Source organism: Klebsiella sp. KPN54798 (assembly GCF_021184225.1).
Lineage (GTDB): Bacteria > Pseudomonadota > Gammaproteobacteria > Enterobacterales > Enterobacteriaceae > Klebsiella > Klebsiella pneumoniae.
The window spans coordinates 4,798,819-4,913,631 of the sequence record NZ_CP089234.1 but is presented as its reverse complement, the minus strand read 5'-3'; the positions used below and the strand labels follow the sequence as shown (position 1 = coordinate 4,913,631).

102 protein-coding genes, 1 tRNA gene and 5 pseudogenes (2 of these 108 cut by a window edge) are annotated in these 114,813 nt (G+C 57.2%); 51 read left to right on the top strand and 57 right to left on the bottom strand.

Annotated features, from left to right (window positions below):
* Positions 1–349: the end of a D-serine/D-alanine/glycine transporter gene (gene cycA, locus LPQ25_RS23575; protein ID WP_002886688.1), read on the top strand. It extends 1,055 nt beyond the left edge of the window; the window shows 349 of its 1,404 coding nt (coding positions 1,056–1,404); its start codon lies off the left edge, out of view; its stop codon occupies positions 347–349.
* A 104-nt stretch (positions 350–453) separates the two neighbouring features.
* On the opposite strand, the gene ytfE is transcribed toward cycA, so the two are convergent.
* From ytfE to LPQ25_RS23555, 4 genes are all read right to left on the bottom strand, one after another.
* Positions 454–1,116: an iron-sulfur cluster repair protein YtfE gene (gene ytfE, locus LPQ25_RS23570; RefSeq protein WP_004152016.1), complete on the bottom strand. Its 663-nt coding sequence runs from the start codon at positions 1,114–1,116 to the stop codon at positions 454–456.
* 82 nt (positions 1,117–1,198) lie between these two features.
* On the bottom strand, positions 1,199–2,170 hold the full coding sequence (locus tag LPQ25_RS23565; protein WP_041937759.1) for a DMT family transporter: 972 nt from the start codon (positions 2,168–2,170) through the stop codon (positions 1,199–1,201).
* 75 nt (positions 2,171–2,245) lie between these two features.
* Positions 2,246–3,070 carry an AraC family transcriptional regulator gene (locus LPQ25_RS23560; RefSeq protein WP_014908082.1) on the bottom strand — a complete coding sequence of 275 codons (825 nt, stop codon included), beginning with the start codon at positions 3,068–3,070 and terminating at the stop codon, positions 2,246–2,248.
* Positions 3,071–3,147: 77 nt separating this feature from the next.
* Positions 3,148–3,996 (bottom strand): SDR family oxidoreductase, encoded by an 849-nt coding sequence (locus LPQ25_RS23555; RefSeq protein WP_002886702.1) that lies wholly within the window; start codon positions 3,994–3,996, stop codon positions 3,148–3,150.
* Between the two features lie 89 nt (positions 3,997–4,085).
* Here LPQ25_RS23555 and LPQ25_RS23550 point away from each other — a divergent pair, with 89 nt between their 5' ends.
* Positions 4,086–4,457, top strand: coding sequence for a winged helix-turn-helix transcriptional regulator (locus tag LPQ25_RS23550; RefSeq protein WP_012737218.1), 372 nt, complete (start codon positions 4,086–4,088; stop codon positions 4,455–4,457).
* Positions 4,458–4,511: 54 nt separating this feature from the next.
* Here the strand turns inward: LPQ25_RS23550 and cpdB are convergent, their stop codons facing one another.
* On the bottom strand, positions 4,512–6,455 hold the full coding sequence (gene cpdB / locus LPQ25_RS23545) for a 2',3'-cyclic-nucleotide 2'-phosphodiesterase (RefSeq protein WP_004177678.1): 1,944 nt from the start codon (positions 6,453–6,455) through the stop codon (positions 4,512–4,514).
* A gap of 191 nt (positions 6,456–6,646) precedes the next feature.
* Between cpdB and cysQ the strand changes: the two genes are divergently transcribed.
* Complete coding sequence (cysQ, locus tag LPQ25_RS23540; protein WP_002886705.1) at positions 6,647–7,390, top strand: 3'(2'),5'-bisphosphate nucleotidase CysQ; 744 nt, start codon at positions 6,647–6,649, stop codon at positions 7,388–7,390.
* Here the strand turns inward: cysQ and LPQ25_RS23535 are convergent.
* Positions 7,380–7,937, bottom strand: coding sequence for a YtfJ family protein (locus tag LPQ25_RS23535; protein WP_002886706.1), 558 nt, complete (start codon positions 7,935–7,937; stop codon positions 7,380–7,382). The two genes, cysQ and LPQ25_RS23535, sit on opposite strands and share 11 nt — an antisense overlap.
* Positions 7,938–8,260: 323 nt before the next feature.
* On the opposite strand from LPQ25_RS23535, the gene LPQ25_RS23530 reads away from it, so the two are divergent.
* Positions 8,261–8,467 (top strand): DUF1107 domain-containing protein, encoded by a 207-nt coding sequence (locus LPQ25_RS23530; protein ID WP_002886707.1) that lies wholly within the window; start codon positions 8,261–8,263, stop codon positions 8,465–8,467.
* A 61-nt stretch (positions 8,468–8,528) separates the two neighbouring features.
* Here LPQ25_RS23530 and LPQ25_RS23525 read toward each other — a convergent pair.
* The 3 genes and pseudogenes from LPQ25_RS23525 to msrA form a co-directional block, all read right to left on the bottom strand.
* Positions 8,529–8,660, bottom strand: a pseudogene (locus LPQ25_RS23525) (helix-turn-helix domain-containing protein); the annotation flags it as partial.
* Positions 8,661–8,729: 69 nt separating this feature from the next.
* A complete protein-coding gene (locus tag LPQ25_RS23520; protein ID WP_002886718.1) occupies positions 8,730–10,067 on the bottom strand; it encodes a polyamine export protein PaeA in 1,338 nt (445 codons plus the stop codon).
* A 180-nt stretch (positions 10,068–10,247) separates the two neighbouring features.
* On the bottom strand, positions 10,248–10,886 hold the full coding sequence (gene msrA, locus LPQ25_RS23515) for a peptide-methionine (S)-S-oxide reductase MsrA (protein ID WP_004177674.1): 639 nt from the start codon (positions 10,884–10,886) through the stop codon (positions 10,248–10,250).
* Positions 10,887–11,094: 208 nt separating this feature from the next.
* Between msrA and tamA the strand changes: the two genes are divergently transcribed.
* From tamA to LPQ25_RS23500, 3 genes are read left to right on the top strand one after another with little or no spacing between them, the layout of a single operon-like run.
* Positions 11,095–12,828 (top strand): autotransporter assembly complex protein TamA, encoded by a 1,734-nt coding sequence (gene tamA / locus LPQ25_RS23510; RefSeq protein ID WP_004178361.1) that lies wholly within the window; start codon positions 11,095–11,097, stop codon positions 12,826–12,828.
* Positions 12,825–16,601: an autotransporter assembly complex protein TamB gene (gene tamB / locus LPQ25_RS23505; protein WP_012737220.1), complete on the top strand. Its 3,777-nt coding sequence runs from the start codon at positions 12,825–12,827 to the stop codon at positions 16,599–16,601. The genes tamA and tamB overlap by 4 nt, the downstream gene beginning before the upstream one ends.
* 2 nt (positions 16,602–16,603) lie before the next feature.
* A complete protein-coding gene (locus LPQ25_RS23500; RefSeq protein ID WP_002886724.1) occupies positions 16,604–16,948 on the top strand; it encodes a gamma-glutamylcyclotransferase family protein in 345 nt (114 codons plus the stop codon).
* Positions 16,949–17,070: 122 nt separating this feature from the next.
* Here LPQ25_RS23500 and LPQ25_RS23495 read toward each other — a convergent pair.
* Positions 17,071–17,253: pseudogene (locus tag LPQ25_RS23495) on the bottom strand (hypothetical protein); the annotation flags it as partial.
* 74 nt (positions 17,254–17,327) lie between these two features.
* Entirely contained in the window at positions 17,328–17,858 is a 531-nt protein-coding gene (ppa, locus tag LPQ25_RS23490; RefSeq protein ID WP_002886766.1) for an inorganic diphosphatase, read from the bottom strand.
* A 403-nt stretch (positions 17,859–18,261) separates the two neighbouring features.
* On the opposite strand from ppa, the gene ytfQ reads away from it, so the two are divergent.
* From ytfQ to yjfF, 4 genes are all read left to right on the top strand, one after another.
* Complete coding sequence (gene ytfQ, locus LPQ25_RS23485; protein ID WP_002886769.1) at positions 18,262–19,218, top strand: galactofuranose ABC transporter, galactofuranose-binding protein YtfQ; 957 nt, start codon at positions 18,262–18,264, stop codon at positions 19,216–19,218.
* A 123-nt stretch (positions 19,219–19,341) separates the two neighbouring features.
* Entirely contained in the window at positions 19,342–20,844 is a 1,503-nt protein-coding gene (gene ytfR, locus LPQ25_RS23480) for a galactofuranose ABC transporter, ATP-binding protein YtfR (protein WP_004177669.1), read from the top strand.
* 10 nt (positions 20,845–20,854) lie between these two features.
* Positions 20,855–21,880: a galactofuranose ABC transporter, ATP-binding protein YtfT gene (gene ytfT, locus LPQ25_RS23475; protein WP_004177668.1), complete on the top strand. Its 1,026-nt coding sequence runs from the start codon at positions 20,855–20,857 to the stop codon at positions 21,878–21,880.
* A complete protein-coding gene (gene yjfF / locus LPQ25_RS23470) occupies positions 21,867–22,865 on the top strand; it encodes a galactofuranose ABC transporter, permease protein YjfF (RefSeq protein ID WP_012737223.1) in 999 nt (332 codons plus the stop codon). Before ytfT ends, yjfF begins: the two co-directional genes overlap by 14 nt.
* A 42-nt stretch (positions 22,866–22,907) precedes the next feature.
* Here the strand turns inward: yjfF and fbp are convergent, their stop codons facing one another.
* Positions 22,908–23,906, bottom strand: a complete 999-nt coding sequence (fbp, locus tag LPQ25_RS23465) for a class 1 fructose-bisphosphatase (protein WP_002886827.1) — start codon at positions 23,904–23,906, stop codon at positions 22,908–22,910.
* A gap of 174 nt (positions 23,907–24,080) precedes the next feature.
* Here fbp and mpl point away from each other — a divergent pair, with 174 nt between their 5' ends.
* On the top strand, positions 24,081–25,454 hold the full coding sequence (gene mpl, locus LPQ25_RS23460; RefSeq protein WP_012737224.1) for a UDP-N-acetylmuramate:L-alanyl-gamma-D-glutamyl-meso-diaminopimelate ligase: 1,374 nt from the start codon (positions 24,081–24,083) through the stop codon (positions 25,452–25,454).
* A 68-nt stretch (positions 25,455–25,522) separates the two neighbouring features.
* Complete coding sequence (locus tag LPQ25_RS23455; RefSeq protein ID WP_002886889.1) at positions 25,523–26,050, top strand: GNAT family N-acetyltransferase; 528 nt, start codon at positions 25,523–25,525, stop codon at positions 26,048–26,050.
* Between the two features lie 43 nt (positions 26,051–26,093).
* On the opposite strand, the gene LPQ25_RS23450 is transcribed toward LPQ25_RS23455, so the two are convergent.
* Positions 26,094–27,302 (bottom strand): aldose 1-epimerase family protein, encoded by a 1,209-nt coding sequence (locus LPQ25_RS23450; RefSeq protein WP_012737226.1) that lies wholly within the window; start codon positions 27,300–27,302, stop codon positions 26,094–26,096.
* Positions 27,303–27,486: 184 nt separating this feature from the next.
* Between LPQ25_RS23450 and LPQ25_RS23445 the strand changes: the two are divergent.
* Positions 27,487–27,602: pseudogene (locus LPQ25_RS23445) on the top strand (hypothetical protein).
* A 505-nt stretch (positions 27,603–28,107) separates the two neighbouring features.
* Here LPQ25_RS23445 and LPQ25_RS23440 read toward each other — a convergent pair.
* Positions 28,108–29,471, bottom strand: a protein-coding gene (locus LPQ25_RS23440; RefSeq protein WP_085955203.1) for an IS3-like element ISKpn1 family transposase whose coding sequence is annotated in 2 segments (ribosomal slippage) — positions 28,108–29,003 and positions 29,003–29,471 — 1,365 coding nt in all. Because the reading frame shifts where the segments join, the coding sequence is not laid out codon by codon here.
* Between the two features lie 419 nt (positions 29,472–29,890).
* Complete coding sequence (gene yjgA, locus LPQ25_RS23435; protein WP_004186686.1) at positions 29,891–30,442, bottom strand: ribosome biogenesis factor YjgA; 552 nt, start codon at positions 30,440–30,442, stop codon at positions 29,891–29,893.
* 95 nt (positions 30,443–30,537) lie between these two features.
* On the opposite strand from yjgA, the gene pmbA reads away from it, so the two are divergent.
* Positions 30,538–31,890, top strand: a complete 1,353-nt coding sequence (gene pmbA, locus LPQ25_RS23430; protein ID WP_004152265.1) for a metalloprotease PmbA — start codon at positions 30,538–30,540, stop codon at positions 31,888–31,890.
* A 36-nt stretch (positions 31,891–31,926) separates the two neighbouring features.
* The gene (gene cybC, locus LPQ25_RS23425) at positions 31,927–32,313 is read left to right on the top strand and encodes a cytochrome b562 (protein ID WP_002886893.1); all 387 of its coding nucleotides are present in this window, start codon (positions 31,927–31,929) and stop codon (positions 32,311–32,313) included.
* Positions 32,314–32,367: 54 nt separating this feature from the next.
* Here the strand turns inward: cybC and LPQ25_RS23420 are convergent, their stop codons facing one another.
* On the bottom strand, positions 32,368–32,499 hold the full coding sequence (locus tag LPQ25_RS23420; RefSeq protein ID WP_014908079.1) for a hypothetical protein: 132 nt from the start codon (positions 32,497–32,499) through the stop codon (positions 32,368–32,370).
* 103 nt (positions 32,500–32,602) lie between these two features.
* On the opposite strand from LPQ25_RS23420, the gene LPQ25_RS23415 reads away from it, so the two are divergent.
* From LPQ25_RS23415 to LPQ25_RS23360, 12 genes are all read left to right on the top strand, one after another.
* Complete coding sequence (locus LPQ25_RS23415) at positions 32,603–32,941, top strand: PRD domain-containing protein (protein WP_002886894.1); 339 nt, start codon at positions 32,603–32,605, stop codon at positions 32,939–32,941.
* Between the two features lie 10 nt (positions 32,942–32,951).
* Positions 32,952–33,314: an SFCGS family glycine-rich protein gene (locus LPQ25_RS23410; protein ID WP_002886895.1), complete on the top strand. Its 363-nt coding sequence runs from the start codon at positions 32,952–32,954 to the stop codon at positions 33,312–33,314.
* 2 nt (positions 33,315–33,316) lie between these two features.
* Positions 33,317–33,616 carry a DUF4312 family protein gene (locus tag LPQ25_RS23405; protein WP_002886896.1) on the top strand — a complete coding sequence of 100 codons (300 nt, stop codon included), beginning with the start codon at positions 33,317–33,319 and terminating at the stop codon, positions 33,614–33,616.
* Between the two features lie 21 nt (positions 33,617–33,637).
* Complete coding sequence (locus LPQ25_RS23400; RefSeq protein ID WP_002886897.1) at positions 33,638–34,414, top strand: DUF4311 domain-containing protein; 777 nt, start codon at positions 33,638–33,640, stop codon at positions 34,412–34,414.
* A gap of 13 nt (positions 34,415–34,427) precedes the next feature.
* Positions 34,428–35,072, top strand: coding sequence for a DUF4310 family protein (locus tag LPQ25_RS23395; protein ID WP_004152267.1), 645 nt, complete (start codon positions 34,428–34,430; stop codon positions 35,070–35,072).
* A gap of 105 nt (positions 35,073–35,177) precedes the next feature.
* Positions 35,178–36,311, top strand: coding sequence for an amidohydrolase/deacetylase family metallohydrolase (locus LPQ25_RS23390; protein ID WP_012737228.1), 1,134 nt, complete (start codon positions 35,178–35,180; stop codon positions 36,309–36,311).
* A complete protein-coding gene (locus tag LPQ25_RS23385; RefSeq protein WP_004186689.1) occupies positions 36,295–37,413 on the top strand; it encodes a DgaE family pyridoxal phosphate-dependent ammonia lyase in 1,119 nt (372 codons plus the stop codon). Before LPQ25_RS23390 ends, LPQ25_RS23385 begins: the two co-directional genes overlap by 17 nt.
* Positions 37,410–38,150, top strand: coding sequence for a 2-dehydro-3-deoxy-phosphogluconate aldolase (gene dagF, locus LPQ25_RS23380; protein WP_002886899.1), 741 nt, complete (start codon positions 37,410–37,412; stop codon positions 38,148–38,150). The genes LPQ25_RS23385 and dagF overlap by 4 nt, the downstream gene beginning before the upstream one ends.
* A gap of 66 nt (positions 38,151–38,216) precedes the next feature.
* On the top strand, positions 38,217–39,371 hold the full coding sequence (locus tag LPQ25_RS23375; protein ID WP_012737230.1) for a lactonase family protein: 1,155 nt from the start codon (positions 38,217–38,219) through the stop codon (positions 39,369–39,371).
* A 22-nt stretch (positions 39,372–39,393) separates the two neighbouring features.
* Complete coding sequence (locus LPQ25_RS23370) at positions 39,394–41,304, top strand: BglG family transcription antiterminator (protein WP_012737231.1); 1,911 nt, start codon at positions 39,394–39,396, stop codon at positions 41,302–41,304.
* 77 nt (positions 41,305–41,381) lie between these two features.
* Entirely contained in the window at positions 41,382–41,624 is a 243-nt protein-coding gene (locus LPQ25_RS23365) for a type II toxin-antitoxin system RelB/DinJ family antitoxin (protein ID WP_002886901.1), read from the top strand.
* Positions 41,614–41,898, top strand: coding sequence for a type II toxin-antitoxin system RelE family toxin (locus tag LPQ25_RS23360; RefSeq protein WP_004178374.1), 285 nt, complete (start codon positions 41,614–41,616; stop codon positions 41,896–41,898). The genes LPQ25_RS23365 and LPQ25_RS23360 overlap by 11 nt, the downstream gene beginning before the upstream one ends.
* A gap of 3 nt (positions 41,899–41,901) precedes the next feature.
* Here LPQ25_RS23360 and nrdG read toward each other — a convergent pair whose 3' ends face one another.
* From nrdG to LPQ25_RS23340, 4 genes are all read right to left on the bottom strand, one after another.
* On the bottom strand, positions 41,902–42,366 hold the full coding sequence (gene nrdG, locus LPQ25_RS23355) for an anaerobic ribonucleoside-triphosphate reductase-activating protein (RefSeq protein ID WP_004222151.1): 465 nt from the start codon (positions 42,364–42,366) through the stop codon (positions 41,902–41,904).
* 328 nt (positions 42,367–42,694) lie between these two features.
* Positions 42,695–44,833, bottom strand: coding sequence for an anaerobic ribonucleoside-triphosphate reductase (gene nrdD / locus LPQ25_RS23350; protein ID WP_004186701.1), 2,139 nt, complete (start codon positions 44,831–44,833; stop codon positions 42,695–42,697).
* 356 nt (positions 44,834–45,189) lie between these two features.
* Positions 45,190–45,933, bottom strand: coding sequence for a MurR/RpiR family transcriptional regulator (locus LPQ25_RS23345; protein WP_002886905.1), 744 nt, complete (start codon positions 45,931–45,933; stop codon positions 45,190–45,192).
* A gap of 2 nt (positions 45,934–45,935) precedes the next feature.
* A complete protein-coding gene (locus LPQ25_RS23340; RefSeq protein WP_041169004.1) occupies positions 45,936–46,109 on the bottom strand; it encodes a hypothetical protein in 174 nt (57 codons plus the stop codon).
* Positions 46,110–46,238: 129 nt separating this feature from the next.
* On the opposite strand from LPQ25_RS23340, the gene LPQ25_RS23335 reads away from it, so the two are divergent.
* From LPQ25_RS23335 to celB, 3 genes are all read left to right on the top strand, one after another.
* Positions 46,239–46,502, top strand: coding sequence for a PTS sugar transporter subunit IIB (locus LPQ25_RS23335; RefSeq protein WP_014908078.1), 264 nt, complete (start codon positions 46,239–46,241; stop codon positions 46,500–46,502).
* Positions 46,503–46,592: 90 nt separating this feature from the next.
* On the top strand, positions 46,593–47,900 hold the full coding sequence (locus tag LPQ25_RS23330; RefSeq protein WP_004177662.1) for a 6-phospho-beta-glucosidase: 1,308 nt from the start codon (positions 46,593–46,595) through the stop codon (positions 47,898–47,900).
* A gap of 26 nt (positions 47,901–47,926) precedes the next feature.
* Entirely contained in the window at positions 47,927–49,279 is a 1,353-nt protein-coding gene (gene celB / locus LPQ25_RS23325; RefSeq protein ID WP_004146783.1) for a PTS cellobiose transporter subunit IIC, read from the top strand.
* 55 nt (positions 49,280–49,334) lie between these two features.
* Here the strand turns inward: celB and treC are convergent, their stop codons facing one another.
* The 3 genes and pseudogenes from treC to treR all read right to left on the bottom strand — a co-directional run bounded on the left by treC (position 49,335) and on the right by treR (position 53,536).
* The gene (treC, locus tag LPQ25_RS23320; RefSeq protein WP_012737233.1) at positions 49,335–50,990 is read right to left on the bottom strand and encodes an alpha,alpha-phosphotrehalase; all 1,656 of its coding nucleotides are present in this window, start codon (positions 50,988–50,990) and stop codon (positions 49,335–49,337) included.
* A gap of 51 nt (positions 50,991–51,041) precedes the next feature.
* Positions 51,042–52,460, bottom strand: a complete 1,419-nt coding sequence (treB, locus tag LPQ25_RS23315; protein ID WP_004186710.1) for a PTS trehalose transporter subunit IIBC — start codon at positions 52,458–52,460, stop codon at positions 51,042–51,044.
* Between the two features lie 130 nt (positions 52,461–52,590).
* Positions 52,591–53,536, bottom strand: a pseudogene (gene treR, locus LPQ25_RS23310) (trehalose operon repressor TreR).
* 18 nt (positions 53,537–53,554) lie between these two features.
* On the opposite strand from treR, the gene mgtL reads away from it, so the two are divergent.
* Positions 53,555–53,770, top strand: a complete 216-nt coding sequence (mgtL, locus tag LPQ25_RS27465; protein WP_219620685.1) for a mgtA regulatory leader peptide MgtL — start codon at positions 53,555–53,557, stop codon at positions 53,768–53,770.
* A 145-nt stretch (positions 53,771–53,915) separates the two neighbouring features.
* The gene (mgtA, locus tag LPQ25_RS23305) at positions 53,916–56,624 is read left to right on the top strand and encodes a magnesium-translocating P-type ATPase (protein ID WP_012737235.1); all 2,709 of its coding nucleotides are present in this window, start codon (positions 53,916–53,918) and stop codon (positions 56,622–56,624) included.
* A gap of 73 nt (positions 56,625–56,697) precedes the next feature.
* Here the strand turns inward: mgtA and ridA are convergent, their stop codons facing one another.
* From ridA to LPQ25_RS23285, 5 genes are all read right to left on the bottom strand, one after another.
* Positions 56,698–57,084, bottom strand: a complete 387-nt coding sequence (ridA, locus tag LPQ25_RS23300; protein ID WP_002886926.1) for a 2-iminobutanoate/2-iminopropanoate deaminase — start codon at positions 57,082–57,084, stop codon at positions 56,698–56,700.
* 152 nt (positions 57,085–57,236) lie between these two features.
* Positions 57,237–57,698: an aspartate carbamoyltransferase regulatory subunit gene (gene pyrI / locus LPQ25_RS23295; RefSeq protein WP_002886927.1), complete on the bottom strand. Its 462-nt coding sequence runs from the start codon at positions 57,696–57,698 to the stop codon at positions 57,237–57,239.
* 13 nt (positions 57,699–57,711) lie between these two features.
* Complete coding sequence (gene pyrB, locus LPQ25_RS23290; RefSeq protein WP_002886928.1) at positions 57,712–58,647, bottom strand: aspartate carbamoyltransferase; 936 nt, start codon at positions 58,645–58,647, stop codon at positions 57,712–57,714.
* A 2-nt stretch (positions 58,648–58,649) separates the two neighbouring features.
* Positions 58,650–58,709, bottom strand: a complete 60-nt coding sequence (locus tag LPQ25_RS27235) for a pyrBI operon leader peptide (protein WP_227650304.1) — start codon at positions 58,707–58,709, stop codon at positions 58,650–58,652.
* A complete protein-coding gene (locus tag LPQ25_RS23285; protein WP_002886930.1) occupies positions 58,684–58,788 on the bottom strand; it encodes a pyrBI operon leader peptide in 105 nt (34 codons plus the stop codon). The genes LPQ25_RS27235 and LPQ25_RS23285 overlap by 26 nt, the downstream gene beginning before the upstream one ends.
* A 194-nt stretch (positions 58,789–58,982) precedes the next feature.
* Between LPQ25_RS23285 and LPQ25_RS23280 the strand changes: the two genes are divergently transcribed.
* The gene (locus tag LPQ25_RS23280) at positions 58,983–59,435 is read left to right on the top strand and encodes a YhcH/YjgK/YiaL family protein (RefSeq protein WP_009309302.1); all 453 of its coding nucleotides are present in this window, start codon (positions 58,983–58,985) and stop codon (positions 59,433–59,435) included.
* A 61-nt stretch (positions 59,436–59,496) separates the two neighbouring features.
* Here LPQ25_RS23280 and argF read toward each other — a convergent pair whose 3' ends face one another.
* Both argF and argL read right to left on the bottom strand, forming a co-directional pair.
* Positions 59,497–60,501 carry an ornithine carbamoyltransferase gene (gene argF / locus LPQ25_RS23275; RefSeq protein WP_234599492.1) on the bottom strand — a complete coding sequence of 335 codons (1,005 nt, stop codon included), beginning with the start codon at positions 60,499–60,501 and terminating at the stop codon, positions 59,497–59,499.
* On the bottom strand, positions 60,471–60,566 hold the full coding sequence (argL, locus tag LPQ25_RS27460; RefSeq protein ID WP_370736902.1) for a putative translational regulatory protein ArgL: 96 nt from the start codon (positions 60,564–60,566) through the stop codon (positions 60,471–60,473). The genes argF and argL overlap by 31 nt, the downstream gene beginning before the upstream one ends.
* A gap of 98 nt (positions 60,567–60,664) precedes the next feature.
* Here argL and rraB point away from each other — a divergent pair, with 98 nt between their 5' ends.
* Both rraB and miaE read left to right on the top strand, forming a co-directional pair.
* A complete protein-coding gene (rraB, locus tag LPQ25_RS23270) occupies positions 60,665–61,087 on the top strand; it encodes a ribonuclease E inhibitor RraB (RefSeq protein WP_002886947.1) in 423 nt (140 codons plus the stop codon).
* Positions 61,088–61,145: 58 nt separating this feature from the next.
* Positions 61,146–61,910 (top strand): tRNA isopentenyl-2-thiomethyl-A-37 hydroxylase MiaE, encoded by a 765-nt coding sequence (miaE, locus tag LPQ25_RS23265; protein ID WP_012737236.1) that lies wholly within the window; start codon positions 61,146–61,148, stop codon positions 61,908–61,910.
* A 69-nt stretch (positions 61,911–61,979) separates the two neighbouring features.
* On the opposite strand, the gene LPQ25_RS23260 is transcribed toward miaE, so the two are convergent.
* The 4 genes from LPQ25_RS23260 to pepA all read right to left on the bottom strand — a co-directional run bounded on the left by LPQ25_RS23260 (position 61,980) and on the right by pepA (position 67,533).
* A complete protein-coding gene (locus LPQ25_RS23260; RefSeq protein ID WP_004152275.1) occupies positions 61,980–62,483 on the bottom strand; it encodes a GNAT family N-acetyltransferase in 504 nt (167 codons plus the stop codon).
* Between the two features lie 120 nt (positions 62,484–62,603).
* A complete protein-coding gene (locus tag LPQ25_RS23255; RefSeq protein WP_009486532.1) occupies positions 62,604–65,459 on the bottom strand; it encodes a valine--tRNA ligase in 2,856 nt (951 codons plus the stop codon).
* Positions 65,459–65,902: a DNA polymerase III subunit chi gene (gene holC, locus LPQ25_RS23250; RefSeq protein WP_002886953.1), complete on the bottom strand. Its 444-nt coding sequence runs from the start codon at positions 65,900–65,902 to the stop codon at positions 65,459–65,461. Before holC ends, LPQ25_RS23255 begins: the two co-directional genes overlap by 1 nt.
* Before the next feature lie 119 nt (positions 65,903–66,021).
* Positions 66,022–67,533, bottom strand: a complete 1,512-nt coding sequence (gene pepA / locus LPQ25_RS23245) for a leucyl aminopeptidase (protein ID WP_226340390.1) — start codon at positions 67,531–67,533, stop codon at positions 66,022–66,024.
* Positions 67,534–67,922: 389 nt separating this feature from the next.
* On the opposite strand from pepA, the gene lptF reads away from it, so the two are divergent.
* Together lptF and lptG are read left to right on the top strand one after the other, a co-directional pair.
* Entirely contained in the window at positions 67,923–69,020 is a 1,098-nt protein-coding gene (gene lptF / locus LPQ25_RS23240) for an LPS export ABC transporter permease LptF (protein WP_002886955.1), read from the top strand.
* Positions 69,020–70,102 (top strand): LPS export ABC transporter permease LptG, encoded by a 1,083-nt coding sequence (lptG, locus tag LPQ25_RS23235; RefSeq protein WP_002886956.1) that lies wholly within the window; start codon positions 69,020–69,022, stop codon positions 70,100–70,102. The genes lptF and lptG overlap by 1 nt, the downstream gene beginning before the upstream one ends.
* A 48-nt stretch (positions 70,103–70,150) precedes the next feature.
* On the opposite strand, the gene LPQ25_RS23230 is transcribed toward lptG, so the two are convergent.
* Both LPQ25_RS23230 and LPQ25_RS23225 read right to left on the bottom strand, forming a co-directional pair.
* Positions 70,151–71,653, bottom strand: coding sequence for a helicase HerA-like C-terminal domain-containing protein (locus tag LPQ25_RS23230; RefSeq protein WP_012737238.1), 1,503 nt, complete (start codon positions 71,651–71,653; stop codon positions 70,151–70,153).
* A 98-nt stretch (positions 71,654–71,751) separates the two neighbouring features.
* Positions 71,752–72,573: a TIM barrel protein gene (locus LPQ25_RS23225; RefSeq protein WP_012737239.1), complete on the bottom strand. Its 822-nt coding sequence runs from the start codon at positions 72,571–72,573 to the stop codon at positions 71,752–71,754.
* 352 nt (positions 72,574–72,925) lie between these two features.
* Between LPQ25_RS23225 and LPQ25_RS23220 the strand changes: the two genes are divergently transcribed.
* Both LPQ25_RS23220 and iolB read left to right on the top strand, forming a co-directional pair.
* A complete protein-coding gene (locus LPQ25_RS23220; RefSeq protein WP_009486529.1) occupies positions 72,926–74,431 on the top strand; it encodes a CoA-acylating methylmalonate-semialdehyde dehydrogenase in 1,506 nt (501 codons plus the stop codon).
* An 18-nt stretch (positions 74,432–74,449) separates the two neighbouring features.
* Positions 74,450–75,259: a 5-deoxy-glucuronate isomerase gene (gene iolB, locus LPQ25_RS23215; protein ID WP_004177654.1), complete on the top strand. Its 810-nt coding sequence runs from the start codon at positions 74,450–74,452 to the stop codon at positions 75,257–75,259.
* Positions 75,260–77,083: 1,824 nt separating this feature from the next.
* Here the strand turns inward: iolB and LPQ25_RS23210 are convergent.
* A complete protein-coding gene (locus LPQ25_RS23210; protein WP_004152190.1) occupies positions 77,084–77,941 on the bottom strand; it encodes a MurR/RpiR family transcriptional regulator in 858 nt (285 codons plus the stop codon).
* 151 nt (positions 77,942–78,092) lie between these two features.
* Entirely contained in the window at positions 78,093–80,006 is a 1,914-nt protein-coding gene (locus tag LPQ25_RS23205; RefSeq protein WP_012737240.1) for a bifunctional 5-dehydro-2-deoxygluconokinase/5-dehydro-2-deoxyphosphogluconate aldolase, read from the bottom strand.
* 502 nt (positions 80,007–80,508) lie between these two features.
* Here LPQ25_RS23205 and iolD point away from each other — a divergent pair.
* Genes iolD through iolE form a run of 4 tightly spaced genes read left to right on the top strand, consistent with a single transcriptional unit; the run spans position 80,509 to position 85,358 of the window.
* A complete protein-coding gene (gene iolD, locus LPQ25_RS23200) occupies positions 80,509–82,449 on the top strand; it encodes a 3D-(3,5/4)-trihydroxycyclohexane-1,2-dione acylhydrolase (decyclizing) (RefSeq protein ID WP_004152191.1) in 1,941 nt (646 codons plus the stop codon).
* A gap of 46 nt (positions 82,450–82,495) precedes the next feature.
* Positions 82,496–83,509 carry a bifunctional inositol 2-dehydrogenase/D-chiro-inositol 1-dehydrogenase gene (locus LPQ25_RS23195; RefSeq protein ID WP_004186740.1) on the top strand — a complete coding sequence of 338 codons (1,014 nt, stop codon included), beginning with the start codon at positions 82,496–82,498 and terminating at the stop codon, positions 83,507–83,509.
* Positions 83,510–83,550: 41 nt separating this feature from the next.
* The gene (locus LPQ25_RS23190) at positions 83,551–84,435 is read left to right on the top strand and encodes a sugar phosphate isomerase/epimerase family protein (protein ID WP_004152193.1); all 885 of its coding nucleotides are present in this window, start codon (positions 83,551–83,553) and stop codon (positions 84,433–84,435) included.
* Positions 84,436–84,458: 23 nt separating this feature from the next.
* Positions 84,459–85,358 carry a myo-inosose-2 dehydratase gene (gene iolE / locus LPQ25_RS23185; RefSeq protein WP_002886970.1) on the top strand — a complete coding sequence of 300 codons (900 nt, stop codon included), beginning with the start codon at positions 84,459–84,461 and terminating at the stop codon, positions 85,356–85,358.
* A gap of 143 nt (positions 85,359–85,501) precedes the next feature.
* Here the strand turns inward: iolE and LPQ25_RS23180 are convergent, their stop codons facing one another.
* From LPQ25_RS23180 to LPQ25_RS23145, 8 genes are all read right to left on the bottom strand, one after another.
* Positions 85,502–86,812: an ABC transporter substrate-binding protein gene (locus tag LPQ25_RS23180; protein ID WP_012737241.1), complete on the bottom strand. Its 1,311-nt coding sequence runs from the start codon at positions 86,810–86,812 to the stop codon at positions 85,502–85,504.
* Positions 86,813–86,951: 139 nt separating this feature from the next.
* Positions 86,952–88,022, bottom strand: coding sequence for an ABC transporter ATP-binding protein (locus LPQ25_RS23175; protein ID WP_014908076.1), 1,071 nt, complete (start codon positions 88,020–88,022; stop codon positions 86,952–86,954).
* A 5-nt stretch (positions 88,023–88,027) separates the two neighbouring features.
* A complete protein-coding gene (locus tag LPQ25_RS23170; protein WP_004178398.1) occupies positions 88,028–88,852 on the bottom strand; it encodes a phosphodiesterase in 825 nt (274 codons plus the stop codon).
* Positions 88,853–88,862: 10 nt separating this feature from the next.
* Positions 88,863–89,750, bottom strand: coding sequence for a carbohydrate ABC transporter permease (locus LPQ25_RS23165; protein WP_012737243.1), 888 nt, complete (start codon positions 89,748–89,750; stop codon positions 88,863–88,865).
* Positions 89,740–90,624 (bottom strand): carbohydrate ABC transporter permease, encoded by an 885-nt coding sequence (locus tag LPQ25_RS23160; RefSeq protein ID WP_012737244.1) that lies wholly within the window; start codon positions 90,622–90,624, stop codon positions 89,740–89,742. Before LPQ25_RS23160 ends, LPQ25_RS23165 begins: the two co-directional genes overlap by 11 nt.
* A 130-nt stretch (positions 90,625–90,754) precedes the next feature.
* A complete protein-coding gene (ahr, locus tag LPQ25_RS23155; RefSeq protein ID WP_004177639.1) occupies positions 90,755–91,774 on the bottom strand; it encodes an NADPH-dependent aldehyde reductase Ahr in 1,020 nt (339 codons plus the stop codon).
* A 111-nt stretch (positions 91,775–91,885) separates the two neighbouring features.
* Positions 91,886–93,355, bottom strand: coding sequence for a SulP family inorganic anion transporter (locus LPQ25_RS23150; protein ID WP_012737245.1), 1,470 nt, complete (start codon positions 93,353–93,355; stop codon positions 91,886–91,888).
* Positions 93,352–94,032: a carbonic anhydrase gene (locus tag LPQ25_RS23145; RefSeq protein WP_012737246.1), complete on the bottom strand. Its 681-nt coding sequence runs from the start codon at positions 94,030–94,032 to the stop codon at positions 93,352–93,354. Before LPQ25_RS23145 ends, LPQ25_RS23150 begins: the two co-directional genes overlap by 4 nt.
* 583 nt (positions 94,033–94,615) lie before the next feature.
* Between LPQ25_RS23145 and LPQ25_RS23140 the strand changes: the two genes are divergently transcribed.
* The 3 genes from LPQ25_RS23140 (at position 94,616) to LPQ25_RS23130 (ending at position 98,477) form a co-directional block, all read left to right on the top strand.
* Positions 94,616–94,700: transfer RNA gene (locus LPQ25_RS23140), tRNA-Leu, on the top strand.
* Between the two features lie 220 nt (positions 94,701–94,920).
* Positions 94,921–96,603 carry a tyrosine-type recombinase/integrase gene (locus LPQ25_RS23135; protein ID WP_012737247.1) on the top strand — a complete coding sequence of 561 codons (1,683 nt, stop codon included), beginning with the start codon at positions 94,921–94,923 and terminating at the stop codon, positions 96,601–96,603.
* Between the two features lie 440 nt (positions 96,604–97,043).
* Positions 97,044–98,477 (top strand): restriction endonuclease, encoded by a 1,434-nt coding sequence (locus LPQ25_RS23130; RefSeq protein ID WP_012737248.1) that lies wholly within the window; start codon positions 97,044–97,046, stop codon positions 98,475–98,477.
* A 923-nt stretch (positions 98,478–99,400) separates the two neighbouring features.
* Here LPQ25_RS23130 and LPQ25_RS23125 read toward each other — a convergent pair.
* The 5 genes and pseudogenes from LPQ25_RS23125 to LPQ25_RS23105 form a co-directional block, all read right to left on the bottom strand.
* Complete coding sequence (locus LPQ25_RS23125) at positions 99,401–101,074, bottom strand: UvrD-helicase domain-containing protein (RefSeq protein ID WP_012737251.1); 1,674 nt, start codon at positions 101,072–101,074, stop codon at positions 99,401–99,403.
* Positions 101,071–102,060, bottom strand: a complete 990-nt coding sequence (locus LPQ25_RS23120) for an ATP-dependent nuclease (RefSeq protein ID WP_012737252.1) — start codon at positions 102,058–102,060, stop codon at positions 101,071–101,073. The genes LPQ25_RS23125 and LPQ25_RS23120 overlap by 4 nt, the downstream gene beginning before the upstream one ends.
* Positions 102,060–103,091, bottom strand: coding sequence for an ATP-dependent nuclease (locus tag LPQ25_RS23115; protein WP_012737253.1), 1,032 nt, complete (start codon positions 103,089–103,091; stop codon positions 102,060–102,062). The genes LPQ25_RS23120 and LPQ25_RS23115 overlap by 1 nt, the downstream gene beginning before the upstream one ends.
* A gap of 420 nt (positions 103,092–103,511) precedes the next feature.
* Positions 103,512–104,498: a hypothetical protein gene (locus LPQ25_RS23110; RefSeq protein WP_004206554.1), complete on the bottom strand. Its 987-nt coding sequence runs from the start codon at positions 104,496–104,498 to the stop codon at positions 103,512–103,514.
* A gap of 163 nt (positions 104,499–104,661) precedes the next feature.
* Positions 104,662–105,724: pseudogene (locus tag LPQ25_RS23105) on the bottom strand (Fic family protein).
* A 217-nt stretch (positions 105,725–105,941) separates the two neighbouring features.
* On the opposite strand from LPQ25_RS23105, the gene LPQ25_RS23100 reads away from it, so the two are divergent.
* The gene (locus LPQ25_RS23100) at positions 105,942–106,208 is read left to right on the top strand and encodes a hypothetical protein (RefSeq protein WP_041169002.1); all 267 of its coding nucleotides are present in this window, start codon (positions 105,942–105,944) and stop codon (positions 106,206–106,208) included.
* 143 nt (positions 106,209–106,351) lie between these two features.
* Here the strand turns inward: LPQ25_RS23100 and mobH are convergent, their stop codons facing one another.
* Entirely contained in the window at positions 106,352–107,944 is a 1,593-nt protein-coding gene (mobH, locus tag LPQ25_RS23095; RefSeq protein ID WP_012737256.1) for a MobH family relaxase, read from the bottom strand.
* A 233-nt stretch (positions 107,945–108,177) separates the two neighbouring features.
* Here mobH and LPQ25_RS23090 point away from each other — a divergent pair, with 233 nt between their 5' ends.
* A complete protein-coding gene (locus LPQ25_RS23090) occupies positions 108,178–108,879 on the top strand; it encodes a hypothetical protein (protein ID WP_014908070.1) in 702 nt (233 codons plus the stop codon).
* Positions 108,866–109,573 (top strand): RES family NAD+ phosphorylase, encoded by a 708-nt coding sequence (locus tag LPQ25_RS23085; protein ID WP_012737258.1) that lies wholly within the window; start codon positions 108,866–108,868, stop codon positions 109,571–109,573. Before LPQ25_RS23090 ends, LPQ25_RS23085 begins: the two co-directional genes overlap by 14 nt.
* A 33-nt stretch (positions 109,574–109,606) precedes the next feature.
* On the opposite strand, the gene LPQ25_RS23080 is transcribed toward LPQ25_RS23085, so the two are convergent.
* The 3 genes from LPQ25_RS23080 to LPQ25_RS23070 all read right to left on the bottom strand — a co-directional run bounded on the left by LPQ25_RS23080 (position 109,607) and on the right by LPQ25_RS23070 (position 111,304).
* Positions 109,607–109,978, bottom strand: coding sequence for a hypothetical protein (locus LPQ25_RS23080; RefSeq protein WP_012737259.1), 372 nt, complete (start codon positions 109,976–109,978; stop codon positions 109,607–109,609).
* Between the two features lie 65 nt (positions 109,979–110,043).
* Entirely contained in the window at positions 110,044–110,949 is a 906-nt protein-coding gene (locus tag LPQ25_RS23075; protein WP_014908068.1) for an ArdC family protein, read from the bottom strand.
* Positions 110,950–111,013: 64 nt separating this feature from the next.
* Positions 111,014–111,304, bottom strand: coding sequence for a hypothetical protein (locus LPQ25_RS23070; RefSeq protein ID WP_014908067.1), 291 nt, complete (start codon positions 111,302–111,304; stop codon positions 111,014–111,016).
* A 325-nt stretch (positions 111,305–111,629) separates the two neighbouring features.
* Here LPQ25_RS23070 and LPQ25_RS23065 point away from each other — a divergent pair, with 325 nt between their 5' ends.
* The gene (locus LPQ25_RS23065) at positions 111,630–112,292 is read left to right on the top strand and encodes a hypothetical protein (RefSeq protein ID WP_012737262.1); all 663 of its coding nucleotides are present in this window, start codon (positions 111,630–111,632) and stop codon (positions 112,290–112,292) included.
* An 88-nt stretch (positions 112,293–112,380) separates the two neighbouring features.
* Here the strand turns inward: LPQ25_RS23065 and LPQ25_RS23060 are convergent, their stop codons facing one another.
* Positions 112,381–113,883 (bottom strand): conjugal transfer protein TraG N-terminal domain-containing protein, encoded by a 1,503-nt coding sequence (locus LPQ25_RS23060; protein ID WP_012737263.1) that lies wholly within the window; start codon positions 113,881–113,883, stop codon positions 112,381–112,383.
* 14 nt (positions 113,884–113,897) lie between these two features.
* On the bottom strand, positions 113,898–114,813 hold the 3' portion of the coding sequence (locus tag LPQ25_RS23055) for an integrating conjugative element protein (protein ID WP_041169000.1). The gene runs 428 nt beyond the window's last position; 916 of the gene's 1,344 nt are visible here — the last part of the coding sequence; its start codon lies off the right edge, out of view — the gene reads right to left on this strand; its stop codon occupies positions 113,898–113,900.

Sequence of the window (114,813 nt, the reverse complement as noted above, 5' to 3'; positions counted from 1 at the left end):
CATGTGTCTGCTGGGCGGGGTGGTGATGCTGATGGTCAACCCGAGCGTGATTGCCGCCTTCACCATGATCACCACGGTGTCGGCGATCCTGTTTATGTTCGTCTGGACCATCATCCTTTGCTCTTACCTGGCGTATCGTAAAAACCGCCCTCAGCTGCATGAGAAGTCAAGCTACAAGATGCCGCTGGGTAAAGTCATGTGCTGGGTGTGCATGGCCTTCTTCGTCTTTGTGCTGGTGCTGTTGACCCTGGAAGACGATACCCGTGAAGCGCTGATGGTCACCCCGCTGTGGTTTGTGCTGCTGGGCGCGGGCTGGCTGTTTGCCGGCAAAAAACGGCTGGCGAAATAAACGAAAATTTTAACGTTGCTTGCAACGGCCCGTCATAAAAAAGGCCACCCGGAGTGGCCAAATAAGACGGACAATGTCGAGGGCGCCCGCGGGCGCCTTTTTCTTTACTTTCCGCCGAGGGCGCGCGGGAACAGCACATTATTTTCCAGGCTGATGTGTTCCATCAGATCGTCGATCATCTCGTTGATACCGTTATACATCGCCTTCCAGGTGGTGCAGGCTTCCGGCGGCGGCGTCACGTTGTGGGTGATGTGCTTAATGACTTCCAGCAGTTCGCCCGCTTCATCATGCTCGCTTTCCATCACGCTGATCGGCCCCCCGGCCTGGGCGCCCATTCCCTGTTTGATCATCGGGAACAGGATCTGCTCCTCTTTCATCATGTGGCTGGAAAGCTCCTGATGCAGCATGGTCAGGTACTTAGTCAGTCCTTTCGGCACGTTCGGTTTATCGGCATGGACGCGTTCAACCTTGGTGGCCTGCAGGATCAGCTCCGGCAGCTGTTCACGGTGCCGGTCGTGATAGCGAACGATGATATGGTCGATAATCTCCGCGAGGGGCGCCGCGCGCCAGTCGCGGGAGAGAGGCTGTTCGGCCAGTTTCGCCAGCTCGGCTTCAATCACCGCGACATCCAGCGCTTTGCGCGACGCGGCGCGCGCCAGGGTCTGTTTGCCGCCGCAGCAGTAATCCATATCGTATTGACGGAACAGGGCGGAGGCGCGCGGGATGGTCAGCGCCAGCTCGCCTAAAGGTTGGTCACGGAAAGCCATAGCAGTTACCTCGTCATCAGGAATATAAGATGTATTTTAAATGCATCTTTTGGGTGAGGGAATACCCCTTAAGGAGGCGAGGCTACTTTTTTTCGTCCGCCAGCGGCTGCAGCATCGGTTTTTCCGGTCTGGCGCGTACGGCGGAGACCACGCCGAGCACCAGCAGCAGGATGCCGCTCAGGGTCAGCAGCGGCGGTAAGCTTTGCCGCAGCAGGAAGGTATACAGCAGTCCGGCCAGGGTTTCGAAGACGATAAGCGGGCCGAGGATCACCGTCGGCAGCCGCTGGCTGGCAATATTCCAGCATAGCGCGCCGACCCATGAGCAGAGCACCGCGATGGCCAGCATCAGCGTAATAAACACCGCCGGACGCGGGCCGAAGGGCAGGGGAAACCCGGCCTGCTGACCGTGCAGCCAGGCGCAGGCGGAGAGATAGCCGGCCAGCGAAACCGGAAGCGTCACCAGCGCCTGAGCGGTAGCCCACATCATTGGCGGTTGATGCGGGTTCTCCCGCAGCCAGCGGGCGTTGCGCAGAGCATACCAGGCCCAGCAGACCACCGATCCCAGCGCCAGCGCAATGCCGGAGCCGTAGCGCCACGGGCTAAAATTCGGCAGCCCCTGACGCAGCTCCGCGACGTTAACGCAGATCAGGCCCACAGCGATGCAGATCAGCGCCGGAAACAGGCGCCGCCACGGCAGCTTCCCGTCGCGCTGGCTGTAGAGCAGATTGGCGAACACCGGCAGTACCACCGGCAGCGTGCCGATAATCATGGTGGAAACCGGCGCCCCGGTGCGCTGAATGGCGCTGGCCAGGCAGACGTAATAGATAAGGTTCCCCATCATTGTCAGGCCCAGCGCGGTCCACCAGTCGTGCCGGCTCAACTGGCGCAGTCGCGCGCGCCCGAGCCACGCCAGCGGCAGGGCGATCAGGCCCAGCGCCAGATAGCGTCCCATCGACTGCAGCATCGCCGGATACTCTGGCACCAGCAAAGGCCCGACGAAAATTAAACCCCACATCAGCCCCGCCAGCAGGGCGTATAACACACCACTAATCATCATTGCATCCGTTGTCATTACCGTTGTCTGCAGTGTAGAAGGGGGCCGGGCAGGAATATTGTATGAGATTGCGCATTAGCGCCTGGCGACCTGCTTCTGATAGCGCACCGGCGTAATGCCGTAACGCTGGGTGAAGGCGCGGGTCAGGTGGGACTGGTCGGTGAGGCCGACGGCTATCGCCACTTCGGCGGCGGGCATGCCGTGGGTGAGGAACGCTTTGGCGCGCCACAGACGGATGGCCATCAGCATCTGATGGGGCGTTACGTGATAGTGGGCTTTAAACTGGCGCTGAAAGTGGTACGGGCTCAGCGCCGCCACCTGCGCCAGCTCGTCGAGGGTGATGGGGCGCATATAGTTATCGTGCAGGTAGTCGCGCACGCGGTCGAAGCGATGCCCGGCCTCACCTTGCGCAGAGGCATGGTGGGCCAGAGGGCGGAAGGTGTCGATGAGGTCGAGCAGCATTCCCTGCTGGGCCAGCGGATCGTCGCTATGCCACAGACCATAAATCAGCTGGCCAATCTGTCGGGAACGCAGGGGATCCTCGCGGACCACCTCGCTGAACCACCAGTCGCGCACCCCGGTGATGGCTTCCAGACGGTCCGGCTCCAGATAAATCATCCGGTAGCGCCAGCCGTCGGCGGTTTCCGCTTCGCCGGTGTGCAGCTCGTCGGGATTCATGGTGACAATAGCGTTCGCGGCGGCGATATGCTGGCTGCCGCGGTAGCGAAAGCGCTCCGCGCCTTGCTCAATCACGCCGATGCCGAAGGCTTCGTGGGTATGGGGTTCAAAGGCGTAGCGGGAAATATGGGCGTGGTAAAGCTCCACCCCGGGCAACTGTTCGAGATGGCGAAAGCGCGCGCGATCTTTTTCATCACTAAATTGCGGTGGTACGCCCTGCATGCCTGCCTCCCGACGGTTATCCCTTCAATATGAGAGAGGAACCGCCGGGACGCAACCGCAAAAGCTGAGAGGGGCGGTTACAGAATGCCTTTTACACTCTCGGCAAGGGAGGTGGTTGGACGGCCGATCAGCGTACTCAGGGTGCGGCTGTCGTCAAACAGTCCGCCTTTCGACGCGCCGACGTCGGAATCCGCCAGCATATCGGCAAGCCCGGCCGGCAGGCCGACGCTTTTCAGCGCGGCGGCGAAATCGGCTTCGCTGAGGTTCTGGTAGACCACGTTTTTCCCGCTTTGCTTGCTCAGCTCGGCAGCCAGGTCGCTCAGCGTCCAGGCGTTATCACCCGCCAGTTCGTAAATTTTGCCTTCATGACCCTCACTGGCGATAACGCGGGCGGCAGCGGCGGCATAATCCGCGCGGGTGGCGGAGGCGATTTTACCCTCGCCGGCGGCGCCGATAAACACGCCATGCTCCAGCGCCGGCGGCGCGCTGGCCAGATAGTTTTCGGTATACCAGCCGTTACGCAGCAGGGCGTAAGCGATACCAGAGTCGGCCAGCATCTGCTCGGTTTCGATATGCTCTGCGGCCAGACCCAGCGGCGAAGTGTCGGCATGCAGCAGGCTGGTATAGGCGATGAATTTCACCCCGGCGGCTTTGGCGGCGTTAATGACGTTGCGGTGCTGTACAGCACGCTGGCCGACTTCGCTGGAGGAGATTAACAGCAGTTTATCCACGCCCTGCAGCGCGGCGGTCAGCGCCGCTTCGTCGCTGTAGTCGGCCTGGCGGACAACCACGCCCTGCTGGCTGAGCGCCTGGGCTTTGGCCGGGTTGCGGACAATCGCCACAATCTGGCTGGCAGGGACGGTGTTAAGCAGGTCTTGCAGAACGTAGTGACCAAGCTGGCCGGTGGCACCGGTAAGAGCGATCATGGGTCTTCTCCTTCGTGTTTATTGGCAGTTGTGGTAAGCTACCACCTTAACTAACTTTTAGTAAGTACGTACAAAAAGGTAAGTGTGAAATGGCCGAACCGACGCTGAGCGAGAAACTGCGCACCGGCAATTTGTTTGCGGAACAGTGCCCGTCGCGCGATGTGCTTAAACATGTCACCAGCCGCTGGGGCGTGTTGATTCTGGTGGCGCTGCGCGAGGGAACCCACCGTTTCAGCGATCTGCGCCGTAAGATGGGCGGGGTCAGCGAAAAGATGCTGGCGCAGTCGCTGCAGGCGCTGGAGCAGGATGGTTTTATCGACCGCGTCTCTTATCCGGTGGTGCCCCCGCACGTTGAATATAGCCTGACGCCGCTCGGCCTGCAGGTGAGCGAGAAGGTGGCCGCCCTGGCGGACTGGATCGAGGTTAATCTGCCCTCGGTGCTGGCTAACCAAGGGGAGTGAAAATGTATCACTCCCTGTAGCCCCGGTAAGCGCAGCGCCACCGGGGAACAGGCATTACTTGCTCAAATCCAGCTGATAAATGGCGAAGCCGATATCATCGGTGGCCACCTGGCGCATTGGATACTGCGCTTTCTCTTTGATAAACGCCGCGGCTTTGTCGCCAGGCGAGGTCTCAAAACGAATATCCAACGGCGTGTTGCTGTGGATCGGCGCCAGACGCCAGTTGTTATCCGCCGCCGGATGGATCGCGCCTTCCTTCTTCGATTGCGCGCCAATCCACGCCGCCAGCACCGAACGGTTTTCATCCGGTGAGGCGAAGGCGATATGGCTCTCACCGGTGCCGGCGAATTTGCCGCCGTAAGCGCGATAGTTATTGGTCGCGACCAGGAAAGTAGCCTGCGGATCAACCGGTTTTCCATTGAAGGTCAGGTGCTTAATACGCTCTGCCTGCGGATGGATCATCTGACATTCGCCGTCGTAGCGGGCCGGCTGAGTGACGTCGATCTGGTAGTTCACCCCGTCAATGACGTCGAAGTTGTAGGTGCGGAAGCCGTCCCAGTTGATCAGCGACTGCGGCTTGCTGCTGGCGGGATCGATCTGGTTAAACTGTCCGGCAGAGCATTCCAGCCACTCCTTAACCTCTTTCCCGCTGACCTTCATCACCACCAGGGTGTTGGGGTAGAGATAGAGGTCGGCGGCATTGCGGAAGGTGAGCTGGCCTTTCTCCACTTCGACAAAGCTCGCCGGATCGTTTTTACGCCCGCCGACTTTAAACGGCGCGGCGGCGGAGAGCACCGGCAGCTTCGCCAGATCCGGGTCGCCCTGAATATAGTGTTCTACGTAGGCTTTCTGCGCCATGTTGACCACCTGCACCGTCGGGTCGTCCTGCACCAGCGCCAGATAGCTGTACATGTTGTCGGCGGACTTGCCGATCGGCTTGCTGACGAATTCGCGAGTGGCGTCATGATCGGCTTTCAGCACCGCCACCAGCTTGCCATCTTCGGCCGCCAGTGATTTCTTCGCCACCGCGTCATAGATTGGCCGCGCTTCCGCTTTACTCTGAGTTACCTGCCATTTACCGCTGTCGTTATTTAGCACCAGATCGACCACCCCGAGATGATCGCCCCACATTCCCGGCATCACCGCCGGTACGCCGTTTAGCGTCCCTTTGGCGATATCCGCGCCTTTGATGTTGGCGAAGTCTTTACCCGGGAACACCGCGTGGGCATGGCCGAACATAATGGCGTCCACGCCGGGCACCTGGCTTAAGTAGTAAACCGAATTCTCGGCCATCGCCTGATACGGGTCGGCGGAGAGGCCGGAGTGAGCGACCACTACCACCACATCAGCCCCTTTCGCCCGCATCTCCGGGATATATTTGCGCGCGGTTTCGGTAATGTCATTGACCGTCACCTTGCCGTTAAGATTGGCTTTATCCCAGGTCATGATCTGCGGCGGCACAAAGCCGATATAGCCGATGCGCAGGGTGTGGATTTGACCGTCGCTGTCCACGACCCGGGTATCCTGGATCAGGTACGGCGTAAACATCGGTTTGCCGGTTTTGGCATCGATGATATTGGCGTTCACGTAGGGGAACTTCGCCCCGGCCAGCGCCTTGTGCAGGAAGTCGAGACCGTAATTGAACTCATGGTTGCCCAGGTTGCCGACGGCGTAATTCAGGGTGTTCATCGCCTTATATACCGGATGTACATCGCCCTCTTTGAGCCCTTTTGCCGCCATATAGTCGCCTAACGGGCTCCCCTGGATCACATCCCCGTTGTCCACCAGCACGCTGTTTTTAACTTCTGCCCGCGCCTGTTCGATCAGGGTGGCGGTACGCACCAGGCCGAATTTCTCCGTGGCGGCATCTTTGTAATAGTCGAAGTCCATCATATTGCTGTGCAGATCGGTGGTTTCCATGATCCGCAGGTCGACCGTCGCGGCGTTGACGCTGGCGGCGATCAGCGTGGCCAGGAGCGTTGCGCTAAACTTAATCATCAGAGGCGTCCTTTTTTATGAGCGATAGCACAGAAGAAAATGTATTTATATTCTGTTGCTTACAGAAATGTGAATCTTGCCAGAAAAGCGGGCAGAGAAACCGCCATCGTTATCACAGATAGCGGAACTCGCGGTGATGCGATATAAATAAAACAACGAGTTAACGCCACTGTAACCAGACGAGGTGGAGAATGTTAGAACAAGTATGTCAGCTTGCACGGAATGCGGGCGATGCCATCATGGAAGTCTACGATGGAAACCAGCCGATCAACGTCGCCAGCAAGAAAGATGATTCTCCGGTCACGGCGGCGGATATCGCAGCGCATAAAGTCATTGTCAGCGGCCTGCAGGCGCTGGATCCGGATACCCCGATCCTCTCCGAGGAGGACCCGCCGTCCTGGGAAGTGCGCCAGCACTGGCAGCGCTACTGGCTGGTCGACCCGCTGGACGGCACCAAAGAGTTTATTAAGCGTAACGGCGAATTCACCGTCAATATCGCGCTGATTGAAAACGGCAAGCCGACGCTGGGCGTTGTCTATGCGCCGGTGATGAAGGTGATGTACAGCGCGCAAAATGGTAAAGCCTGGAAAGAAGAGTGTGGCGTACGCAAGCAGATCCAGGTCCGCGATGCCCGTCCGCCGCTGGTGGTGATTAGCCGCTCCCACAGCAACGATCCGGAGCTGCAGGAGTATCTTGAGCAACTGGGCGAACACCAGACCACCTCAATCGGTTCGTCGCTGAAATTCTGCCTGGTGGCGGAAGGTCAGGCCCAGCTCTATCCGCGCTTCGGGCCGACCAGCACCTGGGACACCGCCGCCGGCCATGCGGTCGCGGTGGCCGCCGGGGCGCATGTTCACGACTGGCAGGGGAAAACCCTCGACTACACGCCGCGTGAATCCTTCCTTAACCCCGGCTTCCGGGTCTCTATTTATTAAGCAATTTATGCAGCAGGTCGATCACCTGCTGCACCTCTTGTTGGGTGAGGGCGCCGTCTTTAGCCCACTGCACACGCCCGTTCTTATCCAGCACCACGATCGCCGAGCTCTTCTCGTCCAGCTGCCAGGCCTTCCGCACCAGGCCGTTGCTGTCGACGATAAATTGCGACCATGGGAAGAGCTTTTTATTACTTTCAATGCTGTTACGTACAAACATCCCGGTGCCCGGGATGGCGTCGTCAGTGTTTACAATGGTGGTGGTCTGATAGCGATCGTGCGGGAAGCCCGCCGCTTTAATCGCCTCGATCAGGTTGGCATTCTTCTCTTTTGCTGACGAGCGTCCGGCGATGTGCTGGACCACGCGCACTTTTCCCGCCAGCTGGGCGCTATTCCAGTTTTTATAGCTAAACTTATCCTTATCCAGAATAAGCTCTCCCCGATCCGCGACGCCAACGGGCGCCACGCGCTGGCCGTCGACGAAGTTATGCGCTGTGGCCAGCAGCGGGAGAAGCAGTAACGAGGCGGCCAGTATGCTACGTAGGGTCATGCGCAATCCTTAATCATTTTTATGCAGGTGATCCGACCACTTGGTCTCGTTTAATCATAAGTGCGATTGACGGTGATTACCCGCAATGAGGATGCCAGTTTGCGTGTTGACGCACAAATTAGTCGTAAAACGGCGACTTATACTTACTTCATCGTATGTCTGAAACGAAAATTCTGAATTATTGTCATCAAAGGGTAAATAAACTTATACATACTGGGTCCCTCTGAGATTCTGGACTATAGTTTTAGGGCATTAAAATTTGCGCTCCCAAGACGTGGGCTAACTGTGGCACCACAAGAGCGTAACCCTGGCAGGAGAGAAGAATGAAAATTTTCCAACGCTACAATCCGCTGCAAGTGGCGAAGTACGTGAAGATCCTGTTTCGTGGACGGTTGTACATCAAGGACGTTGGCGCATTTGAATTTGATAAGGGCAAAATCCTTATCCCGAAGGTCAAGGACAAGCTGCATCTGTCAGTGATGTCCGAAGTCAATCGTCAGGTGTTGCGTCTGCAAACTGAGATGGCATAACCTGGCACGTAGCAGTACGTAGTAGGTAAAAGACGGCTCCCGATGGGAGCCGTTGATGTTTTTAGCCCTTCATTTCCGCATAGCGTTTGCGATATTCGCCCGGTGGGATGCCGTTATGTTTACGAAACAAGCGGGTGAAATAGACCGGATCGCTGTAGCCCACCGATAAAGCAATTTTGTTAAGTGGGAGTGTGGGATAACCATTTGGGCCATAAAAAAGGACGGATGGTCATCCGCCCTTAGGAGAGAGAAAAGATTACGCTCAGGCGTTCTGGCTTTCCGCCGTTTCCGCCTGCTTCGGCACCAGCACCGTTGGCTTGTTATCGATGCGGGTCACCAGCAGCTGGTCGATACGGTAGTTATCGATATCCACGACCTCAAACTTATAGCCGGAGAACTTCACCGCGTCGGTGCGTTTGGGGATTTTACGCAGCATAAACATCATAAAGCCGCCGATGGTCTCGTAATTCCCGGACTGCGGGAACTCGTCGATATCCAGCACGCGCATCACGTCATCAATCGGCGTACCGCCATCGATCAGCCACGAGTTTTCATCGCGGGCGACAATCTGCTCTTCCAGCCCCTGGCCGACGAGGTCGCCCATCAGGGTGGTCATTACGTCGTTGAGAGTGATGATCCCGACCACCAGCGCGTATTCATTCATGATCACCGCGAAGTCTTCCCCGGCGGTTTTGAAGCTTTCCAGCGCTTCCGACAGGGTCAGGGTGTCCGGCACGATCAACGTGTTGCGGATCTGTACGCCGCCGGTCAGCACCAGGCTCTGGTTCGCCAGCACGCGGTTCAGCAGATCTTTTGAATCGACGTAACCGATAATGTGGTCGATATCTTCATTACAGACGAGGAACTTCGAGTGCGGATGTTCGGCCACTTTATTCTTCAGGCTCTGCTCGTCTTCGTGCAAATCAAACCAAATGACGCTTTCACGCGGGGTCATGGAGGAAGGAACGGTGCGGGACTCCAGCTCGAACACGTTCTCAATTAGCTCATGCTCCTGCTTGCGCAGCACCCCGGCCAGCGCGCCGGCCTCGACCACGGCATAGATATCATCGGAAGTGATATCGTCTTTCCGCACCATCGGCAGTTTGAAGATGCGGAAGATCATGTTGGCCATGCCGTTAAACAACCACACCAGCGGGCGGAAGACTAACAGGCAGAAGCGCATCGGGTTGATGATGCGCAGGGCCACTGTTTCGGGCGCAATCATACCGATGCGTTTCGGAGTCAGGTCAGCAAACAGGATGAACAAGCTGGTGACCAGGGTAAAAGAGATGATGAAGCTCAGCTGCTCGGAGAGCTCCGGCGACAAATACCCGCTGAGCAGGCTATGAAACGCCGGTGAGAAAGCCGCGTCGCCCACAATACCGCCAAGAATGGCGACGGCGTTGAGGCCAATCTGCACGACGGTAAAGAAGGTGCCCGGGTTCTCCTGCATCTTCAGCACCCGCTGTGCGTTGACGTTGCCTTCATCGGCCAGCAGTTTCAGTTTGATTTTACGTGAGGCTGCCAGTGAAATTTCCGATATCGAAAAAAACGCACTGACGGCTATCAGACAGAGTATTACTAAAATACTGTTTAACATATCTTTTCTGACCGTTGAGGCCAGATCCTCGGAAGGGAAGTTGATAACTCAAATGTGGAATACATAAAAAACCGGTCCGAAGGCGCTGGACCGGCTGTCACACTGGCTAGTATAGCGTAAGGGAATGTAAAGCCGCCAGAGCGTTCATTGACCGCCTCGCTGTTGAGGCGGAAATCAGAATTACGCCTGAGGCGGCAGGCAGACGCCAATGCCGCCGATGCCGCAATAGCCGTGCGGGTTTTTATACAGATACTGCTGGTGATCGTCCTCGGCATAGTAGAACGGTTTGGCGGTGGCGATCTCGGTGGTGATGTGACGGGTATCGTGCGCGTCGTTCATCGCCGCCTGGAAGCGCGCGAGGCTGCCCTTTGCCGCCTCCGTCTGTTCCGGGGTCAGCGGGTAAATCGCCGAGCGGTACTGGGTGCCGTGGTCGTTACCCTGCCGCATACCCTGCGCCGGGTCGTGATTTTCCCAGAACACCTGCAATAACTGCTCATAGCTAATCACCTGCGGATCATAAACCACGCGTACCGCTTCCGCGTGACCGGTCTGGCCGCTGCATACTTCGCGATAGGTCGGATTGGGCGTATAGCCGCCAGTGTAACCTGCGGCGGTGCTGTAAACCCCCGGCAATTGCCAGAACAGGCGCTCAACTCCCCAGAAGCAGCCCATGGCGAACAGCGCCACTTCCATCCCCGCCGGGACGTTGGTCATCGAGTGGCCGTTAACTGCGTGGAGCGTCGCCACTGGCATGGGGGTATTGCGTCCAGGCAGCGCATCCGCCTGGGCGACAAGATGCGTTTTATCAAATAGACTCACGGTTGGCCTCTCAATACAGAAATCGTCGTTAAGGTTGTAACGAAGCGTGTCTTTTAACACAATAAATACGCGTAATACGTCTAGATTAATACATAAGAATTATTTGGGTTATTGCCACTTTTTCAACCCTATGTTGTTAGGGTTTTGTTAAGCCGTGGAGCGGCGCCAGTGTTTCCTGTAGAGGAAACAGGGATATTCAGGAGAAAATGTGCTAAAAATCCGCCAGTTATGTGTCACCAGCCTTTTGCTGGTCAGCGGGGTCGCCAGCGCAGCGAATGTGCGTTTGCAGGTTGAGGGATTATCCGGGGAGCTGGAGAAAAACGTTCGCGCCCAGCTTTCCACCATCCAGAGCGATGAAGTCACGCCGGATCGTCGCTTTCGCGCGCGCGTCGATGACGCCATTCGCGAAGGTCTGAAAGCGCTGGGTTATTACGAGCCGACGATTGAATTTGATTTGCGTCCGCCGCCGAAAAGGGGACGTCAGGTGCTGATCGCCAAAGTGACCCCGGGAGAACCGGTGCGCATTGGCGGAACCGAGGTGATTCTGCGCGGCGGCGCCCGCACCGATAGCGACTACCTGGCGCTGCTGAAAACGCGCCCGGCCATCGGGACGGTGCTCAACCACGGCGATTACGACGGCTTCAAGAGCTCGCTGACCCGCGTCGCCCTGCGCAAAGGCTACTTTGACAGCGAGTTTCTTAAGAGCCAGCTCGGGGTCTCCCTCGACCGTCATCAGGCGTTCTGGGATATCGATTACGACAGCGGCGAACGCTATCGCTTTGGCCACGTCACTTTCTCTGGCTCGCAAATCCGCGATGAATACCTGCAAAACCTCGTGCCGTTTAAAGAGGGCGACTACTACACCTCGCAGGACCTGGCCGAGCTAAACCGCCGCCTGGCGGCGACCGGCTGGTTCAGTTCGGTGGTGGTGGCGCCTGATTTTGCTAAGTCGCGGAAAACCAAGGTGCTGCCTCTGCAGGGCGTTGTCTCGCCTCGCAAAGAGAACACCGTGGAAACCGGGGTCGGCTATTCCACAGACGTCGGTCCGCGGGTGAAAGCCACGTGGAAAAAACCATGGGTCAACTCGTATGGCCACAGCCTGACCTCCAGCGTCAGCCTCTCCGCCCCGGAGCAGCAGTTCGACTTTACCTATAAAGTCCCACTGCTGAAGAGCCCCCTTGAACAGTATTATCTGATGCAGGGCGGTTTTAAGCGTACCGACCTCAATGATACCCAGGCCGACTCTACCACCCTGGGGGTCTCGCGTTTCTGGGAGATGTCGAGCGGCTGGCAGCGAGCGATTAACCTGCGCTGGAGCCTGGATCACTTTACCCAGGCGAACGTCACCAACACCACCATGCTGATTTATCCTGGGGTCTCGGTGAACCGCACTCGCTCCCGCGGCGGCCTGATGCCTACCTGGGGCGATTCCCAGCGCTACTCGGTGGACTACTCCAACACCATGTGGGGCTCGGACATCAACTTCATCGTGATGCAGGCCCAGGACGTCTGGATCCGTACCCTCTATGACCGCCACCGCTTTGTGGTGCGCGGCAACCTTGGCTGGATCGAAGCGGACAACTTTGACAAGGTGCCGCCGGATCTGCGCTTTTTCGCCGGGGGCGACCGCAGTATTCGCGGCTATAAATACAAATCTATCTCGCCGAAGGACGATGACGGCAAGCTGATCGGGGCCTCGAAGCTGGCCACCGGCTCGCTGGAGTATCAGTACAACGTCAGTGGTAAATGGTGGGGCGCCGTCTTTATCGATAGCGGCGAAGCGGTCAGCGATATTCGCGAGAGCGATTTCAAAACCGGCGCCGGGGTGGGCGTGCGCTGGCAGTCGCCGGTGGGACCGATCAAGCTGGATATCGCCCGGCCGATCGGCGACAAAGAAGAGCATGGTTTACAGTTTTACATCGGTCTGGGGCCTGAATTATGAGTTTATGGAAGAAGATAAGCCTCGGCGTCTTAATCGTGTTGGTGCTCCTGCTGGGCACCGTCGGGTTCCTGGTGGGGACCACCACCGGCTTGCATCTGGTGTTCAAAGCGGCGGATCGCTGGGTACCGGGGCTGGAAATCGGCAAAGTGACCGGTGGCTGGCGTGATTTAACCCTCGATAATGTTCGCTACGAACAGCCCGGGGTGGCGGTGACCGCCGGTCAGTTTCACCTCAGCGTCAGGTTGCGCTGCCTGTGGGACAGCAGCCTGTGCGTAAACGACATCGCGCTGCGCGATATTTACGTCGCCGTCGATACCAAGAAGATGCCGCCCTCAGCGCCGGTCGAGGAAGAGGACAGCGGGCCGCTGAATCTCTCCACTCCTTATCCGATCACTCTCAGCCGCGTCGCGCTGCATAACGTCAACGTTAAAATCGATGATACCGCGGTCTCCGTACGCGATTTTTCCACCGGCCTGAACTGGCAGGAGAAAAATCTGACCCTGACGCCGACCTCGCTGCAGGGGCTGCTGATCGCCCTGCCTAAGGTGGCGAAAGTGGCGCAGGAGCAGGTGGTTGAGCCGAAAATTGACAACCCGCAGCCGCAGGAAAAACCGCTCGGCGAGACGATGACCGACCTCTTCTCGCAGCCGGTGCTGCCGGCGATGACCGATGTCCATCTGCCGCTGAACCTCAATATTCAGGCGTTCCGCGGCGAGCAGCTGCGCCTGACCGGCGATACCGATATCACCGTGTATAACCTGCTGCTGAAAGTCAGCAGTATTGACGGCCAGATGAAGCTCGACGCCCTTGATATCGACTCCGATCAGGGCAAGGTCAGCGCCTCGGGCAGCGCGCAGCTGCAGGATAACTGGCCGGTGGACATTACCCTCGCCGGAACCCTGAACGTCGACCCGATGAAAGGGGAGAAGGTGCAGCTGAAGGTGGGCGGCGAAGTGCGTAAAACGCTCAAAGTCGGAGTGGACTTAAGCGGGCCGGTCGCGGCCACGCTGCGCGCGGATGCGCAGCTGGCGGAGGCCGGGCTGCCGCTCAATATGGAGCTGAAGAGTAAGCAGCTCGCCTGGCCGTTCAGCGGCGAGAAGCAGTTCCAGGCCGACGATGTCCAGCTGAAGTTCAGCGGCAAAATGACCGACTATGCGCTGGCCTTCTCCACCGCGGTGAAAGGTCAATCGCTGCCGCCGGCGAAAATCGCCCTCAACGCCAAAGGCAATGAACGGCAGATCAATCTCGACAAGCTGACGGTCAACGCCCTGGAAGGGAAAACCGAGCTGAAGGCGCTGCTCGACTGGCAGCAGGCGATCAGCTGGCGCGGCGAGCTGACCCTCGACGGCATCAACACCGCCAAAGAGGTGCCGGACTGGCCGTCGAAGCTTAACGGCCGGATCAAGACCCAGGGCAGCCTGTACGGCGGCAGCTGGCAGATGTCGGTGCCGGAGCTGAAAATTACCGGCAACGTGAAGCAGAACAAAGTGGATGTGGCGGGCTCGCTGCAGGGTAACAGCTATCTGCAGTGGAAAATCCCGGGACTGCATCTGGCGTTAGGCCCGAACAGCGCTGATATCAAAGGCGAGCTGGGGGTGAAGGATCTTAATCTCGACGCCACCATCGATGCGCCGCACCTGGATAATGCGCTGCCGGGGCTCGGCGGGACGGCGAAGGGCTTGGTAAAAGTGCGCGGCACTGTCGATGCGCCGCAGCTGCTGGCCGACATCACCGCCCGGGCGCTGCGCTGGCAGGAGCTGACCATCGCCCAGGTCAACGTCAAAGGGGATGTGAAATCCACCGATCAGATTGGCGGTAACCTGGACGTGCGGGTGGATCGCATCAGCCAGCCGGGGGTCAATATCAGCCTGGTGCAGCTCAATGCCAAAGGTACAGAGAAACAGCATGAGCTGCGGCTACGCGTGCAGGGCGATCCGGTTTCCGGCCAGCTGGCGCTGGCAGGTAGCTTCGATCGTCAGGCCGAACGCTGGAAGGGCTCACTGAGCGATACCCGCTTCCAGACGCCGGTGGGGCCGGTAGCGCTGACGCGCAGCATTGCGCTGGACTATCGCAATCTGGAGCAGAAAATCAGCATCGGGCCACACTGCTGGACCAACCCGAACGCCGAGCTCTGCGTGCCTGAAACCATTGACGCGGGCGCCAGCGGACGGGCGCGGGTGAATCTCAACCGCTTCGATCTGGCGATGCTCAAGCCGTTTATGCCGGAGGCGACCCAGGCCAGCGGCGTGTTTACTGGTAATGCCGATGTGAGCTGGGACACCACCAAAGAGGGACTGCCGCAGGGCAAAGTGACCCTCAGCGGGCGCAACGTCAAGGTGACCCAGGTCGTCAACGACGCGCCGTTGCCGGTGGCGTTCGATACGCTGAACCTCAGCGCCGACCTGCACAACAATCGCGCCGAGCTGGGCTGGCTTATCCGCCTGACCAACAACGGTCAGCTGGATGGGCAGGTGCAGGTCACCGACCCGCAGGGGCGGCGTAACCTCGGCGGCAACGTCAATATCAGCAACTTCTCGCTGGCGATGATCAACCCGATTTTCGCTCGTGGTGAAAAGGCAGAGGGAAGGCTCAACGCCCGTCTGCGTCTGGGCGGCAATGTGAAAAGTCCGCAGCTGTTCGGCCAGATGCAGCTGAGCGGGGTGGATATCGACGGCAACTTTATGCCGTTTGATATGCAGCCGAGCCAGCTGGCGATGAACTTCAACGGCACGCGCTCGACCCTGCAAGGGACGGTGAACACCCGCCAGGGGCAAATCGCCCTCAGCGGTAACGCCGACTGGACGCAGATCGATAACTGGCGGGCGCAAATTGCGGCGAAAGGCAGCCGGGTGCGGATCACGGTGCCGCCGATGGTGCGTCTCGATGTATCGCCGGATGTGGTGTTTACCGCCACGCCAAGCCTGTTCAATCTCGACGGCAAAGTGGATGTGCCCTGGGCGCGGATCGTGGTCAACGAGGTGCCGGAGAGCGCGGTCGGCGTCTCCTCTGATGAAGTGATGCTGGATAAAAACCTCAAGCCGATTAAGCAGCAGAGCGCCAGCATCCCGATCAACAGCAACCTGACCATTCACGTCGGCAACAACGTTCGTCTGGAAGCCTTCGGCCTGAAAGCGCGTCTGACCGGTGATTTGAAAGTGGCGCAGGACAAGCAGGGGCTGGGCCTCAACGGGCAGATTAATATTCCGGACGGCCGTTTCCACGCCTATGGTCAGGACTTGATTGTCCGCAAAGGGGAGCTGCTGTTCTCCGGTCCGCCGGATCAGCCGTTGCTGAATATCGAAGCGATTCGTAACCCGGATGCCACCGAAGACGATGTGATCGCCGGCGTTCGCGTCACCGGCTCCGCCGATCAGCCGAAAGCGGAGATCTTCTCTGATCCGGTTATGTCCCAGCAGGAAGCGCTGTCTTATCTGCTGCGCGGCCAGGGTTTGAGTAGTGGTCAGAGCGATAGCGCCGCGATGACCTCAATGCTTATTGGTATGGGGGTTGCACAAAGTGGTCAGGTTGTGGGTAAAATCGGCGAGACGTTTGGCGTAAGCAACTTGGCGTTGGACACCGAAGGGGTAGGCGATTCTTCCCAGGTGGTGGTCAGCGGCTATGTACTGCCGGGTCTACAGGTAAAATACGGGGTCGGTATCTTCGATTCCCTGGCGACGCTGACTTTACGTTATCGCCTGATGCCTAAGCTATATGTGGAAGCGGTGTCTGGCATCGATCAGGCGCTCGATTTGCTCTATCAGTTTGAGTTTTAGCAATGCGAATATTTGTTTACGGCAGTTTACGACGCAAACAAGGCAACAGCCACTGGATGACCAACGCCCAGTGGCTGGGCGCTCATAGTGTCGACGATTATCAGCTGTACAGCCTGGGCCACTATCCAGGCGCGGTGCCCGGCGAAGGCACAGTACATGGTGAAGTTTATCGTATTGATGCATCGACGCTGGCCGAACTGGATGCGCTGCGCACCAAGGGGGGCGAGTATGCGCGCCACCTGATTCAGACGCCTTACGGCAGCGCATGGATGTATGTCTATCAACGTTCCGTTGAGGGTTGTACGTTGATAGCGAACGGCAACTGGTTGGATCGCGACCAGTATTAACCACGACAGCGCCACCTTCGGGTGGCGTTGTTTTTTCCTGCGCCCACCTTCTTACCAGAGCGGAAGATAATCCTTCACCATCCACTTCACGGAAGCCAGCATCGTCAGCGCGAGCAATAGCTACGGGCGCCAGGATGCAAAGGCTGATTGATCGTCAGGTGGTCAAAAAGCGAGGGGTCGTTAAAATAGCGTTTATCGGTATAAAAGATATGGTCGCCGGCGATAAGACGCAGATACCCCTGTTTTTCACAGGCGGCGGTCGTGAAGCCAGAAAAGTTAAGGGTGAAATAGCGAACGCTTTTCACGGGACACCCTCCATGGTGTTATCGCGGCTATCCGTGCCGCAATCAGGCAGGGGATGACCCTGCCTGAGACAGAATTACTTCTGCTTAGCGCGCTCGAAAGAGGCAACGATTTCGGCTTTCGCCGCTTCCGCGTTGTCCCAACCGTCGACTTTAACCCACTTGCCTTTTTCCAGATCTTTGTAGTGCTCAAAGAAATGAGTGATCTGGGCTTTCAGCAGTTCCGGCAGGTCGTTCACATCGTTGATGTGATCGTATTCTTTGCTCAGCTTGGTGTGCGGTACGGCAACCAGTTTCGCATCTTCACCAGATTCGTCGGTCATCTTCAGAACGCCAACCGGACGGCAGCGGATCACGGAGCCCGGCTGCAGCGGGTACGGAGTCGGGACCAGCACGTCAACCGGGTCGCCGTCCAGGGACAGGGTGTGGTTGATGTAGCCGTAGTTGCACGGATAGAACATTGCCGTGGACATGAAACGGTCAACGAACAGTGCACCGCTCTCTTTGTCGACTTCGTATTTGATAGGATCTGCGTTCGCCGGGATTTCGATCACGACGTAGATGTCTTCCGGCAGATCTTTGCCCGCAGGTACGTTGAGTAAGCTCATGTCTGTTTCCTTTAAAATGTATGGCAAACAAGTGCTCGGTATTATAGCCAACTCACATCGAAAGTCTTCGCTTCTTTTTCCCGATATCGCCGCAGAGTGCTCCGAATTTTTCGCGTAATAATGACATGAAAATCCATAAACATAGCCACATCATGAATAAATTTATGTAACCGTTTTCATTGCATGTGATTGATTTATCATACTGCTTAAAAAAACGTCATAAACCGCAACAGCCGCGCTCCCTGCGAAGCCTTATCGGCTCTCCGCTGGGCAGTAGGGCCATCATTAACATCTCATTTACTTTTTTGAAGTGTGATGTAACGCATTCAGTTACATCACCGATTGTCTATAGTTTGTCCGCAGGTGAGACTTTAACCAACAATAACCCTACGAGGATACCCTTATGTGGAAGCGCTTACTTCTTGTCACAGCAGTTTCCGCAGCTATGTCGTCTATGGCGATAGCTGCCCCGCTAACCGTAGGTTTTTCGCAGGTCGGTTCTGAATCCGGCTGGCGTGCGGCGGAAACCAGCGTCGCGAAAGAGGAGGCCGCCAAGCGCGGTATCACCCTGAAGATCGCTGATGGTCAGCAAAAACAGGAAAACCAGATCAAAGCAGTACGTTCCTTTATTGCTCAAGGGGTCGACGCGATCTTCATTGCGCCGGTGGTGGCTACCGGCTGGGAACCGGTGCTGAAAGAGGCGAAAGAGGCCAAGATCCCGGTTTTCCTCCTCGACCGTTCCATTGATGTTAAAGATAAAGATCTCTACATGACCACCGTGACCGCCAACAACGTGCTGGAAGGCCAGCTGATTGGCGACTGGCTGGTGAAAACCGTCGACGGTAAGCCGTGCAACGTCGTTGAACTGCAGGGCACCGTTGGGGCCAGCGTGGCCATCGATCGTAAGAAAGGGTTCGCCGACGCGATTGCCAAAGCGTCGAATATCAAAATTATCCGCTCCCAGTCCGGCGACTTCACCCGCAGTAAAGGGAAAGAGGTCATGGAGAGCTTTATCAAAGCTGAGAATAACGGCAAAAACATCTGCATGGTGTTCGCTCATAACGACGATATGGCCATCGGCGCCATCCAGGCCATTAAAGAAGCTGGCCTGAAGCCGGGCAAAGATATTCTGACCGGCTCCATCGACGGCGTGCCGGATATCTATAAAGCGATGATCGCCGGAGAAGCCAACGCCAGCGTCGAGCTGACGCCAAATATGGCCGGCCCGGCGTTCGATGCGCTGGAGAAATATAAAAAAGACGGCACCCTGCCGGAGAAGCTGACCATCACCAAATCGACGCTGTATCTGCCGGATACGGCGAAAGAAGAGTTAGAGAAGAAGAAAAATATGGGCTACTGAGTGGGGAGCCCCTCATTCCATCCCTCTCCCCGATGGGAGAGGGTAAAAAGCAGCGTTCCAGAAACCCCGGGAAGCCCAGCGCGACCCGGGGTAACCTGACATCATTTGAAGGTGACATCGATTATGAGCGCCGAGGCACACCAGGAGATCCTTCGCACCGAAGGACTTAGTAAATTCTTCCCCGGCGTTAAGGCGCTGGATAACGTCAACTTTAGCCTGCGGCGCGGCGAAATCATGGCCCTGTTGGGCGAAAACGGCGCCGGAAAATCGACGCTGATCAAAGCGCTGACCGGCGTTTACCATGCCGATCGCGGCACTATCTGGCTGGAAGGCCAGGCTATTTCGCCCAAAAATACCGCCCATGCCCAGCAGCTGGGGATCGGCACCGTCTACCAGGAAGTGAACCTGCTGCCCAATATGTCGGTGGCGGATAACCTGTTCATCGGCCGTGAGCCGCGGCGGTTTGGTCTGCTGCGACGTAAAGAGATGGAGGCCAGGGCGACGGCGCTGATGGCCTCCTACGGCTTTTCCCTCGACGTGCGCGAGCCGCTGAACCGCTTTTCGGTGGCGATGCAGCAGATCGTCGCTATCTGTCGGGCCATCGACCTGTCGGCCAAGGTGCTGATCCTCGACGAGCCCACCGCCAGCCTCGATACCCAGGAGGTGGAGATGCTGTTCACCCTGATGCGCCAGCTCAGGGATAACGGCGTCAGCCTGATCTTCGTCACCCATTTTCTCGACCAGGTCTATGCGGTCAGCGACCGCATCACCGTGCTGCGTAACGGCACATTTGTGGGCTGCCGTGAGACCCGCGAGCTGCCGCAGATTGAGCTGGTGAAAATGATGCTGGGTCGCGAACTGGACCACAATGCCCTGCAGCGGGCGGGCCGTACCCTGCTGAGCGATAAACCGGTAGCGGCGTTTGAAGGCTACGGTAAAAAAGGAACCATCGCCCCATTCGACCTGCAGGTCCGCCCGGGCGAAATTGTAGGCCTCGCCGGCCTGCTGGGTTCCGGACGCACGGAAACCGCCGAGGTGATCTTCGGCATTAAAACGGCGGACAGCGGGAAGGCGTGGATCAAAGGCAAACCTCAGACCTTGCGCTCCCCGCATCAGGCGTCCTGCCTCGGGATCGGCTTCTGTCCGGAGGATCGCAAAACCGACGGCATTATCGCCGCTGCCTCGGTGCGGGAAAATATCGTTCTCGCCCTGCAGGCGCAGCGCGGCTGGCTGCGGCCGATCCCCCGCCGGGAGCAGAATGAGATCGCCGAGCGCTTTATTCGCCAGCTGGGGATCCGTACCCCGAGCGCCGAGCAGCCGATCGAGTTTCTCTCCGGCGGCAACCAGCAGAAGGTGCTGCTCTCCCGCTGGCTGCTGACCAAACCGCAGTTCCTAATCCTCGATGAGCCGACCCGCGGCATCGACGTCGGCGCCCATGCGGAAATTATTCGCCTGATTGAAACCCTCTGCGCCGATGGCCTGGCGCTGCTGGTTATCTCTTCTGAACTGGAGGAGCTGGTGGGTTACGCCGATCGGGTCATTATCCTGCGCGATCGCCGACAGGTGGCGGAGATCCCGCTCGCCGAGCTCTCTGTTCCGGCGATCATGAACGCTATTGCGGCATAAGGAGTAACCCATGATGCCTCGATCTCTTTCGCAAACCGGCCCGGAGAAGCGACGCTTCACCTGGCCGAAGGGCACCCCGCAGATTATTGCCCTGCTGCTGGTTCTGCTGGTAGACAGCCTGGTGGCGCCCCATTTTTATCAGGTGGTGCTCCAGGATGGCCGCCTGTTTGGCAGCCCGATCGATATTCTCAACCGCGCCGCGCCGGTGGCGCTGCTGGCGATTGGCATGACGCTGGTGATCGCCACCGGCGGCATCGACCTGTCGGTAGGGGCGGTGATGGCGATTGCCGGCGCGACGGCCGCCTCGATGACCGTCGCCGGGCACAGCCTGCCGGTGGTGCTGTTGGCCGCGCTGGCCGCGGGCGCGCTGGCCGGATTGTGGAACGGCATCCTCGTGGCGGTCCTTAAGATCCAGCCCTTTGTGGCGACGCTGATCCTGATGGTGGCCGGGCGCGGGGTGGCGCAGTTGATCACCGCCGGGCAGATCGTCACCTTTGATTCCCCGGCCCTGGCGTGGCTCGGCAGCGGATCGTTTCTGCTGTTTCCGACGCCGGTGATCGTCGCCGCCGCTACGCTGCTGCTGTTCTGGCTGTTTACCCGTAAAACGGCGCTGGGCATGTTTATTGAGGCGGTAGGGATCAACATCCGCGCGGCGAAAAACGCCGGCGTCAATACCCGCATCGTGGTGATGCTGGCCTATGTCCTGAGCGGCGTCTGCGCGGCGATCGCCGGGATCATCGTGGCGGCGGACATCCGCGGCGCGGATGCCAATAACGCCGGGCTATGGCTTGAGCTGGACGCCATTCTGGCGGTGGTCATCGGCGGCGCCTCGCTGATGGGCGGGCGCTTTAACCTGCTGCTCTCGGTGGTGGGGGCGCTGATTATCCAGGGAATGAACACCGGGATTTTGCTCTCCGGCTTCCCGCCGGAGCTCAACCAGGTGGTGAAAGCGGTGGTGGTGCTGTGCGTACTGATTGTCCAGTCGCCGCGCTTTATCGGTTTACTGAAAGGGGTACGCGGCCGTGATAAAACGTAATTTACCATTGATGATCACCCTTGCGGTGTTTGTGCTGGGCTACCTCTACTGCCTGACTCAGTTCCCCGGTTTTGCCTCAACGCGGGTGATCTGCAATATCCTGACGGATAATGCCTTCCTCGGGATCATCGCCGTGGGCATGACCTTCGTGATCCTCTCCGGCGGGATCGATCTGTCGGTGGGGTCGGTGATCGCCTTTACCGGCGTCTTCCTCGCCAAAGCGATTGGCTTTTGGGGAATCTCGCCGCTGGTGGCCTTTCCGCTGGTGCTGGTGATGGGCTGCGCCTTCGGCGCGTTTATGGGGCTGCTGATTGACGCCCTGAAGATCCCGGCCTTTATCATCACCCTCGCCGGCATGTTCTTCCTGCGCGGCGTGAGCTATCTGGTGTCAGAGGAGTCGATTCCGATTAACCACCCAGTGTACGACACCCTGTCCGGGCTGGCATGGACCATTCCCGGCGGCGGTCGTCTCAGCGCCATGGGACTGCTGATGCTGCTGGTGGTGGTGGCCGGTATTTTTGTCGCCCATCGCACCCGCTTTGGCAACCTGGTGTATGCCATCGGCGGCAACGCCACGTCGGCGAATCTGATGGGGATTTCGACTCGCAGCGCCACGATCCGTATCTATATGCTCTCCACCGGACTGGCGACGCTGGCTGGGATCGTCTTTTCCATTTATACCCAGGCGGGCTATGCGCTGGCGGGCGTCGGCGTCGAGCTGGATGCGATTGCCTCGGTGGTGATCGGCGGTACGCTGCTAAGCGGTGGCGTCGGTACCGTGCTGGGAACGCTGTTCGGGGTGGCGATCCAGGGGCTGATTCAGACCTACATCAACTTCGACGGCACCCTCAGCTCATGGTGGACGAAAATCGCCATCGGCATTTTGCTGTTTATCTTTATCGCGCTGCAGCGTGGTCTGACCGTGCTGTGGGAAAATCGGCAAAATGCGGCGGTGACGCGGGTGAGCGGGGCGGGGAGTCGCTAAGAAATGCTCCTCCCGCAGGCGCGGGAGGAGCGGGCAGGGCGCTTAGGCGTCCGGGAACGCTTTAATAAAGTTCTCGACGTCTTCTACCATGTGGTTGTTGCCGACGAAGAAGGAGCGACGCTGATGCAGGCTTTCCGGGATAATATCCAGAATACGCTCTTTACCGTCGCTGGCCTTACCGCCCGCCTGTTCGGCGAGGAAGGCCATCGGGTTGCATTCATACAGCAGGCGCAGCTTGCCTTCCGGGTGGCTGGCGGTGCTCGGATAGAGATAGATGCCGCCTTTCAGCAGGTTGCGGTGGAAGTCCGCCACCAGCGAGCCGATATAGCGTGAGGTATAAGGACGCTGAGTCGCTTTGTCCTCTTCCTGACAGTACTTAATGTACTTCTTCACGCCCTGCGGGAATTTGATGTAGTTGCCTTCGTTGATGGAGTAGGTATTGCCCTTCTCCGGGAAGCGCATGCGCTCCTGGCATAGACAGAAGACGCCAAGGGACGGGTCGTAGGTGAAGGCGTGAACGCCGCAGCCGGTGGTATACACCAGCATCGTCGACGATCCGTAGACCACATAGCCCGCGGCCACCTGCTTGTTGCCCGGCTGCAGGAAGTCTTCTTCTGTCACCGGCGTGCCGACAGGCGTCACGCGGCGGTAGATAGAGAAGATCGTACCGACAGAGACGTTAACGTCGATGTTAGAGGAGCCATCCAGAGGGTCCATCAGCACCACGTATTTGGCGTGTTCACACCCTTCGAAGACGACAATCTCATCTTCTTCTTCAGAGGCGATCCCGGCAACAATATCGCGTGCTCGCAGTGCGGCTTTTAATTTTTCATTAGCGAACAGATCGAGTTTTTGCTGAACCTCGCCCTGAACGTTTTCAGCACCGCTGGCACCCAGGATATCGACCAGACCGGCCTTGTTGATATCGCGGTGGATGATCTTGGCGCCCAACTTTATTGCTGACAACAAAGCAGTCAGCTCACCGGTGGCGTGGGAGAACTCGTGCTGCTTTTCAACAATAAACTCACCTAACGTTTTCATAACTCGTTCCCTGCATTTTTATGTTGAGTAAAACGAACGCAACAATCTTAACAAAGAATCAAAAAAGTGCGCACAGGTGAATCGCGCCAGCAAAATACAGATTCGCCTGAAATGCATTTCGCCAGGGCCCGGGATATGGGTAAAATGTGCCCGGATAAGAAAAGGAAATGACGAATGCGCATTCATATTTTAGGAATCTGTGGCACGTTTATGGGGGGGCTGGCCATGCTGGCGCGCTCCCTCGGTCATGAGGTAACGGGGTCGGATGCTAACGTCTATCCGCCGATGAGCACCCTGCTGGAAAACCAGGGGATTGATTTAATTCAGGGCTATGACCCCAGCCAGCTGGAGCCCCGGCCGGACCTGGTGATCATCGGTAACGCCATGACTCGCGGCAACCCGTGCGTTGAAGCGGTGCTGGAAAATAATATTCCCTATATGTCCGGCCCGCAGTGGCTGCACGACTTCGTGCTGCGCGATCGCTGGGTGCTGGCCGTCGCCGGGACCCACGGCAAAACCACCACTGCCGGCATGGCGACCTGGATCCTTGATGCCTGCGGCTATAAACCGGGGTTCGTGATTGGCGGCGTTCCGGGCAATTTCGACGTCTCCGCGCGCCTGGGCGACAGCCCGTTCTTCGTCATTGAAGCCGACGAATATGACTGCGCCTTCTTCGACAAGCGCTCCAAGTTTGTTCACTACTGCCCGCGGACGCTGATCCTCAACAACCTTGAGTTCGACCACGCGGACATCTTTGATGACCTGAAGGCGATTCAGAAACAATTCCACCATCTGGTGCGCATCGTGCCGGGCAAAGGCAAAATTATCCTGCCGGAGAACGACATCAACCTGAAGCAGGTGATGGCGATGGGCTGCTGGAGCGAGCAGGAGCTGGTGGGCGAGCAGGGCCACTGGCAGGCGAAAAAACTGAACGCCGACGCCTCGCAGTGGGAAGTCTTACTCGACGGCGAAAAGGTCGGCGAAGTGAAGTGGGCGCTGGTCGGCGAGCATAATATGCATAACGGCCTGATGGCGATTGCCGCGGCGCGTCACGTCGGCGTGCTGCCGGCGGATGCCGCGAACGCGCTGGGCAGCTTTATCAACGCCCGCCGTCGCCTGGAGCTGCGCGGCGAAGCCAACGGCGTCACCGTGTATGATGATTTCGCCCATCATCCAACGGCAATCCTCGCCACGCTGCAGGCGCTGCGCGGTAAAGTAGGCGGTACCGCGCGCATTCTCGCCGTGCTGGAGCCGCGCTCTAACACCATGAAAATGGGCGTCTGCAAGGACGATCTGGCGCCGTCTCTCGGCCGCGCCGATGAAGTGTTCCTCCTGCAGCCGCAGCATATTCCGTGGCAGGTGGCGGAAGTGGCGGAAGCCTGCGTCCAGCCGGCCCACTGGAGCGCCGACGTCGATACCCTGGCGGAGATGGTGGTCAAAACCGCCCACCCGGGCGACCATATCCTGGTGATGAGCAACGGCGGCTTCGGCGGCATTCATCAGAAGCTGCTGGATAAGCTGGCGCAAAAAGCGGCCGCGGCTGAATAAGCGCGTACGCCTCCGGTCACTGCCCTCCGCGTGAGGGCAGTTTTGTTTTAGCTACCAGGAATTGTGTGATGCTGACCTGCGAAAGCGTACGTTCTACCGACTCGCCCCATTTCGCCATGCTGGACGCGCTTTACGCGCGCGCCTTTCCGTGGCACGAGCAGCGCGAAAGCGAGGCCAAACGTCAGGCGCTGAGCCACCCGCGCTACGCGCTGGAAGCATGGTTCGATGAAGGCGTCTTTGTCGGCCTCAGCGGCTGCTGGCAGTTTGCCGGCTACGGTTATATCGAACATCTGGCCATCGACGACACGCTGCGCTCCCGCGGCTATGGTAAACAGCTGCTGGCGCAGATCCTGACGCGCGCCCCGCTGACCATTCTGGAAATCGATCCGCTAACCACGGCCATCGCCCATAAACGGCTGCGCTTTTATCAGTCGATGGGGTTCCATGCTAATCCCTGGGCGCATCATCACCCGAGCTATCATCAGGGCATTGCGGATCATGAGCTGCTGGTGCTGAGCTACCCGCAGCCGATCGATGAGCGGCAGTATCAGCAGTTTGCCCGGGATCTCGGGCACGAGGTGATGGGGCGGGAGTAGCCCGGCTCGGCGTACCGCTCCGGGCATTCGACTGGCGGCGCTGTTACTCTTTGGCGATCGGCGTCTCGTTCTCCGCGACTTTGTTATCGCCCTGAATCTTAGCGATTTTCTGCTCAACGGCGGCTACCTGGGCGCTATCGTGCAGCAGGGTGTAGGTTAGATCAAACTGCGCGCTGGCGCCCGGCTGCAGCTGCTTCACGCGTTTTTGCTCGCGTTCAATGGTCACCGGATAGGCGTAGCTGGTCCCCGGCTCGATACCGGTGACATAGCCCTGCTTGACGGTATCGGTGTTTTTCCACAGCGTCAGGACCGGCAGCTGACGGGTATCAAACTGAATAGAGGCCCCTTTATCGCCCGCTTTGTTGACCACCGCGGCCAGGGTCTGGTGATTTTCATCGGCCAGCGGCTGAATATTAAATACCATCTCGTCAAAATCTTTGGTCGGTCCCTGATAGGTCTGCCAGGTTTTTAACCCGCTCTTCGCGTAATCATTGAACGGGCTGATGCTGGACATCGGGGCGAGGAAGCGCGCGCCTTCTTCGAGGATCGGGGTGCCGAAGTTGCTGTGGTAGATGATCTGATAATCATGCGGATAGTCGGCATGGTTGGTTAAGACGTCATGTAAGCTGAAGCTGTTGCTACCCGGCACGTAGCGCAGTTCGGTCAGGGTCTGCAGATCGGCTTTTTTAAAGGTGCTTTCTTTCACCAGCCCGCGGATGCGGATTTCATACGGCGCGCTGTCGGCCACCTCCACCTCCACCAGAGAGGCCGGCGTGTTGCCCGCCTTGCCGTGTAGGGTATAAATTTGCCCGTCCGCGGTCACCGGATGGCCGGTCCATTCATAGCCGCAGCGGACCATCATCTCGTTGAATCCTTCCAGCCAGCCGAGGCCATTGCGGCTTTCCAGGTTGATAAACGCCGGGTTGACGACCTCTTTAACCGGCGAATCCCAGCCCATCCGGCTGCCGAAACCCTCAATACGCAGCAAGTTCATGCCGCGTGTCGGGCTCAGGGTGATGGTCAGGCCGTCTTTACTATGAATGGTGAGGATTTTGCTGCCTTCCTGCTTACCGCCGTGCAGGACTTTCTGCTCAATGCTGAACGCATGATCTTTCACCTTCAGCTGATCGCTGTTGATCTGCCAGTTTCCTTTATCCATCCCCTCTTCAGCGTTCGTCAGCACCCATGTTTTTGCCGCGGCCGAGCCGGAAACCAGCAGGGCGAACGTCGTCAGAACCAATGTCTTTTTCATTTTTATTCCCTTTTTGCTGAATCGATTGTGTCATTGACGTGTGAAATCTACCGGCATGGGGGTGATTAAAATGTGAAGCGCCTCACCTGGTGAGAAAACGGCCGATTTGCTGAGGCTAAATGGGATGGAAGTCGTATTATCTTGCTATGTAATACGTATTTATCACCAGAATATGTGATCTATATTGTTTTTAGCTTTAACGATTCAGCTTGGCAGTAAGGCAATAAACAAACGTATCGTCGTGTGGATGAGGGGATTCAGGCGATGCGACGGGAATCCCCCTGCTGGCCCAAGCCTTAGAGCTGGGGTGAAGGTAGGCCGGATAAGGCGTAGCCGCCATCCGGCACAACGACGGGAACGGGGTCTGGTACAGCTTGCCCGGCGGCGCTGCGCTTGCGCGGGCCTACGGTGTTGAGTAACCGTTTGATATACAGGGCTCCGTAGGCCGGATAAGGCGTTAGCCGCCATCCGGCACAACGACGGGAACGGAGTCTGGTACAGCTTGCCCGGCGGCGCTGCGCTTGCGCGGGCCTACGGTGTGAGTAACCGTTTGATATACAGGGCTCCGTAGGCCGGATAAGGCGTAGCCGCCATCCGGCACAACGACGGGAACGGGGTCTGGTACAGCTTGCCCGGCGGCGCTGCGCTTGCGCGGGCCTACGGTGTTGAGTAACTGTTTGATATACAGGGCTCCGTAGGCCGGATAAGGCGTTAGCCGCCATCCGGCACAATGACGGGAACGGAGTCTGGTACAGCTTGCCCGGCGGCGCTGCTGGACTGACCCCATAAAGTTGGATGGTTCATATTAAGCGGCTCTCAGAGCCTGGGTTCGGTACTCTACCGGACTCAGGCCTTTTAATTTCAGGCTTATCCGCTCGTTGTTGTAGTAATGGATATAGTCCTCTACGGCTTTTCTTAGCGCACTGACACTCCTGAACTCCCTCAGATAAAAACACTCCGATTTCAGGGTCCCGAAGAAGTTTTCCATCACTGCATTATCCAGGCAGTTTCCTTTACGCGACATACTCTGCGTCATCCCATGCGCCTTTAAACGTTCCTGATAGCTCCTCATCCTGTAATGCCAGCCCTGATCCGAGTGCAGCAGCGGAGCATCTCCCGGTCTGAGCTTCGGGAACGCACCGTCCAGCATCGTATTCACCATCTCCATCACCGGCCTTTCCGACAGGCTGTAGGCGATAACCTCCCGGTTAAACAGATCGAGAACTGACGACAGGTAAAGCTTTTTTCCCTGTACCGGGAACTCTGTCACATCTGTTACCCATTTTTCGTTGGCTTTTGACGCACCGAAGTTCCGGCTCAGGATATTGGGCGCGGCCTCGCCCGTTCTCCCTTTCCAGGCACGATATTTTTTCGCCCTTATCACAGACCGGAGTGACAGTTCTGCCATCAGCCGCTGCACTGTTTTATGGTTTATCCGCAGCCCCTGTTTTCTCAGTGCGAGCGTGATCCTGCGGTAGCCATAACGACCTTTGTGATAGTGGTATATCTTCCTGATGTTCTCTTTAAGACCCGCATACCTGTCCCCTTGCTTCAGTGCATTCATATTGTAATACCACGTGCTACGGGACATACCGGCCGCCCGCAGAAGGTCCCGCAGAGCGTGTTCATGCCTTAGTTCACTGATTATCAGGGCTTTTTGCCATTTTTTTCGCTCTGAACCAAGGCTTTCAACTTTTTTAGATAGGCATTCTCTGCCCGCAGATAACGCAGTTCGGCCCTGAGCTCTTCGGGGGAGAGTTTTTCCAGCTCTTTATCTGTCAGTGGTGGGATATTTTTTGGCTTTGTCATTTGTCCGGGCCGTCCGCATTGCATGTTTAAAAGACCTTCCGCTCCGGCATCGTTGTACACGTCGAGCCAGCGCCGGACAAGTATTTCTGCGGAGAGATTAAACCGGGCAGCCGCTTCACGCATCGTCAGGCGGTCACTGATAACCGCCCGGACGACCACGAGTTTAAATTCATCGGAATAATGATTATTTTTTGCAGTCAGGCCTTCTGCACCGTGGAACTGCCATGCCCTGACCCAGCGACGGACAGATGTTCTTTCAATACCAAAAAGGTCGGCTGTACTCTGTTCTCCGTCTTTACCGGACAAATAATGATTAACCACAGCCAGTTTTGTTTCAGGGGAATACTTTGGTTTAGCCATAAAATTGCACCTTACTCAGTTGGGTGTCCAACTTTTGGGGTGCAGTCCATGCGCTTGCGCGGGCCTACGGTGTTGAGTAACCGTTTGATATACAGGGCTCCGTAAGCCGGATAAGGCGTAGCCGCCATCCGGCACAACGACGGGAACGGAGTCTGGTACAGCTTGCCCGGCGGCGCTGCGCTTGCGCGGGCCTACGGTGTTACGTAACCGTTTGATATACAGGGCTCCGTAGGCCGGATAAGGCGTAGCCGCCATCCGGCACAATGACGGGAACGGAGTCTGGTACAGCTTGCCCGGCGGCGCTGCGCTTGCGCGGGCCTACGGTGTTGCGTAACCGTTTGATATACAGGGAGCCGTAGCCCGGATAAGGCGCAGCGCGCCGCCATCCGGGAGACTATTGCGGGCAAAAACAGTGGGACTTAGCCTTCGTTTTCCGCCAGTTCACGCAGATACTGGAAGATCAGGCGCGCCGATTTCGGCGGTTTGTTGCCTTCTTTCTCTTTCTTCGCATTGCGGATCAGCGAACGCAGCTGCTGACGGTCAGCCTCTGGCCACAGGTTCAGTACTTCAGCGACGGCGTCATCCCCGTCGTCAATCAGTCGATCGCGGATCTGCTCCAGCTTGTGGAACAGCGCAACCTGCTGGTTGTGACGGTTTTTCAGCTTGTCCAGCGCCTGACGAATCGGATCGACATCGCGGTTGCGCAGCATCTTGCCGATAAGCTGCAGCTGGCGGCGGCGACCCTCTTTTTTGATTCGCTGGGCGAGTTCGATGGCGTCGCGCAGGTCGGTATCCAGCGGAATTTTATCCAGCGCGTTTTTCCCCAGGTCAACGAGTTCCGCGCCAAGACGCTTCAGTTCTTCCGCGTCGCGCTTAATTTCACTCTTACTGACCCAGATGATTTCATCATCTTCATCTTCAACGTCATCACCGGGCACGTCGTCGAGCCAGTCTTCGGGCTGCTTTGTCATCTCAGGCTCCTTAAAAAAAGAGGCTAATGTTACCAGTTAAGGCGCGCACTGAAAAACGGTTCTCTGTTAGACTTCAGTTAACTCCTTCTTACATTATGGCATTAGCAATGAAAGTCATCTCTCAAGTTGCACAGCAGCGTAAGACGCTGGAAGAAGCCGTTACCACGGCACTGGAACTGGCGGCAGGTAAATCTGATGGTGCGGAAGTTTCCGTCAGCAAAACCACGGGCATCGGCGTCAGCACCCGCTATGGCGAAGTGGAGAATGTAGAATTCAACAGCGATGGGGCATTAGGCATCACGGTTTACCATCAGAACCGCAAGGGCAGCGCCTCCTCCACCGATCTTAGCCCGGACGCCATCGCCCGCACCGTGCAGGCGGCGCTGGATATCGCCCGCTATACCTCCCCGGACCCGTTTGCCGGCGTAGCCGATAAAGATCTGCTGGCCTTTGACGCCCCGGATCTGGACCTGTTCCACCCGGCGGAGGTCTCCCCGGACGACGCCATCGAACTGGCCGCCCGCGCGGAGCAAGCGGCCCTGAAGGCCGATAAACGCATCACCAACACCGAAGGCGGCAGCTTTAACAGCCACTACGGCATTAAAGTGTTCGGCAACAGCCATGGCATGCTGCAGAGCTACTGCTCGACTCGCCACTCCCTCTCCAGCTGCGTCATTGCGGAAGATGACGGCGATATGGAGCGCGACTACGCCTACACCATTGGCCGGGCGATCGAGGATCTGCAGTCCCCGGAATGGGTCGGGGAAGAGTGCGCCCGCCGCACCCTGTCGCGCCTGGCGCCGCGTAAGCTGTCGACCATGAAGGCGCCGGTCATTTTCGCCAACGAAGTGGCGACCGGGTTGTTTGGTCACCTGGTCGGAGCGATTGCCGGCGGCGCGGTCTACCGTAAATCGACCTTCCTGCTCGATTCGCTGGGCAAACAAATTTTGCCGGAGTGGCTGACCATTGAAGAGCATCCGCACCTGCTGAAAGGGCTGGCCTCCACGCCGTTCGACAGCGAAGGCGTGCGCACCGAACGTCGCGATATCGTCAAAGACGGCGTGCTGACCCAGTGGCTGCTGACCAATTACTCAGCGCGCAAGCTGGGGATGAAAAGCACCGGCCACGCCGGGGGCATCCACAACTGGCGCATTAACGGCCGCGGCCTGAGTTTTGCAAAGATGCTTAAAGAGATGGGCACCGGTCTTGTGGTTACCGAACTGATGGGGCAGGGTGTCAGTGGCGTCACCGGCGACTACTCACGCGGCGCATCCGGCTTCTGGGTAGAAAACGGCGAAATTCAATATCCTGTCAGTGAGATCACCATTGCAGGAAATCTGAAAGAAATGTGGCGTAATATCGTGACCATTGGCGATGATATTGAAACGCGCAGCAACATTCAGTGCGGTTCTGTGCTGCTGCCGGAGATGAAAATCGCCGGGCAATAACACCTGTTTGCTTAAATAATAAAAAGGAAGTGAGCAATGCGTAAAAAACTGTTAGCGATGCTGGCTGTCTCTGCTTTTGCGCTCGGTTCAGCGTCGGCCTTCGCCGACCTGGGCGAAGACATGGACACTCTGGCAGAAAACCTGCAAGTGGTACAGAAGACCTCCGACGCCGGCGAGCTGAAAGCGGCGCTGAATAAGATGCGTACCGCCGCGGTCGATGCTCAGAAAGAGACCCCGCCGAAGCTGGAAGGCAAAGCGGCCGACAGCGCTGAGATGAAAGATTACCGTCACGGTCTGGATATTCTGATCGGCCAGATCGACGGTGCGCTGAAGCTGGCGAACGAAGGCAAGGTGAAAGAGGCGCAGGCCGCCGCGGAGGAGTTTAAAACCACCCGCAACACCTATCATAAGAAGTACCGCTAACCGTTCTTTTCGGGAGGCATTAGCCGATGCCTCCCACCTGAAAGCCTACCGATATCACATTTTTCCACTCTCTTTTTCCGGCCTTTCCGCTGCCGCGGGCGCCTTGTCCACGCTCATTGTTGTGATACATCTCACGCCATAGCCGTCGTTTTTACCTTTTCCCTGTGAATATGTGGGGTCGATCACCCCTGCCGCCTCCCTTTCCACTTCGAAGTGGAAAACAACTCGCTACAAACTCCTGACCCCCGGCGCTACCTTGATTTCCAGAGACATCAGCGGGGTAACACAAGTGAATAACGGAGCGGTAATAAACGACGTAGGGGAGCAGGCGGCGCAGACCGAACGCCTGGCTGACAAGATGTTACAGCAGGTATTCGCCCTGTTAAGCCGTCACGACATCGTCCCTAACGACGTTCAGGAGCAAATGCTGACTTCCCACGTGCGGGCCATGGCCCACCGGTCAATCAGCGGCGAACCGCTACCGGAAGTGGATGCCAGTCTGTTCGAAGAAATTTCTGAAGATTCAATGATGCTGGCCCGCGAAGTGGTCGCACAGTTCGGCAACCTGCCTGATGAAGAGGCCTGGCTGCTCTCCGTCCACTTCGAAGTCGCGAAAGATAACCTGTAAGGAGCAAAACATGGAACAAATCACCGTAGTCATTGGCGACCGTCTGGGTAAAGGCCAAAAAGTCGCCGCAGGCGCTGAAAAAGCGGGCGCACGTGCTGTGGTCGTCCCTGGCGTTGCGGCCGACATGAAGCTTGGCGACATAATGAAAGCGGAAAACGCCACCTTCGGCATCTCCTTCTGCGGCAGCGGCGGCGCCGGCGCCATCACCGCCCAGACCAAATACGGCTACAAAGCAAAATACGGTATGCGCTCTATTGATGAGGGCGTCACCGCTATCAACGAAGGCTGCAACGTGCTGGGCTTCGGCTTTATGGATAAAGAAGAGCTGGGCGAGCGGCTGGTAGAAGCCTGGAAAAAGAAATACGGCGCATAAGTATGAAAGAGCAATTCACCACCACGGTGAGGGTTGCCGGCAAAGGCGAAAGCAAATCACGGGCCTTCGCCGATGCCCTGAACCATGTGCAGGCTGCGGTGATGAAATCATCCTCGCGCATCCTACTGCGTATTGAGCCACAGGACGTGACGGTTGTTCATGCGCGCGAAGCGGTACGAAAAGAGGCGTTTCTGTTCTTCTTTTTGCGCCGTGAACGACGGACCTACAGCGTGGAGCTGGACGTCACCGTCAACGTGACCGCCATCGATCTCGATAAAGTGGATTTCGTCACGCAAACCTGATTGTTAGCAAAAGGTCTGACTATGTTCCTGATAATTTTAATAAAATCGCTTATCATCGGCGGCCTGGTCGGCGTCGGCGTGGGCGCCGGAGCGGCACGCATGTTTCATGCCCCCACCACGCAGGGGATGGGGGCGTTTCGAACCCTGGGCGAGCTGAATTCCTGTGAGGGCGATCCGGCCTCCCACTTCTCCTTTGGCCTTGGCTTCTTCTTTAACGCCTGGGCCTCTTCCGTTGCAGCAGGCTCCTTCACCCAGGATGTTGACCACCGCATTATACCCAACTGGGGCGCGGCGGCGCTGATGCTGAAAAATCGTAACGTCGGCGAAACGCTGCACGATCCGAAAAAAATGGCCATCTCCTGCGGCATCATCGGCATGATTGTCGTCGCCTTCCTCAACCTGACCGCCTCGTCCGTACCGGAAGCGCTGCAGGTGACCGCCGTTAAGGTACTGGTGCCGGCGGCAAACCTGCTGGTAAACACCGTGATGCCGGTGATCTTCTGGCTGGCGGCGATCGATGCCGGTAAAAAATCAGGCTTCTGGGCGACGATTTTCGGCGGCGCCGCACAGCTGATTATGGGTAACGCCGTGCCGGGTCTGGTGCTGGGGATCCTGATCGGTAAAGGCGTCGAAGAGAGCGGCTGGAACCGGGTGACTAAAGTGATGATGGTGGCCATCGTCGCGCTGTTTGTCCTCAGCGGCTTCTTCCGCGGCTTCGACATGAAGATGATCGAATCCTTCCATCTGACCGTGCCGAACTGGCTGGACATGATCCACAACTCACTCAGCGGCAAGTAACGGGAGCCGGATAATGGAACAGAATAAAGGTTTTTGGTATGCCGACTGGTCGTTCCCGATCTTTGTTGGCCTGCTCTCCTCCGGCGTCTTCGCCGGGACCCACATGTACTACCTGTACGGCATCGGCGCCTTTAACGAAGTGGCCTTCGTGGCGATGCTGAAGTCGGGGATTGATACCGGCGTTTACGGCGCGGTGGCGGCGTTTGGCGCCAGCTTCCTGTTCGCCCGCATCATCGAAGGGTCGCTGGTAGGGATCCTCGATATCGGCGGCGCGATACAGACTGGTATCGGTCTTGGCGTGCCGGCGCTGCTGCTCGGCGCGGGCTTTGTCTTCCCGGTGGCGAACTTCGCCGCGTCGCTGGTCACCGGCCTGGTCCTCGGCCTGGCGGTGGGCTACATCATCATTCTGGCGCGTAAGTTCACCATCAACCAGAGCGATTCCACCTACGGCGCCGACGTGATGATGGGGGCCGGTAACGCCTCCGGCCGCTTCCTCGGTCCCTTGATCATCCTCAGCGCAATGACCGCCTCGATTCCTATCGGGATTGGCTCGCTGGTTGGCGCACTGCTGTTCTACATCTGGCAGAAACCGATCACCGGCGGCGCCATCCTCGGGGCGATGATCCTCGGTTCCATCTTCCCGGTGGCGATTAGCTAAGCGCCCGATGGCGCTGCGCTTATCGGGCCTACAAGCCAGTGCGGTTTGTAGGCCGGATAAGGCGGTACGCCGCCATCCGTACACTCTTTTCATCAGGAGATAGCTATGTTTGATTTACTCCTGCGCCGCGCGCGCCTCGTCGACGATACCCTGACTGATATCGCCATTCAGGACGGGAAAATCGCGGCGCTGGGCGAGATTAGCGCGCCCTCCCGTAAAACCATTGAGCTGAACGGCAAGGTTTACGTCAGCGCTGGCTGGATTGACTCTCACGTTCACTGCTACCCGAATTCACCGATTTATCACGATGAGCCGGATAGCGTCGGCATCGCCACCGGCGTCACCACCGTGATCGATGCCGGCAGCACCGGCGCCGACGACGTCGATGACTTCTATCAACTGACCCGTAAAGCGGCGACGGAAGTTTATGCGCTGCTCAACATCTCCCGCGTCGGGCTGATTGCGCAGAATGAGCTGGCCAATATGGCCAATATCGACGCCGCCGCGGTGAAGCAGGCGGTGCAGCGTCATCCCGACTTTATCGTCGGCCTGAAGGCGCGGATGAGCAGCAGCGTCGTCGGCGAAAACGGCATTACGCCGCTGGCGCACGCCAAGGCCATTCAGCAGGAAAACGACGATCTGCCGCTGATGGTGCACATCGGCAATAACCCGCCGAACCTCGATGAAATCGCCGATCTGCTGAGCAGCGGCGACATCATTACCCACTGCTATAACGGCAAGCCGAACCGCATTCTGAATCCTGCCGGCGAGCTGCGCAGCTCTATTACTCGCGCTCTGCAGCGCGGCGTGCGTCTCGATGTCGGCCATGGCACCGCCAGCTTCAGCTTTGAGGTGGCGCGGCGGGCGATTGCGCTGGGCATTCTGCCGCACACCATTAGCTCCGATATTTACTGCCGTAACCGGATCGACGGCCCGGTGCGCTCGCTGGCGCTGGTGATGTCGAAATTCCTCGCCATCGGCATGACGCTGCCGCAGGTGATTGACTGCGTGACCGTCAGCGCCGCCGAAGGGCTGCGCCTGTCGCGTAAAGGGCGGCTGGAAGTGGGCTTCGACGCCGATTTAACGCTATTTCGCCTGGAGCACCGGCCCACGCTGCTGGTGGATGCCGAAAAAGAGAGCCTGCAGGCTGACAACATTCTGGTGCCGCTGGCCGCGATCCGCGCGGGCAAAGGCTATCTGACCGAACAAGGGAGCGCGGAACATGCCTTCGATTTTTGAGAAATACCATTTAAAACAGGTGATTAATACTTCTGGCCGCATGACGGCGCTGGGCGTTTCCACGCCGCGCCCGGAAGTGGTGGAAGCCGCGATGGCCGGTATGAACCAGTACTTTGAAATGAAAGACCTGGTGAATAAAACCGGCGAGTACATCGCCAAACTGTTGGATGTGGAAGGGGCGACCGTTGTCTCCTGCGCATCGGCGGGGATTGCCCAGTCGGTAGCGGCGGTGCTGGTGAAAGACAGCGACTGGCTGCTGGAGAACCTGCACGTTACGCCGATTGAGAATAACGAAATCGTGTTGCCGAAGGGCCACAACGTCAACTTCGGCGCGCCGGTTGGCACGATGGTGGCGTTGGGCGGCGGTAAGCTGGTGGAAGCGGGCTACGCCAACGAATGTTCTGCCCAACAGCTGGCGGCGGCGATCACTCCGCGCACCGCGGCGATTCTGTATATCAAATCCCACCACTGCGTGCAGAAAAGCATGCTCAACGTGGCGCAGGCCGCGGAAGTGGCGCGCCAGCATAACTTGCCGCTGATCGTCGATGCGGCGGCGGAAGAAGATCTGCAGTGCTACTACCGCATGGGCGCCGACCTGGTTATCTACAGCGGCGCGAAAGCGATTGAAGGGCCGACCAGCGGGCTGGTGATCGGCAAAACGCAGTACGTCGAGTGGGTTAAGCGCCAGTCGATGGGGATTGGCCGGGCGATGAAAGTGGGTAAAGAGGGCATTCTCGGCCTGACCTGCGCCATTGAACACTACCTGACGGCGAGCAAAGAGAGCGGCGAGCAGATGGTGGCGAAGATGACGCCGTTTATCGAACAGCTCAACGCGCTTAACGGCGTGACCGCGCGGGTGGTGTGGGACAGCGCGGGCCGCGATATCGCCCGCGCCGAAATTAAATTTGATGAAGTCACGACCGGCGTGAAGACCGGCGATCTGGTTAACGCGCTGAAGCAGGGCGAATACGCCATCTACTTCCGCGGCTATAAAGCGAATGAAGGCATTATCGAAGCCGATGTCCGCAGCGTAAACGCCCAGCAGCTGGAGGTGGTCGCTCGCCGCATCGCAGAAGTTCTGAATAAGGAGAAACAAGCATGAAACTGACCCCAAACTTTTACCGTGACCGCGTGTGCCTGAACGTCCTGGCGGGCAGCAAAGACAACGCCCGTGAAATTTACGACGCGGCGGAAGGTCACGTCCTGGTCGGCGTGCTCTCCAAAAACTATCCGGACGTCGCCAGCGCGGTGGCCGATATGCGCGACTACGCGAAGCTTATTGATAACGCGCTCTCCGTCGGGCTGGGGGCAGGCGATCCAAACCAGTCGGCGATGGTGAGCGAGATTTCTCGCCAGGTGCAGCCGCAGCACGTCAACCAGGTCTTCACCGGCGTGGCTACCAGCCGCGCGCTGCTCGGGCAGAACGAGACGGTGGTCAACGGCCTGGTCTCTCCCACCGGTACGCCGGGAATGGTGAAGATCTCCACCGGCCCGCTGAGCAGCGGCGCGGCGGATGGCATTGTGCCGCTGGAAACCGCCATCGCGCTGCTGAAAGACATGGGCGGCAGCTCCATCAAATACTTCCCGATGGGCGGCCTGAAGCACCGCGCCGAGTTTGAAGCCGTCGCCAAAGCCTGCGCCGCGCACGATTTCTGGCTCGAGCCGACCGGCGGTATCGATCTGGAAAACTACAGCGAGATCCTGAAAATCGCCCTCGATGCCGGGGTAAGCAAAATCATCCCGCATATTTACAGCTCGATTATCGATAAAGCCAGCGGCAACACCCGCCCGGCCGATGTTCGCCAGCTGCTGGAGATGACCAAACAGTTAGTTAAGTAGTGCCCTTGTCCCTCACCCTCAAAGGGTGAGGAGCAGCTTATCCCACTGAACCATCAAGGAGTTGCTATGCCTGTCGCTCGTCATCTGCTTGTCGCTTCACTGTCCCTGTTTGCCGCCGCCGCGGGCGCCGCGCAAACCCACTATGCCTGGGTAGGCACCTATAACCCCAATGGCGAAGGTCTGTATCGCTTTACCGTCGATGCCAAAACTGGCGCCCTGCGCGATAAGACGCTGGTGAGCTCGTTGCCGAATGTCGCGCAGTTAACCGTGTCGCGCGATGGCAAAACGCTGTATGCCGCCAGTGAAGTCGAAAAAGGCGTGGTGCAGGCGTGGCGCATTGAAAAGAACGGCGAGCTGACCGCGCTCAATCAGGTCGCCTCCGGCGGCGCCGGGCCGGTGTATCTCTCCCTGACGCCGGACGGTAAGCATCTGCTGGTGGCTAACTATGTCAGCGGCAGTATCGCCGTGCTACCGGTGCAAGAAGATGGTAGCCTGGCTGAGGCGGTGGACAGGCATCAGGATGAAGGCCCGGCAGGCGCCGAACGCCCGGCGGCGGCCGTCGAGGGCAGCTTCGCCATCAGCGATCACAACGGCCCGCATGCCCATATGATCGCCGCCGATCCCAGCGGGAAATACGTTTACTCTACCGATCTGGGGCTGGATCGGATCTATCAGTATCGGCTGGATAGCGCCAGCGGCAAGCTAACGCCGAACGATCCGCCGTTTATCGCCGCCTCGTCGCCGGGAGCCGGCCCGCGCCACTTCGTCTTTACGCCAAAGGGCGACGGCCTGTGGCTGATTAATGAGGAAGCGTCGACGCTGACCTTCTATCATCTGGATAAGCAAAGCGGCCTGCTGCGTGAAGGCAAAACTGTCTCCGCGCTGCCGGAAGGGTATAAAGGCACCAGCTTTGCCGCCGGACTTGTGTTGAGCAACGATGGCAAACAGCTATATGTCGCCAACCGCCTGCATAACAGCATTGCCCACTTCACGGTGCTGGCCGACGGCAGCCTGAGTCACCAGGAAGATATCTGGACGCGTGGCGATTATCCCCGCACCCTGACGCTGGATAATCAGGGGCAGTGGCTGTACGTCATGAACCAGCGTAGCGATAATATTACCCGCTTCAGCGTGGCGCCGAAGGATGGCAAATTAACCTTTGCCTCCGACTATACGCCGGTCGGTAGCCCATCGCAGATGGTGATATCCGCCCAACCCTGAGCCGTAACAACAAGGAACTGACATGCGATTTCCCAACCAACGCTTAGCGCAACTCTTCACCCTACTGCGAAATGAAACGCTGCCGCAGGATGAGCTGGCGCAACGCCTGTCGGTTTCCACCCGTACCGTGCGCGCCGATATTACCGCCCTGAATACGCTGCTGGCGCAATATGGCGCGCAGTTTATCCTTAACCGCGGCAGCGGTTATCAGCTGAAGATAGATAATCCGACGAGTTTCCAGGCGCTGGAGGAGACCGCGCCGAAGGCGCAGCACGTGCCGCGTACCGCCCAGGATCGCATCACGTTTCTGCTGGTGCGTTTCCTGACCTCGGCGTTCTCTATCAAGCTGGAAGACCTGGCGGATGAGTGGTTCGTCAGCCGCGCCACGCTGCAAAATGACATGGTTGAGGTGCGCGAGCGCTTCCAGCGCTATCAGCTGACTCTTGAAACCCGCCCGCGCCACGGCATGAAGCTGTTCGGCAGCGAGGTGTCAATTCGCGCCTGCCTGACCGACCTGCTGTGGGAGCTGACCCAGCAAGGCGATATCGCGCCGCCGATCGGCGCCGAGGCCTTTGCGGCGGAGGTGCCAGCGCTGCTGGAGCCGGTGCTGCAGGAGACGCTCACGCGGCATCATATTCGCCTCACCGACGCCGGCGAGCGCTTTGTCTGCCTGTATGGCGCGGTGGTGGTGCGCCGCGTCAGCGAAGGCTACCCGCTGGCCGATTTCAGCGCTGAAGATGTGGCGCAGAACGTCCGCGACGCCGCGCGCGAGCTGACGGGCGAGCTGCAGCGGCTGGCCGGGAAACCTTTATCGCCCGCCGAAGAAGAGTGGCTATGCGTGCATATCGCGGCCCGTCAGGTGCAGGATGTCGATCCGGAAACTATCAGCGCCGACGATGATGAAGCGCTGGTCAATTACATCCTGCGCTACATCAACAGCCAGTATAATTACAACCTGCTGGACGACGCCCAGCTGCATGCCGATCTGCTGACCCACATTAAAACCATGATCACCCGGGTGCGCTACCAGATCATGATCCCCAATCCGCTGCTGGATAACATCAAACAGCACTACCCGATGGCCTGGGATATGACCCTGGCCGCGGTCTCCAGCTGGGGGAAATATACTCCGTACACCATCAGCGAAAACGAAATCGGCTTTCTGGTACTGCATATCGGCGTTGGGCTGGAGCGCCACTACAACATCGGCTACCAGCGTCAGCCGCAGGTGCTGCTGGTGTGCGATACCAGCAATGCGATGGTACGGATGATCGAAGCGATCCTGCAGCGCAAATATCCGCAGCTGGAGATCGCCGCTACCATCTCCCAGCGCGAGTACGAACAGCGGGACGCGATCGAGGCGGATTTCGTTATCTCAACGGTGCGGATCGGCGAAAAAGACAAGCCGGTGGTGACCATCGCGCCGTTCCCCACCGACTATCAGCTGGATCAAATCGGCAAGCTGGTGCTGGTGGACCGTACCCGTCCGTGGATGCTGAATAAGTACTTCGATGCCGCCCACTTCCGGGTGGTCGATAAGCCGATGGATCAGCAAACGCTGTTCGCCGAGCTGTGCCAGCAGCTGCTGGAGGAAGGCTTTGTCGATGCGGAGTTTCATGCTTCGGTGGTGGAACGTGAAGCGATCGTCAGCACCATGTTAGGGGATGGCATTGCGCTGCCGCACTCCCTGGGGCTGCTGGCGAAAAAGACGGTGGTTTATACCGTTATCGTCCCGCAGGGCATCGCCTGGGGCGACGAAACCGCCCATCTCATTTTCCTGCTCGCTATCAGCAAACGCGAGTATGAAGAGGCGATGGCGATCTACGATATTTTCGTGACTTTCCTGCGCGAGCGCGCCATGAGTCGCCTCGCCGCGACCCGCAGCTTCGATGAGTTTAAAACGGTGGCGATGGAGTGCGTCAGCCGGTTTTGAGAGGCGTTTTCCAGATTCGAGTGTAATTCAAATGTAATGCTATACTGCATTACAAAATTCCCTTTTCTGGAGGCATAATGGCCACGCTCAATGTTCGACTGGACGATAAACTCAAAAAAGAGGCTTATGCCGTGCTGGAGAAACTCGATATGACACCAACGGAGGCGGTACGCCTGCTGTTTCAATACATTGCGGAAAATGGCCGCATGCCGGTGAAAAGTATGACCATCAGTGATGGCGAAGCGGCGTTATTACGCACCGTTCGCGAACGGCTGGAAAACCCACGGCCGGGGGTTAAGGTGAGTCTGGATGACCTATGAACTGGAGTTTGATCCACGAGCCTGGCGCGAATGGCAGAAGCCTGGCGAGACGGTCAAAAAACAGTTCAAAAATAAGCTCCAGCAGATTGTGCAGAATCCGCGAATTGAGTCGACCAGGCTGAGCGATTTACCGGATTGCTACAAAATCAAGCTTAAGGCGTCAGGTTATCGGTTGGTGTATCAAGTACGAGATAGTGTGGTGGTGGTTTACGTTATTGCCATTGGCAAAAGAGAGAAAGCGGCCGTTTATCATCAGGCGAATAAACGGCTCTAAACGCTATCGCAAATGATGTACGACCTGGTTGCTGCTGCCGCGCCAGATAAGCGCCGGATCTTTCAAATCCTGCACAAACTTACCGTCAACCAGCACGTTAATCAGGTTCACGACTTCCATCTGCTCGGCGTTCAGTTCGTCAATCTTATAGCCCGTCCAGACCCAGATATCTTTGCCGGGGCATTCGGCGCGTACGCGCTGAACCAGCTTTAAAATATCCGCGATGTTCTGCGGATGCAGCGGATCGCCGCCGGAGAGCGAAAGCCCCTGGCGTTTGATGCGGGTGTCGTTGAGGTCGGCGATGATACGGTCGGCCATCTCAGCGGTAAACGGCATACCGGAGTTCACCCGCCAGGTGCTTTTGTTGTAGCAGCCGGGGCACTCGTGGACGCAGCCGGAGACAAACAGGGTGCAGCGGGTGCCGGGGCCGTTGACGATGTCGACGGGGTAGTACTGGTGATAATTCATTTTCGCTTCTCAATTAACGCCATAGCCGCGTTGGCTGCGCTCGCTCACCCCAGTCACGTACTGAATGTACGCTCCCGGGGATTCCCTCGTTTGCCGCCTTGCTCTGACGCTAATTGCTTTGCGAAAACGGAGGTGCTGTGCATTTGTAAAGGGAACGGCTCCCGGCGTCGCTGCGCTCGCCCGGGCTACGAAAAGCCGCATACGCGGTTGTAGCCCGGATAAGGCGCTTTGCGCCGCGATCCGGGAACGGCTCCTTAGTGGCCAAACGGCTACGGGGCCGGTCCCTTCTCCCCGTTGGGGAGAGGGTGAGGGGCTAAACCAGCTGGAATTAACCAATCTGCCCATTGCCCAGGTGCTTCACGCGGCGCTTCACTTCTTCCTGCTTGCCGGCGTTGAACGGCCGCGCGTCCGGGCTGCCGAGATAACCGCACACCCGGCGGGTAACGGAAACGCGGGCGGCGTCGTGGTTACCGCATTTCGGGCAGGTAAAGCCCTTGCTGGTGCACTCGAACTCGCCGGTAAAACCGCACTCGTAGCACTCATCGATCGGCGTATTGGTCCCGTAGTACGGCACGTGCTGATAGCTGTAATCCCACACGTCTTCCAGCGCCTTGAGGTTATGCTGGATATTCGGGTACTCGCCGTAGCAAATGAACCCCCCGTTGGCCAGCGGCGGGTACGGCGCTTCGAAATCGATCTTGTCGTACGGGTTGACCTTCTTCTCCACGTCGAGGTGGAAGCTGTTGGTGTAGTAACCTTTGTCGGTTACCCCTTCCACCACGCCAAACTCGGCGGTGTCGAGACGGCAGAAGCGATCGCACAGGTTTTCGCTCGGCGTGCTGTACAGGCTAAAGCCGTAGCCGGTTTCTTCCTTCCACAAATCGACGGCGTCGCGCAGGCGCTGGACGATGGCCACGCCTTTCTCACGCAGCGCCTCGCTGTCGTACATATGCTGGTTGCCGTACAGCGCATTGATGGTTTCATGGATACCGATATAGCCCAGAGAAATGGACGCGCGGCCGTTTTTGAAGATCTCGGAGACGTCGTCGTCGGCTTTCAGCCGCACGCCGCAGGCGCCTTCCATATACAGGATCGGCGCCACGCGAGCCTTCACTCCTTCCAGGCGGGCGATACGGGTCATCAGCGCTTTACGCGCCAGCTGCAGGCGCTCGTCCAGCAGCGCCCAGAAGGCGGCTTCATCGCCTTTCGCTTCCAGGGCGATGCGCGGCAGGTTGAGACTGATCACGCCGAGGTTATTGCGTCCATCATGCACCTGCTCGCCGTTCTCGTTTTCCCATACCCCGAGGAAGCTGCGGCAGCCCATCGGCGTTTTAAACGACCCGGTGACTTTCACCACCTGATCGTAGTTGAGGATATCCGGGTACATGCGCTTGCTGGCGCACTCCAGCGCCAGCTGTTTGATGTCGTAGTTCGGGTCGCCGAACTTATGGTTCAGGCCGTCGCGGATCGCGAACACCAGTTTCGGGAACACCGCGGTTTTGCGATTTTTACCGAGGCCGGCAATGCGGTTGCGCAGAATCGACTGCTGGATCAGCCGCGATTCCCAGCTGGTGCCAAGGCCGAACCCGAAGGTGACGAACGGCGTCTGGCCGTTGGCGGTATGCAGTGTGTTAACCTCATACTCCAGCGACTGGAAGGCGTCGTAGCACTCTTTTTCGGTACGGGCGCGGGCATAGCCTTCGGCATCCGGGATCTGCCACTCTTCGGCGATTTTGCGATGCTTTTTGAAGCTTTCGCTGACGAACGGCGCCAGTACTTCGTCGATGCGGTTGATGGTGGTGCCGCCGTAAATATGGCTGGCGACCTGGGCGATGATCTGCGCTGTCACCGCGGTGGCGGTAGAGATAGACTTCGGCGGCTCGATCTCCGCGTTGCCCATCTTAAAGCCCTGGGTCAGCATGCCTTTCAGGTCGATCAGCATGCAGTTGAACATCGGGAAGAAGGGCGAGTAATCGAGGTCATGATAGTGGATCATGCCGCGCTCGTGGGCCATCACCACATCGTGGGGCAGCAGGTGCTGCCGGGCGTAGTGCTTGGCGACGATCCCGGCCAGCAGGTCGCGCTGGGTCGGGATGACTTTACTGTCCTTGTTGGCGTTTTCGTTGAGCAGCGCGGAGTTGGTCTGCTCGACGAGGCCGCGGATCTCCTGATTGAGGCGGCCGCGCTTCTCACGCTGGCTATCGCGGTCATGGCGATACTCAATGTAGGCGCGCGCCAGCTGCTTATAGGGGCCGGACATCAGCTGGTTTTCCACCGCGGTCTGGATCTCGTTGATGTCGACCTGGGCGCGGCCCTGCATTTGTTGGCTAACGACTTCTGCGACGGTGGCGCAATAGTCTGCGTCATCGACTCCCGCTGCTTTAGCTGCACGCAGAATTGCTTCCTGAATGCGCTCTGAGTTGAACGGCACTTTACAGCCATCACGTTTCATCACATGCGGTGTCATGATCACTCCATATATAGAACAGGTTATCCACAGAGGCGGAGGTTATCCCGAAGGCGCTGCACGCTACGGCTCGTGCTGTTTACCTTCGGATCCGGCCCGTTTTATCCACATCTCATCACCGCCAGACATCGACAAGATATGGTGACATAATAGACGATTAATACAACATGTTGGGCCGAGGCGCATTTTAAGTTCTATATGTAGTGATTTGCATCAAAGATGTTTGCGATTTTATTGACCCAGAACAAGGTAAAAAGGTGAGAGTACGGATGATGGGCGCTGGCGATAAATGTAAATTTAGGCGCTTAAAATATAAGCAAAAATCGAGCCCGTTCAGGCATGAAACGGGCAAATATTCAGGCAATCAACGTATCGTTAAGCAGATCGACCAGCAGTAGCAGGGCATAGCGAGCCTGCTGCGGGTCAGCGGGCAGCGGCAGGATGGCGCTGGCCATATCGCCAAGGGCGTGCTGTTCCGGCGTCAGAGCAATAATGGTCACTCCCTGCGTACGCGCCTGCAAAGTAGCGCTTTGCAACACAGGGTTGGCCTCGGCAGTGGCCAGCACCAGCAGCAGATGATCGTCATTGAGGGTGCTGGCGGTCAGCCGCATCAGCGCCGCATCCTGACAGAGATTAATCGCGATGCCGGAGGGCAGTAGCTGATGCTGGAGCAGCGCGGCCAGCGTCACGTCCTGGGCGCCAAGGGCGAAGCAGTGTACCGCACGGGCGCTCAGCAGGCGCGATTTACACTTTTCCACCGCCGCTTCCGCGGTATGGCCGAGCTGACGAGTTAGGGTAACGCCAAGGCTGCTAAGTTTGTCGCGCCAGGCGACGGGCAGGGCGGCGCTGTCCGGCGTAAGCCAGCTGGCGCGCCGTTCGCTGGCCTGCGCCAGCTGTTTACGCAGATCACGAATATCATCGCAGCCCACCGAGCGGGCGAAGCGGGTAATGGTGGCAGGGCTGACCCCCGCGCTGGCTGCCAGCTCGTCAATAGAGGCGCTGGCGGTAAAGCTTAGATTTTGTAGAATAAAGGTGGCGACGCGCGACTCCTGGGCACTAAAGCGGCGCATTCCTTCCTGCAGCTGACCTACGATATCCATCCTCATGTTCCCTTTGGCAAAACCCGTATTTGAAAATATTTTTCAATTATCGACTGTCTCTCTTTATAGCACCCACGCCGCATATTTCCTATGGTCAGAGCAGTAAAGGGTGACGCCCTGGCGATAAAAATGCGCAAAAATTGAGCCTCGATCACATCGGTGAAAATTATTTTCATATAGCCTTCACTATCACACAATATTAACAATATAGTCGTCCAGGCCCTGAGGGCTGAAGCGATAACACGTAAAGGGGAAGCGCAATGCCACGAATCGTACTCTGTTGTGCCGCAGGCATGTCGACCAGCATGCTGGTGAACAAAATGAAAGCAGAAGCCCAGCAGCGTGCGCTGGCGCTGGAAATCTATGCGGTGGCGGTGGCGGAATTTGAACGCGAACTGCCGAACGCCGACGTCATCCTGCTCGGGCCGCAGGTTAAATATGAAGCCGGACGGCTAACCGCGCTGGCCGCGCCCCAGGGCAAGGCGGTGGCGGTGATCGATATGGCTGACTACGGCATGATGCGCGGCGCCGCGGTGTTGGATAAAGCGCTAGCCCTGCTCGAACACTAATTTTCTCATCCCGTTTTTCATCATCATCACGTGCGGTCCTGCCGATCGCGCGCGGCGCTCTGTATGCCGAAAATCCGAAAAGAGGACACTATGCAAGCACTGAAAATTGCCGTTATCGGCGGCGGCAGCAGCTACACGCCGGAGCTTATTGAAGGGATTATCGTTCGTTACGAGCAGCTTCCGGTCACAGAGCTGGCGCTGGTAGATGTCGAATCCGGCCGGGAAAAGGTGGAGATCATCGCCGCGCTGACCCGGCGGATGCTGAAACATAAAGGGCTGGAGCAGGTGGCGGTCAGCGTCCACTTTACGCTCGATGAGGCCATCCGCGGCGCCAGCTTTGTGCTGACCCAGCTGCGTGTCGGACAGCTGGCGGCGCGCGCCGCCGATGAGCGGCTGGGTCTCAAGTACCACCTGCTGGGCCAGGAGACCACCGGCGTCGGCGGTTTTGCCAAGGCGCTGCGGACGATCCCGGTGATCCTTGAGGTGGCGCGCAAAGTGGAACAGCTGGCGCCGGAAGCGTTCATTCTCAACTTTACTAATCCGGCGGGGATCGTCACCGAGGCGGTCAGCCGCTACAGCACGGCGAAGATCATCGGCCTGTGCAACGTGCCGATCAACATGCAGCACATGATCGTCGGGATGCTGGGCGCCCAGGAGTCCGAAGTAAAACTGCGCTTTGCCGGGCTCAACCATATGGTCTGGGTGCATAAGGTGCTACAGGGGCGCGAGGATGTCACCGGCAAAGTGATCGACATGCTGTGCGACGGTAAGGCGCTGTCGATGAACAACATTAAAGAGCTGCCGTGGCCGGCGGAATTCCTGCGCGCGCTGAAGGCGATTCCGTGCCCCTATCATCGCTATTTTTGGCTGACGCCGGCGATGCTGGCGGAAGAGATCGCCGCGGCGAAAACCAAGGGCACCCGCGCCGAACAGGTGATGAAAGTCGAGCAGGAGCTGTTTGCGCTGTACGCCGACCCGCAGCTGGAAGAAAAACCGGAGCAACTGAGCTTTCGCGGCGGCGCCTACTACTCGGAGGTGGCCGTCGAGCTTATCAACGCGATCTACAACAACCTGGGCGCGGAGATGGTGGTGAATACCCGCAACAACGGCGCGATTCATGGCCTGGATGATGATGCGGTGGTGGAAACCAACAGCATTATTGATGCGCAAGGGGCGCGGCCGCTGGCGTTCGGCCCGCTGCCGCCGGCGATGAATGGCCTGACCCAGCAGGTGAAAGCCTTCGAGCGGTTGACGATTGAAGCCGCGGTACACGGCTGTCGCGAAAGCGCACTGCTGGCGCTGGTGACCAACCCGCTGGTCGGTAACGTCACCGATGCCCAGGCGCTGCTGGATGAAGTATTAACCATCAACCGTCAATGGCTGACGCAATTTAACTGACCGCTATTTCCCCTCGGGAGCACACCATGTCGAATACAAGCTGGATTGAACGTTACGTCATGCCGGCGGCGCTGAGAATCGCCGGGCAAAAGCACGTCCTGTCGGTGCGCGACGGCATCATTCTCAATATGCCGTTTATGTTGATTGGCTCATTCTTCCTGATTTTCGCCTACCTGCCGATCCCCGGCTATGCCGATATGATGAGCAGCCTGTTTGGCGAGGTCTGGCGCGATAAAATGTTGTACCCGGTGAAAGCGACCTACGACATCATGGCGCTGATTTCCAGCTTCGGCATCGCCTACCGGCTGGCGGAGAAGTATCGCACTCTCGATCCGCTGAGCGCTGGAGCGATGTCGCTGGTGGCCTTCATGATGACGATCCCGCAGAACACGCTGTTTACGCCGGTACACGGCGCGGCGGAGGTGATTAAAGGGGTGATCCCGGTGAGCATGGTCGGCAGCCAGGGGCTGTTTGTCGCCATTGTCATTTCGCTGCTGTCGACGGAGATTTATCGTTTGGTCGCCAGCCGCAATCTCGTTATCCGCATGCCGGACGGCGTGCCGCCGGCAGTGGCGAAATCATTCCTCGCCCTGATCCCCGGCTTCTGTGTTCTGGCGGTGGTGCTGGCGCTGCGCCTGGCGGTCGAGGCCTCGCCGTTCGGCGACATCAACAGTATGATCGCCACCCTGATTGGTATTCCGATGCACCACGTCGGCGGTACGCTGCCGGGCATGATTATTTCAGTCATTTTGATTGGTATTTTGTGGACCCTGGGCCTGCACGGCGACGCGATCGTACTGGTGTTTATCCAGCCGGTATGGCTGTCGAATATGTCCGAGAACCTGACGGCCTTCCAGAACGGTCAGCCGATCCCGCATATCATTACTCAGCAGTTTTACGATCTGTGGATTGCCCCCGGAGGTACCGGCGCGCTGCTGGGGCTGGTGATTTTTATGTTGCTGCGTAGCCGTAGCCAGCAGATGAAACAGCTGGGGAAAATTGCCGCGCCCGGGGCATTGTTTAACATCAGCGAGCCGATGGTGTTTGGCATCCCGCTGGTGATGAACCCGTACTTTTTCCTGCCGTTTATTTTAACGCCGGTGCTGCTGGTGATCGTGTCCTATACCGCGATGGCGACCGGGCTGGTGGCGCCGCCCGCCGGAATCGCGCTGCCGTTCACCACGCCGATCTTCATCAGCGGCTATCTGGCGACCGGAGGGCATATCTCCGGCACGGTGCTGCAGGTGGTGAATTTAGCGATTTCGCTGGTGGTCTACTATCCGTTCTTCCGCGCCTGGGATCGGCTAAAGGCAAAAGAAGAGCACGCCTCGGCGCAACCCCAAGCGAGCGCTGCGATTGCTGATGCCGACCGCGCATAACTTCCAGCCTGACGAATCGTAGCCCCGGTGAGCGTTGCGCCACCGGGGAAAAGCGTTATCCCTGCAGCCACCATATCGCTTCGAACGGCCGCAGCGTCAGCCCGGTCGGGCGCGGGGTGGTCTCGGCATAGTTGCTGATGATCATCTTCCACTCGCCCGGGGCCTCAGCGGGCTGCCAGGCCTGCAGCTCGCGGCTCAGGTTAGCGGCGACTACCAGCGTTTGCCCCTGCCACTGACGACGATAGCACCACAGCGACGGATGCTCCGGCAGCAGATCCTCGTAATCACCCCAGGTCAGTAGCGGCAGGGTTTTACGCAGCGTAATCAGCTGCTGATAGGTATAAAACACCGAATCGGGGTCCGCCAGCGCCGCCTCGACGTTGATCTCCTGGTAATTATCGCCAAGGCCGATCCACGGCTCACCGTCGCTGAAGCCACCGTTCTCGCCGGCGTGCCACGGCATCGGCGTGCGGCTGTTGTCGCGCGACTTGCTGGCGAGGATCGCCAGCAGTTCGTCCGGGCTTTGCCCCTGCGCCGCACGTTCGATAAACATATTGTGGCTTTCGACGTCACGGTAATCGCTGATGCTGCTGAAGTGCGGATTGGTCATGCCGATCTCTTCGCCCTGGTAGATATAGGGCGTGCCCTGCATGCCGTGCAGCACCATCGCCAGCATCTTCGCCGCCGTCACCCGGTACTCGCCTTCGTCGCCAAAGCGCGACACGATGCGCGGCTGATCGTGGTTACACCAGAACAGCGCGTTCCACGCCCGATTGTGCATTCCCTGCTGCCAGTGGCGGAACAGCGCCTTCAGCGCCACATAGTCCGGGCGGGCGAGGGTCCATTTCTCTCCGCCGGGATAATCGACCTTTAAATGGTGGAAGTTAAAGGTCATCGACAGCTCGCGGCCGTCCAGCGCGGCGTACTGCTGGCAGTGCTCCAGCGAGGTGGAGGACATCTCGCCGACGGTCATCAGGTTACGCGGGGTGAAGACATCGCGGCTCATCTCCTGCAGGAACTCATGCACCCGCGGGCCGTCGGTATAGAAGCGGCGGCCATCCCCGTCCAGATCGCAGGGAAAGGTCTGGTCTTTTGAGATCAGGTTGACCACGTCGAGGCGCAGACCGTCGACGCCGCGGTCAGCCCAGAATTCGCAGACCTTTTTCAGCTCGGCGCGCACCGCCGGATTCTCCCAGTTGAGATCCGCCTGCTCAATGGCGAACAGGTGCAGATAATACTGCCCGCTGTCGGCGTGCCACTGCCAGGCGTTACCGCCAAATTTAGAGCGCCAGTTGTTCGGCAGGGCGTCCGGTTCGCCATCGCGCCAGATATAGAACTGGCGGTAGGGACTCTCCTTATTCAGCGACTGACGGAACCATTCATGTTCGGTCGACGTGTGGTTCAGCACCATATCCAGCACGATACGGATGCCGCGGGCCTTCGCCTCCGCCACCAGGGCGTCAAAGTCGGCCATCGTGCCGTAGGAGGGGTCGATGGCGGTGTAGTTCGCCACGTCGTAGCCGTTATCTACCTGCGGTGAGACGTAGAACGGCGTCAGCCAGATGGCGTCGACCCCAAGCTTTTGCAGATAGTCGAGGCGGGCGGTGACGCCGCGCAGGTCGCCGGTACCGCTGCCGGTGGTATCCTGAAAACTCTTCGGATAGATTTGATAAATAACGCCGTTTTGCCACCAGTGGGGGAGATGATTCATAGTACTTTCCTGCTGCAACGAGGGGCGCCAAAGGCGCCCCGAAAGAAGAAGTTAGACAATCTGCAAGGTGCCCTGACGGTACTTGCGCTGATACACCACGCTGGTGAGGATAATCGGCACCACCACCGCGATAGCCATCGCCATGGCGTACACCTGCCAGTAGGTAGGCTGGATGGAGAGGATCCCCGGCAGGCCGCCGACGCCGATGCCGTTCGCCAGCACGCCGTTCAGGCCGCACAGCAGGCCGGCGAGGCCAGAGCCAATCATTGCGCACAGCATCGGGAAGCGGTATTTCAGGTTGATACCGTACATCGCTGGCTCGGTGACCCCGAGATAGGCGGAGATCGCCGCCGGTACCGAGATTTCACGTTCATTCTGCTTGCGGCTGGCGATGATGATGCCGACCACCGCCGACGCCTGGGCAATATTCGACAACGCAATCAGCGGCCACACCGGGGTACCGCCCATGCTCTGGATCATCTGCATATCGATAGCGAGGGTGGTCTGGTGGACACCGGTAATCACCAGCGGCGCGTAGAGGAAGCCGAACAGCGCGGCGCCGATCGGCGCGAAGCTGCCGGTTAACAGATGGCGTACCGCGAAGGCCACGCCGTCGCCGATCAGGCGGCCGAACGGACCGATAATGGCGTGCGCGAGGAACACCGCGAGGATCAGCGAGCAGACCGGGACAATCACCAGGTAGAGGTAGTCAGGCACAATGCGCTTGAGGCGCGTCTCGATAAAGCCTAAGGCCAGGCCAGCCAGCAGGGCCGGGATCACCTGCGCCTGGTAGCCGACTTTGGCAATGGTAAACAGGCCGAAGTTCCACACCTCCGGCACCTGCTGGCCGAGGAGATAGGCGTTCATCAGCTGCGGGGAGACGAGGGTGACGCCAAGGACGATCCCGAGGATCGGCGTGCCGCCCATCTTCTTCACCGCTGACCAGCAGATCCCCACCGGCAGATAGAAGAAGATCGCCTCGCCAATCAGCCACAGGAAGTCATAGATGGTTTTCAGCGACGGGTGCATCTGGGCCAGCGTCTGGCCATTGCTCATGGGCAGGTCGCCGATAACGTTGCGGAAACCGAGGATCAGACCGCCGCTGATCAGGGCCGGCAGCAGGGGAAAGAAGATCTCGGCGAAGTGCGAGATTAACTGTTCATGCCACTTCATATTTTGCCGCGCGGCCTGCTTGACCTGCTCTTTATCGGCGGAGGTCTGGCCGGTGGTCGCCAGCAGGGCCTTGTAGTAATCGCCCACCTCGGTGCCGATGACCACCTGGAACTGGCCGGCGTTAGTGAAGCATCCCTTCACCATGCGCAGCTGCTCAATCTCTTTTGGTCTGGCGATGGCCGGGTCGTTCAGCACAAAGCGCAAACGGGTAATACAGTGGCTGACGGTGGCGATGTTACCGCGCCCGCCCACCAGTTCGATCAGTTTATCGATGTCCTGCTGGTTTACTTTGCTCATGATGAAGCCTCAAAAACAGAGGGGAGAGATGCCGTTTTTACCTTGAGGGCATCCTAACCGTTCCGCTTAATTTGCAAAATGGGAACGTTCCCGAAACCCGGCGACGATCACATAAATCGCCCGAGCGAGATTAATTGAGGGCGGCGGGAATCACGATCTGGCGGGGATCGACGCTGCCGGCGATCTGCTCGATCAACTGCCGGGCGGCCCGGCGTCCGGACTCGGCATAGCCCGGATCGACGGTCAAGATTTCCGGGTGGAGAAACTTCATCAGCGGCGTGCTGCCGACGCTGGCGAGCTGCAGCGCATCGCGACCCTGCTGCTGGAGGTACTTGCTGGCGCCGAGAGCGAGGGTATCCGTCGCGCAGACCAGGGCGCTGGTTTCAGCCATCAGCACGCTGGCGACGGTGTCATATCCCTGCTTCATGCCCAGCCCCGGCAGGGCGGCGGTGGGCGTCAGACGATGCTTTTCACAGAAGGTGAGATAGGCCAGATGGCGGCGTTCGCCGGTGGTGACGTCGCTGTGCGGTACGCCAAGAAAACTGATGTGGCGGTGTCCGCGATCGTAGAGCCGCTGCATCAGCAGCGTGATGGCCCCTCGTCGTCATAGCACACCGAGGCGAAGCCGGGAGCGTCGCGGGCCATCAGCACCAGGGTGTCGCGCCAGGGGCGAGCATCGCTTCGTCGATGCCGGTAAAACCGAACAGCACCACGCCGTCAATATTGCGCCGGGCGAGCATGCCGAGATGCTCCTCCACCAACGCCGGGGAGAACTGGCTCTCCATCATAATCGGATCGTAACCCTGCTCATAAAAGGCGGGCAGCATGGTCTGCACGGCAAGGTTTTCCGACAGCGAATCGAGACGGGTGACGATAATCGCCACCACTTTATCGCTCTGGCCGCGCATGGCGCGGGCGGAACGGGAAGGCGAGAAACCGTGCTGCTGCATCACCGCTTCGACGCGCTCGCGGGTCCGTTCGCTGACCCCGCTCTCGTTGTTAAGGACGCGGGATACCGTCGATTTCCCTACGCCGCTTAAGCGCGCGATATCTTTGATGGTCAGCCGGTTCTGCATGCGGAATTCTCGTCAGGGATGGTAGAAGTGAGCCTAATGCTACTCAACCAAACCGCAATGAGCAAAGTCTGGTTTACGTTCGGTTTAGTTGCGCGGGTTTATCATCGCCATTATTGCCACACAATCCTCAGCGAGGGCGCTATAATTCGCGCCGTTTATATTCACTTACCGGAGATAGTTATGGACCCCGATCCCACTCCTCATCCTCGATGGAGCAACCTTTCTTTCCGGTAAGCCTGTTTAACACTGCTTTACCGGAAAGCGTAAAGCAGTGACGTCCTTGATGTCCCTGCCATAAAAATAACATGCCTGACAGGTAAGTTTTGCTACGCCCGTCGGCAACGCTGCGTTCGCTTTGGCGAGCGCGGAGGGACTGTTTATGCTGAAAAATTATACCCGGCAGCTGTTCGCGCAGCTTAGCCGCCATCTGCCACGTCGTTTAGTCCAGCGCGATCCGCTGCCGGACGCCCGCCATCTGGCGAGTGGCCCCATTCCTGAATCGCTTGGTCAGCATTGCCTGAACGTGGCGGCGATGGACGACCAGGAGATCTGGCGCGCCTTTGACAGCCACCCTGAAGGGCTCAATGAAGGCGAAGTGGCGGCGAAAATTCTCAAACATGGTGACAACCAGATCCCGGCGCAGAAGCCCTCCCCGTGGTGGGTGCATCTGTGGACCTGCTATCGCAACCCGTTCAACCTGCTGCTGACCGTGCTCGGCATCGTCTCCTATTCCACCGAGGATCTGTTCGCCGCCGGGGTTATCGCCCTGATGGTGGGGATCTCGACATTGCTCAATTTCATCCAGGAGGCGCGCTCGACCAAAGCGGCGGATGCGCTGAAGGCGATGGTGAGCAACACCGCCACCGTGCTGCGGGTGGTGAACGAGCAGGGGGAGAGCCGCTGGCTGGAGCTGCCTATCGACCAGCTGGTGCCGGGCGACATTATCCGGTTGTCGGCGGGGGATATGATCCCGGCGGACCTGCGTATCCTGCAGGCGCGGGATCTGTTCGTCGCCCAGGCCTCGCTGACCGGCGAATCGCTGCCGGTGGAGAAAGTGGCTCGCAGCCGCGATCCGCTGCAGCAAAACCCGCTGGAGTGCGACACCCTGTGCTTTATGGGCACCAACGTGGTGAGCGGCTCGGCGCAGGCCATCGTCTTCGCCACCGGCGGCCGCACCTGGTTTGGCCAACTGGCCGGCCGCGTCAGTGAACAGGAGAGCGAGCCGAACGCCTTTCAGAAGGGCATCAGCCGGGTCAGCATGCTGCTGATCCGCTTTATGCTGGTGATGGCCCCGGTGGTGCTGCTGATCAATGGCTACACCAAAGGCGACTGGTGGGAGGCGGCGCTATTCGCGCTGTCGGTGGCGGTCGGCTTGACGCCGGAGATGCTGCCGATGATCGTCACTTCGACGCTGGCGCGCGGGGCGGTGAAGCTGTCGAAGCAAAAGGTCATCGTGAAGCACCTCGACGCCATTCAGAATTTCGGCGCGATGGACATCCTCTGCACTGATAAAACCGGCACCCTGACCCAGGATAAGATTGTGCTGGAGAACCATACCGACGTCTCCGGCAAGGTCTGCGAGCGGGTACTGCATGCCGCCTGGCTCAACAGCCACTACCAGACCGGCCTGAAAAACCTGCTCGACACCGCGGTGCTGGACGGGGTTGAGCTGGATGCCGCCCGCGGGCTGGCGGAACGCTGGCAGAAGGTGGATGAGATACCCTTCGACTTCGAACGCCGCCGCATGTCGGTGGTGGTGAAGGAGGATGACGCCGCGCATCAGCTGATCTGCAAAGGGGCGCTGCAGGAGATCCTCAACGTCTCGACCCAGGTGCGCTACAACGGCGATATCGTACCGCTGGACGACACCATGCTGCGCCGCATTCGCCGGGTGACCGATACCCTCAACCGACAGGGGCTACGGGTGGTGGCGGTGGCGACCAAATACCTGCCGGCCCGCGAAGGCGACTACCAGCGCGCCGATGAGTCGGACCTGATCCTTGAAGGTTACATCGCCTTCCTCGATCCGCCGAAAGAGACCACCGCCCCGGCGCTGAAGGCGCTGAAGGCCAGCGGCATCACGGTGAAGATCCTCACCGGCGACAGCGAGCTGGTGGCGGCGAAGGTGTGCCATGAAGTGGGACTGGATGCTGGCGAAGTGGTGATTGGCAGCCAGATTGAAGCCATGAGCGACGACGAGCTGGCGGTGCTGGCCAAACGCACCACGCTGTTCGCCCGCCTGGCGCCGCTGCATAAAGAGCGTATCGTGACGCTGCTGAAACGCGAAGGTCACGTGGTGGGCTTTATGGGCGATGGCATCAACGACGCTCCGGCGCTGCGCGCGGCGGATATTGGCATCTCGGTCGACGGCGCGGTGGATATCGCCCGCGAGGCGGCGGATATCATTCTGCTGGAGAAGAGCCTGATGGTGCTGGAGGAGGGGGTAATCGAAGGCCGCCGCACCTTCGCCAACATGCTCAAGTACATCAAAATGACCGCCAGCTCCAACTTCGGCAACGTCTTCAGCGTGCTGGTGGCCAGCGCCTTCCTGCCGTTTCTGCCGATGCTGCCGCTGCACCTGTTGATTCAGAACCTGCTGTACGATGTTTCTCAGGTGGCGATCCCGTTTGATAACGTCGATGATGAGCAGATCCGCAAACCGCAGCGCTGGAACCCGGCCGATCTCGGGCGCTTTATGGTCTTCTTTGGACCGATCAGCTCGATTTTCGATATCCTCACCTTCGGCCTGATGTGGTGGGTGTTCCACGCCAATACCGTGGAGATGCAGACCCTGTTCCAGTCCGGCTGGTTTATCGAAGGGCTGCTGTCGCAAACGCTGATTGTGCACATGATCCGCACCCGGCGCATTCCGTTCGTTCAGAGCCGGGCCGCCTGGCCGCTGTTCGCCATGACTCTGGTGGTGATGGCGGTGGGTATCGCGCTGCCGTTCTCGCCGCTGGCGAGCTACCTGCAGCTGCAGGCCCTGCCGCTGAGCTACTTCCCATGGCTGGTGGCGATCCTGGCGGGCTATATGGTGCTGACCCAGGCCGTGAAGGGCTTCTACAGCCGCCGCTACGGCTGGCAGTGAGGGACGCGTTTTCGGATGAACCACGTAAAAAAGGCAGCCTGCGGGCTGCCTTTTTTCATGCCGAGGTTAGCGATCAGCGACGCACGGCGATGGCTTCGATCTCGATCTTCACGTCTTTCGGCAGACGTGCGACTTCAACGCAGGAGCGCGCCGGGAAGGTGGCGTTATGCTCGGTGAAGAACGCTTCGTAAGTGGCGTTAACGGTAGCGAAATCGTTGAGATCTTTGACGAATACGGTGGTCTTGACGATATCGCCGACGGTGAGGCCTGCGGCTTCAACGATCGCTTTCACGTTGTTCAGCGACTGGCGCGCCTGCGCGGACACGTCTTCCGGGACGCTGCCGGTTTTCGGGTCGACCGGGATCTGGCCAGAGGTGATGATCATGCTGCCGAGGTCAACGCCCTGAACGTAGGGGCCAATCGCCGCTGGTGCATTTTCCGTCGCAATAGTTTTGCTCATGTTATCTCCAGATGAACTGAGTAATGTTACGCAAAATCATTCAGGTTGCCGCCAGGCGGTAAGCGCTGTATCGCCGGCGCAGACGCCGCCTGAAGGACGAAGCGTAGGGTGGTAGCCATTATAGGGAGGCCTACCACCAATACCAACCGCATTTAGTTGGCCAGCACCACATAATGAGAAAACTCTTTTTCGCAGTATTTGCATTTGAGTGCGATGTCATCAGCGCGTTTTTTCACTGCAAAACTGGAAGAAACCGGTTCGGCGTGGCTGATACAGTTGCTGTTCGGGCAGACCAGCACGCTATCGATACGATCCGGCAAGCTCGGGCGGGATTTGCCCACCACTTCGTAATCATCAATGCGGTTTACCGTCGCCTGCGGGGCGTACAGCGACAGCTGGTTAACCTGCTCGTCGGTCAGGAAGGTGTTCTCGATTTTAATCAAATCCTTGCGGCCCATCTCGCCGGAGGGCAGGTTCAGGCCGATGGTGATGCGCTGGTCGGTTTCGGTCAGTTTGAACAGGGTGAGCAGCTTAAAGCCGACCTGCGCCGGGATATGGTCAATCACGGTGCCGCGTTTGATCGCTTCTACCTGCAGTTTATTGTCGTGTGTCATCTCTCATTCCCCCTTACAGTGCCAGCTCGCTATTCAGTACCAATGCCAGTAACGCCTGGCGGGCGAAGATGCCGTTACCGGCCTGCTGGAAGTACCAGGCGTGCGGTGTTTTATCGACATCGGTGGTGATTTCGTCAATGCGCGGCAGCGGGTGCAGCACCTTCATGTTGGCGCGCGCCCCTTCGAGGTCGGCGGCGCGCAGGACGAACTGCGCTTTGACGTTGGCGTATTCTGACGGATCCAGACGCTCTTTCTGCACGCGGGTCATGTACAGAATATCCACTTCCGCCATCACGTCGTCGATGGCGCTATGCAGGCTCCAGGCGATGCCTTTTTCATCGAGCATATCGAGGATGTACTGCGGCATGGCCAGCGCGTCCGGGGCGATGAAGTAGAAGCGGTTGCCGTTGAATTTGGCCAGCGCCTGGGTCAGGGAGTGGACGGTACGGCCATACTTCAGATCGCCGACCATCGCCACGTTGAGGTTTTCGAGGCGGCCCTGGGTCTCCTGAATGGTGAACAGGTCGAGCAGGGTTTGGGTCGGGTGCTGGTTAGCGCCGTCGCCGGCGTTCAGTACCGGCACGCCGCCGGAGAATTCGGTCGCCAGGCGCGCGGCGCCCTCCTGCGGATGACGCATCACGATGGCGTCGACGTAGGTGCTGATGACGGAGATGGTATCCGCCAGCGTTTCCCCTTTTTTGCCCAGTGAGGTGTTGGCGCTGTCGGAAAAGCCGACCACGCTGGCGCCCAGGCGGTGCATCGAGGTTTCAAAAGAGAGGCGGGTGCGGGTCGAGGCTTCAAAGAAACAGCTGGCGATAACCTTATGCTTCAGCAGCTCGGGTTGTGGATTGGCTTTCAGCTTTGCCGCCGTCGCCAGCACCAGTTCGAGGTCTTCGCGGCTGAGATCGTTTATGGAAATGATATGTTTTTGATATAGCGGGTTAGCCATGCTTATCTCCTGACGCCTGGGCAAAAAAAAAGCCCCTTAAATAAGGGGCTTCGGGAATCCAATGAGCAACGGAAAGAAAAACGGCAGGCCAGCGTCTGCATTGAGACGCGCTAAGACAGAATGTCGTACGCAATTGGCCATGCTTCCTCCCGGCAAAACGACTGGCATTATACGCAGACCGTTATGACGATCAAGCGATTCATTCACAAACAGGTAATCGTTTGCCTGTCGAAAAGTGCGCCAGCGCAAAGAAGTGTGAAACTGTACTGGTATGGCAGCCGCGATGGGGGTATAACACGATAAAATGAAATGCTGTTTTATATTTGAGGTAAGCAATGATTATTGGCAATATCCACCATCTGCAGCCATGGCTGCCTGCCGCGCTGCGCGAGGCTATCGAACAGGTTATCGCTCAGGTCAGCGAGGCGACGCCGCTGGGTAAACACGCTATCGACGGCGACAACCTGTTTTATCTGATTTCTGAAGACACCACCGAGCCGCAGGCCGCGCGCCGCGCGGAATACCATGCTCGCTATCTCGATATCCAGATTGTGCTCCGCGGCAGCGAGGGGATGACCTTCAGCACCTTGCCGCCAGGAGAGCCGCAGACCGACTGGCTGGCGGAGAAAGACATCGCTTTTCTTGCCGAAGGCCAGCAGGAAAAAACGGTGATCCTCAACGAAGGGGACTTTGTGGTGTTTTATCCCGGCGAAGTGCATAAACCGCTGTGCGCCGTTGGCGCCCCGGCGAAGGTGCGCAAAGCGGTGGTGAAGATGCTGATGGCGTAAAATGGCGAACCGAATCCCGGATGAACGCCGTGCCATCCGGGAGACAGCCGCGAGCGAGGGGTTATTTGCTCAGCATCGCCACCATCACCGCTTTGATGGTGTGCATCCGGTTTTCCGCCTGGTCGAAGACCACGCTCGCCGCCGACTCAAACACCTCGTCAGTCACCTCCATGCCGCCGTGCAGGCCGTAATCGGCAGCCATCTGTTTGCCCAGCGTGGTCTGGTCGTCGTGGAACGCCGGCAGGCAGTGGAGGAACTTGACCTGCGGGTTGCCGGTGAGCGCCAGCATCGCGCTGTTAACCTGATAGTCGCGCAGCAGGGCGATACGTTCGGCCCATTTTTCCTTCGCCTCGCCCATTGAGACCCAGACGTCGGTATAGATAAAATCGGCGCCTTTCACCCCCGCGGCGATATCTTCCGTCAGGGTGATGTTGCCGCCCTGCTGTTTGGCCAGCGCGGTGCAGGTCTCCACCAGCGCGGCCTCCGGCCAGCAGGCCGATGGCGCCACCAGGCGCAGATCCAGACCGGTCAACGCGGCGGCTTCCAGCATCGAATTGCCCATGTTGTTGCGCGCGTCGCCGGCGTAGACCAGCGTCATCTGGTTAAAGGCTTTGCCCGGCAGATGCTCTTTCATGGTCAGCAGGTCCGCCAGCAGCTGGGTGGGGTGGAACTCGTTGGTGAGACCGTTCCACACCGGCACGCCGGCGTATTGCGCCAGGGTCTCTACCACTTCCTGGCCGTGGCCGCGGTACTGAATGCCGTCGTACATCCGTCCGAGCACGCGGGCGGTGTCCTTGATCGACTCTTTATGGCCAATCTGGCTGCCGCTGGGCCCCAGATAGGTCACGCGGGCGCCCTGATCGTATGCGGCAACTTCGAAAGAGCATCGTGTACGGGTTGAGTCTTTTTCGAAGATGAGCGCGATGTTTTTTCCGGCCAGTTTCTGGACTTCGATACCGTTTTTCTTATCGGCTTTCAGCTTTGCCGCCAGCTCGAGCAGGGCGGTGATTTCTGCAGGCGTAAAATCGAGTAACTTTAAAAAATGCTTCTGGTAAAACGCAGACATGGTTCCCTCACCTGGCATAGGCCACTAATTGAATTAAAATTCAATTTATATGTATGAATATTCATTTGCAAGTCTGTGATCGAAATCTTTCACTGAGAAGTGGAGGCAATGACGGCGGTATGTGACAATAGGGATAACTGCCGCACATTATGAGGAACGAGCCATGGCAAACCCGGAACACCTGGAAGAACAGCGTGAAGAGACGCGTCTGATTATCGAAGAGCTGCTGGAAGATGGCAGCGATCCGGACGCACTGTACACGATTGAGCATCACCTCTCTGCAGACGATTTCGAAACCCTGGAGAAAGTGGCGGTTGAAGCGTTCAAGCTGGGCTACGAAGTGACCGAGCCCGAAGAGCTGGAAGTGGAAGAGGGTGACATGGTCATCTGCTGCGATATTCTGAGCGAATGCGCGCTGAACGCAGATCTGATCGATGCCCAGGTGGAACAGCTGATGACGCTGGCAGAAAAATATGACGTCGAGTATGACGGTTGGGGCACCTATTATGAGGACCCGAACGGTGAAGACGGCGACGACGATGACGAAGAGTATGTCGATGAAGACGACGATGGTGTTCGCCACTAAGTCGCAAATGTCGTAGATGGATACGGCGGCGCCTGCCGCCGTATAGCAAGGAACCTCCATGGATTACCCGCAGATTCTTTCCCCGATTATCAACTTCCTGCACTGCCCGACGCCGCAGGCGTGGATTGACGAAGCCCGCAAGCCGGAAAACCTGGCGCTGCTGCTGACCGACCATATGGTGTGCGAGCTGAAAGCGGCGCAGAACGCCATGCTGCTGGTGCGTCGCTACGTCGCGGATAAAGCTGACGCCGACGAACTGTTGGCCTGCCTGAAGCCGTACGAAGACTTCACCTACCGCCGGGGGCCGGAGCCGGATTTTGTCGCCCTGCATAAACGGATCAACAAAAGCGCCATGCCGCAGACCGACGACCCGTGGGGCCGCCAGCTGCTGGACAGCATGATTTTGTTGATTAAAGAGGAACTGCATCACTTCTGGCAGGTGCGGGAGATGATGCTGGCGCGCGATATCCCCTACGTCAAAATCACCGCCAGCAACTATGCCCGCGGCCTGCGGCGCGAAGTGCGCTCGCATGAGCCGGTGATGCTGATCGATAAGCTGATCTGCGGCGCCTATATCGAGGCCCGCTCCTGCGAACGCTTTGCCGCCCTGGCGCCGTGGCTGGACGACGATCTGCAGAAGTTCTACCTGTCGCTGCTGCGCTCCGAGGCGCGTCACTATCAGGACTATCTGGATCTGGCGCAGAAGATTGCCGGAGAAGATATCAGCGAGCGGGTGCGCCAGCTCGGCGAGGCGGAAGCGGCGCTGATCCTCCGTCCGGAGGCCGAGTTCCGCTTTCACAGCGGTGTGCCGGTAGCGGCGTAACCCGCCGTATTCGGGCCCTGTAGCCCCGGTAAGCGCAGCGCTACCGGGGACGCCTGCGATATCGAGGCGCTACAGCGTTTTCAGCATCCGCACTTCACAGTCAACGTGGCCGGTGCAGCCCAGCGGTCCGTCAATGTGCTCGAAGCCAAGATGTTCATATAAACCGATCGCCTCCGTCAGGAAGGCGGTGGTTTCCAGATAGCAGCGCTTAAACCCTTGTTCGCGGGCGTAGTCCAGCGCCAGCAGCGCCAGCTTCTTCGCCAGCCCCTGGCCGCGGGCGCTGGTCATAAAATACATTTTCTGCAGCTCGCAGATATCCGGCTCGCTGCAGGCGAGCGGCGCGACGCCGCCGCCGCCAACTACTTCCCCCTCTTGCTCCACCACCCAGTAGGCGGAGCCCGGCTGGCTGTACAGCTCATACAGCTCATCGAGATTCGGGTCGGCGACCGTATAGCCTTTATCGGCGGTCAGGCCATATTCAGCCGAGACCTGGCGGATGACCCTGGCGATGGCGGCATTGTCTGCCGCCGTAATGCGACGCAGCAACGTCGCCGCGGGGACGCTCGTATTCATACAATGACTCATTACCCAAAAAAGACGAATGATGATGTTAATAACATCGCGACAGGGGAAAGCGCAAGCGAGGATGTTTCATAAAAAACGCCCCTTGCCGGGTGGCAAGGGGCGGGAGGATCACAGCGCGGCGATCACCGCCTGCTGCTCAATCAGCTTCGCTTTCGCTTCCGCGTAGCCTTCCAGCTTCTCGCGCTCTTTAGCGATAACTGCTTCCGGCGCGCGGGCGACAAAGCCTTCGTTGGCCAGCTTGCTCTCGATGCGGCCAATTTCACCTTCGATTTTGGCCACTTCTTTCGCCAGACGCGCCAGCTCATCTTCTTTATTGATGAGGCCCGCCATCGGGATCAGCAGCTCGGCGCCGTCGACAATCTTGGTCACCGAGACCGGACCTTTATCATCGGCAGGCAGCACGGTAATGCTTTCCAGACGCGCCAGGTTCAGCAGGAAGCTGCGGTTGTCGTTCACACGACGCTCGGCCTCTTTGCTGCAGCCGCGCAGCAGCAGTTCCAGCGGTTTGCCCGGAGCGATGTTCATTTCCGCACGGATGTTACGCACGGCGACGATCGCCTGCTTCAGCCATTCGGTGTCGGCCAGCGCCGCGTCATCCACCTGAGAAGCATCGTACTGCGGGAACGGCTGCAGCATGATGGTGTCGGCGGTGATCCCGCAGATCGCTTTCACGCGCTGCCAGATGGTCTCGGTAATGAACGGAATGATCGGATGCGCCAGGCGCAGCAGACCTTCCAGCACGGTCACCAGCGTATGGCGAGTCCCGCGCAGCTCCGCTTCGCTGCCACCGTTCATGACCGGCTTGGTCAGCTCCAGGTACCAGTCGCAGAACTGGTTCCAGGTGAACTCGTACAGGATGCCGGCGGCGATATCGAAGCGGAAGTTATCCAGCGCTTCGCGATATGCTTTCACGGTGTGGTTGAATTCCGCGATGATCCAGCGGTCGGCCAGGGAGAGCACCATTTCGCCGCCGTTGAAGCCGCAATCCTGATCTTCGGTGTTCATCAGCACGAAGCGGCTGGCGTTCCACAGCTTATTACAGAAGTTACGGTAACCTTCCAGACGCTTCATATCCCAGTTGATGTCGCGGCCGGTAGAGGCCAGCGCCGCCAGGGTGAAGCGCAGGGCGTCGGTGCCGTGCGGCTCGATGCCGTTCGGGAACTGTTTCTCGGTACGCTTGCGGATTTTATCCGCCAGCTGCGGCTGCATCATGTTGCCGGTACGTTTTTCCAGCAGCTCCGGCAGGGTGATACCGTCAACCATATCCAGCGGGTCAATGACGTTACCCTTGGACTTGGACATCTTCTGGCCTTCGTCATCGCGGATCAGACCGGTCATGTAGACGGTCTTAAACGGTACCTGCGGCTTGCCGTTTTCATCTTTGATGAAGTGCATGGTCATCATGATCATGCGGGCGATCCAGAAGAAGATAATGTCGAAGCCGGACACCATCACGCTGGTCGGGTGGAACTGACGCAGGGCGTCGGTGTTTTCCGGCCAGCCGAGGGTGGAGAAGGTCCACAGCGCGGAGGAGAACCAGGTATCGAGAACGTCTTCATCCTGACGCAGGGCAACGTCGGCGCTCAGGTTGTTTTCCTGACGCACTTCGTCTTCGCTACGGCCTACGTAGACGTTGCCGTCGTTGTCATACCATGCCGGGATGCGGTGACCCCACCACAGCTGACGGGAGATACACCAGTCCTGAATATCGCGCATCCAGGAGAAGTACATATTTTCGTACTGCTTCGGCACGAACTGAATATCACCGTTTTCAACGGCTTCGACTGCTGGCTTGGCCAGCACGTCCGCGCGCACGTACCACTGGTCGGTCAGCATCGGCTCGATCACCACGCCGCCGCGATCGCCGTAAGGGACGGTCAGGTCGTGCGGTTTGATCTCTTCCAGCAGGCCGAGGGCGTCAACTGCCGCAACAACGGCTTTACGCGCCGCGAAGCGTTCCAGTTTCTGGAACTCCGCCGGGATCTCGCTGGAGTAGACGTCGGATTCATTGCCTTTGGTGTCGTAGACTTCCGCGCTTTCGCGGATGTCGCCGTCAAAGGTAAGGATGTTGATCATCGGCAGCTGGTGACGACGACCCACTTCGTAGTCGTTAAAGTCGTGCGCCGGGGTGATCTTCACGCAGCCGGTGCCTTTTTCCATGTCGGCGTGCTCGTCGCCCACGATCGGGATGCGGCGGTTAACCAGCGGCAGCACCACGAATTTGCCAATCAGATCTTTGTAGCGCGGATCTTCCGGGTTAACGGCCACGCCGGTATCGCCCAGCAGGGTTTCCGGACGGGTGGTGGCGACCACCAGGTAATCTTTACCGTCAGCGGTTTTCGCGCCATCGGCCAGCGGGTAGCGGATGTGCCACATGGAACCTTTCGATTCGCGGTTTTCCACTTCGAGGTCGGAAATGGCGGTGCGCAGTTTCGGGTCCCAGTTAACCAGGCGTTTGCCGCGGTAGATCAGGTCTTCTTTGTACAGGCGAACAAAGACTTCTTTCACGGCATTGGAAAGCCCCTCGTCCATGGTGAAGCGCTCGCGCTCCCAGTCCACGGAGTTGCCGAGACGGCGCATCTGACGGGTAATGGTGCCGCCGGATTCCGCTTTCCACTGCCAGATTTTGTCGATAAAGGCGTCGCGGCCGTAGTCGTGGCGGGTTTTCCCTTCTTCAGCGGCAATCTTACGCTCAACCACCATCTGGGTAGCGATACCTGCGTGGTCGGTACCGGCCTGCCACAGGGTGTTTTTGCCCTGCATGCGCTGGTAGCGAATCATGGTATCCATGATGGTTTGCTGGAAGGCATGACCCATATGCAAACTGCCGGTGACGTTCGGCGGCGGGATCATGATGCAGAAGCTCTCCTGGCTTTCATCACCATTCGGTTTGAAATAGCCCTGCTTTTCCCAGTGCTCGTAAAGCGGCTGTTCGATATCTTGTGGGTTGTATGTCTTTTCCATTATTTCCAGGTTGCCGTGTTCAGGTTGAAACCAGCCATGCGGTACGCCTTATAGCGTTCGCGCGCCAGTTGTTTCAGATTGTCTTCGTAAGGGACAAAGTCTATCACTTCTGTGAAAGCGGTGGCAAAATCTGCAAAGTTTAGCCGCAGGCTGATAAGAATATCCCGCGGGCTGCTGTTGCGCTTTTGCGGCCAGGCAATCTCTACCGGCGCGCCGCCTCTCGGGCCTTCGCCCGCCAGATTATGCGGCACAAAGCTCTCCGGCGGCCGCGACCACAGCGCCTCGTCGAGGCGAATCGCCTGCTGTTCATCTTCGCAGGCGATCAGGACGCGCTTGCCGTTGCGCCAACGTTCTGCGGCAATGTCACACACCAACTGCTCGACGGCGCTCAGGCCGTCGACGGTGGCGTCATTGTCCAGAAGATAGAACGTTGCGTTTTTCATATATGGGGCTTCTTGTTGTGGATTTAAATGCAAAGCCGGGCGGCGCTACGCTTACCCGGCCTACAGTGTGCTGCCGTTTGTAGGCCGGGTAAGGCATCGCCGCCACCCGGCATATCACATCATTCTTCGCCGTTAAAACCCGCACGATTGAGCAGGAACTGCGACAGCAGCGCCACCGGACGACCGGTCGCGCCTTTGGCCTTACCGGAACGCCAGGCAGTACCGGCGATGTCGAGGTGCGCCCAGTTGTACTTGCGGGTGAAGCGCGACAGGAAACAGCCGGCGGTGATCGCGCCGCCAGGACGGCCGCCAATGTTCGCCATATCGGCAAAATTGGACTCCAGCTGATCCTGGAACTCGTCGGCCAGCGGCAAACGCCATGCGCGGTCGCCCGCCAGTTCGGAGGCGCCGATTAGCTCATGGGCCAGCGGGTTATGGTTCGACATCAGGCCGGTGATGTGATGGCCGAGAGCAATCACGCAGGCCCCGGTCAGCGTCGCCGCGTCGATAACCGCTTCCGGCTCGAAGCGCTCAACGTAGGTCAGGACGTCGCACAGCACCAGGCGGCCTTCGGCGTCGGTGTTCAGCACTTCCACCGTCTGGCCGGACATAGTGGTCAGGACGTCACCCGGACGATAGGCGCGGCCGCCAGGCATGTTTTCACAGCCCGCCAGCACGCCGATGACGTTCAGCGGCAGCTGCAGTTCGGCAACCATCCGCATCACGCCGTACACCGCCGCCGCGCCGCACATGTCGTACTTCATTTCGTCCATGCCTTCGGCAGGCTTGATGGAGATACCGCCGGAGTCGAAGGTCAGGCCTTTACCGACCAGCACGATAGGGCGCGCGTCCTCAGCCGGGTTACCTTTATATTCGATGACCGACATCAGCGACTCGTTCTGCGACCCATTGCCGACGGCGAGGTAGGCGTTCATCCCCAGCTCACGCATCTGCTGTTCGCCGATCACCCGGGTGATGACGTTTTTGCTGTAGGTATCGGCCAGCTGACGCGCCTGGGAAGCCAGATAGGCGGCGTTACAGATGTTCGGCGGCATATTGCCAAGATCTTTCGCCGCTTTGATGCCGGCGGCAATCGCCAGGCCATGCTGAATGGCGCGTTCGCCGCTGGTCAGCTCGCGACGGGTCGGCACGTTAAAGACCATTTTACGCAGCGGGCGACGCGGCTCGCTTTTGTTGGTCTTCAGCTGGTCGAAGCTGTACAGCGTCTCTTTGGCGGTTTCAACCGCCTGGCGAACTTTCCAGTAGTTGTTACGGCCTTTGACGTGCAGCTCGGTCAGGAAGCAGACGGCTTCCATTGAGCCGGTATCATTCAGGGTATTGATGGTTTTCTGGATGACCTGCTTATACTGACGCTCATCCAGCTCGCGCTCTTTGCCGCAGCCAATCAGCAGAATGCGCTCAGACAGAATGTTTGGCACATGGTGCAGCAATAACGTCTGGCCAGGTTTGCCTTCCAGCTCGCCGCGACGCAGCAGGGCGCTGATGTAGCCGTCGCTGATTTTATCGAGTTGTTCGGCGATGGGGGAGAGGCGACGTGGTTCAAAGACGCCGACCACGATACAGGCGCTCCGCTGCTTCTCCGGGCTACCGCTTTTTACACTGAACTCCATGCACTATGCTCCTGAATCTTAAAGACAACAGTGGTGGCTACGGCTATACTCGTCGCCTTTCAAGTTGCAGATGCGCCGGCTGCGCCTGCTTACCCTGACGTGGCACATTGTGCGCGCCAGGGGCCACAGCCCTGCTGCCTTCTTACAACTCGAAATCCATTGAGTATATAATTGCAAGCTTTCGTAACTCATATCCGCTGTTGCGGTGACTTCGTGTTAATCTTAACGTTATTAAGGCCTGGGTTCGTCAGAAAAGATCCTGACATGCAGAACCGATGAGTCATTTAATCTTAGCGACGTTTTCGACGACCAAAGAGAATAAATGACGTTTAAGCCATGAAACAAGCAATTTTCCTGCACTAAAACGGGTTTTTACGGGCGTATTTATAGTGATAATCATAAGATATCTGGTTCGTGAGACGCTGAAAAGCCAGTTGGCGATCCTATTCATCCTGTTACTGATTTTCTTTTGTCAGAAATTAGTCAGGATCCTCGGCGCCGCGGTGGATGGCGATATCCCAACCAATCTGGTGCTCTCGCTGTTGGGGCTCGGCATCCCGGAGATGGCGCAGCTTATCCTGCCGTTAAGTCTGTTCCTTGGCCTGCTGATGACCCTCGGCAAGCTGTACACCGAAAGTGAAATTACGGTGATGCACGCCTGCGGCCTGAGCAAAGCCGTGCTGATCAAGGCGGCGATGATCCTCGCGCTGTTCACCGGCGCGGTGGCGGCGGTCAACGTTATGTGGGCGGGGCCGTGGTCGTCGCGCCATCAGGACGAAGTGCTGGCCGAAGCTAAAGCCAACCCCGGCATGGCGGCGCTGGCCCAGGGCCAGTTCCAGCAGGCCAGCGATGGTAACGCGGTGATGTTTATCGAAAGCGTCAACGGCAACCGCTTCCATGACGTCTTCCTTGCCCAGCTGCGTCCGAAAGGCAATGCGCGCCCCTCGGTGGTGGTGGCGGATTCCGGCGAGCTGTCGCAGCAGAAAGACGGCTCGCAGGTGGTGACCCTCAACAAGGGCACCCGCTTTGAAGGCACCGCGATGCTCCGCGACTTCCGCATTACCGACTTCAATAACTATCAGGCTATTATCGGCCACCAGGCGGTGAGCGCCGATCCGGACGACACCGAACAGATGGATATGCGCACCTTGTGGAAAACCCACACCGACCGCGCGCGCGCCGAACTGCACTGGCGCTTCACGCTGGTGGCGACCGTCTTCATTATGGCGCTGATGGTGGTGCCGCTCAGCGTGGTGAACCCGCGTCAGGGCCGTGTGCTGTCGATGCTGCCGGCGATGCTGCTTTACCTGGTGTTCTTCCTGTTGCAAACGTCGATTAAGTCGAACGGCGGCAAAGGCAAAATGGACCCGGCTATCTGGATGTGGGCGATTAACCTGCTCTATTTTGCGCTGGCGGTGCTGTTAAACCTGTGGGACACGGTGCCGATGCGCCGCTTCCGCGCCCGTTTTAATAAAGGAGCGGCCTGATGCAGGCGTTTGGCGTACTTGACCGTTATATCGGTAAGACGATTTTCAACACCATCATGATGACCCTGTTCATGCTGGTGTCGCTCTCCGGCATTATCAAGTTTGTCGATCAGCTGAAAAAGTCCGGGCAGGGCAGCTACGATGCGCTGGGCGCTGGTCTCTACACCATCCTCAGCGTGCCGAAGGACATCCAGATCTTCTTCCCGATGGCGGCGCTGCTTGGCGCGCTGCTGGGGCTGGGGATGCTGGCCCAGCGCAGCGAACTGGTGGTGATGCAGGCATCAGGTTTCACCCGGCTGCAGGTAGCGCTGGCGGTAATGAAAACCGCGATCCCGCTGGTGCTGCTGACCATGGCCATCGGCGAGTGGGTGGCGCCGCAGGGCGAACAGATGGCGCGCAACTACCGTGCCCAGCAGATGTACGGCGGCTCGCTGCTCTCAACCCAGCAGGGGCTGTGGGCGAAAGATGGCCACAACTTTGTCTATATCGAACGCGTAAAAGGCAACGATGAGCTGGGGGGCGTCAGCATCTATGCCTTCAACCCGGAGCGTCGTTTACAGTCGGTGCGCTATGCCGCTTCGGCAAAATTCGATAGCGAAAATAAAGTGTGGCGTCTGTCGCAGGTGGATGAATCCGACCTGACCGATCCAAAGCAGGTGACCGGGTCGCAGATGGTGAGCGGCACCTGGAAAACCAACCTGACGCCGGACAAACTGGGCGTGGTTGCCCTGGATCCGGATGCGCTGTCGATCAGCGGGCTGCACAACTATGTGAAATACCTGAAGTCCAGCGGCCAGGATCCGGGACGCTACCAGCTCAATATGTGGAGCAAAATCTTCCAGCCGTTGTCGGTGGCGGTGATGATGCTGATGGCGCTGTCGTTTATCTTTGGCCCGCTGCGTAGCGTGCCGATGGGCGTCCGGGTGGTGACGGGGATTAGCTTCGGCTTTATCTTCTATGTCCTCGACCAGATTTTCGGCCCGCTGACCCTGGTCTACGGCATACCGCCGATCATCGGCGCGCTGTTGCCGAGCGCCAGCTTCTTCCTGATAAGCCTCTGGCTGATGATGCGCAAGGCCTAGCGGGTAAGCCTGAAACGTAAGCCCCCTCAGCGATGAGGGGGCTTTTTTTTAGCGCTTGCGTCCGCCCAGCAGGCTGCCCAGCATGCCGCGGACGATCTGATTGGTGACCTGGCGAACAGCGCTTTTCGCTGCGGTCTGCACGATACCGTCGCGTTTACCGCCTCGCGGGCCGGTGCTGCCGAACAGGATATCTTTCAGGCCGCCAAGCAGCCCGTCGTCATCGCCGCTCTGCTGGCCCTTCGCCGGCGGAGCCGACTGCTGCCCGGTGGCGACCTGCACCCCTTGCTGCAGCATTTCGAAAGCCGACTCGCGGTCCACCTCCTCCTCATACTTACCGTACAGCGGCGAGTGGTTCAGCAGACCATTGCGCTCGTCATCGCTGACCGGCCCCATTCGCGAGCAGGGGGCGATAACCATCGCCCGCTCGACCACCGACGGGCTGCCTTTCTCATCGAGGAAGGAGATCAGCGCCTCGCCGGTGCCCAGCTCCTGGATCGCCTGCTCGGTACTGAAGGCCGGGTTGGCGCGCATGGTCTGGGCGGCGGTTTTCACCGCCTTCTGGTCCTTCGGCGTAAAGGCGCGCAGGGCATGCTGCACGCGGTTGCCCAGCTGGCCGAGCACGGCGTCGGGAATATCCGCCGGGTTCTGCGAGACAAAGTAGACGCCGACGCCCTTGGAGCGGATAAGGCGGATCACCTGTTCAATTTTATCCAGCAGCACCTGCGGCGCGTCGTCGAACAGCAGATGCGCCTCATCGAAGAAGAACACCAGCTTCGGTTTATCGAGGTCGCCGGCTTCCGGCAGGCGCTCGTAGAGCTCGGAGAGCATCCACAGCAGGCTGGCGGCGTACAGCTTCGGCATCTGGTAGAGCTTTTCGGCGCTAAGGATATTGATCACCCCTTTACCGCTGGCATCGACGCGCATCCAGTCGGCAATATCCAGCATCGGCTCGCCGAAGAAGTGCTCGGCGCCCTGTTGCTCCAGGGTCAACAGCCCGCGCTGGATGGCGCCGATCGAGGCGCTGTTAATATTGCCGTACTGGTTCTGGAAAGACTTGGCGTTATCGCCGATAAACTGGGTGATGGCGCGGAGGTCTTTGAAGTCGAGCAGCAGCAGGCCGCGGTCGTCCGCGATGCGGAAAATAATGTTCAGTACGCCGCTCTGCACCTCGTTGAGATTGAGCAGGCGCGCCAGCAGCAGGGGGCCGAGATCGGAGACCGTCGCCCGCACCGGGTGGCCCTTCTCGCCAAAGATATCCCAGAGCACCACCGGGTTGGCGTGCGGCTCCCAGTCGCTGACGCCGATCTTCTCCAGCCGCGCCTGCAGTTTCTCTGAGCTCTGCCCCGCGGCGGCAATGCCGGTCAGGTCGCCCTTGACGTCGGCCATAAATACCGGCACGCCAATCTCCGAGAACGACTCAGCCAGCTTCTGCAGGGTGACGGTTTTACCGGTGCCGGTCGCACCGGTGATAAGCCCATGGCGGTTGGCCATCGCGGGCAGTAAATAGAGCGCGTTATCCAGCGTGCGCGCAATCAACAGGGGTGAGCTCATGGTCGATTCCTCCATTTATCCTGCGACGATTATAGGCAACCTCGTCGTCCGGCGTTGGGAAAATCGTCACGCGCCGCGCACGCTGTACCGTGAGGGTCTCAGGCGCAGTGGCGCTGGATGAGCGCGATGCTCTGCTCAATTTCGCGCTCGATATCCGCTTCGCTCCATTGCGCCAGCTCGGGGGCGAAGGGCTCAAAAGCGTACACCCCCTGATAGCCGCGGGCTTCCAGCGCTTTAACCTGCTCGCAGGTGCCGAGACGATCCTGCGGGGTTAGCATGATGCGCTCGGCATCGGTGAGCTGCTCGCGCGGACGGCTATCGTCAACTCCTGAAAGGTGCACCAGCCCGATATCCGCCACCTCTACCTGGCTGAACTCGTCCGCCGCCTGCGGGTAAAGATGGTGATGGAAGGTATCGATCAGCAGCTTAAACGGCACGCGGGCGTCGTGGATCAGCGTCTGCGCCTGGTGCGCAGAACGCAGCGAGCTTTGCGGGAAGCCCAGCGGCTCCACCAGGCCGTGGATGCCATAGAAGGCGAACAGCGGCGCCAGGTCGCGCAGGGCGCCCAGGGTTTCGCTGGCCGGCACCTCGCTGCCGTCGTTGAGCGGACAGAGCACCAGCGATTTGGCGCCGATGGCCTGGGCCTCTTTCAGCAGCGATTCGGTCAACTGCCGCACCTCTTCGCTACGACGGTTAAAGGGGTAGACCGCGTTAATCGTCAGGATCTCGATGTGGTAGCGCGCCGCCAGCTCGCGCACCTGCTGATGGCTCAGATCGTCGGTCACTTTTCCACTGGGTAAATCGTTGCGCAGCTCGACCTTATTCAGGCCCATACGGTTCACCAGACGGAAAAACGCTTCAATGCTGAGCGCTGGCGCGATTTTGCGGTTAATACAAAAACGTTGCATTGCGATGGCCATAGGACACTCCTGACGGAAGAGGGGGTAGGTTCGTTCAATTGGCTAACAGTCAAAACGTTTATTCCAAAATTAGCAAGAATGGAAATGATGAATGTTTGAGCTGTCTCGCAAAATATCACTGGCCCCGACGACGGGGGCTACAGCGGCGGGAAGCCTGGCGTCGAGAGGCAACGAGGCGCGATGCGGGAAGCGCACAGACAATCCGTCGGCGCAAAATGCGACTGTTATCACCAAAATGAAATTTCATTTCACGACAATGTTGAAATATAAATTTCATTTTACTACGGTTATAGCACAGCAGAATCAGCGACGGGCCGGTGTGCGCTGGCCCCCTTCACTATGAGGCGAGAACATGACGATCACAGGAAACTTTATTGGCGGGAAAACCGTTATTAGCAGCAGCAACGAAACGATGCCGGTGTACGACCCGGCGACGGGCAAAGCGGTGCGCGAAGTCACGGTGTCAACCGCGCAGGAAGTCTCCGAGGCGATTCAGGTTGCTCGCGATGCGTTTGACAGCTGGTCCCGTACTACGCCGCTGCGCCGCGCCCGCGTGCTGTTCAACTTCAAAATGTTGCTGGAGCAGCACGTGGAAGAGCTGGCGGGGATCATCGTCAGCGAGCACGGTAAGGTGTGGTCGGATGCGCTGGGCGAGCTGACCCGCGGTATGGAAGTGGTCGAATTCGCCTGCGGGATCCCGCACCTGATTAAAGGCGAATACTCCTCTGACGTCGGCACCGGCGTCGACAGCTACTCGCTGATGCAGCCCCTGGGCGTGGTGGCAGGGATCACCCCGTTTAACTTCCCGGCGATGGTGCCGATGTGGATGTTCCCGCTGGCGCTGGCCTGCGGCAACAGTTTCGTCCTCAAGCCGCCCGCGCTGGCGCCGACGGCCGCTGTGCGTCTGGCAGAGCTGTTAAAAGAGGCTGGTCTGCCGGACGGCGTGTTTAACGTCGTGCACTGCAGCAATGAAGATGCTGAGCAGCTGTACACTGACCCGCGTATTGCGGCGGTGAGCTTCGTCGGCTCCTCCGGCGTGGCGGAGTATATCTACAAGACCGCCAGCGCCCACGGCAAGCGCGTGCAGGCCTTTGGCGCCGCAAAAAACCACGCGATTGTGATGCCGGATGCCGATCTCGACGCTACCGTTAACGCCATTATGGGCGGCGCTTTTGGCTCCGCAGGCGAGCGCTGCATGGCGCTGCCGGTGGTGGTGGCGGTGGGAGATGAAACCGCCGACAAACTGATCGCCCGCCTGAAGCCGCTGGTGGAAGCGCTGAAAGTAGGCCCGGGCTGCATGCGTGGCCAGGAAGAGAACGAGATGGGACCGGTGGTGTCTGATACCCACCAGAAAAAAGTGCTCGGCTATATTGATAAAGGCGAAAGCGAAGGGGCAAAACTGGTGGTCGATGGCCGCAAACTGCGCGTGCCGGGTTACGACGCGGGCTACTATGTCGGCGGCACCCTGTTCGATCACGTCACCCCGGAGATGACCATCTGGCGCGAAGAGATCTTTGGCCCGGTGCTGGGGATTGTGCGCGCGGCGGACTATAACAGCGCCCTTGAGCTGGTCAACAGCCACGAGTTTGGCAACGGCAGCGCCGTTTTCACCAGCAACGGTCACACCGCGCGTGAATTCGTCCACGACGTGCAGGCGGGGATGGTTGGGGTGAACGTGCCGGTCCCGGTGCCGATGGCGTTCCACAGCTTCGGCGGCTGGAAGCGCTCGGTGTTTGGCGCGTTGAACGTCCACGGGCCGGACGGCGTTCGCTTCTACACGCGTATGAAGACCGCCACCGTACGCTGGCCGGCAGGGCAGCAGACCGTATCTGAATTCAGCATGCCGACGTTAGGTTAATCGGCAAAGGAGAGCGCCATGTCGTTACTGGCTAAATCGCGAAAAGAGGGACAGATCCAGCATATTACGCCGCAAAGCGCCGGTTGGCGCTATATCGGCTTTGATGTCTGGATGTTGAAAAAAGGGCAGACCGTGACGCTGGAGAGCGGCGATCGCGAGCTGTGCCTGGTGCTGGTCGCCGGGCTGGCGTCGGTGAAAACGCAGCATGCCGATTTCCCGAATCTCGGTAAACGGATGTCGCCGTTTGAACGCACCCCGCCGTGGTCGGTCTACGTCCCGCCGCAGGATAAAGTCGAGGTGACTGCCGATTCCGATCTGGAGCTGGCGGTATGCAGCGCGCCGGGCAAAGGCAGCTTCCCGGCACGCCTCATTCGGCCGGAAGACGTCGGCGTAGAGCACCGTGGGAAAGGGCGCAACCAGCGTCGGGTGCATAATATTCTGCCGGACAGCGCCGAGGCGGACTGCCTGCTGGTGGTGGAAGTCTACACCGACGAGGGGGCCACCAGCTCGTGGCCGTCGCATAAGCATGATACCGCCCAGCCGGGCAAAGAGACGCAGCTGGAAGAAACCTACTATCACCGCTTCGATCCGCCGCAGGGCTTTGCCTTCCAGCGGGTCTACACCGACGACCGCAGCCTGGACGCCTGTATGGCGCCCTACAACCACGATGTGGTGATGGTGCCGCGCGGTTACCATCCGGTGGCGGCGATTGCCGGTTACGACAGCTACTATCTGAACGTGATGGCCGGGCCGGACCGGAAATGGCTGTTCACCTGGGAAGATGACCACGCCTGGATCAACACGCCGGAGTATCCGCGCCACGACTGACGTGCGGTGCAGAAGCGGATAAAGAAGGCCGGTTAGCGATGCTAACCGGCCTTCCTGTTTGAGAGCGGCGGGTATATTTTCGCGAAACGCTCCGCGGAATCCCACTCCCCGACCCGGCAAGCGCAGCGCCGCCGGGGAGGACACCTCCGGCGCCATACCCGCCTTTGTGCCGGATGGTGCTACGCTTATCCGGCCTACGGGATCCTCCCGTAGGCCCATATACCCAGGCCCGGCAAGCGCAGCGCCGCCGGGGAGGAACCTCCGGCACTGTACCCGCCTTTGTGCCGGATGGCGCTACGCTTATCCGGCCTACGGGAGGATCCCGTAAGCCCCTATACCCCAGGCCCGGCAAGCGCAGCGCCGCCGGGCGATGACCACAGGCACGGCGCTGCTTTTATGCCGGGCGGCGGCTCACGCCTTGCCCGGCATACGGTTCGTGCGACCTGCCGTTAATTTATTCACCATTGTTGCTGAAACTGCCGGTGCTGACGGCCTCAAAATCGCTGAGACGTTCCCGGAAGGCCGGGGCAGCCCGCATGGATGCGGGCTGAGGGCCGTGTTTTGCACGGATGCTGCCTCGGCCCGACCCGAAGCCTGCAGGGATAAGTCGAAGGGACCGCGTAGCGGCGATTTTGCTGGCCGGAGCCCGGGGGTACAGGGGGCGGCGGCGACTGGCCGCCCCTGTGCGCTCCCTGCGCCATGCCAGGCATAACGCAGAAGATTAACCGGGAGCGCAATGTGCGCTGAAATCACATGCGACAAACGCTTTACCCGGATTAATAGAGTTGCATACCAATAACATTATCTCCGGCACCCCGCAGGCACATATACCCCAGGCCCGGCAAGCGCAGCGCCGCCGGGGAGGATACCTCCGGCGCCATACCCGCCTTTGTGCCGGATGGCGCTACGCTTATCCGGCCTACGGGATCCTCCCGTAAGGTCCTATACCCCAGGCCCGGCAAGCGCAGCGCCGCCGGGCAGGACATCCCCGGCGCCATACCTGCCTTTGTGCCGGATGGCGCTATGCTTATCCGGCCTACGGCATCCTCCCGTAAGCTCCTATACCGTAGGCCCGGCAAGCGCAGCGCCGCCGGGCGATGACCACAGGCACGGCGCTGCTTTTATGCCGGGCGGCGGCTCACGCCTTGCCCGGCATACGGTTCGTGCGACCTGCCGTTAATTTATTCACCATTGTTGCTGAAACTGCCGGTGCTGACGGCCTCAAAATCGCTGAGACGTTCCCGGAAGGCCGGGGCAGCCCGCATGGATGCGGGCTGAGGGCCGTGTTTTGCACGGATGCTGCCTCGGCCCGACCCGAAGCCTGCAGGGATAAGTCGAAGGGACCGCGTAGCGGCGATTTTGCTGGCCGGAGCCCGGGGTACAGGGGGCGGCGGCGACTGGCCGCCCCCTGTGCGCTCCCTGCGCCATGACAGGCATAACGCAGAAGATTAACCGGGAGCGCAATGTGCGCTGAAATCACATGCGACAAACGCTTTACCCGGATTAATAGAGTTGCATACCAATAACATTATCTCCGGCACCCCGCAGGCCCATATACCCAGGCCCGGCAAGCGCAGCGCCGCCGGGGAGGGCACCACCGGTGCCATACTCGCCTTTGTGCCGGATGGCGGCTTCGCCTTATCCGGCCTACGGGAGCCTCCCGTAAGCCCATATACCCCAGGCCCGGCAAGCGCAGCGCCGCCGGGGAGGAACCTCCGGCACTGTACCCGTCTTGTGCCGGATGGCGCTACGCTTATCCGGCCTACGGGATCCTCCCGCAGGCCTATACTGCGCCGCCGAGTAACAAACGCCAGGCAGCCTATCTCACGCCTTCTGCTTGGCCTCGGACTCCTGGCTGCTGTTCAGCGCCAGCGAAACCGCCAGCGTCTGGGCCAGACACAGGGAAGCAACCTGCGAACGGAAGCCATCCACCTGCGCTTCACGCACCACAAAGCAGACATCGCTGAAGGCCGCCAGCGGGCTGACCTGGCTGTCGGTAATGGCGATCTGCCGCGCTTTGCGCTGCGCGCCCAGCTCCACCAGCTCGACCACTTCCCGGGCGTACGGCGAGAAGCTCACCGCCACCACCACGTCTTTCGGGCCGACCAGACTCAGCTGCTCGGTGAACATGCCGCCGAGGCCGTCGATCAGAAAGGCTTTGCGATCGAGGTGGCGCAGCGCATAGGTCAGATAGGAGGCGACGCTAAACGACCGGCGCAGACCAATGACGTAAATATTTTCCGCCTCGCCCAGCAGGGCCACCGCGCGCTCCAGATCATCGCTGGAGGTCTGCATCGCCAGCTGCTGCAACGCCTGGTTGTTCACCATCGTGAACATATTGAGGATTTCCGTCGGCGTTTCCGGCGGGCTGGACTCATCGCTGGTGGTCTGGCGGAAAAGACGGGCGCGCTCGGTATAGTTGGCGGTCTCTTCCATCAAATGTTGCTTGAACATCTGTTTCATTTCGTTAAAGCCGCTGAAGCCGAAGGCGTTGGCAAAACGAATCAACGTGGAAGGGGGAACATCCGCCTGTTGCGCAATGGAGGCCACGGTATCGAAAGCCACGCTATTGCTGTTATCAAGGATATAGCGGGCGACCTGTTTCAGGCGTTTGCTTAACGTATCGTAGCGACGCCTGATTTCATCCTGCAGGATGGTCAGCTGTGTTGGGTTATTGGCCATAGAGTGCGCTCTGAGAAAATGGAAGGAATATGGCTTCCAGTGTACCAAATGAAGCGAATTTTTCATTTATTGCGACGAAATACGCGATTCATTTCACGAAGAAACAGAAAAACGCCCGCTCCGCAAGGTGACGGAGACGGGCGTCGGGGGATCAGCGGCGGGCTTCGCGCCAGTAGCCAATGAGCGTCAGGTAGTTGCGTTTCACTTCTTCTATCAGGGCCTCATCGCTGAGCTCACCCTGCATCCAGCGCCGCGACGGCTGGCCAAAGATGGTGCGCCCGACGGCGAAACCTTTGATCATCGGGTGTGCGGCCGCCTCGGCGAAACCGGCGCGCAGTTTGTCGGAAGGCGCGTCAAGCCCGAGGATCAGGATCCCGCGGCTCCACGGATCTTCACGCTCGATAAGCGCGGTGATCTGCTGCCAGCTGGCGCTGGAGAGCGGCGGCAGCTTCCACCAGTCCGGCTTGATCCCCAGCTGATAGAAGTGTTCCAGCATGGTGTGGTAATGGCGCTCGTCTTTGTCCGGGCCATTTTCCGGCAGGATCACCTCCAGCAGCAGTTCATGGCCTGACTTGTTACAGGCCTGCCAGACCTCGAGCAGCAGGGCGTCCTGCTCTGCACGCAGCGCCGCCGGGTCGTCCGGGTGATAGAAGACCAGGCATTTGACGACATGCTCCAGCGGCCAGTCGATCAGCTGCGAGCCGATGTTGCCATGCTCCAGACGCAGCGGTCGCGAGCTGGGCAGTTCGATAGGGCGCCCGATCCACCAACCCTTGCCGGTAATGGCGTTGAGCGCACGCTGGCCGTAGGTGCCGTCGGCCAGAATGCCGCTGCGCTGATCGAGACCTGCCTCCTGCGCCGCCGCTTCGGCCGCGGCCAACAACAGCAGTTTGAGCTGCGGAATGCAGGCTTCGTCGCGCCCGGTCTCCCGCGCCAGATCGGCCAGCTGTTTGCGATGGTCGAAGGCGAAAATGCACAGCTCCGGCCACTGTTGACGGCGGCTGGTGACCCGGTGCAGGTGGTTGAGGCGCTCGTCGACGTCCGGGCGCGGCACCGATTCGGCGCGCTGCAGGTAGTCATCAAGTTCGACTTTGGTCGGCATCGCCGGCGCGCAGCCGTGGCGGGAGACCACCAGCGCCCCGCAGGCGTTGGCGTAACGGCAAGCCTGCTCCCAGCCTTCGTCGTTGAGCCAGCCGCGCAGCAGACCCGACATAAAGGCATCTCCGGCGCCCAGCACGTTGAGAACCTCCACGCGCACGCCCTGCTGCAGCGGCACCTGGTCCCAGCTGTCCGGGATGTCGCCTTCCAGCACCACGCAGCCCATCGGCCCGCGCTTGCAGACGAGGGTGGCTTTGGTGGCATTGCGCACATTTTTCAGCGCGGTCAGGGTATCGGTGCTGCCTCCGGCAATATGAAACTCTTCTTCGGTTCCCACCACCAAATCGAACAGATGCAGCACTTCCTGCAGCTGGCTGGTGACCGGTCCGGACTCAATGAAACGGGTTTCGCCATCGCCGAGCGAGGTGAGCCCCCACAGCACCGGACGGTAATCGATATCCAGCGCGGTACGCAGGCCGTGACGGCGGGCGTACTCCAGCGCCTTCAGCACCGCGGCGCGGGTGTTGGCGTGCGACAGGTGGGTGCCAGTCACCGCCAGCGCCCGGGAGGAGGAAATATACTCCTCGCTAATGTCGTCAGGCGTTAAGGCCATATCGGCGCAGTTATCGCGGTAGAAAATCAGGGGGAAGGTCTCCTGATCCTTAATCCCCAGCATCACCAGCGCGGTCAGGCGAGATTTGTCGGTAATCAGATACTCGGTATCCACCCCGGCGCGGTTGAGCGTTTCGCGCAGGAAACGGCCGTTGTGTTCATCGCCAACGCGCGCCAGCATGGCCGATTTCAGCCCCTGAATCGCGGTGCCAAAGGCCACGTTGCCGGAGGAGCCGCCCAGATATTTCGCGAAACTGGCAACGTCTTCTAGCCGCGAACCAATCTGCTGGGCATAGAGGTCGACGGCCACCCGACCTATACAGATGACGTCGAGCCGCTTTACTGCTGCATTCATAGCTAGGATTTCCTTTTTGGTGTCTGCTGCCTGGAAGGGTCGGGATCCCGACGTCGACTCCGTGAACAGCCTGAGGGTTATTGGTTACCCTTAGTTTGAGAAATAAATATTTCATTTGCAAACTCGTTCGAAATTAAAAAACCAAAAGTGTGAGGGATCTACCACTCTGCCGCACTGAGCCTCGCGCGAGCACGGATCGCCCCTCTGTCGACCCGGGGAAAATGAAACGCCAAATGGCATCCATTTACCTATGATTTTTAAGGGATATTACCGTCTGGTGCGGCAAAAAAGGGCCCGAAAACGTGTCTGGAATGTAAGTGAAACGTATGAAATGGGTAGAGAGTTTGATCCTTCTCGCAAAATGAAATATTTCTTCTGTATTTGTATTTAATGAAAAAAATGTTTGCCTATAATCCACAGGTATTCCAGTGACGTGAACGACGGCCCCGGCGGCATCGGCGCGACGCCACACACAAATACTGAACAATAAGGATTGTGCATCATGGGCAAACTGAGACTGACAACGGCGCAGGCGCTGGTGAAGTTCCTCGATAACCAGTACCTGGAAGTGGATGGCGTAGAGCTGAAGTTCGTGAAAGGCATTTTCGCGATTTTCGGCCATGGCAACGTCCTGGGGCTGGGGCAGGCGCTGGAGCAGGACAGCGGCGATATGCGCGTCTATCAGGGGCGTAACGAGCAGGGGATGGCCCACGCGGCCACCGGTTTTGCCCGCCAGGCCCTGCGCCGGCAGATTATCGCCTGCACCTCCTCCATCGGTCCAGGGGCGGCCAACATGATCACCGCCGCCGGCACCGCCAGCGCCAACCGCATTCCGCTGCTGTTGCTGCCGGGCGATGTCTTCGCCACCCGCCAGCCGGACCCGGTGCTCCAGCAGATTGAACAGAGCTACGATCTCAGCATCAGCACCAATGACGCTTTCCGCGCAGTCAGCAAATACTGGGACCGTATTACCCGCCCGGAACAGCTGATGAGCGCCTGCATCAACGCCATGCGCGTCCTGACCGACCCTGCGGAAACCGGCGCGGTAACGCTGTGCCTGCCGCAGGACGTGCAGGGCGAAGCCTGGGATTACCCGGAATCCTTCTTTGCGCGCCGCGTGCACCGTCTCGACCGCCGCCCGGCCAGCGCCGCGCAGCTGGCGGACGCCGTGGCGGCCATCAAAGCCAGCCGTAAACCGCTGATCGTCTGCGGCGGCGGGGTGAAATACTCCGGCGCGGGCGAAGCGCTGTCCCGTTTCGCCGAGCGCTACGGGGTGCCCTTCGCCGAAACCCAGGCCGGGAAGGGGACGGTGGTCTCGTCTCACCCCCTGAACGTCGGCGGCGTCGGCGAGACGGGCTGCCTGGCGGCGAACCTGCTGGCGAAAGAGGCCGACCTGGTGATCGGCGTCGGCACCCGCTTCAGCGATTTTACCACCGCCTCGAAATGGATTTTCCAGCACCCGGAGGTGCGTTTCCTGAATATTAACGTCAGCAACTTCGACGCCTGGAAGCTGGACGGCATTGCCATGCTGGCGGACGCCCGGGAAGCGATGACCGCTCTCGACGCGGCGCTGGCGGACAGCGGCTGGCAGGCCGGCTGGGGCGCGCAGATCGAGAGCGTGCAGAGCCGTCAGTTAAAAGAGACCCAGCGCGTCTACCAGGCGGTGTGGCAGGAGAAATCCTTTGTGCCGGAGATCGACGATCATCTCGATCGCGAATCGGTGTATCGCGAGTTCCGCCAGATCACCGACTCCACCCTGACCCAGAGCAGCGTTCTTGGGGTACTGAATGAAACGCTGCCGGCCGAGGCGGTGATCGTCGCGGCGGCGGGCAGTCTGCCAGGCGATCTGCAGCGCGTCTGGCGCAACCGCGCGGAAAACACCTACCACGTGGAGTACGGCTACTCCTGCATGGGATACGAAGTCAACGCCGCGCTGGGCGTGAAGCTGGCGCAGCCGCAGAGCGAAGTCTACTCCCTGGTCGGCGATGGCTCCTTCATGATGCTGCACTCTGAGCTGGTCACCTCCCTGCAGGAACGGGCGAAGATCAACGTCGTGCTGTTCGACAACATGGCCAACGGCTGCATCAACAACCTGCAGATGGAGCACGGGATGGACAGCTTCGGCACCGAGTTCCGCTACCGTCAGCCGGAAACCGGCCAGCTGCAGGGCGGCCTGGTGCCGGTGGACTTCGCCACCATCGCCGCCGGCTACGGCTGCAAAACCTGGCGCGTCACTACTCTGGACGAACTGCGCCATGCGCTGGACGCCGCCCGTCGCGAAACGGTCAGCACCCTGATTGATATTAAAGTACTACCGAAGACCATGGTGCACAAATACGGCAGCTGGTGGAACGTTGGGGTCGCCCAGACGGCGCTCTCTGAGCGGATCCGCAAGGTGGCGCAAATGATTAATGAAAAGCGCGCCCAGGCGCGTGATTACTAAAACGAACCTCTACCCTGAATCCTACAGACTTACGGAGAAAACCATTATGTCGCTCAAATTAGGTGTCATCGGCGCTGGCGCTATCGGTAAAGAACACATCCGTCGCTGCACCCAGGTTCTGCAGGGCGCCACCGTTGTGGCGGTGTCTGATATCAATGCCGACAACGCCCGCGCGGCGGTCGCGCTGCCGGGCGTGCAGGCGGAAGTCTACGCCGACGGCCACGACGTGATTAACGCCAGCGATGTCGATGCCATCCTGGTCACCTCCTGGGACCCGACCCACGAAGAGTACACTCTGGCCGCCATCGCCGCCGGTAAGCCGGTATTCTGCGAAAAACCGCTGGCGATGACCGCGGAAGGCTGCCGCCGCATCGTCGATGCCGAAATGAAGGCCGGCCGTCGTCTGGTGCAGGTTGGCTTTATGCGCCCGTACGACGAAGGCTATCTGGCGCTGAAAAAAGTGATCGACGATGGCGATATCGGCGCGCCGCTGATGCTGCGCTGCGCCCACCGCAACCAGTCGGTCGGCGAGAACTACACCACCGATATGGCGATCACCAACACCCTGATCCACGAGCTGGACGTGCTGCGCTGGCTGCTGAACGATGACTACCGTTCCGTGCAGGTGCGCTTCCCGCGCTCCACCTCGCACACCCATGCGCGCCTGAAAGATCCGCAGATCGTCTCCTTTGAAACCAAAAAAGGCACCCTGATCGACGTCGAAGTGTTCGTGAACTGCCAGTACGGGTATGACATCCAGTGCGAAGTGGTCGGCGAAACCGGGATTGCCCGTCTGCCGGAGCCGTCGGCCGTCCAGATGCGCAAGTCCGCCAGCCTGTCGACCGCCATTCTCACCGACTGGAAAGACCGCTTTATCAAAGCCTACGACGTCGAGCTGCAGGCCTTTATCAACGACGTCAAAGCCGGCCAGCTGCACGGCCCGTCGGCCTGGGACGGCTACGCGGCGTCGGTGGCGGCGGACGCCTGCATTAAAGCGCAGGGAACCAGCGAGCCGGTTGAAGTGACGCTGCCTGAGTGCCCGGCATTCTACAAACGTTAAGCGCGTTTTGCTGACGGAACTTCTTTGCACAGGTAACGACGATGAAAATTGCCTTTGATGTGGATGTGATTAAGGACCTCGGGATCACCCGCATGGTTCATCAGGTAGCGGAGTGGGGCTACAAGTACATTGAACAGTCGCCGCACCCGCAGATTAACCCGTTCTACAAGCACCCGCGCGCCAGCCGGGAGATCATGGCGGAGTACAAGCAGGCGCTGCGCGATACCGGCCTTGAGCTGTCGTCGTTTATCTGCGTCTACCGCTGGTCCGGCCCGGACGAACTGCGCCGTCAGGCGGCGGTGAAAAACTGGAAACGGCTGGTGGAAATTGCGGTGGAGATGGGCGTTCAGGTGATCAACACCGAGTTCTCCGGCGATCCGAATCAGCCTGAGATCTGCGATGAAATGTTCTATCGCTCAATGGAAGAGCTGTTGCCGATTTTTGAGCGGGAAGGCATCCGCGTGGAGATCCAGGCGCATCCCTGGGATTTCTGCGAAGAGAACAATGAAACCGTCGATATCGTGAAGTCGTTCCGCAGCGATAACGTGAAGTACGTCTACAGCGTGCCGCACACCTTTTTCTACGACAAAGGCGTCGGCGACGTGGCGAGCATGCTGCGCTATGCCGGGAGCGATCTCTCCCATGTCCTGATTGCGGACACCCGCAATCATACGAAACATTGCCGCTATATCGTTAACCCGCCGGGCGTGGATGCCGTGGTGCACCAGCACGTAGGCGTCGGGGAAGGGGATGTGGATTTCGACGCGCTATTCCGCACCCTGCGCGAAATGAAATTCGCCGAGCAGACCTTCAAGGTCGGCGGGGAGCCGATTGTCGCCACCTCGCTGTTTGGCTACCCGGAAAAAATGAAATACCAGGCAGTGGAAACCCGTGAACTTATTGAACGTGAATTGCTGCGCCGCTAAGGCGCAGCGGCAGGAGCCCTACTATGAACAAAGATAACGTCAAACTGGCTATCGCCCCAATCGGCTGGACTAACGATGATATGCCGGAGCTCGGCAGCGAAAACACCTTCCAGCAGATCGTCAGCGAAATGGCGCTGGCCGGCTTTACCGGCAGCGAAGTCGGCAGCAAATATCCGCGCGACCCGGCGGTTCTCAAGCCGATGCTGGATATCCGCGGCATTCAGATCTGCAACGCCTGGTTCAGCACCTTTTTCGCCAACGGCCAGCGGGAAAAAACCATTGATGAATTCGTCAATCACATGAACTTCCTTCATGCGATGGGCGCGAAAGTGATTGGCTGCTCCGAGCAGAGCGGCAGCATCCAGGGGCTGGATAAACCGATCCTCGGCGATGCGAAGCCGTGCTTCAGCGACGAAGAGTGGCAGCGGGTGGCGGAAGGCTACAACACCCTCGGCCGCCTGGCGGCGGAGAAGGGAATGCAGGTCTGTCTGCATCACCACATGGGCACCGGCATTCAGACCACCGCGGAAATCGACAAATTTATGTCGCTGGTGGACGAGCGCGTCTTCCTGCTGTTCGACACCGGACATGCCTGGTATTCCGAAGGCGGCGAAGCGCCGATGCTGGCGATCCTCAAAAAGTATCTGCCGCGCATCAACCACGTCCATCTGAAGGACGTCCGCCCGCCGGTGATCGACCAGGTGCGCCGTGACGGCCTGTCGTTCCTCGACGGCGTGAAAAAAGGCACCTTCACCGTCCCGGGCGACGGGGTGATCGATTTCCGTCCGGTGTTCAAGCTGCTGGACGACTTTGGCTATAAAGGCTGGATGGTAGTGGAAGCCGAGCAGGATCCTGCTCTGGCCAATCCTTTCGAATACGCCGTCAAAGCGCGCAAATATATCCGCGAAACGGCAGGGATCTAATCGTTGTGACATTTTCAGGCCATACCGGGTATGGCCTGCTTTTTTCCTTTCTCAACCGGACCCAGGGCTTAACCACAGCGCCGGACAGTTCCCTCTCCCTCAGGGAGAGGGCCAGGGTGAGGGTGACGATGACGGGTAACGCGTCACTTCACTTCCGCCAGCGCGGTCTTATCCACATACGGTTTCATCAGCGCGTCGGCTTCCTTCTGCGCTGCCTGCACCGCCGCTTCCGGCGTCACTTTGGCATCATTGACCACCGCCGCCAGCTGGTTCTCCATCGCCTTACGCACCGCCACGGTCTCCCAGGTGGAGTACCACGGATGGGCGTACTTCAGCTGCTCAAGGGCGATCGCCGCCCGCGGATCCTGCTGCAGATAGGCCTTCATCTCCGGCGTATCGTATGACGCCTTGCGCGGCGAGAAGTAGCCGGTGAAGCGGCTCCACGCGCCGTTCACGTCGGGGCTCACCAGATAGGTCAGGAACTGATACGCCGCTTTCTTCTGCGCATCGCTGATGCCTTTAAAACTCACCAGGCTGGCGCCGCCGATCGGCACCGCGCGCTGCTCTTTGGCCGGCAGCATCGCCACCCCAAGCTCAAAGTCTTTGCTGTTCTCGCGCATAAAGCCCAGCGCGCCAGTGCTGAGCATCGCCATCCCGAGCTTGCCGGAGAAGAACGCGGCGCTGATCTGCTTCGAGTTCAGCACCCCGGACGGCATCACCTTGTCCTTGTAGATCAGATCCTGCCAGAAGCGCAGGGCGCCGATGGCGGTCGGCGAGTTGTAATAGACCTCGCCCGGATAGTCTTCGTTAAAGTATTTCCCGCCGTTGGCGCGCACCAGCGCCGAGAAGATCCAGCCGCCGTAGTCGTCGTTGGTCGACGGCAGCATGATCCCCCACTGGCCTTTGCTTTCGTCGGTCAGCTTTTTGGCATCGGCCAGCAGCTCGGCCCAGGTCTGCGGCGGCTGTTTGATCCCGGCCCGATCGAACATCGTCTTGTTGTAATAGAGGATCGGCGTCGAGTTATGGAACGGGATCGCATAGGTGGTGCCCATCACCTGGGCGTTCTTATGCATCGCGGGCCAGAATTCCTTTTGCAGAAAATCGCCGGCCTTTTGATCGCCATATTTAAACAGCTCATCCATCGGCAGGATCTCATCCTTCAGCGCCAGATCGGTGGTGAAGTTGGCGGACATGATCACCAGCGCCGGCGGCTGGCCGGCCTTCTGCGCCGATTCGGCTTTGATCTTGGTGGTGTCGTAGTTGCCGGTGAAGATGCCGCGCACTTCGACATCCTGCTGCGAGTCGTTGAATTGCTTAATGACGCGGGTCATCTCCATGGTCAGCTTGCCGTCCACCGGCGCCGGGAACATGAAGTCTATTTTCTCTTTTGCCAGCGCCGCGCCGCTCAGGGCGAGGCTGAGCCCAACCGCGACTAGCGTGAGGGGTTTAAACATGATCTGTCTCCATCAGTAAGCACCTGTCCACAGGCTATTTTATTTGCCAGTTTGGCCCTGGGCAGTGCTCAGAATCCTCACGTACTACGTGTACGCTCCGGTTCTTCCGCGCTGTCCGCGTCCAAACTGACTGCAACAATTACGCCTGATGTACCGGCGCTAAATTATGCTGGGTCTCAGCATGAAAAAGATGCACATCGGCAGGCGAAAAGCCGATCGGTAGCGACTCGCCTTTCTCCGGCACCGTGCCGCGGTGGCGGCGGCTAAAGCGCAGGGTGCCGATCGGGGTGCTGACGTGGAGCAGGTAATCGGCCCCCATCAGTTCTCGTTGCAGAACGGTGGCCGGCAGGCGCAGATGGCCCTCCTCCACGCGGTCGGTAATATGTTCCGGGCGAACGCCCAGCCAGACGCGGGTCTGATCCCGGTGGCGCGGCGGCAGCGGATGGCGTTGTTCGCCAAGCTGAACGTTGCCGTCAACGCAGGGGAGCGATAGCAGATTCATTGCCGGTGAACCGATAAATCCGGCCACGAACAGATTGGCCGGGTTGGCATACAGATATTCTGGCCGTCCTACCTGCTGCACGTGGCCGCCGTTCATCACCACGATGCGGTCGGCCATCGACATCGCCTCGGTCTGATCGTGGGTCACATAGATGGTGCTGGTTTTCAGCTGCTGGTGGAGCGCCATAATGCTGTCGCGCACTTCGCTGCGCAGGCGGGCGTCGAGGTTGGAGAGCGGCTCGTCCATCAGGAACAGCCGCGGATTGCGCACAATCGCCCGGGCCATCGCCACCCGCTGGCGCTGGCCGCCGGAGAGCTTCGCCGGTTTGCGGTCAAGCAGCGCCTCCAGCTGCAGCATCTGCGCCACTTTATCCACCCGCGGCTGCCAGCTGCTTTTCTCTTCCTTGCGCACCTTCATGCCGAAGGTGATGTTGTCGCGCACCGACAGATGCGGAAACAGGGCATAGTTCTGGAAGATCATCGCGAAGTTGCGCTCGCGCGGCGTGGTGGCGGTGATGTTCTCATCATGCAGCCAGATTTGGCCTTCGCTGACCGGTTCCAGCCCGGCGAGCAGGCGTAGCAGGGTGCTTTTCCCGCAGCCCGACGGGCCGACCAGCACCACGAATTCACCTTCGTGAATATCCAGCGACAGGGCGCTGAGCGCCGGTTTGCCGTCGAAACGTTTACTGATGTTTTGCAGACTGAGCATGGCGGTTAGCGCTCTTCCGTTGGGCAACTGATGTTTTCGTCGTACAGCCACGGCCCGGCGTAGTGGGCCAGCGAGTGCTGGTAGCTCACCCACTGCTCACCGACCTGACGGTGCATCAGGCACGAGGCCGGGGAGAGGTCGTAATAGGGCCGGGTGTCTTCGTGGCAGTACGGCACCTGATGGACGGTGCCAGGGATAGTGGAGATCAGCGCCTGGCGATACTGGGTCATGGTCAGGCTGTGGTTATGGCCGCAGAAGATGCGCGTCAGCGACGGGAAACGCTCCACCAGCGCCAGCAGACGGTGGCCGTTTTCGCAGGCGATCGGGTCCATCTGCGCATTGCCCAGCGGCAGCGGCGGGTGGTGCATAAAGATCGTTGCCGGTTTGTCGCCGCCCTCGAACAGCTGGGCCTCCAGCCAGCCGATGGTCTCGTCGGTCAGCCAGCCTTTTGACGTGCCGGCATGACTGGAGTCGATAAACAGCAGGCGGGTGGCGAAGTCATCCACCGCATAGCGCATATTTTGCGGATCGTTGCCCAGCTGCGGGCACAGCGGGTGAAGATGCTCGAGAAAATGGGCTTTGTCGTCGTGGTTGCCGGGGATCAGATACAGCGGATAGTTCAGGCTGCCGAGGATCTGGCGGGCCACCTGATACTCCTCCGGGCGGCCGCAGTTGACGATATCCCCGCTCACCACCACCGCGTCCGGGCGCTCGCGCAGCGCGTTAAGCTGGGAGACCACGTCGGCGTTGGCGGCATTGACGTCGATAAAGCCGTACAGCTTCTCGCCGCGGCTGCGGAAATGGGTATCGGAAATGTGCGCTAACAGCATGAATCACTCCTTATTTGATCCCGGAGAAGCCGAAGCTCCGCAGGAACTGTTTCTGAAAAAGGATGAACGCCAGCATCAGCGGCAGGCAGACCATCAGCGTCCCGGCGCCGATGGTGCCCCACTGGCCGCCGGATTCGGCGCCCATGGCGAAGGAGACCAGCCCGACGGTCAGCACCTGCTTATCGGGATCGTTGAGCATCATCAGCGGCCACAGGTACTCGTTCCAGTGGTAGGTAATGCTGACGGTGGCGAAGGCCAGCACCGATGGCCAGGACATCGGCAGCAGCACGCGGAACAGCACCTGCCACCAGCGGCAGCCCTCCATCAGCGCCGCCTCCTCCAGCTCTTTCGGGATGGCGAGGAACGCCTGACGCATCAGGAACACGCCGAACGCCGAGGTGAAATAGGGCATCATCACCCCGGTGAGGGTGTTGAGCAGGCCGAAGGTTTTCAGGGTCAGCATGTTCGGCACCATCATCACCACCGGCATGATCATCAGCTGCACCAGGAACAGGAGAAACAGCGTCTGCTTGCCGCGAAACTCGTGACAGGCGAAGACGTACCCGGCGGTGGTGATGGTCAACAGCTGCACGAAGAAGGTGCCGAAGGTGAAGATAAGGGTGTTGGTATACAGGCTTAGCCAGTCGGCGCTCTGCCAGGCGTCGCGGAAGTTATCGAGGGTCAGCGGCAGGCGGGGCAGCAGCGACGCCATATCGTCGCCGAAGGTGGTGGCGCTGAACGAGGTCGCCAGCATCCAGATAAACGGGCTGACCCACAGCAGCGCCAGGCAGCACATTAATACTGTGAGCGTAAAGGGCGACGAGCGGCGCAGGCGCAGCCACAGCGGACGGGCGGCGGCGGGCGTGCGGACCAGCAGCGGCGAGATTTCAGCGCTCATAGTGGGCTCCTTTCTCCAGCAGTTTCAGGTTAATCAGCGAGAAGGCGAACAGCCCGGCCAGGGTCAGGAAGGTGGCGGCGGAGGCTTTACCGAGGTCGTGGGTATCCCAGGCGAGATTCTGGATGTAATAGAGCAGCACGGTGGTGGCGTTGTCCGGCCCGCCGCGGGTCATCACCGCCACGTGGTCGATCTGGGTGATGGAGTAGATCAGCGCGGTGGTGATCACAAAGCTCAGGGTCGGGCGCAGCAGCGGTAGCGTGACCTTAAAAAAGACCTGCGTGCGGGTAGCCCCCTCCATCAGCGCCGCTTCCCGCGTCGAGGCCGGAATGCTCTGCAGCCCGGCGAGGAAAAACAGCATGTAGTAGCCGGCGAACTTCCACACGCCGATCAGCGCCAGGGCCAGCAGCGCGCTGTTGCTGCGTCCCAGCCAGTTGTTGTTCATCGGCCCGAACAGCTTCGCCAGATAGTGGTCGAGCAGGCCGAGGCCGGGCATAAAGATAAACAGCCACAGTGCAGCGGCGCTGACCATCGGGATAATCATCGGGAAGAAAAAGGCGGTGCGCAGCCAGCGGTTGACGCGATGGTTCTCGCTCAGGGCGACCGCCAGCAGCAGGGCGAGGGTCACCCCGGGCACCACCGTCAGCAGGATATAGAGCAGGTTATTGACCAGCGACTGCCAGAAAACGCCGTCGGCAAACAGGCGGGCGAAGTTATCCAGTCCGACGTACTGCGCGCCGTCGCTGGCCATGCGGGTATCAAACAGGCTGTCATACACCGAACGCCCTAGCGGGAACCAGGTAAACAGCAGTAAAAACAGCAGGGAAGGCGACAGGATCAGCCAGGGAAGCCAGGTCTTTCTCATGGTGACGCGCATCTCGTTCAGCCATTTATCGAAGCCCGGATTGTGGGAAGCAATGACTACAGAGGCATGGCGGGGAGATGACGGTTTGATGAAGCGACGGGGAAAACGCCGGGCGAGCGGGCCGCCCGGCGGGAGAGAAGGATCAGAAGTCGGCTTTCAGCACCGCGCGGTAGCGGGCTTTGCCTTCACGAACGTGCTTCAGCGCTTCGTTAATCTGCGACATCGGGAACAGCTCGGTGGTCGGAGCCACTTTGCTGCGCCCGGCAAACTTCATCAGCGTGCGCAGTTCGGACGGGTTACCGGTCGCCGAGCCGGAGATGCTGCGGTCGCCGCCGATCAGGGTAAAGGCCGGTACCGGGAACGGCTTCATCACCGCGCCGACGGTATGGAAGTTGCCGCCGTAAGCCAGGGCTTCGAAGTACGGCTGCCAGTCGAGGTCCACCGCCACGGTGTTGATGATCAGGTCGAACTGACCGGCCAGCGCTTTTAAGGCTTCAGGATCGCGGCTGTTGACCACGCGATCGGCGCCCATCGCCAGCACTTCCTGCTCTTTCGCCGGGTTGGAGCTGAAGGCGGTCACTTCCGCGCCCATCGCCCGCAGCAGCTTAATGGCGATATGGCCGAGGCCGCCGATGCCGATCACCCCGACGCGGCTGGTGGCGGTGACGTGGTGGGTCAGCAGCGGTTTAAAGACGGTGATGCCGCCGCACAGCATCGGGCCGGCGGACGCCAGATCGATGCTCTCCGGCAGGGGGATCACCCACTGCCAGTCGGCGCGCAGCTTATTGGCGAAGCCGCCGCGGTTGAGAATGGTCGGCACCGAGCCTTCCAGACAGTTGATCTGGTTGCCGCTGATGCAGGCGTCGCAATGGCCGCAGCTGCGCGCCGTCCAGCCGATGCCGACCTTCTGGCCAATCTTCAGCCCTTTATCCTGCGCCGCGCTGCCCAGCGCCGCCACCCGGCCAATCACCTCGTGACCGGCCACCAGCGGGTAGCTCGACATCCCCCATTCGTTGTCGATCATCGACAGGTCCGAATGGCAGATCCCGCAGTATTCCACTTCAACTTCGACATCTTCCGGCTGCAGCTCGCCGGCATCGTATTCCCACAGCGACAGATCGGCGCCCGCTTCTTTGGCGGCGTAGCTTTTAATGATGGTCATGTTCATTTCCTTGGGGTTGGCGTGATAACCCAGAAAGTGTAGAGCATGGTATTCCCCGGCGCTTGGCAATCGGAGGGGTCGCGAAGCGGGCGGACCAGCCGCCCGTTAAGGTCAGCGGCTGGCCAGCGGCCAATGATTAAGGCGGATGCCGCGCTGCGGGGCGTTCTCGGCAAAATCATCCAGCACCGCCCGCACGTCCGGGTCGAGGTAGCCGACGCTGTCGTGCTCGACGATCACCACGCTCTTTTCCGGAATTTTCGCCAGCAGAGCCAGCAGATGCGGATTGTGCATAAAGGTCAGATTTTGCTGGATCCGCAGCACGTAGTGGTCATCGTAGCGCGCCAGCTGCAGCGAGTGGCGATGGCTGCGCCAGAGGCTGAACGCCATCTGGGTGGCAAGGCCAATCCCAATCCCCGCCAGCATGCCGCAGGCGATAATCCCGCCGATGGTGGCGAGGAACGGGACGTACTGCGCCGCCCCCTGGCGGAACTGCTCGATGAACAGCCGCGGGGTCGCCAGCTTATAGCCGGTATACAGCAGCACGGCGGCGAGGCTGGCGAGCGGGATTAAGGTTAGCAGACCGCCAAACCACAGGCCGCAGATCAGCAGCAGCACGCCGTGGATAAAGATCGACAGTTTACTTTGCGCGCCATTGCTGACGTTCACCGAGCTGCGGACGATCACCGCGGTGATCGGCATCGCCCCCAGCACGCCGGAGAGCAGATTGCCCACGCCCTGGGCGACCATTTCGCGGTTCGGCGAAGGCGGCGGATTTTGCGGACGCAGCTTTTTCAGCGCCTCCTGGCTGAGCAGGGTTTCGAGGCTGGCGACCAGCGCCAGGGTTACCGCCACCACCCACACCGACGGATTGCGCCACGCGCTCCACGCCGGAGATTCCAGCTCGCCCAGCAGGTCGCCGAGGCTGCCGAACGCCGGCAGGGTAATACGCGGCAGAGCGGCCAGCTGCTGCGGCGCAAAATGGGTCAGCAGCAGGGTGGTCACGCAGCCGAGCAGGACAGCGATCAGCGGGCCGGGGATCCAGCGCAGGCTCTTCACCCGGCGGATAAGCGGCGAGCCCCACAGCCAGAGCACCAGCAGGCCGCCCGCGGCGACGGCGATAGCACTGAGGGAGAAGGTGGCGTTACCCTTCACGATATCAACGAGCCCGGTCTCTTCTGCGCTGCCGAGCGCAACGGGGATCTGCTGCATAATCAGCAGGATGCCGATCGCCGCCAGCATGCCTTTGATGACGCTGGCGGGAACGAGGGAGATAAAGCGCCCGGCCCGCAGGATGCCGAACAGCAGCTGCAGCACGCCGGCCAGCACCAGCGCCATCAGGAAGAGGGAGAAGGAACCCAGGGATTCAATGGCGGCGACGACGATGGTGACCAGTCCGGCGGCGGGGCCGCTGACGGCGAAGCGGGAGGGGCTGAGGGCGGTGACGACCAGGCCGCCGATGATGCCGGTCAGCAGGCCGACGAAAGGCGGTAAGCCGCTGGCCTGGGCGATGCCGAGGCACAGCGGCAGGGCGACAAGGAAGACGACGATGCCGGCGAGAGAGTCCTGACGAAACGTATTCATGGGGCGTGCTCCTGCGGTGAGAGGTGTTCGACGAGGGTGGTTAAATGGCCGGAAGCCAGATCGTAGACGCAGCCGTGCAGGCTGAGCGGCCGCCCGCTGGCGAGCACCGTCTGCACCGGCTCACTCTCCAGCAGACGGGTGAACTGGGCGCGAACGTTGGCTTCCACCAGGGCGTCCAGCGCATGGCGAGAACGCTCCGCGTCGGCGCTGGCGTTGGCACTGGCGCCGGGGGAGGCCGCAACACAACACCCATCGGCGACCTGCGCAATTTCGTGATGCAGGGTGTGGCGCAGCTGGCCGATGCGGCGAGCCAGCGCCGAGGACTCCTGCGCCAGCGGCAGGGTGGGCAGAGAGAGCGCCGCCTGCACGCCGCCGCAGCCGTAGTGGCCGCAGAGCACCACCCGCTCCACCTCAAGGTAGTGGAGGGCATACTGCAGGACGCTCATGACGTTGTCGTCGGCGGGATCGAGCATGTTGGCGATATTACGGTGGACAAAGAGCTCGCCGGGCTGGCTGCCGGTGAGCACCTCGGCGGGCACGCGGCTGTCGGAGCAGCCGATCCACAGCGAGTGGGGCCGCTGCCCGTCGACCCATTTTTCGAAATAGTCCGGGTCATGCTGACACTTCTGCAGCGCCCAGCTGCGGTTGCGGGCCAGCAAAGGTTTTAACGTCGTCACAAGTATTCTCCTGAGTTAATTCATCGAGTGAATATGTCCATCAAGACTCGTACAGCGACTAGTAAAAATAGTGTTTACCGGAACCCTTCACGCCTGAGGAAAATCCTGGATTAAACGGCAAAAAGAAAACTTTTCATTAATGTAAAGTTATAAAAATATTGATGAAATTAATATTTGACTGCGGGCGGATGAATAACAAAAAGGCATTGGCTAAAACTTTCTGAAATATATGGGAATGATGGTGGGTAGGGTTGGGGGAATATTGGGGTATAGGCGAGGGGAATTTATCTGGGGAAAGATGGGTTGTGCTGGGGATGTGGTTGAGAGTGAGGTGAGAACAAGTTGAGATAAGTTTGAGTGGGGTTTGGGGTTACTGGGGAGAAGGGGGGCTGGCAGGGGAGCCGGGTTCTCGGGGGAGTGAGAGGAGGGGGCTGGTGGCAGTCGCGCTGTGGAACGGTCGTAAAAGGTGACGCCGCGCAGGATAGCGCTGTTTTTTTCAACACTTAGCGCAATGACGACACGCTGTCGCTTGCATGACCGCCGCCGACAGGTATAATCCAGAACGTTTCCGCATCCCTTCAGTGCCGAAGTGGCGAAATCGGTAGACGCAGTTGATTCAAAATCAACCGTAGAAATACGTGCCGGTTCGAGTCCGGCCTTCGGCACCAAGTGATGCAATAATTAGCTACCTAAGGGTGGCTTTTTTTGTGTCCATTTCCGTCCAAATTCGTCCATATCCGTCTGTAATTCAAAGATAATTTATTTTTCTGTAATAGCCATATTTATTTTGTGGTCTTTCCGTGTTGGTCATTTTTCATCCATTGACATCCACGCGATTTGGGGGCAAAAAAGGGGGCAAACCCGGTTCGATAGAGGAGTGACCCCCAAATGGCGCTTACAGATCTCGCAATCCGGCATGCCAGGCCGCTTGGCAAGGCATACAGGCTCTCTGACTGTCACGGTCTTTACATTCAGGTTAACCCCAGCGGATCTAAGCTGTGGTATCTGAAATTTCGCTTTGGAAACAAAGAGAACCGTATGGCATTAGGCCCTTATCCGCTTATTTCTCTCGCACTGGCAAGGGAGAAGCAAGCGGATATAAGAAGGCTTATTTTAGAAGGCATTAATCCGGCGGAAAAACGCAGAGAGGAAAAGCGGGGTGGAGAGCCCCTTTATACGTTCGAGTCCGTGGCGCGCGAATGGGTCTCCAGCAACGTCAACTGGTCGGCGGAACATAAGAAGCGGGTGCTGCGTTATTTCGAGCTTTACGTATTCCCCACGAACGGCAGCTGGGATATTACCAAAATGAAGGTCAAAGACCTGCTGGTACCCATCAAAGAGGTGGAGAAAGCGGGCAAACTGGACGTAGCTTCCCGGCTTCAGCAACGTACCGCTTGCGTGATGCGCTATGCCGTCCAGAACGGCATTATCGATCATAACCCCGCATCAGATTTAACCGGCGCGGTCTCCACGCCCAAAGTACGTCATCACCCGGCGCTGGATCTGAATCTTATCCCTGATTTTCTGGAAAGAGTCGACGACTTCAAAGGACGTAAGCTGACACAACTGGCGGTAAAGCTGGCGTTGTTATTATTCATCCGCTCCAGCGAACTGCGCTTTGCCCGCTGGGATGAGATAGACCTGCATAACGCCATGTGGACCATTCCCGCCGAGCGTGAACCGATCCCCGGCGTTAAATACTCTGCGCGTGGCGCGAAGATGCGATCTCCACACCTGGTACCTCTGTCACATCAGGCCATCGAACTGCTGCGCGAGGTGCGGCAGCATTGCCGACCGGGAACTGAACTGGTGTTCCCCGGCGACCACAATTACCGCAAACCGATGAGTGAAAACACCATTAACAAAGCGCTGCGGGTGATGGGCTACGACACCCAGAAAGATGTCTGTGGCCACGGGTTTCGCACCATGGCCTGTAGCGCGCTGGTGGAGTCGGGCCTGTGGTCAAGCGACGCGGTAGAGCGCCAGATGAGCCATCAGGAGCGCAAGCGCGTTCGTGCGGCGTATATCCATAAGGCGCAGCATCTCGAAGAACGCCGGGAAATGATGCAGTGGTGGGCGGATTATCTGGATGCGAACCGCTTCAGGCATGTGGTGCCGTATGGCTTCAAAAAATCGCCGGGAGGCGCACTCGACCATATGAGCTTCCAGGAGCGTAATGACCGACAAGTGGAGGAGCTGAAAGCCCGGATACTGGCTGACTCGGAATGGCTGACGGCGTCTGAGTTATCGGCAAAAGCGGGTTTTCGTTCTGCCGATCCTGAAGCTGGCCCGAAAGGCTGGAAAGCCGCAGGTAAGATTTTCTCGCTGAAGGTCGACGGGGAGGATTTGTACCCGGATTATGTTCTGGATGAGAAAATGCGACCTCTCAAGGTTGTCAGGCTTATTCTTTCGCTGTTCAAAGAGCGTAAAACGCCGTGGGGGCTAGCTATCTGGTTTGGCTCGGCAAACCGCAGGTTGAGAGGTGGGAAGCCGAAAGATCTGCTGATTTCAAAGTCAGAGTTGGTTCTGATGGTTGCCCAAGAGGAAATTGAGATGAGGGAGCATGGGTGATACAGATGTTTAATCATTCTTGATACGGAGAAAGTTTATGTAGGGTGGGTTGTCAATTGAATTCGCAAGCAATCAAGGGTCTTAATGGCTTGAAAGAGTTAGGGAAGACATTTTGCGTTGTTACCAGAAGAAGGTATTAGCAGTAACTTAACCTGATGATACCTTTTAGTAGGGTAAGATTAAATTTGGCAGTCAGCTAAGAGCTGTGAAGCGGACATTATGTGTGTAAATAACCTAGAGTGCGCACCGGAAGCGTCGAGATAATTCATGGCGATTCACAATTAATCCGCATATCTTCATACCAAAACAGGAAGAACGGCTAGTATTGGATAGCTATCTCAAAACAGTACGTGATTGATATTTTTACTATAATCAGGTGCTTCATCATAAACTGGACTGACACACAGAAAATGGCGATGGCATCGTAGGGAAGGAATTGTATGAGTTACAAAAATTGGCATGCCTATCAAGAAGCCACAGCGAAAGTATTTCGAGATCTTGGGTGTAATGCTCAGATTGATTTTCGCACAAAGGGTGCTCGTGCAACACATGATATCGACGTCTACGCGACCTTTTTTCGTTCAGGTATTCTCTGTACTTGGGTGATCGAATGCAAATTATGGAAAACTCGCGTCCCCAAGGAAAAAGTGCTTATCCTCAAGAGCATCATTGAAGACCTCGGTGCTGACCGGGGAATTATTGTCAGTGAGGTTGGTTTTCAATCTGGGGCATATGATGCTGCGCGTGGGACAAATATTACTCTTGTGACGTCATTGGATGAATTTTCCCGCACTGCACTGGCAGCAGCGTCAGAAGTCCCGCTTATTCTGAACAGCAGTGGCGAAGGAGAGCCTATCTATCAATTTCCAAACCTAGCTGGGCCGCATGACTTACTTCTGTATAACAATGTCATTATTAGTGCAAATTGGATCGGGTGTAGTATTGCTATTATTAATCCTGCTTCCAAAGCGATCATCCGTACTATTGATCTCGATAAATACGAGAAAGTCTCTCCGCAAACCGGCGCTAGAGAAATACTCAGCCATCCACCAGGGAGTTTGGTTATTGCGGATGGGCGTTTGTTTGTAGGTCAAGTTTTCTCGGAAGTTATATTAGTCATTGATCTGGCGACTCATGCTATCGTTAAAAGAATAGCAATACTGGGTGGAGGGGAAGGACAATTAGCGGTGTCGCATGATGAGAAAAAAGTGTATTTTGCGAGTAACACTATTAATCAGTTTTATATTATTGATAGCGCCACTTACGATGTTACAACAGTGCCGTATCCTGAAGGCGGTCGGGGTTGCATGTCGCTGCTCCGACATCCAACACAACCGCTTCTCTACATTGGTGTTTCGCGTGGTGGTCGCATCAATGGACAACGATATCCGCACGCTAACTCTTATTTAGCGATTTATGATCTCAGTCGTCAGATTTATTTGGTCGACACTCAGCTTGCTGAAGTGAGAAATGGTCGAGCAGATGACGCTACTCCAGCATGTTTGACTTACGACGATATTCACAATCGAATTTATATCGGCATGTTCCAGTCCCAACGGGGGATCTGCGTACTAGATGCGGAATCTGGGAGGCCAGTTCAGGATATTCGATTTGAGGCTAATTCTTGGAGCAAGCCATTTTCATGGGTGGACCCCTTATCGCAAGCACTCACAGTTAGCTCGTTACTGTCAGTAAATCGCAACAATAATGAACTGGTAGTGCTTGACCGCTCGTCACTCCATCTCCAGAAAAGCATATTTCTTGGTAATGCTTCTAATGGTCCACGTGCAGTCTTAGTATGGCAAAATCAAGCCATCGTTAGCTATCCCGGTCGAAATGGATTGATCTTCATTTCTCTAAATAGCAGTTCCTAATTGCGCTACAGTTTATGCTAAGCCTTGCTGCATAAGGGAATGCTTATTATCGGGTAAGGAGTCCAGCAACCTTAGGGCTTCACTGTTCATTATGAACGATTGGATGAAATTTACTCAAAACAATAAACTGGATCGGTATTCGGAACAGCTATTTAGTTTTGCCGACGGTCTGAGTTATTGTCGTCTCATACCGTACAGCTCTTACAACTTAGTCACTAATTTGATCAATGATATTTGGTAGTAATAACGCACGATGTTAATTTTCGTTGCAATAGTCCCTAATGAAAATCCTAACAACAGCGCCCAGAGCAAACCATGCAAGCTAATTAAAATATCCCACCAACCTTCATTCTAGGATATTAAAGAATAAACCAATCCCAACCAACAAGCTCTTTTATGGTAAAAGACGAAAGTAAGAATAGTGTAAAAATCGCGGTTTTCTCACTAAAGAATAGCTTTACTCTATTCTCACCATTAGCAATTTTCACCTGCAAACAATACTCGGCGTAATCACATTCTTTCACCGGATAACGCAGAAAATTACGAGCATAAAGTTCATCGTGATAAAAGATTAGTCAACGCTTGTGTTTTCCAATGCACTAACCCTGCTAAGGTACCTAACGGTTCAACCAATAATGAAACTAAAGGAAACAATACCGCCATGATAAATAAAATTATGGCGAATAAACGCAACCCGCCTGATGGGCATATACGATAAAGGCAAACCGTAAGAAACAGCAACACAACTCATACCGCAAAACAATAACCAATAAGAAGCCTTTTTAGGCTTCTTTCAAGAAGCTCATACTTTGATAATGAAACCGGTTGATAACGGTTAAGATACGCCAGTATTTCAGTTTATTGGCTATACATACCCATTCCCTGATAATTTACTTGAATTTTTTTTCCGTCAGTTCTTTCTATTATCTCACCTCCCTAAACTTGCAATGTTTCGTTAAGAACGAATATATAGGACCAATATTTTTATAGGTAGAGGTTCTATCATCTCGCCAATTAGTGATTCTATGCTCTCTACATTTTGTAGAAGTTATTATTATACTTTCTTTAGCCCTGGATAAAGCAACATAGAGAGCGCAATCATTTTCAAATTTTGCGTTTTTATAAGCCCAAAAAGCTTGGTCCTCTAAGCCAAGAAAAATAACCACTTTATATTCCAGTCCCTTGCATTTATGCACGTTCATCACCTGAACGGAATTTTCCGCCTGAAACATCAACGCCGCCTCGTTAAGAGAGTGTGTTGCGTCTATTGTGTAGCGCAAATGTTGCTCAAGATTACGCCAGATCTTATCCCAATAATCAGCGGACTTATACTGATTCCATCGCCCCACCATTCTTTTCACACCAAATAGAGTTATAATATCCTTAATGCAGGTTATCAATGAATCGGGGCTAGGCTCATCGCCTAAATTTTTCTTATTTTCCGCTATGTTATCCGACAATACTTTAATTAATGCATCTTCTTTTTCATCGCCGCGGGAGACTCGATGCAACTCAAGATATAAATCACAAAGCTCGGTATAGCTTGATGATGAGCGTGATGTATAAACCTTGAAGAGCGCAGCAAATATTTGCCCTAATGGTTCTTTTAACACATCTTGCAATTCCGATAAATCAAGATTTCTAATCCCTTTAGTCGTTAACTTATCTCGAAGTTTTTCCGTATATTGCTCTGACTGCTGTTTAACCAGTACACAAATCTCTTTTTCTTCAATGCCAGAAGTGATGAATCTTGCGATTTTATCAGCAATATCATCCGCTTCAGAAAGCTCATTATCATAATAGTGAATAGTGCAATTATCGATACTTTTGATTATTGGCGTAAAGTTAGCATCATTTTGTACAAAATGAATAAAGCATCTTAAGACCTCTTGAATTTCCTCACTAGCTCTAAAATTATGCACCAATAGTTTTTTGGTTGTATTAAACTCTTTTTCACAATCTTCAAACACTGTTTTCTTGGCACCAGCCCACAACATAATGCTTTGGTTGATATCGCCCACCGCTAGCAATTGCGTTCCTTTGTCTTTAAAAAGAAGCTTAATCATTTCATACTGATCAGAGCGGGTATCTTGAAACTCATCGATAAAAACATGTGAATACGTCAACGAAAAAAGATCAACAATATCCGTTCTAATTGTTAAAATATCTAATGCCAAACTCCTTATTAGATCAAATGATATCTTATCCTTGCCATTATTGGCTTTCTGATTAAACACTAAATCATAATTGTTTAAGGGTCTTTTATTCTCAGGCAAAACATCTTTAAAACGGTCAACAATACTCTTGCAAAAAGCATCGAAAGTATACGAATCAAAGCGCTCACCTCTTTGTCCACATCTTTTCATCACACGTGTTTTGATATTCTCTTGCGCCTCTTTTTTATATGAAAGGCATAATATGCGTTTAGGCCACATGCACTTTCCTGTCTGCAACAAGTAATTAGATTTCTGAGCTAAAAGCTCCGTTTTACCCGCCCCCGCGCCAGCAAGTACAGAAACGGATTGATCACAGAATATAATATCCATTAACTCCTGTGTCGGCTCAATGCCCTCAGAAGGTAGCCATTGACTGGTCATTCAATAACCTCCGCCAATAACGATACAGTCTTGTCAGCTACCCGAATTAACACTGGAGGCAATTTTTCTCTGATTTCATCCGGCGTATATTTTTCTTCAATTTTAGAAAACATTCTAACATGAGAGGCTGGCTTACTTTTATTGGATAAAAAGCGATAGCGATACCACAGGAAATATTTTAGATAATCAACAGAAAATTCGTAACGGACGCCGGAGTTGCCTTTTTTCAATACTGCATTTATCAGCTCTTTTTTTTGTTCTTCCTGTTCTTCCTGTTCAATATTTTTAGGCCCTCTTTCCCCATAGACCACATCTTTTTCACAGAAAATATCAGGGAATGCTTCAATCATTGCGTAATCGATATCTAGAGGCGATGAAAAATAAATATTATGATTCTCCAACGCAGCCACAACATTATATGAATCACCGTCAGTACGCGGAAGTTTAAATGTTGTTGGATCTCGTTCGTCATCCCATGCAGGTATTTTTTCTTTTGTCTTGCCATATTTTCCACCACAGAAAATAGACAGTTGCTCAATAGCATATCTAAGTCGGCCGAACCCACCGCCATTTCTATCGATATCGAAATCCAGTAAAGTGATAAAGGGAATCTGTAATGACTTCAACAGACGCCAAAAATGATTCACATGACGTCCACCAAGAGGAACAACAGAGATAGAATGGCTATCAATCTCCGTCGAATACAGCTCAAGCACCTTTGGAATTATAATTTCCTCACTATCCCCTTCGCCAAATATCACCAGTTTAGAAAAATAGATTTCAGGGTATGATTTAACTGCCTCTTTAATAAACTTAGAAAGCTCGTCTTCTTTTTCCGGTAGCGTTAATGCGCTTACTACCGTGCTTTTTGATATCTGATCCAATCTAAAGTGACGTATTTGCTCGGGCTCGATTCGGCTTAAAATGGAAGATGAATGGGAAGAAATAATAACTTGGCACAGCTCATTACGACCATAATCTTTCACTAACTAATTATTCTACCTAAGTAATGAGGAGAAAGATGGTTTTCAGGCTCTTCCAGAGAGATCATACTAAAAATAGGCAATCTCATTTTTTCAGGATTAAAATTAGAAGCCGCGCCTGAGGAAATCAACTCCCTAGTCTTCTTATCAATATCAAACATTGCCTTGATAAGAGAAAAATAGACCAATGATTTTTGCCCATCGCTTAGTCGGTCTACATTAATCGTGTTGCCGGTTTCATCAGGGTTAAATTGAAGTTGTATTAATTTTAGTATTTCATCGATATTAGCGAGTGGAAAATTCAGCGACGCCTGAGATAAATAACGCCCCTTGTAGATATTCCCCCAACTGGCGTTAATCGCCGCCGCAATCTCATTTAATGCAGGATTACTCTTCGTTAATGCGTTTAACTTAGCTGCTTGCTCCTCTAATACTTCCTGGCTCCCTCCAACCCATTCAATCGCTTTCAATAAGCGTCCAAGCACCGCTTTCGATGAATATTTTAATTGCAATAAAGGATCTCGGTTGGCTGGAACATAACTCACTTGAATGGCGTTTCTTACTGCGGCGGAAAGCTTCTGCTTACTGCTCTCTTCAACAACCTCGTCGCTGGTACTTACTACCCAGATATCTTCGTCAATATCCCCCATGGGATTTGCTTCAAAAGAAAGTTTCCCCTCTAATCGCACCCTAAAAAGAATATTCCCATCAGATTTATCAATGGTAAGATGTTCAATTAACGGAGGGATGGAAATTTTGCCTTCTTTGGGTTTAGGAAAGCTAAACCAAGTTTCTATAATTAAGCTTCTGGTTTTTTCATCTTTCCCATCATCCGCATTATGGAAGTCATTTATTGATAAGCTTCGAAGGGAATTATCCACCGAAAAAAGCTTATTAAGCGCCTCCATAGCTGTACTCTTTCCAGTTCCATTATGGCCAATAAACGTGGTTAATTCATGCTCAAGGTCAATGGTTTGGGGATTTTGATTGGAAATGCTTTTAAAGCCGGAGATAAAAATTTTCTTAAGTTGCATATATCAAGTCCTGATTATACAAATACGCAATCCTGATGCACATTAATTCATGGTATTGATTTTATTTTTAAAATCAATGCTTGAATGCATGTAATGTCAACAAAAGAAGCATTAAAGAGGTACTCGTCACATAAATTTTTTTGTCCAATAAACATTTACTTACTGCTTCCCTGCACTGCATCTCTCATCCGGCTGCCATACACCTGTGACTTCAATCGATGGATGTAACACACAGCACGAAGCCGCCAGCCCTCTGAGGTTAAGGGCTTGTACGAAGCGGACATACTGGCATCTCTTGGTTTTGTGTTCACTTTAGTTATGTTCAAAAATATCAATTAAGCCATTACAGATCCGCTTTTCAATTTACATAGTCTCGCTTTGGGTTGGCTATGATGCAACTATTTAATATACACTATTAATTCAGCTTGCCTTATTTTTAGCTTCAGACTTAATTGCCTTTGCAAAATGGGACATCGTTTCAATTGCCTCCCTAGCAAAACTCACCTCGGATTTTTTCAAAAGATATGATTCGGGCCATTTTATTTCTTCTTCAAGAACCCTAAGCATAGCTTGATACTTTGTCTCATCACTACGATTATTATCTCCAAGGCTTTTAATAGCCAAGTATGACATCATGTATTTGTCAAATATAGATTTTACTTTAATATGGTATGTTGATGTATCAACAAAGTGACGATATTGTTTTAAAAACCAAGCTGATAAAAATTCGATGAAGATAAATAATAGAGAGCAAGAAATCATCCCATAAATATATTGTTCTTTGAATCCAGTAAGCCAGGATAGTACTTGCCACACAATTATTGAAGTTATGAAAAAGGTTATTCCGCCTTTTGAGTATGAAGTACCTTTGTCGAGGAGTATTGAGGCTTTTTTGTCTGATGTATATGCTTGCTCCAATAAAACTCGACGAATTTCATTAAAGTAATTTTCAAATGAATCAAACATATTAGCTTGATCTAAAGTTTTAGATTCAATCGCCTTAGACACTATTTCTTCGATGTTGTCTGTGGAAAAACTGTCAGATTTGGCTTTAATAGAATTTAATTCACTAAGAATTTTTTTTTGAAACGTTTGATCTCTACTGTCTCGATTGTCATCAACATCAATGAAACGGTCCTCTCGTTTAAATTTTTTAATCTTGCTTATCTCCCCCATTAATATTGTTAAACCTAAGAAAGCAGATATGACACCTAATGTCATTGGACCGAATTTTTCGAAAAAATATGTTAAATTGTATTGTGACTTCAGTAAAAAGGGAATGCCTAATCCAGCATAGATTAAAACTACCGCTAACAAAAATTTTGGTTTGTAAATTAATTTTATTAACTCTGGTCTATCAATGTTATCACGACTAATCTTGTATTTTTCTTCTTCAGAGTTGCTCATTTTATCTACCTTAATGAATCATAATTTCACCATTTTCTAATATCTTTAACCTAGAGTCGACTTTTTTGTTGTCAATGTTTCGATTATAGACTGGTTTTTCAAGTTCGTCCGCTTCAGCACAAAGCCGTCTGTCAGATTAGGTTTCGCTCAGTGGATTTGCATCTTACTGATTCAATTCCCGTAACAATCTGGTGTTGATATACAGCCTTTTACGGTCAACACTCATTTCTCTCAGTACGCCTATTTCCAGCTGTTTGGGGTATAGCTGATGCTGTCTGGCGTTTGGCTATGCCTCGTTCAACGAGGTTATCGATCCGACAATACGGCAGTGCAAAAAGTGCCTGAATAAGTTCATGGGTGTGGATTTTCGGCAGCTGCTTGCGTACATACTCTATGGTTTCTGCCATCAATGCCCGAACAACCAAAATCTTATCAGTCGTCCATCGGGACGTGTTCTCCACTGCTTTCAACATAAATAATATCCAGATTCCTAATCACTTTCTTCTGTCACTCTGCGCAGGAGCATGTAGTAATCATTACAGCTCTCAAGGATGAGGCGGGAGAGATAAAGGAAGCAACCCTGTCTGGATTAAGTACAGGATATTCAGGATTGGCCTGTTCGCCCATTCCCGTCTGGGAAGGGGTGAATGCACTCAAACTGATAGTACGCAATAGCCATTTTCACCAGCGGATCTAAATCTTCATCATCGTGTATGAATCGCTCCCAGTTCGCCAGTAAGTTACGAATAGCGTCTTCTCTCACCGGTGGCGTTGTACACCACGTTGCTATTCTGATCGCGCAATACTGTTCCTAGCGTTTTCCTGATATCGGTTTGCACTACGGGTGATTTGGTTCAGATAGTTATCGCGGTGTTTTCACAGAGCTGATATGCCTCAAGGTGGATATAACCGTCATAAAGCGCCGTACGATAGCGCAGTGCTTCTTTCGTGGCTGGATCTGCACCACTTGCGCGGTCAGCATATTGAAAGAGCTGATCGCTGGTCGTTATGATGTTCTCAATGCGTGAAGAATCTTTCGTTTCCAGCATCGGGAGAATGTTTATCAGTACCCTCTGATAGGGGATCAGCTCACTGACAGTTTTCAACTTTGCAATTGCTGCACGCGCACTTATGCATGCGTTGAGTACATTGCGTGTTTCAACGCGCTCCAGATCGGGCGGCGGTATCGGCAGATCGTTGTAAGGGGTCTCTGGATTCCAGCTCATATGTTTATAAAAACTAGTTTCATCGACATATAGCCATAATGTGTCGATGCCATAAACATATCAAGCCATCATGTTTAAAAAACCGTCTTTTATCGACATATCCTAAGAGATTCAACGTAGGCTAGTGGAAGCCGCCCTGAAGAGGTTGCAACGGCGAAAAATGCCCCTATTTCATGGCTAAATGACCGCGCAATTCTAACCATGGAGGAAACTATCGATGTTACCCCGGACACACCGTCAGCTCGTGAGCGTTGAAGTGATGTGGCCCGCGCAGACGCTGCCGCTTCCCCTGCAACAGGTGGTGGAGGCGTTGACCCAGGGTGAAACGCCCGATCAGATTATCATCCGCATGAACCAACAGGGTTTGCAGGCGTGGCGCGAAGACACCTCCATGCAGGATACACACGATGTTTTTCAGGTCCGGCTGGACAATCAGCATGAGGCGCGATTTCTCTGCCGCTACGTCACTCTGCCGTTGCACTAATGCTCGATATATATCATATCCCCGGTTGACCATTCCGTTGAATAAAAATGAAGTCGTCACCGTTAGCCACCGCGGTCTTGAATAGCTGGGTTGGATATGGGTTGTTACTGCTTCGGGTGATGCAGGCTGGGCACTTCAGCATTTTAATTTTGAGGTGCTACCAGCTTCAGCCACGGATTATTCACCGGCATTTTCTCGCCAAACACCAGCCCCGGATCTTCTATCAGAAACCCTTTCAACTGCCCCGTTTTCTGCGGAGCGCGAACCTCGCAGGTCCAGATAAAGCTGTCATCATTACAGCGCAGGGCCAGTCCTGACTCCTGGAACATTCGCTGTGCCAGTTTCCAGCCGTCGCCGGTGTCACCTGTGGTTTCTGCTGCGTATATCTTAAAGATCCCCGGCGAAATCAAGAAAAGATGGTTTTCCACCACATGCACCTTGCCGTTCCGGGTATTCACCGTGCCTGAAGGCCTGGTGTGGTTCTTCAGCCACTGCAGGAAATTATTATTGTCACCAAGCCTCGGGTCGTCTGCTATCTCCGGCAACGGTTGAGTGGGGGCGCTGAGTTCAGGAACGGGCTCCGCTTCGCTTACTGGCGTCACATCACCAGCAAAACAGGCGGGACGCTGTTCCCCCTGTTCCCAGATTGCGGACGGCGCCAGGCGCAGCAGCGTCAGCGGCTCAACGGGCGACCAGCCTTTATCCGATCGGATAATGCAGCGCCAAATCGCTTTATCTTCGTTGGCAACAATAAGCTGATGCGTCAACAGTTCGTCAAACAGGCGGTTATTGTTTTCCGGCACGCTGGATACGCCATGCTGGAGCAGCCAGGCGCGGACCCGGTCGGCGGTGGTTTTGCTGATAAGCCACAGCGCATCCTCCGTCAGCCAGCCATCGGATCCGCATTCGGGATTATTGAGTCGGTACTCGTTCTGCACCAGCGACCGCAAGGCGGAAAGAAGTTGCTGGGGGAAGGAAGAGGGCTTTTGCGCCAGTGCGGTTTTGATATCGCCGCCGAGGTATCGGGCGACAGAGGCTTTATCGGCCTGCTGCACCAGCTCCGTCAGCGCGCCAGCCCGTTCGTAGTGTCCGGTAAGCTGATAAATCAGGGATGCAAAAGCCGCGGGGTATCCGGTCAGCCAGTCCAGTAATGGCGAGGGTATCAACTGATTAATCAGCATTGCTCCAGCCGCAGGGTGCAGATGATAGTCGCGACCGTGGCTCTGGTACTGCCAGCGATAAGGCTGCGCCAGATTCCCTTGCCACGGATGCCAGCGGGTGCTATCCAGTTGATGGATCTCCATATCCACGGCGATTTTTCCCGTATCGTGCAGTAATGCCGCGCAGACTACTGCAACAGTCCATGCGCTGGCCTGGCGCGCTTGTTCCTCTGCGCCTGATTCCGGCGGCAGAAGATAACCCTGGCGCAGTCGGATGGTGTTACAGGCTACCTCCAGCGAATGATCCAGTAGCCCGCCGGGAATGGAATGGTGATGACTTTGTGAGGCGGGCAGCAACTGCACCAGTGCGGCGAAGCGGTTAATCGCAGTGAGGATCCAGCTATCAAACAGGGTATCCGGCAGCGGCGTCAGTTGCCGAAGCTGGCGCAGGCTGGCCTGGCGTAACGGCGTCGCCAGCAACTGTTCTGCGGATTGTGGCGCAAACCACCCCTCCGGCAGCGCAGCGTCTGGCGCAGGTTGCTGGCTTTGGGATGGTCTTTGTAGCCACTTCAGCATAATTCCCCTTTCCGGGCAGGCCCCTTTGCCCTTGTCGCCCTTCCTTTGCAGTTTCTCCCTTTAGGCCTTTTGTGGGCAGTAAGTTTTTATCACTCGCGTTGAAGATTTAGTGTATGCATGGTGATACGTGAGTGGACAAATTTTGAACTGCTGGTTATATTGGTTAGTAGGGTTATCCTGGTTAGATCAAGAGATGCGAGGTATGCGTTATGGCATCCGGAACAGCAGTAAGAATGGAGAAAGACGCCGGACGTGTAGTGGTCGATGGTGGAGACGTACGCCTCTCTTTTGCGCGGGATAAACATCATGGCGTACGCAAACAGGACCAGACTTACACGGTGGAACTGATCGTTAAAGAGGTGGACAGCAGCATTGATGCGCTGCAGCACCTGCTTGAAACACTGCTGCGTGCGACGGAAGCGCTGAAGAATAAACGCAAGACTGTGAAATCAGGCAATGTTGAAACCCTGCTGTCATTGTTTAAAACGGCGCTGGAAACGGAACCGCCGGAAAAGGGGTTACGTGGTCTTGTCGAAGAGGAGAGGCTGGCGCAGGCAAGAGCGAACTTGGTGGAAGAGGGCTGGCTGACCGCGCGCGAAATCGCACAACTGGCGGGCTTTTCTGCGCTGAATCCCTCTGCTCAGCCCAGCAAATGGAAGCGCGCAGGCCGTATTTTTTCGGTATATAAAAAAGGCGTGGGCGAGGTATTTCCCCGTTATGCGCTGGATGAAAACCTGCGGCCTCTGCCTGTGATGAAAGCGATTCTGGATATTCTGACTGAAGTGAAAACGCCATGGGGCATGGCCGAGTGGTTCGCCACTTCAAATGACCTGCTGGCTGGCAGGATGCCCCAGGAGATGTTGTTGCGCTACCCGGCCAATGTTATTCAGGCGGCGGAAGCGGAAGCCGGGCGGATGCGGGATGGCGCAGAATAAATCCGGGAGGAACGCGTTTGGTACGCCGCAATCTCTGGTGGCGCGCATCGCGCCGCCTCCAGATGATATTTCGGTGAACCGGGCTGTTTTGCCGCCGGATAGTCGGTTGCACCGTTGTCATTCTCTTCAGTGGCCCGGCGACAGTTTTAATCCGGGGAGAGACCTGCAACCCTGGGAATATGGCGCGCGCTTCAGTTCCTTTAAGGATGATGCAGGGCAATATGTTCCCTGGCTGTATGCAGCAGGTTCACTGCAGGGCGCGCTGGCGGAGACCGTGTTTCACGATCTTATCGGCGAAGCACGGACAGGATTTCTCAGCCTCAGGCCTTTCAGAAACTGGGGCTACACGGAACTTGCCAGTACCAGAAAACTGCAACTAGCTAGTCTGAAGTCGCAGGATCTATATCGCATGGGCACCAGTAAGGCTGACTTGATCGAGAGCGGAAGGCTGCTGTATACGCAGACTCGCCTGTGGGCACGGGCAATATATCTTCAGCATTCTGATATCAATGGACTGGTCTGGAAATCGCGGCAGCATGATGACAGTGATGCGTTTGTGCTGTTCGGTGACAGGGTCAAACCGGGAGATCTGCGTATTGCCAGTTCAACGGTTCGCTTTACGGATGATGTTTCTACAGGATACGAAATACAGCAGATGGCACAGCGGCTTGGCGTCATTCTCTCTGATGAATAAAGTGGCCGATCGAAACCGGCCACTCCGTTCCACTTACCACCAGGCATAAAACATCAGCCTGTCTCGCTCAAAATCAAACGTCTCCAGCGTCTCCTTCACCCAGAGAGTGACGGCGCGGACATCTTTCCAGTAGTGTTCTCCATAATCGGTATATCCATAGAAAAAGCCGTCAATCGTGGGATAAACCGCGCCGCAGTTATCCGGCGTCAGGCTCTGCAGGTCGCTCAGAAGCGCCTGCAAATGTGCTTTTGTGACTTCTAACAGCACCTGGTTACGCACCAGCCCGACGTGTTCATCCACCCATTTGAGTAACGGGTTCACCTTGCGGAAATAACCCACTCTGGCGTACTGGCTTTCATCGGGCGCGTTTTTTGCCCGTTCGAAAAAGAAGAGATCGAGTCCCATACATTGATCCTCAGAAAAAGGGGAGCAACTCCCCGACGGGGAAGGCTCCCCGTGCGGGTGGGCTGTCAGGCGCTAAGCTGACAGGGTTGTGGTACAGCGTTGAGCAGCCATTCACTGGCGTGGCGCGCCATACCGCTGGCGCGGATCACTGCCCGTTTGTCCTGGCGCAGGATATCCAGCCAGTAGCCGATATAGCTGGCGTGCTGGAGCCTGCCCAGAATGCCGCAGTGGGCGCACAGGAAGGCGCTGCCCATCTCCGCCACTAACTCTTCAGCGGCGTAGAGCGCTTCGGTGCGTTCCGTTCCGGCAATACCGGGGCGGTTCAGGCGTGAAGCGTGACCGGTGGCGTGCGTCAGTTCATGCAGCAGCGTGGCGTAGTACGCCTCACTGCTTTCAAACTGCTGCGGGTGCGGCATCATCACCAGGTCGGTCGCGGGTTTGTAATACGCTTTCGACTGGCGGCGATGGTGCAGTGTTACGCCGCTATTCATCGCAATGGCTTCGGCGGTTTCCACCGGTTCTGCGGGCCGGGTAAACGGCTCAGACAGCGTCTGCGGCAGGCCGTCGCACTGCGACAGGTTAAACAGCCGGAACTCACGAATGATCCCGAAATGCCGCACCTGCGGCTCACCGTTTTCATCGAGCAACGGCTGACCGAGAGCGTCGGTTTCCTCCTGCGTGCGCGGCAGGTACAGCACGGCCAGGGACGATTTTTCCCCTCTGCGTACCTGTGCGCCAAGCGCGCTAACCTGATGGAACGTCAGCCAGCGGTCACTGGCGAAACTCTGCTTGTCGGCGCTGTTCCACAACAGCGGCACGTTGATGCCGTGATACGGACGACCGGATAACGCATTGATCGGGAACGGCGGCTCGCCATCGCGCCACGGGCGGATCCACGGCACATTGCCGTTTTCCAGCTCAGCAATAATCTGGTCGGTGACTTTCTGGTAGATATCGTTGCTTCTGTCCATTGTGCGATCCTCATGGAAGAAGCCGGAGCTGCCTCCATCCGGAAGCGACTCCGGCGGGGAGAGGTTATGCCTGTTCAGCCATCGAGACCTGCACATAGTGGCCGTGATAGTTGAGTGATAGCGGTAATGCGACAGGGACTTTCATATCGCCTTGCGGCGGCTGGCAGTAGATCGTAAAGGTGACTTTCTTGCGGGACGTCCCGGCGGTGCGCAGGGTTAGTAGTACGGCGAGCAACAGATTGCCCAGCCGTTCTTCCACCTGCTGCGGGTCGGCGGGAAATTCCACAGCGGATTGCCAGACATCAGGGGCGATAACCACCGGCATTAACGACGGTTTTTTATCGAAAAGCGACATGGTGTTTCTCCTGTAAATGAACAGGGAACACCCTTCGCAGGGCGTTTCCCTGCGGGATGGAATGGTACGGGTATCCTGCGCATCTGCGCCGTTCGCGCCTTCCGGATACATGGCGAACTTACTGCATGGCTGGCGGTAGTGTTTTCTGCGCGGGTGATAAAAGGGAGGGGAAAATCTTTATCTGGGCTGAAGAGTTTACGGTGCACCAAGTAGATGTAACTTTCTGAATTAATGGCTAAAAATCTATTGATATTGAATATTGCAAATGTTTACTGAATTTTATTTTTGATGAGACTAATATTGTGCTCGATTATAGGGGAGCATCATGAGTGAAAGTGTAAGTTACTTTGACAAAGTCATATCTTTAATAAATGCAGTGGTACCAGTCCTAGCTATTTATTTTGCTCAGAGGCTTTGGCATGCCAAAAATATTGAGCGAGCGCATCAGGCGGCAAATGATTTTCTTGACGAAATGACATCATTACCAATGAGAGTAATGTTACTAGAAACAGAGATGGTCAGAGGGTTAGTTAGAGCTGAATCAGTTATTAGTTATAAAAATAAAAATGAATTTGTGTGTGAGTTGCTGCGTCTTATGGATAATTCGAATAAGATCAGACTTTCGTTTTTTAATTCCTATGAAAGAGTTGTTCGAAGGGGGATTAACATCAAACCTTCCCAAAAACATATGAAACTCGAAAAATCTGTTATTGAGTTTACTGAACATGTTTCAAAAATTCTCCAGAATGCAGCAGAGGCTATTAGTAGATCGACAACAACAGAAGAATATAGAGAGCCATTCAGAACGTTAGCTGGTGCTAGAATTGTTATAACCAAAAATAAAAATACACTCAATGAAGCCTGTGCTGCTACAAAGGATATTTCGTTTGATGACTATTTTTCCTTTCCTTCAGCATATGGTTGGTTCAGGCATAAATGGGATAGTTTGATTCGACCTTTTTTATTTAAACCGTTTAAAAATATGTAAGGATAGATTGAAGCCATTTTCTAATACTTTTTGCCAGTTATTGTTATTAGATGATTATTCAGATTTAAAACCTTCTCAAGAATATTATCTACGGTAAACGCGTTTTACTGACGATCATTTTCCCGACCTGTTCGCCAGCGCTGCGGATATCACCGACAGCGCTGCCCATCACCCCAGCGACTGCTGTGCCGATCCTGACGCCCGCCCAGGTCAGCGCCCCCAGCCAGAATGCCGGAAGCACCAGGAACATCACGCCCATAATGATATTCACAATCAGATCGTCGGAGGTGTTTTGCAGGCCCCAGAGGTTGAAATACGAGTGGGTGTCGCTGTCGTACATCATCTGCATCAGCCAGTTATCCAGCCAGCGGGCCAGTTCCCACCAGAAGGTGAGAAAGAACAGAGCGAACTGCACAACGCTCAGCGTGATGACTGTTTTAAGCTCCCATGCCGAGAACAGCAGAATTACCGGTATACAAATTACCAGCGCCATTTCGAGGAACGCCTGCACCATCGGCAGCGCCTGGCGGACGTTATCAAACGCCGGAAACAGGGCGTAGCTGGAAAGCCCCGTGCCGATGATCCCGCCGACGCGGCTGAGCAACTGCGTCTGGCTGAGATTATCCCCCGCACTCCCGCCAAACCCGTTGTACACCAGCCCGCCCTGCGACACCTGCATGTTGCGCGGGCTCACCAGCGAGCGCAGCACTGCTTCTTCATACTCCTCTTTAGACTGCCCCAGTTTTTGCAGCCGCTGCCAGAGTGTCGTATCGACCTGCTTCAGTAGCCGATTTTTCAGCCCCGCATCGCCATCGGACCACCACTCCTTACACGCAGGATAGCCTCCGCCACCCGTATCACTCAGACCGTCGTCGCGGCTGGCGTCATAAGGCCAGGCGGCGCGGGGTGAGCGGGAATGATCATGGTCGTAATAACCCGGCGTGGAGAGATAAAAAGACGATCCCACCCAGTCCACCTCCCGGCTCTGTTCCTCGCTAATATCGCTGCCCAGCCGCTTGAGGCGTGTGCGCGACGGCCCGTAGCAGTCATTAACGAAATCCTGTAATTCCTGCGCCAGCGCTGGATCGGCGATCAGGGTGTGCTGCACTTCAAAACGCAGCTGACGCAGGTCCGGTTTCCAGGGTAATACCGCGACGGCGGCGCTAGTGATGCCTTTGCCCAGCGCATGAGTGAAGTACCACCACACCGGAACCGAGGCGCTCTGGCCGCTGAGTTCATTAATCAACGGCGCATAGCCGGAATCACCGGGCTGCACCACCGACCAGCCGCACTGCTTCGTGCGCTGGCTGTCGTATGTAATGGTATTGATATCGACACTCAGGAACGGTACGCCCGCGAAGAGGATCACCAGCAGGGCGCTGTAGAGCGAGTGCTCCACCCAGACGACCAGCAGGCGGGCGACGTTGCCTTCATCCGCCCCCTGGCCGCGCGCTTTCAGCCACAGGGCAACCAGTTTTGCCAGCAGGGGCAGGGCGAATAGCCCGGTGGCGGTCAGCGTCTGCCACACGCCGTTGTTCACCAGCCAGCCGAGCAGGGTGAGCACGTACTCGAAATAGCTGTTGGCGGTCATCACGGGTTTTCCGGCTACGGATTATTGAGATTGTGCAGGCGGCGGTCGCTGTCGTCCGGCACTTCCACCGCCTGTCCCTGAAGCTGGTCACGCTGCTGTTTGCGTTGCAGGATCTGGCTCGCGGTATTGCGCGTCAGCGCCTGGCGGAAATCGAGTTCCAGCTTAAGCTGGCTCAGCTCTTCATCCAGTTGGATGGTGGTTTTGCCCAGGCTCTCCTGCGCCTCTTTGACGTTGGCGATATTCGGTTCGCGCATACCTGCAAGCAGCGTGCGCCGGGCCAGCAGCGCCTGTTCGGTGACGCGGGCCAGCGCCAGTTCTCCCGCCAGCCGTTCGGTGAGGACGGCGGCGTCCGGATCGTCGCGCAGCGCCTCGACCACGCCGCGGGTAAGCTGCATGGATCCGCCGGAGGCTTTCGCCAGGTTGTCGAAGCCGGGCTTCTGGTTACCGTTAACCAGAGCCGTCAGCACAAGCAGGATCTTCGCCTTTTCTTCGTCGATCAGCGGATGCAGGCCGATCCCCGCCTGTGCGCCGGAACGCGCATCCGGATCGTCGGTGGCCTGCGCCACGCTGATGGTCTGCTCGCCAACCACGCGGGTCATCCATCCGGCGGCCTCTTCAGGAGATTTCCAGGTGCTACAAAGTTCCCCGTCGCATTCAGAGGAGGTAAGAGACGTGGTGCTGGTGGCGGGCTGCTGGTTGAGGATATTCCAGCCTGCGGCGGTGGCGTCATGGACTACCTTAATCGGCGGCTGGCCTTTACCGCCGCGCTTTTCGCCGCCCACCCAGCGTTTACCCTTTTCGGCGGCCTCTTTTGCCGCTTTCTGGTCGGTGCGGATGGCGTCGCTGTCGCTGGCGGCAAGGGTCTGGTAGTTCTCCGCTTTGGCTCCCGAAAACCAGGCGGAATCGGCCGCTAAATCGGTCATCTTCTCC

Bases quoted from the DNA above. Each gene is read 5' to 3' on its own strand.
- LPQ25_RS23135 (WP_012737247.1), top strand. From the start codon at position 94,921: ATGGCGCTTACAGATCTCGCAATCCGGCATGCCAGGCCGCTTGGCAAG.
- LPQ25_RS23100 (WP_041169002.1), top strand. From the start codon at position 105,942: ATGTTACCCCGGACACACCGTCAGCTCGTGAGCGTTGAAGTGATGTGG.
- LPQ25_RS23330 (WP_004177662.1), top strand. From the start codon at position 46,593: ATGCAAGCACTGAAAATTGCCGTTATCGGCGGCGGCAGCAGCTACACG.
- LPQ25_RS23395 (WP_004152267.1), top strand. From the start codon at position 34,428: ATGGAACAGAATAAAGGTTTTTGGTATGCCGACTGGTCGTTCCCGATC.
- mgtA (WP_012737235.1), top strand. From the start codon at position 53,916: ATGCTGAAAAATTATACCCGGCAGCTGTTCGCGCAGCTTAGCCGCCAT.
- miaE (WP_012737236.1), top strand. From the start codon at position 61,146: ATGGATTACCCGCAGATTCTTTCCCCGATTATCAACTTCCTGCACTGC.
- LPQ25_RS23370 (WP_012737231.1), top strand. From the start codon at position 39,394: ATGCGATTTCCCAACCAACGCTTAGCGCAACTCTTCACCCTACTGCGA.
- LPQ25_RS23190 (WP_004152193.1), top strand. From the start codon at position 83,551: ATGAAAATTGCCTTTGATGTGGATGTGATTAAGGACCTCGGGATCACC.
- pyrB (WP_002886928.1), bottom strand. From the start codon at position 58,647: ATGGCTAACCCGCTATATCAAAAACATATCATTTCCATAAACGATCTC.
- ppa (WP_002886766.1), bottom strand. From the start codon at position 17,858: ATGAGCTTACTCAACGTACCTGCGGGCAAAGATCTGCCGGAAGACATC.
- LPQ25_RS23070 (WP_014908067.1), bottom strand. From the start codon at position 111,304: ATGTCGCTTTTCGATAAAAAACCGTCGTTAATGCCGGTGGTTATCGCC.
- LPQ25_RS23285 (WP_002886930.1), bottom strand. From the start codon at position 58,788: ATGGCCAATTGCGTACGACATTCTGTCTTAGCGCGTCTCAATGCAGAC.
- LPQ25_RS23160 (WP_012737244.1), bottom strand. From the start codon at position 90,624: ATGCGCGTCACCATGAGAAAGACCTGGCTTCCCTGGCTGATCCTGTCG.
- LPQ25_RS23150 (WP_012737245.1), bottom strand. From the start codon at position 93,355: ATGAATACGTTTCGTCAGGACTCTCTCGCCGGCATCGTCGTCTTCCTT.
- celB (WP_004146783.1), top strand. From the start codon at position 47,927: ATGTCGAATACAAGCTGGATTGAACGTTACGTCATGCCGGCGGCGCTG.
- LPQ25_RS23230 (WP_012737238.1), bottom strand. From the start codon at position 71,653: ATGAGCTCACCCCTGTTGATTGCGCGCACGCTGGATAACGCGCTCTAT.
- lptG (WP_002886956.1), top strand. From the start codon at position 69,020: ATGCAGGCGTTTGGCGTACTTGACCGTTATATCGGTAAGACGATTTTC.
- LPQ25_RS23260 (WP_004152275.1), bottom strand. From the start codon at position 62,483: ATGAATACGAGCGTCCCCGCGGCGACGTTGCTGCGTCGCATTACGGCG.
- LPQ25_RS23195 (WP_004186740.1), top strand. From the start codon at position 82,496: ATGTCGCTCAAATTAGGTGTCATCGGCGCTGGCGCTATCGGTAAAGAA.
- LPQ25_RS23375 (WP_012737230.1), top strand. From the start codon at position 38,217: ATGCCTGTCGCTCGTCATCTGCTTGTCGCTTCACTGTCCCTGTTTGCC.
- rraB (WP_002886947.1), top strand. From the start codon at position 60,665: ATGGCAAACCCGGAACACCTGGAAGAACAGCGTGAAGAGACGCGTCTG.
- ytfR (WP_004177669.1), top strand. From the start codon at position 19,342: ATGAGCGCCGAGGCACACCAGGAGATCCTTCGCACCGAAGGACTTAGT.
- yjgA (WP_004186686.1), bottom strand. From the start codon at position 30,442: ATGACAAAGCAGCCCGAAGACTGGCTCGACGACGTGCCCGGTGATGAC.
- LPQ25_RS23400 (WP_002886897.1), top strand. From the start codon at position 33,638: ATGTTCCTGATAATTTTAATAAAATCGCTTATCATCGGCGGCCTGGTC.
- LPQ25_RS23075 (WP_014908068.1), bottom strand. From the start codon at position 110,949: ATGGACAGAAGCAACGATATCTACCAGAAAGTCACCGACCAGATTATT.
- LPQ25_RS23255 (WP_009486532.1), bottom strand. From the start codon at position 65,459: ATGGAAAAGACATACAACCCACAAGATATCGAACAGCCGCTTTACGAG.
- ytfQ (WP_002886769.1), top strand. From the start codon at position 18,262: ATGTGGAAGCGCTTACTTCTTGTCACAGCAGTTTCCGCAGCTATGTCG.
- LPQ25_RS23450 (WP_012737226.1), bottom strand. From the start codon at position 27,302: ATGAAAAAGACATTGGTTCTGACGACGTTCGCCCTGCTGGTTTCCGGC.
- mgtL (WP_219620685.1), top strand. From the start codon at position 53,555: ATGGTAGAAGTGAGCCTAATGCTACTCAACCAAACCGCAATGAGCAAA.
- LPQ25_RS23110 (WP_004206554.1), bottom strand. From the start codon at position 104,498: ATGAGCAACTCTGAAGAAGAAAAATACAAGATTAGTCGTGATAACATT.
- LPQ25_RS23175 (WP_014908076.1), bottom strand. From the start codon at position 88,022: ATGCTCAGTCTGCAAAACATCAGTAAACGTTTCGACGGCAAACCGGCG.
- LPQ25_RS23225 (WP_012737239.1), bottom strand. From the start codon at position 72,573: ATGGCCATCGCAATGCAACGTTTTTGTATTAACCGCAAAATCGCGCCA.
- iolE (WP_002886970.1), top strand. From the start codon at position 84,459: ATGAACAAAGATAACGTCAAACTGGCTATCGCCCCAATCGGCTGGACT.
- LPQ25_RS23170 (WP_004178398.1), bottom strand. From the start codon at position 88,852: ATGCTGTTAGCGCACATTTCCGATACCCATTTCCGCAGCCGCGGCGAG.
- LPQ25_RS23565 (WP_041937759.1), bottom strand. From the start codon at position 2,170: ATGATTAGTGGTGTGTTATACGCCCTGCTGGCGGGGCTGATGTGGGGT.
- LPQ25_RS23115 (WP_012737253.1), bottom strand. From the start codon at position 103,091: ATGCAACTTAAGAAAATTTTTATCTCCGGCTTTAAAAGCATTTCCAAT.
- LPQ25_RS23085 (WP_012737258.1), top strand. From the start codon at position 108,866: ATGGCGCAGAATAAATCCGGGAGGAACGCGTTTGGTACGCCGCAATCT.
- pmbA (WP_004152265.1), top strand. From the start codon at position 30,538: ATGGCATTAGCAATGAAAGTCATCTCTCAAGTTGCACAGCAGCGTAAG.
- LPQ25_RS23340 (WP_041169004.1), bottom strand. From the start codon at position 46,109: ATGAAAATAATTTTCACCGATGTGATCGAGGCTCAATTTTTGCGCATT.
- pyrI (WP_002886927.1), bottom strand. From the start codon at position 57,698: ATGACACACGACAATAAACTGCAGGTAGAAGCGATCAAACGCGGCACC.
- LPQ25_RS23220 (WP_009486529.1), top strand. From the start codon at position 72,926: ATGACGATCACAGGAAACTTTATTGGCGGGAAAACCGTTATTAGCAGC.
- LPQ25_RS23500 (WP_002886724.1), top strand. From the start codon at position 16,604: ATGCGAATATTTGTTTACGGCAGTTTACGACGCAAACAAGGCAACAGC.
- LPQ25_RS23165 (WP_012737243.1), bottom strand. From the start codon at position 89,750: ATGAGCGCTGAAATCTCGCCGCTGCTGGTCCGCACGCCCGCCGCCGCC.
- LPQ25_RS23090 (WP_014908070.1), top strand. From the start codon at position 108,178: ATGGAGAAAGACGCCGGACGTGTAGTGGTCGATGGTGGAGACGTACGC.
- LPQ25_RS23535 (WP_002886706.1), bottom strand. From the start codon at position 7,937: ATGACCCTACGTAGCATACTGGCCGCCTCGTTACTGCTTCTCCCGCTG.
- ytfT (WP_004177668.1), top strand. From the start codon at position 20,855: ATGATGCCTCGATCTCTTTCGCAAACCGGCCCGGAGAAGCGACGCTTC.
- treC (WP_012737233.1), bottom strand. From the start codon at position 50,990: ATGAATCATCTCCCCCACTGGTGGCAAAACGGCGTTATTTATCAAATC.
- LPQ25_RS23550 (WP_012737218.1), top strand. From the start codon at position 4,086: ATGGCCGAACCGACGCTGAGCGAGAAACTGCGCACCGGCAATTTGTTT.
- LPQ25_RS23520 (WP_002886718.1), bottom strand. From the start codon at position 10,067: ATGTTAAACAGTATTTTAGTAATACTCTGTCTGATAGCCGTCAGTGCG.
- LPQ25_RS23125 (WP_012737251.1), bottom strand. From the start codon at position 101,074: ATGACCAGTCAATGGCTACCTTCTGAGGGCATTGAGCCGACACAGGAG.
- argL (WP_370736902.1), bottom strand. From the start codon at position 60,566: ATGAATATTCATACATATAAATTGAATTTTAATTCAATTAGTGGCCTA.
- nrdD (WP_004186701.1), bottom strand. From the start codon at position 44,833: ATGACACCGCATGTGATGAAACGTGATGGCTGTAAAGTGCCGTTCAAC.
- LPQ25_RS23455 (WP_002886889.1), top strand. From the start codon at position 25,523: ATGCTGACCTGCGAAAGCGTACGTTCTACCGACTCGCCCCATTTCGCC.
- LPQ25_RS23555 (WP_002886702.1), bottom strand. From the start codon at position 3,996: ATGATCGCTCTTACCGGTGCCACCGGCCAGCTTGGTCACTACGTTCTG.
- LPQ25_RS23280 (WP_009309302.1), top strand. From the start codon at position 58,983: ATGATTATTGGCAATATCCACCATCTGCAGCCATGGCTGCCTGCCGCG.
- iolB (WP_004177654.1), top strand. From the start codon at position 74,450: ATGTCGTTACTGGCTAAATCGCGAAAAGAGGGACAGATCCAGCATATT.
- LPQ25_RS23180 (WP_012737241.1), bottom strand. From the start codon at position 86,812: ATGTTTAAACCCCTCACGCTAGTCGCGGTTGGGCTCAGCCTCGCCCTG.
- pepA (WP_226340390.1), bottom strand. From the start codon at position 67,533: ATGGAGTTCAGTGTAAAAAGCGGTAGCCCGGAGAAGCAGCGGAGCGCC.
- LPQ25_RS23360 (WP_004178374.1), top strand. From the start codon at position 41,614: ATGACCTATGAACTGGAGTTTGATCCACGAGCCTGGCGCGAATGGCAG.
- ridA (WP_002886926.1), bottom strand. From the start codon at position 57,084: ATGAGCAAAACTATTGCGACGGAAAATGCACCAGCGGCGATTGGCCCC.
- tamB (WP_012737220.1), top strand. From the start codon at position 12,825: ATGAGTTTATGGAAGAAGATAAGCCTCGGCGTCTTAATCGTGTTGGTG.
- LPQ25_RS23335 (WP_014908078.1), top strand. From the start codon at position 46,239: ATGCTGGTGAACAAAATGAAAGCAGAAGCCCAGCAGCGTGCGCTGGCG.
- LPQ25_RS23060 (WP_012737263.1), bottom strand. From the start codon at position 113,883: ATGACCGCCAACAGCTATTTCGAGTACGTGCTCACCCTGCTCGGCTGG.
- LPQ25_RS23410 (WP_002886895.1), top strand. From the start codon at position 32,952: ATGGAACAAATCACCGTAGTCATTGGCGACCGTCTGGGTAAAGGCCAA.
- cybC (WP_002886893.1), top strand. From the start codon at position 31,927: ATGCGTAAAAAACTGTTAGCGATGCTGGCTGTCTCTGCTTTTGCGCTC.
- LPQ25_RS23065 (WP_012737262.1), top strand. From the start codon at position 111,630: ATGAGTGAAAGTGTAAGTTACTTTGACAAAGTCATATCTTTAATAAAT.
- iolD (WP_004152191.1), top strand. From the start codon at position 80,509: ATGGGCAAACTGAGACTGACAACGGCGCAGGCGCTGGTGAAGTTCCTC.
- LPQ25_RS23080 (WP_012737259.1), bottom strand. From the start codon at position 109,978: ATGGGACTCGATCTCTTCTTTTTCGAACGGGCAAAAAACGCGCCCGAT.
- LPQ25_RS23560 (WP_014908082.1), bottom strand. From the start codon at position 3,070: ATGCAGGGCGTACCACCGCAATTTAGTGATGAAAAAGATCGCGCGCGC.
- fbp (WP_002886827.1), bottom strand. From the start codon at position 23,906: ATGAAAACGTTAGGTGAGTTTATTGTTGAAAAGCAGCACGAGTTCTCC.
- LPQ25_RS23345 (WP_002886905.1), bottom strand. From the start codon at position 45,933: ATGGATATCGTAGGTCAGCTGCAGGAAGGAATGCGCCGCTTTAGTGCC.
- mobH (WP_012737256.1), bottom strand. From the start codon at position 107,944: ATGCTGAAGTGGCTACAAAGACCATCCCAAAGCCAGCAACCTGCGCCA.
- LPQ25_RS23210 (WP_004152190.1), bottom strand. From the start codon at position 77,941: ATGGCCAATAACCCAACACAGCTGACCATCCTGCAGGATGAAATCAGG.
- cpdB (WP_004177678.1), bottom strand. From the start codon at position 6,455: ATGATTAAGTTTAGCGCAACGCTCCTGGCCACGCTGATCGCCGCCAGC.
- mpl (WP_012737224.1), top strand. From the start codon at position 24,081: ATGCGCATTCATATTTTAGGAATCTGTGGCACGTTTATGGGGGGGCTG.
- nrdG (WP_004222151.1), bottom strand. From the start codon at position 42,366: ATGAATTATCACCAGTACTACCCCGTCGACATCGTCAACGGCCCCGGC.
- LPQ25_RS23130 (WP_012737248.1), top strand. From the start codon at position 97,044: ATGAGTTACAAAAATTGGCATGCCTATCAAGAAGCCACAGCGAAAGTA.
- ahr (WP_004177639.1), bottom strand. From the start codon at position 91,774: ATGACCATCATTAAAAGCTACGCCGCCAAAGAAGCGGGCGCCGATCTG.
- LPQ25_RS23530 (WP_002886707.1), top strand. From the start codon at position 8,261: ATGAAAATTTTCCAACGCTACAATCCGCTGCAAGTGGCGAAGTACGTG.
- holC (WP_002886953.1), bottom strand. From the start codon at position 65,902: ATGAAAAACGCAACGTTCTATCTTCTGGACAATGACGCCACCGTCGAC.
- LPQ25_RS23365 (WP_002886901.1), top strand. From the start codon at position 41,382: ATGGCCACGCTCAATGTTCGACTGGACGATAAACTCAAAAAAGAGGCT.
- cysQ (WP_002886705.1), top strand. From the start codon at position 6,647: ATGTTAGAACAAGTATGTCAGCTTGCACGGAATGCGGGCGATGCCATC.
- dagF (WP_002886899.1), top strand. From the start codon at position 37,410: ATGAAACTGACCCCAAACTTTTACCGTGACCGCGTGTGCCTGAACGTC.
- LPQ25_RS23405 (WP_002886896.1), top strand. From the start codon at position 33,317: ATGAAAGAGCAATTCACCACCACGGTGAGGGTTGCCGGCAAAGGCGAA.
- ytfE (WP_004152016.1), bottom strand. From the start codon at position 1,116: ATGGCTTTCCGTGACCAACCTTTAGGCGAGCTGGCGCTGACCATCCCG.
- treB (WP_004186710.1), bottom strand. From the start codon at position 52,460: ATGAGCAAAGTAAACCAGCAGGACATCGATAAACTGATCGAACTGGTG.
- LPQ25_RS23390 (WP_012737228.1), top strand. From the start codon at position 35,178: ATGTTTGATTTACTCCTGCGCCGCGCGCGCCTCGTCGACGATACCCTG.
- LPQ25_RS23385 (WP_004186689.1), top strand. From the start codon at position 36,295: ATGCCTTCGATTTTTGAGAAATACCATTTAAAACAGGTGATTAATACT.
- argF (WP_234599492.1), bottom strand. From the start codon at position 60,501: ATGTCTGCGTTTTACCAGAAGCATTTTTTAAAGTTACTCGATTTTACG.
- LPQ25_RS23205 (WP_012737240.1), bottom strand. From the start codon at position 80,006: ATGAATGCAGCAGTAAAGCGGCTCGACGTCATCTGTATAGGTCGGGTG.